Source organism: Paracoccus tibetensis (assembly GCF_900102505.1).
Classification (GTDB): Bacteria; Pseudomonadota; Alphaproteobacteria; order Rhodobacterales; family Rhodobacteraceae; genus Paracoccus; species Paracoccus tibetensis.
Genome location: NZ_FMVT01000004.1, coordinates 1 through 111,498 on the forward strand (window position 1 = coordinate 1; position 111,498 = coordinate 111,498).

Below are 111,498 nucleotides of genomic sequence, written 5' to 3' on the forward strand. Positions count from 1 at the left end.
CCCGAAGGATCAACTTCTCGAGCGTGAGGTCCGACACGGCCTTCCGGAGCCGCTCGTTCTCCTTCTCCAACTCCTTCAGCCGCTTCACTTGGTTTGTCTTCAGCCCGCCATACTCTTGACGCCACCGGTAGTAGGTGAACTGCGTCACGCCAATTGAGCGAACCGCCGCGGCCACAGACTGACCCTGCGATACCAACACATCGACTTGCCGGAGCTTCGCTACAATCTCTTCGGGCTTGTGCTTCTTCTGGGGCATTGCTTGTCCTCCATCTGGCTCGAAAGCCTACTTCAGGGAGGACCACTTTTCAGGGGGCAGGCCAGTACACCTTCGACCTAAAGCCAAAACGGAATACTGTAGAAGGATTAATAGCGTTCCTCCTTATTATACCAATCACATTGATGCTCGTAGCAAACAACGGCCTCCTGACAAACAACTTTGGCAGTATCCTAAATGAAACATCCGCTTCCGGCTCAGGACCACAAGACTAACGTGCAGAATATGCTGATTGTCGGCCTTTTTGCAGGCTGCATGATTGGCTTTATCTTGTCGATGTTAGCTGATGCATTCCGTGTAGGAGAACTTAAGGAAGTCCCGCCGTGGCTACAGAGCGTGTTCAGCGGTCTCGCTACGCTGGTGAGTGTATACGCAGTCTATCTTGTTAGTCAGACCTTGAAAGCCACACAAGACACTTTGACAGCGACAAAGGATATGGCAGCGCAGCAGGCTGAGACAAACATTGCGCAGACAAGGGCGTGGCTCCATGTGCATCAGTACAAGTATCAGGGGAATGTCGAGGTAAGCGACGAATTTGGCTGGGATCTTGAAGAACAAATTTGGCTACAGATGATGAACTATGGCAACACGCCCGCACTTGATGTATCTATAGTTGCCATGGTGAACTTCTACCATTTTGAAGGATACGAGCAAGAAAGCCTCAGCTGCGAACCCTTCTTGTCGTTTAAGGGCGTGCCTTTCACCAAATCAGCCATTCTGCCAGGTAAAGAGACAAGCGCAATTTGGGTGAGTTTTTCTTCCTCCGAGTGGCCCCGTAGCTTCGATCTTGCCTTGTATATTGTTCAGGTTAAATACTTGATAATGCCTTCGCGGGAGGAAGTATCGGAAGTTTTCACCTTTAAAATGCACATTCATGAAGAAGACGTATGGTTAGAGCTTCAGTGAAATTCTCTGTCAGTAGTACCACTCGCCCTTTGTAGAAAGCGCTCCTCCTTGCCTAATTCATATCTGTTCTCGAAGTCAATTAGCCAGAAGACTGCTGCGTAGTCCTCTCTTTGCCCTTTGTTCATGAACGGTCCCAGGTTCTTTTCCTTCAAGCAGCCGGAGCAAAGACTGTAGTATGTCTTTCCGTCAAAGTATGGCTTTATGTGACAACCGGGACAAATGCACTTTGGACTGTAGGGCTTTCGCCAGTCATGAGCTTTGTTCTTCCGGCGGTAGTCAGTGATGAAGGTTGCAAGACTCATAGAACCACCTCTAGGAGCCCACAGGAAGGGATTTCAGCGCCCTTTGTGTTGTTCTGGTAGGAAGGGATAGGAAAACTGCTAGACCCCACTGGAATGCCCACCCGTCCCCACTCTCTGAAAGATCTAGAGCGGACTTCTCGGTTGGCTTGCTCCTCAGTTGTCAGCTTTGCCCACTTAGTGAGTGCCTGAGGCTTCCAAGAGACGTTTTGACTATCCTTGGCTTTGGTAGTCATGAGGGTGTCAGGTGAATAACCCAGACTAAGCAGCAATCGCGCCCCATCGTAAACCGGGGAAGCTACAAGGCCGATAAACTCACCTTTCAGATATAGAGCAAATTTGGACTTCTTGTCTGTCTTGTCAGATGGCAGGGTGTCGTAGGTCTTTAGTTGATACTCCAAGATAGTTGTTTCTGTCATAAATATTCTTTCTCAAATAGCGTAGTCTAAAATTTCTTCTTCTTGTTGGTGAAGCCAATTTTCAAATAGCTGTTTCATTCTTGTAGAGGCGATATAAAGATCCATAGGCTTGCCATTACGAACAGCACTACGAAAGATAAACTGGATCATCTCGGAGAGGGCGAATTGGTCTCTGTCTAATGTCATGCCGTAGGAATTAAAATAACGCTCTACGTCCATATTCGGGTTTCTGTCATAAAGATGAACGACAACATCCCTGTCAGCGTATTTGTTAGTGGCTCTAGTCTTTGCAGCTAGGAAACAATCAATCTTATTCGGCCTAGGATTACCGTTCTTATCTAGGTGTAGTATTGGCCTGTCCCGGTCTCGAATAACGCAACGCGAACCCCTACCGGCATTGTCTTTTGGTAGCGTTACGATCATCCGGCTATCGTCATTCTTGAGTAGTTCCCGGACTGACCTGATTGCCCTGCCGACTTGACCTAGCTGATCCTGCCGCGCCCCATTATACCAATTCCAATTCAAGCTATACTTGCTTAACGCTTCGATTGCTCTTGTGGATTTGAAGTTGATAAGGCTGCGGAGATTGGCAATTACTTCTTCATTAGATTTTCTGAGCGGAATGAACTTCTGTTGTGCTGAAATGCTATGTAGTTCAAGAAACTTATCAAGCATTGACCCTTTGAAGTTGTAGGTCAGGATTGTTGTTTTCTTGGGGGCTAGAAACAAGTCAATAGGTAGCTGAGTTACGAGATATCCAATTTGACCAGCCTTGCATTTAGAACGATAGAGAGTGCCTTTAGCAGCTTCACGGGCAATAGCCTCGAACGATCCACCTACAAAATGGCTAAGTGGTTTAAGAAGTGAAATCTTCCCGCAAGGCTCAAGAACTTCAACTTCGCCGTATTCTACAAGGTGCTCTACATCGCGGTTCTTGCACTTATATCGCTTAATCGCAGATACTTCCTCGTCACATACCAATTCATATCCTTGATCCTCAATCGCTCGCCAGTGCCGCTCGTCAAACCTCTCAAACAGCGCATGAGTGCAAGCTATGTTTTCTCCATCCTCAAGAAGTTTTAGTACATCATCAGTCTTGTTCTTTCCTTCTGGTGATTTGAAGTTGCCTTCTGGAATGTGATCCTGGATACGAGTTTCTACTTCATCCAATAAGGGAGACAGATATATGAACTTCTCATCTGGTCTGCTCTTCATGTTGTCTAAATAGGAGTGTGTCTTACCTGTTCCGGGCAAAGAATCTACATATTCAATATCGTTGTTCATAATTAAGTCCTGCAAATAGTTATCTACACCACTGAAATGAGTGGCTTACTTTTAAATTGTTCTGACTGTGAATTCCGCAAACCAATACGAAAAAATGCCCTACAACTAGCTCCGGGGGTGAAGCTGTCGTAGGGCTTAGTTTGCAGGAACATGAATGTCTGACTTTTTGATAGGCTGACGGACCTACCGGCGCTAAAGACAGGAAAACGCGCTTCTCAATTTAGGAAAAAATGAGACTGAACCAGACCTACTGAGACTGTTCTTTTCTCTGAGATGTATATAATCACGATGAGGCACTTTTTCAAGTAGCAGTTAACATTTATCAAATGGTATTCGTCATTATTTCCTTGACTGTTCGCTATTCCGCTAGACCCGCTCTCGCCGCCTACATCTAATCCAGTGACAACGCAGCCACTCTTAATCCGCCTCCGCACTATAGATAAGAACGGTAGCGGGCGGAACACACTACTCACTTTATTTACCAGCTACATCTTGACGACCTACAGCATCACCACCACGTAACTATAGCGATGATACTATAGATATTCTATTATCATGTAGGTTATTTATATTATGAATAGGTTGTGTAACTATAGTTATAGAACGCTCTGCTATCCTACAAAGATGAGCGGTTAAGACTATAGTTCTCTTAGTCAACGACACGTAGTTCTAAGAACGAAGTTAGGCAGTGCTACAACTAATCCATGAAGGAAGCTACAAAGCCTGATAAGGCGACTAGCTGTATGAACATCACTCTCTGAAAGAAAGGGACTAGGAGACGTAAGGCTCCGCAGCCTAGATCAAGACTTTTAGTCCGAAGCCCCTTAGGGCGAGAGGACGTTAAGAAAGTCGTAGAGATAGGGTAATCAGTCTATAACTATAGTTCTAACATCTATATTATTTGTAGTTCATCAAAAATAAATAGTACAACACGAGTCCAGGATTGTTCTTTTCGTAGAAAAGACAGGATGAGCAGCGTTAGCTGGTCAGACTGAAAGACGACGCGCTCGTTATACCCATAGTCCTAGAACTCTTGTCCTGCTGTTCTGAAACGTTTGTATAGTACCCTCTGCTGGTCATAGTTTATTATACGAGAACTGCGTTTTCCGACGAAAATTACTATATTAAATCAAGACGTTAAACCCCCTGTAGAGTCGATTCTGGGGAAAATCCGCCCAGACTGTAATCTTGAGGGACCTTACAAGCCTCCTCTGAGGCAATATAACACCACAATTATTCAGAGATTTCAGCAGCCTGTTCCGCTTTTGCTGCCTTTACGGCTATGTGTTATCGTGTAACAGAAGTGTTACCTTCCCGCTCTCCGAGACAATCCAGAAATTTCACTTTCCCACGGAAGGAGGGTAGTGTGTTTTTTCTGTTCTAAAGCATTATCTTCTTGAATAACTGATTTTCCTGTTCCTGGACTTTAACTGATTCTTTTTCTTGAGCATCCCTTTTATTCTTGCTGTCAGGCTTTCGCTCTGACGTGTTCGTGAGATTGTAAGCAACTCACTTGACTCTTTATCCGAACAAATTCGGACGAACTTATGGCGATTCGCTTCCTTACGTGTCCTTTATGGGTAAACCGAAACGCTACGTCCGATCAGGACGCTTTATGCGTCCCAATAGGGTTGAATCATGATTTATCGGACGCTACTTCTATAACATCTAGACCCTAATCGGACACACTCATCATGGCTACTTACGGATACGCTCGCGTCTCTACCACAGACCAAGACCTGACCATTCAACAGGAAGCACTCAAGAAGGCAGGATGCACTGTCATACGCTCTGAGAAGGCCACAGGGACCAAGCTTGAGGGACGTAGGGAGTTGGCTACCCTTCTGGACTTCCTGACCTCTGGCGACGTTCTGGTAATCACTAGGCTAGATCGTCTTGCCCGCTCTATGGATGATCTCTCAGCTATCGCAAGGCAGCTACAGGAAAAGGGAGTAGAGTTGCGGGCTACGGAACAGCCCATAGACACTACAAGCCCTGCCGGTAAGGCGTTCTTCCAGATGCTAGGTGTGTTCTCAGAGTTTGAGACTAATCTTCGCAAAGAGAGACAGCTTGAAGGGATTGCAGCAGCCAAGAAGGCAGGTGTCTACAAAGGTCGTAAGCCTTCCATTGATGGTGAGAAGATCAAGCAACTGACTGCTGAGGGTGTCGGACCTGCTGAGATTGCCAAGCGCCTAGGTGTTGCCCGCTCTAGCGTCTATCGCTTCCTGACCTGACTAATCCTCTTGACTGAGTTGTAGGATGATGAACGGGGATTCCCTTACGGGAGTCCTCTTTCTGATTCGTCTAGGGTCCCCCCTGAAAATTCGAGGAAGGTTTGCCCACTGGTGGGTAGCCCCACACATCCACAAAACAAGCTGGAAACCTTCACCTTGAGGAAACGACCTCAGGGACCAACCCAGATTCTAGAAAAAATGTGAAAAAGAGCCTAGTCAGAACAAGTCACAGTTGCCGCGCTCATACAGCAACTGCGCTCGCGACCTCTTACTTTCTGCGTCGGCTAACCACTGTTCCATCGGGACCGGCAAACCAACAAGGTCCTTCTTCACGACGTTGTCATACGCAGAGTTCATTGCTGACTCGAATATCCGACCTAGAACGAAATCTACAGAAGGGCCAGCGGCTAGAAGCGGCACGAGGTAAGGCACGTGCTTCCGATGTTCTTCCACAGTGATAGTTCCCGCCTCGACAGCGGAGAAAAACTGCCGGCCGGCCGCCATGCCTCGCTCAAATAGCGCAGCTTGACGGTCTTGGTCCCCGCTTATCTCAGCATATGTCCCGCACTCGAATGCGATCCACATGAACCGCGCAGCTTGCGCGTCAGCTTCGGCAGCTAGTGCGACCTGCGGCCAAAGTGCGAGAACTAAGGCAGATGTTCGGCGCATGAAGGCGTCCTAAACCTATCTAACACGTGTCATGGCAGATGTAGGTGGTTAGCGTAGGTGGTAGTACCCTCATAACTAACTGTAAACTCACGAAATAAGGGTCATGGCGGAGCGAGAGGGATTCGAACCCTCGAGACGGTTTCCCGCCTACACACTTTCCAGGCGTGCGCCTTCGACCACTCGGCCACCGCTCCGTTGCGGCTTCGTAGCCGCTTGGCGAACGGGGTGCAAGCGCCGCGGCGCGTTCAGAGACGGGAGATGCGCTTTTGCAATTCGGCCAGTTGGCGACGGATCTCGGCCATGTCCTGCGCGTCGTCGACGCCGCCTGCGCCTGCCGATCCACCGGGCGTGCCTGCATCCATGTCGGCCGGGATCGGGCCGGATCCCGCGCCCCGCCAGCCGCCCATCATCGCCCGCAGGAAGATCTGCTGCTGACGCTGCAGGGCCTCGAAGCCTGGCATCGAGGCCATGGGCCCCGACATCGTCGCCATGTTCTCCATCATCTTCGACTGCCCCTCGCGCAGCATCTCGAAGCTGGCGGCCAGGAACTGCGGCACCACGGATTGCGCGCTGGTCGTGTAGCTGCGCACGAGGTCGGTCAGCACATCGATGGGCAGGACGCTTTCGCCGCGGCTCTCATGCTCGGCGATGATCTGGAGCAGGTACTGCCGCGTCAAATCATCGCCCGACTTCAGGTCGACGATCTTCACCTCGCGGCCCTCGCGGATGAAGCGGGCGATGTCCTCGAGCGTGACGTAGTCGCTGGTTTCGGTGTTGTAGAGCCTGCGGCTGGCATAGCGCTTGATCAGCAGCGGCTCGGTCGGTGCGGCCATCGCGCCTTTCCTTTGTCTTGACTTGTCGCATGATGAAACCCGCGCCGGGGAAAGGCAAAGGAAAATTGCCCGTCGCGGCGGCACTTGCGCGGGGTGTCAGTCCGGGCGGGGGGCCACCGGGCCGGCGCCGAGGCGCGGGCCGAGCCTTGGCGCGGCGCGGTCGGTCGTCAGCGGACTGCGCGAGAAGCGCAACGGGGTGCGCAGGCCCGCGATGCCCTCGGGCCGGATGACAAGCGCGCGTGCCACGATCTGCGGGTCGCCAAGGGCCTCGGGCACGGTGTTGATCGGGCCGCACGGCACCCCGGCCGCGCCGAGATCGGCGATCAGCGCCGCCTTGACCCGGATCGAGGTGCGGGCGTCGATGCGCCTGCACAGATCCTCGCGATGCGCCACGCGCGCCGGGTTCGTGGCGAAGGCGGGATCGTCCGCCAGCGGGTCAAGCTCGAGAACCCTGCAGAGCGCGCGGAACTGGCGGTCGTTGCCGCAGGCGATGATGAGATGGCCGTCGGCGGTCGGGAAGACCTGGTAGGGCACGATGTTCGGATGCGCGTTCCCGAGGCGCCGGGGCACCAGCCCGCCGAGGAGATGGTTCGCGGCCTGGTTAGCCAGGACCGCGACCCCCGCATCCAGAAGCGACAGATCGACCTGCTGGCCGAGCCCCGAGCGCTCGCGCTCGGCCAGCGCGGCCTGGATGCCGATGACGCCGTAGAGGCCGGTGAAGATGTCGATCCAGGCGACGCCGACCTTCTGCGGCTCGCCGTCCGGATCGCCCGTCAGGTCCATGATCCCGCACATGCCCTGGATCATGAAGTCGTAGCCGGGCTGGCCTTGGCGCGGCCCGGTCTGCCCGAAGCCCGTCACCGACGCATAGACGAGGCGCGGGTTCAGGGCCGCGAGGCTGCCGTAGTCGAGCCCGTAGCGGGCGAGCCCGCCGACCTTGAAGTTCTCGATCAGCACGTCGGCCTCGGCGATCAGCGCCTTTAGCGCCGCCAGATCCTCCGGGCGATTGAAGTCGCAGGTCACCGAGGTCTTGCCGCGGTTGGCGGCGTGGAAATAGGCGGCCGCGGTCTCGGTCCCGCCCGCGCCGTCGTCGCGCTGCACGAAGGGCGGGCCCCAGCTGCGGGTGTCGTCGCCCTCGGGCGCCTCGACCTTGATGACCTCGGCGCCGAGATCGGCCAGCGTCTGCCCGATCCAAGGGCCGGCGAGGATGCGGGCGAGCTCGACGACCTTGAGGCCCGCGAGGGGCGCGCTCATCCGAAGGCGGCGAGGTCGGTGATCGCGCGGCCCAGGATCAGCGCGTGGACGTCATGCGTGCCCTCGTAGGTGTTCACCGTCTCGAGGTTCTGGGCGTGGCGCATCACGTGATAGCCGATCTGGATGCCGTTGCCGCCATGCATGTCGCGGGCCTGGCGCGCGATGTCCAGCGCCTTGCCGCAGTTGTTGCGCTTGATCAGGCTGATCATCTCGGGCGCGAACCGGCTCTCGTCGAAGAGCCGGCCAACACGCAGGCTGGCCTGCAGCCCGAGCGCGATCTCGGTCTGCATGTCGGCGAGCTTCTTCTGGAAAAGCTGCGTGGCGGCCAGCGGGCGCTGGAACTGCTTGCGGTCGAGGCCATACTGGCGGGCGCGGTGGAAGCAGTCCTCGGCCGCGCCCATCACGCCCCAGCTGATGCCGTAGCGGGCGCGGTTGAGGCAGCCGAACGGGCCGCCCATGCCCTCGATGCCGGGCAGAAGCGCGTCCTCGCCGACCTCGACATCCTGCATGACGATCTCGCCGGTGATCGAGGCGCGCAGGGACAGCTTGCCGCCGATCTTGGGCGCGGACAGGCCGGGCATGCCGTTTTCCAGGATGAAGCCGCGGACCTTGCCGCCATGCGCCTCGGACTTGGCCCAGATCACGAAGACGTTGGCGATGGGGCTGTTCGAGATCCACATCTTGGCGCCGCTGATCCGGTAACCGCCATTCACGGCGACCGCGCGGGTCTTCATGCCGCCGGGGTCCGAGCCGGCATCGGGCTCGGTCAGGCCGAAACAGCCGATCGCCTCGCCGCTGGCAAGGCGCGGCAGATACTTGCGTTTCTGCTCCTCCGAGCCGTAGGCGTGGATGGGGAACATGACCAGAGACGACTGCACCGACATCATCGAGCGATAGCCGCTGTCCACCCGCTCGACCTCGCGCGCGACAAGGCCGTAGGCCACATAGGAGGCCCCTGCCCCGCCATATTCCTCGGGCACGGTGACGCCGAGAAGGCCGGCCTCGCCCATCTCGCGGAAGATCGCCGGATCGGTCTCTTCGTTCAGGTAGGCCTGCTCGATCCGGGGCATCAGGCGGTCCTGCGCGAAGCCGCGCGCGGCCTCGCTGATCATGCGCTCGTCCTCGGTCAGCTGCTCGGCCAGCAGGAACGGGTCCGCCCAGTCAAATTGTCCGCCCTTGTGCGACGTCGATGCCATGTCTCGCCCTCCCTCGGCCTGTCGCCCTCCAGATAACCTGCCGGGCGGGCAAGGGAAATGCCCCAGATGCGCGCTGCGGCGTCGCGCCCGGATCAGGACGCCTGCGTGGCCAGCCCGTCGATCCGCGCGGCGACATCGGCGGACCGTGCCTGGACCAGCGCAAGATCCTCCGCGCCGAGATCGGGGCGCGGGTGGCGGCTGAGAAAGCAGAACATGCCGAAGATCGAGCCGTCCTCCCGCCGGACCGGCATGCTCAGATGGCTGCCGATGGGGATCATCTGCGTGATCGGCAGCTCGACCGCGATCGGATGGGCGCTGGTGTTGGTCATCAGCTGCGGCAGCCGCCCGTCGATGATGTGCTTGCAGTAGACCTCGCGCAGGTCCATCGCCTGGCTCGGCTGGATCAGCGCCTCGAGACCCGGCGCGCTGACGGCACGAAAGACCGCCCGCTCCTCCACGAATTCGGAGAGATAGGCGACTTCCATCCCGAGCATCTCGCGGATGGTGTCGAGGGCGTGCTGGATGGCGGCGCGGTCCTCGGCGCTGCGGGCGATGATGGGCAGGGCGGGCGTGTGATGCGTCATGGGGTCCTCGGGCAGCGGTCGGGACGATCCTGACGCGCCCCGCCCGATTTGCCGAGGGAAGAATAAGACGAAGTTTAGGCAGGGCGCGACCGCCCCTGACCTAGCCGTCCATTTTCAGCGCCTGGATGAACGCCGTCTGCGGGATCTCGACCTTGCCGAACTGGCGCATCTTCTTCTTGCCGGCCTTCTGCTTTTCCAGCAGCTTCTTCTTGCGCGTCGCGTCCCCGCCATAGCACTTGGCGGTCACGTCCTTGCGCATCGCCGACAAAGTCTCGCGCGCGATCACGCGGGCGCCGATGGCGGCTTGGATCGGGATCTTGAACATGTGTCGGGGGATCAGCTCTTTCAGCTTTTCCACCATCACGCGGCCGCGGGCCTCGGCGCGGTCGCGGTGGACCATGATCGAGAGGGCGTCCACCGGCTCGTCGTTCACGAGGATCGACATCTTGACCAGGAAATCCTCGCGGTATTCGCTGATCTGGTAGTCGAAGCTGGCATAGCCCTTGGTGACCGACTTGAGGCGGTCGTAGAAGTCGAAGACCACCTCGGCCAGCGGCAGGTCATAGACGACCATCGCGCGGTTGCCGGCATAGGTCAGGTCCAGCTGGATGCCGCGGCGGTCCTGACACAGCTTCAGCACGTCGCCCAGATATTCGTCCGGCACCATGATCGTCGCCTTGATGCGCGGCTCTTCGATATGGTCGACATGGGTCAGGTCGGGCATGTCGGCGGGGTTGTGCAGGTCGCGCACCTCGCCGTCGCGCATGTGCAGCTTGAAGACCACCGAGGGCGCGGTGGTGATGAGATCCAGATCGTATTCCCGCTCCAGACGGTCGCGGATGACTTCCAGATGCAGAAGGCCGAGGAAGCCGCAGCGGAAGCCGAAACCGAGGGCGGCGGACGTCTCCATCTCGTAGCTGAAGGAGGCGTCATTGAGGGCCAGCTTCTCGATGGCGTCGCGCAGGGCCTCGAAATCGTTCGCGTCCACCGGGAAGAGGCCGCAGAAGACCACGGGCTGCGCCGGCTTGAAGCCCGGCAGCGCCTTGGCGGCGGGCTTTTTCTCATGCGTGATGGTGTCGCCGACGCGGGTGTCGCGGACCTGCTTGATCGAGGCGGTGAAAACGCCGATCTCTCCCGGCCCAAGCTCGCCGATATCGACCATCAGCGGGGTCAGCACGGCCAGCCGGTCCAGCTTATAGGTGGCGCCGGTCTGCATCATCTTGACCTGATCTCCCTTGCGGATCACCCCGTCCATGACGCGGACCATCACCACGACGCCGAGATAGGCATCATACCAGCTGTCCACCAGCATGGCCGTCAGCGGCGCGGTGGCGTCGCCCTTGGGCGCGGGAAGGCGCGTCACGATCGCCTCCAGCACCTCGGGAATGCCGAGGCCGGTCTTGGCGCTGATCGGGATCGCGTCCTGCGCGTCGATGCCGATGACCTCCTCGATGTTTTCCTTCACGCGCTCGGGCTCGGCGGCGGGAAGGTCGATCTTGTTCAGGACCGGCACGATCTCGTGGCCCGCGTCTATCGCCTGGTAGACGTTGGCCAGCGTCTGCGCCTCGACGCCCTGGCTCGCGTCCACGACCAGCAGCGAGCCCTCGACGGCGCGCATCGAACGGCTGACCTCGTAGGCGAAGTCGACATGGCCCGGCGTGTCGATGAGGTTCAGGACATAGGTCTTGCCGTCCTTCGCCGGGTAGCTGATGCGGACGGTGTTGGCCTTGATGGTGATGCCGCGCTCGCGCTCGATATCCATGCTGTCCAGCATCTGGGCCTTCATGTCGCGCTCGGCGACGGTGCCCGTCAGCTGGATCAGCCGGTCGGCCAGCGTGGATTTCCCGTGGTCGATATGCGCCACGATCGAGAAGTTGCGGATGAGGTCAAGCTCGGTCATGGCCGGGCTATACAGGGGCGCGGGGCGCACGGAAAGAGGGGATCGCGCGGCCCCGCGCAGGTCGCGTCACCGCACCGCGGGCCGGTCCGCGGCCTGAAGCATGAGCCGCGCGACCTCGGCCGAAGAGGCCGGGTTCTGACCCGTCACCAGCTGCCCGTCGGCGATGGCGAAGCTCTGCCAGTCCGGCCCGCTCTCGTGCCGGGCGCCCGCGGCCGAAAGGCGGTCGGCCAGCAGGAACGGCACCGCCTCGGTCAGGCCGACGGCCTCCTCCTCGCTGTTGGTGAAGCCGGCGACGCGGCGGCCGGCGACCAGCGGCTGGCCGTCGGACAGGCGCGCGGCCAAGAGCCCGGCCGGCCCGTGGCAGACGGCGCCGATCACCGCGCCCTTCTCCCAGCCCCGCGCCAGCAGCGCGCCAAGGGCCTCGTTCTCGGGCAGGTCCCACATGGTGCCGTGCCCGCCTGGCAGGAAGATCATGTCGCAGCCCGAGACATCCACGTCCTCGACCCGCTCGGTATGGGCCAGCCGGTTCATCGCCGCGTCGTCCGCCATGAAGCGGCGCACCTCCTCGGTCATCGCGTCGCCCTCGGCCGAGCTGGGATCGGCGGGCGGCCGGCCGCCCTTGATGCTGGCCAGTTCCACCTGCCAGCCGGCATCGGTCAGGATCCAGTAGGGCGCGGCCAGTTCCTCCCAGTAGAAGCCCGTCGGCGTGTCGCTGTCGCCGATCCGGTCATGGGAAGTCAGGATGAAGAGGGCTTGGGGCATGGACTGTCTCCGGCTGGAAAGGGAATGGCGCACGCGGCGCATGGCGGACAACAGGCCGGCCCGCCCGCCGGTTCCGGTCCGCGCTGGTCGCCGTCAGCGGCTGCCGGGGCGCACGAGCCCGTCGACGGGCTGCGCCGGGCGCCGCACGCGCGCCTCGCGCCACATCGCGTAGGCGCCGGCCGCGGCGATGAGGGCGGCGCCCGCAAGGGTCAGCGCGTCCGGCCGCTCGCCGAAGACGACGGCGGCGACCACCAGCGCGAAGGCCAGCCGCGTGTAGCGGAAGGGCGCCACGACCGAGGCCTCGCCGAGCCTCGAGGCCGCGACCAGCGCGGCATAGCCCAGCACGCCGAAGAGGACCGTCCCGGCCAAAAGCGCCGTGTCGAACGTTCCCGGCACGACGATGGCCGTGCCGGAGGCCAGCGTCAGCGCCAGCCCGGCGGGCACCATCGCGCCGAAGGCCGAGGCCGAGAGCTGGTCCGAGGGGACGCCGGGCGGGATGCGGCGCGTCGCCAGATCGCGCAGCGTCAGCCCCGCCACCCCGACCACTGCCAGAAGCGCGGAAGGCTCGACCCCCGCCGCGCCCGGCCGCAGGATCAAGAGGACGCCGGCGAAACCCACCGCGACCGAGAGCCAGCGCCGCCAGCCCACCGCCTCGCCCAGAAACAGCGCCGCGCCCATGACGAGGGTCAGCGGCAACACCTGAAGGATGGCCGAGGCCACCGCCAGATCGCCCCAGGCCAGCGCGGTGACGAAGCCGAAGGCGCCGACGACCTCGCCGAGGTTGCGCGCCATGACCATCGGATGCAGCAGCGCCGCCGAGAACAGCGGCTGGCGCCGCCGCTTCATCCGCAGCCAGAAGACGACCATGCCCGCCGCGCCGGTCATCGCCAGCAGCTGCGGCACGGGCAGGCTGGCGGTCAGCGTCTTCACGAAGGCATCCTCCATCGCGAAAAGCGCCATGGCCGCGGTCATCAGCAGGGCGGCGCGGGTGTTCTCGGTCATGCGGCGCCGCCTTCGATCCGTTCGACCAGCCCCGGCAGCTCGTCCAGCCGGCCGATCTCGCGCAGGCGCGGATGGTCGGGCGCGTCGGCATGTTCGGCCGCCCAAGTCACCTCGTGCGGGACGAACACGCCCCATCCCCCCAGCTCCAGCACCGGGATCACGTCGCTCTTCATCGAATTGCCTGCCATCAGGAATCGCTCGGGCGCGATGCCCTGCGCCCAGAGGACGCGGCCATAGGCCTCGGGCGACTTCTCGGCCAGGATCTCGACCGCCGCGAAACGCTCGGCCAGGCCCGAGGCCGCGATCTTGCGCTCCTGGTCCATCAGATCGCCCTTGGTGATCAGGATCAGCCGCCGCCCCTCCAGCGCGTCCAGCGCCGCCTCGACCCCCGGCAGCAGGTCGACCGGATGGGCCAGCATCTCGCGCCCCAGATCGAGGATGCGGCCGATGGTGCGACCGTCCACCGCCCCGTCCGTCAGCTCGATCGCCGTCTCGACCATGGACAGCATGAAGCCCTTGATGCCGTAGCCGTAGCGGCGCAGGTTCGCCCGCTCGACGTCGAAGAGCCGGGTGATGATGTCCTCGGCCGCGCCGTGATCGGCCAGCAGCGCGCAGAACTCGGCCTCGGTCAGGCGGAAGAAGCTCTCGTTCTCCCACAGCGTGTCATCCGCATCCAGTCCGATCGCCTCGATCATCCGCCCGCCCCCGACGCCCGTCTGCCCCGAGGATCACGCCGCCGCGGCTTTGTCAAATCCGGCGGTTGCCGGCGATTGAGGTGAGGCCGCGGATTTGCTATGCAGGTTGCAGGAGAAGCGCAGAGACCGGGGCAAACCCGGCCGCTTTTCGGTCCGGCCCCGCGCGGTCCGGGCCGCCTGAATGAGGATCAGGACCGGGCACGACCCGGCACCCCGAGGAGACAGAGAATGCCGAACACCAAGAGCAACGGCTCGCCCCTGCCTAGCCGCCAGATGCTGAACCGCATGATCATCGCGGCCGCGGCGGTGGTCCTGACCACGCCGCTGGCGATGGCCGGACCGATCGACACGGCCTGCGTGCGCTCGGACCGCGCCCGTGGGAACGCGCCGCTCTGCGGCTGCATCCAGCAGGTCGCCAACCAGACCCTGTCGCGCGCCGACCAGCGCCGGGCGGCGCAGTTCTTCAGCGACCCGCACCGCGCCCAGGAGGTCCGCACCTCCAAGCGCGAGGCCGACAGCGCCTTCTGGAGCCGCTACCGCGCCTTCGCGAGCCGCGCCGAAAGCCTCTGCCAGCGCTGAGGCCACCGCCCGTCAGAGCCGGGCGATGATCTCGTCGGTCAGGGCGTCGAACTCGGTGACGGCGGGGCCGGTCCCGCCGCGATCCGCGACGCCCTCGCCCTGCCCCAAGGTCTCGGCATAGGTCACGCGGTTGGCGATATGCGTGCCCGCCACGTCCGCGCCCAGTTCGGCCGCCCGTTCCGCCACCTCGACCCCAAGGCGGGTGTGGGCGCGGGTCCGGTTCAGCACGACCAGCACCTCGGCCTTCTCGCGCCGCGCCAGATCGAGAACGCCCTCGGTCGCCCATATGTCCACATGGCTCGTCGCCACCGGCACCAGCACCAGGTCGGCCGCCCGCAGCGCCGGGCGCAGGTCGCTGTCGATCTTGGGCGGCGTGTCGATGATGACGAAGTCGAAGCGCTTCTTCAGTTTCTCGGATTCGTAGCTGGCCCCCCAGGCCGAGGAGGTCGAGAAGTCCATCGCCTCGTCCTCGCCCCGCGCCTGCACCCGCTCCATGAACCAGCGGCCCATGCTGCCCTGCGGGTCGGTGTCGATCAGCGCCACGGAGTGACCGCGCCGGTGCAGGCTGACCGCCAGGTTCACCGCCAGCGTCGTCTTGCCCGAGCCGCCCTTCTGCTGCGCCACCGTGATGATGCGGCCTGCCATGCTTGCCCCTCCTGCCGCTGAGCCTGAGGCACGTTAGCGGCCCGTTGCTGCGTTTGCACGATGTTTCTGCGGGTGCAGCATCGTCAGGCGTCGAAGACGGCCTGCACCTCGTAGAGCACCGGCTCGAAGCTCTTGCAGAGCGCGTGGATGTCGCGGTTGCGCTGGCGCATCTCGGCCGTGCGCAGCATCGCCTGGTAATCGCGCCGGTCGCGCCACTGCGAATAGGTAGCGATGCGCGTCTGCGCGTCGTTGAGGTGGATCGCCCCGCCGAGGCAGCCCGGCTGGTGCCGGATGACCCCCTCCCACGCCTCGGTCAGCAGGTCGAGAACGTCATGGGCGTTGCCGGGCGTCACCTCGAAGATGGTGATGACGGTCTGGCCTTGGAAGTCGCGGCTGATCTGGGGCATGGCGGGCCTCTTGCTCTGGCTGTGTCCGTCCCGTCAGCCTGAGCGCAGCGGGGCCGTCCTGCAAGCCTCATTGCAGACGCCCCTTGCGCGTTGCATGTTGCGCAGAACCACCCGCTGCGACGGAAGGATGCTGCCATGATCCCGGTCTTCGACGGCCACAACGATTTCCTGCAACGCGTCGTCGCCGCCGGGCCGGAGGGCGCGCGGCTGTGGCTGGAAGGGGACGGGACCGGGCATCTGGACCTGCCGCGGATGCGCGCGGGCGGCATGGTCGGCGGCTTTTTCGCCATCTGGGTGCCGACGCCGGCGGCGCTGGACGATCTGGCCGCGGTCACCGCGATGGAGAACCCGCCCTTCGCCCTGCCCCTGCCCGACGAGATTCCCGCCGAGGCCGCCCTGCCCCATGCCTTCCGCCAAGCGGCCGCGTTGCGGATGCTGGAGCGGACGGGAACGCTGGACATCGTCACCGACGCCGATGGCCTGCGCGCCAGCATCGCGGCCGGGCGCATCGCGGCCATCCTGCACATGGAGGGCGCCGAGGCGATCGCGGACAGCGAGGCGCTGCACCTGTGGCACGGGATGGGGCTTCGCTCGCTCGGGCCGGTCTGGTCCCGCCCGACACGCCATGCCGAAGGGGTGCCCTTCGCCTTTCCGGCCTCGCCCGATCAGGGCGGCGGCCTGACGGAGTCGGGGCGGCGGCTTGTCGCAGAGTGCAACGCGCTCGGCATCCTCATCGACCTGTCGCATCTGAACGAGGCGGGCTTCAACGACGTGGGCGCGCTGTCGGACGCGCCGCTGGTCGCCAGCCACAGCAACGTCCACGCGCTCTGCCCCAGCAGCCGCAACCTGACCGACCGCCAGCTGCGCCAGATCGCCGAGAGCCGGGGGCTGGTCGGCCTCAACTTCGCCTCGAGCTTCCTGCGCCCCGACGGCAAGCGCCTGCCGCTGGAGGAGATCGAGGTGATGCTGCGCCATCTCGACCATCTGCTGGACATCCTCGGCGAGGAGGGCGTGGCCCTCGGGTCGGACTTCGACGGCGCGCTGATGCCGCGCGATCTGCCGGATGCCGCCGCGCTGCCGCGCCTCATCGCGGCGATGGAGGCGCATGGCTATGGCGAGGCGCTGATCCGCAAGATCGCGTCTGAAAACTGGATCGGGCTGCTGGAACGGACCTGGCGGGCCTGACGCCCGCCGAAGCCTACTCGACCTGACCCTCGGCCGGGGTCGGGCTCTGCACCATTGCCACCATCTGCGCCAGCGCGGGATCGGCGCCGAGATCGGCCAGCGCGAAACGCTCGGTCAGGCTGCCGGGGGACAGCTCGACATTGCTGACGACCTGCGCGCCGGGCGCGGCAGGGCCGTAGGCCTGGCCGTTCACCGCGAAATAGACGGCGCCCGAGTTGCCGGTCCGCAGCCGCGGCGGCTCTTCCAGCTTCGGCAGCGCGAAACGCTCGCCCGCGTCCATCGTCTTCTCCAGCAGCACCGTCCCGTCGGCCGAGGTGACGCGCACCCAGGCCGGGCGCGTCGCCATCAGCTCCAGCTGCGGCGCGTCGGGGGCAAGCGTGCGGACGCCCGGCTCGCTCTCGCCAAGCGCAAGCTCGGTCACCGGCACCGAGGCCGCATCGGCCAGCGCGGCAGGCAGGGTCGGACCCTGCACCTGGTCGGGGCCAGCGACCGGCTGCGGCACCGCCGCGATGGTGCCGGCCGAGGCGATGACCTGCTCGACCGTCAGGGCGCCGTCCAGAAGGCCCGGATCGATCGAGGCGATCGGTCCGTCGCGCGCGGTCAGCACCGGCGCCTCGAGGATCTGCGGGCGATAGAGCCGGTCCAGCGCCTCGGGCTGCGGCAGGCTGCGCGCGATGTCGGCGGGATCGGCGGTCTCGATCTGCGGGCCGGCAAGGCCGGCGCCTTGGGTCGGGTCAAGCTCGGTCACGAGGCCCGGCCGCTCGTCACCCGGCGCCAGCGTCACCCGCTGCACCTCCTGAAGCAGCGAGAAGCCGCCATAGGCCAGGCCCGCGATCAGCGCGACCAGCACCAGCACGGCGCCGATGGCGCGCGGCTCCACGTCCGAGAAGAAGCCCTGCTGCTGCGGAATGAAGAGCGCGCGCGGATTGGCCAGCGCCTCCGCCGGGTCCGATGGGCGGCGCACCGGCTTCGGCCCCGAGGCCGAGGGGGCCATGCCATGCGTCGGCTGGAAGCCCGATTCGGTGCAGAAGCGGCGGAAGGTCCAGTCCGGGTCCATCCCGAGATAGCGCGCATAGGAGCGGACATAGCCCGAGATGAAGCTGGGCGCGTCGAAGGCCGAGATGTCGCAGTTCTCGATGGCAGCCACGTAGGAGGCGCGGATGCGCAACTCGCGCTGCACGTCCAGCAGCGACTTGCCCAAGGTGGCGCGTTCGCCGCGCATGACATCGCCAAGGCGCGTGTCATCATCGAGGAAGACGTGCGTTCCCTCCACCTGCGCGAACTCCTCTGCCGGGTGCTGTGCCCGCAGCCTGCTCATCTTTGTTGCCTCATGCGCCCGTTGTCAGGAGGGACGAATCACGCCCCCACCCAGGGTTGTTTATCTGGACGTTATCACGCAGACGAGAGCAGTTCACCAGGGATTGCGATCAGGCACTCAATTCCGCGCGATTCAGGGCACAGTGTGACCACAGGCTGTCCATGGCGCGCACGAGGTGGTCGATCTGCTTGGGATCGTGCACCGGCGAGGGCGTGAAGCGCAGCCGCTCGGTGCCGCGCGGCACGGTGGGGAAGTTGATCGGCTGCACGTAGATGCCGTGATCGCGCAGCAGCATGTCCGACAAGGCCTTGCAGTGAACGGGATGCCCGACATGGACCGGCACGATGTGGCTGCCGTGGTCGATGATCGGCATGCCGAGCGACTTGAGCCGCATCTTCAGGATGCGCGCGTGCAGCTGCTGCGCGTCGCGCAGCTTCTGGCCCTCGGCAGTCTTGAGGAAGGCGATGGACGCGGCCGCCCCCGCTGCAACCGCAGGTGGAAGCGAGGTCGTGAAGATGAAGCCCGGTGCATAGGAGCGGATCGCGTCGCACATCTTTGCGCTGGCTACGATGTAGCCGCCGAAGACGCCGAAGGCCTTGCCGAGCGTGCCGTTGATGATGTCCAGCCGGTGCGCGATGCGGTCGCGCTCGGCCACGCCGCCGCCGCGGGGGCCGTACATGCCGACCGCGTGGACCTCGTCCAGATAGGTCAGGGCGCCGAACTCGTCGGCCAGGTCGCAGATCGCCGCGATGGGCCCGAAATCCCCGTCCATCGAGTAGATCGACTCGAAGGCGATCAGCTTCGGCGCGGCAGGATCGTCCGCCTCCAGCAACTGGCGCAGATGCGCCACGTCGTTGTGCCGGAAGATGCGCTTGGCGCCACCGTTGCGCTTGATCCCCTCGATCATCGAGGCGTGGTTCAGCTCGTCCGAATAGATGATGAGGCCGGGAAACAGCTTCGGCAGCGTGGACAACGTCGCGTCATTGGCGATGTAGGCCGACGAGAAGACCAGCGAGGCTTCCTTGCCGTGCAGGTCCGCCAGCTCGGCCTCAAGCCGCTTGTGATAGACCGTCGTGCCCGAGATGTTGCGCGTGCCGCCCGAACCGGCGCCGGTCGCGTCCAGCGCCTCGTGCATCGCGGAGAGGACGGCCGGGTGCTGGCCCATGCCCAGATAGTCGTTGCCGCACCAGACGGTGATCTCCTGCCGCTCGCCGTCGGGGCGGTTCCACACCGCCTGCGGGAACCGGCCCTTGGCACGCTCGATGTCGATGAAGGTCCGGTAGCGGCCTTCCTCATGCAGTCGGGCGATGGCCTGGTCCAAGGCGGCGTCGTAGTTCATTGCGGGCGTTCCCTTGCAAACTGGCTGGGTGCGATCATCGTCCATCGCGCGCGGCCCGACATTGATAGAGGTCAAGGTCGGAAAAAGACAGGCCCAAAACGTCGCAACACGACTAAAGATCAATAGGGCCGACGTCTTAAGCGCTGTCCGTCACGTTCACGAGCGATGTGGGCGCGCCTCTCCCGGCGGTCAAGGCAAGGTGATGCCGAGCCCGCCGATCCGCGCTGACAATTCCCGCGGGCCGTGATAGTCCGCCTGCCAAAGCTCTGAGCAAAGGGAAGAAACCATGTTCATGAAACCCGCGCACGCGCTTCTGGCCGCGCTGGCCCTTTCGACGGCGCCCGCCGCACTGGCGCAGGAGACCGCCCCCGCCGAGGGCACCGCCGCCGGGACCGAGGCCGCGCCCGCCCCGCAATCGCCCCTCCCCGCCGCGCCGGCCACGGACGTCGCCGCGCCCGAAGCCGACTCGCCGGCCGCAGGGGCGCCCGCTGCCGATGCCGACGCACCGGCCGCAGAGGATGCCGCGGATGCCGAGGCGGGCGCCGGGGATGCGCCCGCGGCCGACGCTCCGGCCACCGATGGAGCGGCTGCCCCGGCCGATCCGGCGGCCGAGGAGGGTGAGCCGCGCGTCGGAAGCTACTACCTGATGGAAGAGCACGGCGACTGGATGATCCGCTGCATCCGGGCGGGCCAGGGCAAGGACCCGTGCGAGATGTACAAGCTGCTCAGCGACGAGGATGAAAACGCCGTCGCCGAGTTCACCCTGATCCCGCTGACGAATGGCCAGGTCGCGGCCGGCGCCACACTGATCGCCCCGCTCGAGACGGACCTGATCGAGGGCCTCGGCCTGCAGGTCGACAACGGCGAGATGCGCGGCTACCCGTTCAGCGTCTGCACGCCGGTCGGCTGCGTCTCGCGCCTCGGCTTCACCGATGCCGAGCTGGCCGCGATGAAGCGCGGCAACCGCGGCACCGTGCAGCTGGTGCCCTTCGGGGGCGACGCCGAACAGCCGGTGCGCCTGTCCTTCTCGTTGACCGGCTTCACGGCAGCCTTCGACTCGCTGACGGCCTATGCCGCCGCGCCCGCGCCCGAGCCGCAGGAGGATGCCGCCGACGCCCCCGCCGAAGCCGCTCCGGCCGAGGATGCGCCCGCCGAGTGATCCTGCCGCGTGATCCTGCCGACCGGCAGATCAAGGCCGCGCCCCCCCTGGGCGCGGCTTTTTCATGTCGCCGTGACGCCCCGGACCTTTTCGCTCCGGCGCCGCGTTGTGCGGGCTGTGCCGGGCGGATCGGTCCGGCAGCAAAAGCCGAAAGGACAGGCACATGAAACTGGATGGGAAGAAGATCGCGCTGCTGATCGCGCCGCGTGGCACGGAAGAGCCGGAATTCGTGCAGCCGCGCGACGCGCTGAAGGAGGCCGGGGCCGAGGTCACCGTCGTCGGGATCGAGACCGGCAGCGCCGAGACGGTGAATGGCGATCTAGATCCGGGCGCCAAGTATGACGTGGACCGGACGGCCGGCGATGTCTCGGCCGATGACTTCGACGGGCTCGTGATCCCCGGCGGCACGGTCGGCGCGGACAAGCTGCGCGCGGACAAGGACGTCGTCGCGCTGGTCAAGGCCTTCTTCGCGGCCGGCAAGCCGGTCGGGGCGATCTGCCACGGTCCCTGGCTTCTGGCCGAGGCGGACGTGCTTCAGGGCCGCAAGGTGACGTCCTACCCCTCGCTCGCGACTGATCTGCGGAACGCCGGCGCCGAATGGACCGACCAGGAGGTGGTGACCGACAGCGGCCTCGTCACCAGCCGCAAGCCGGACGACCTTCCGGCCTTCTGCGCCAAGCTGGTCGAGGAATTTGCTGAAGGGCGGCACGAGGCGCAGGCCCGCAGCGCCTGATCCGCAGCGCCTGATGCAGAGCGATTGAACCGCAGCGCTGCGGCGGTCAGACCCGCCGCAGCGCGATCACCGCGTTCAGACCGCCGAAGGCGAAGGCGTTCGACAGGACCACGTCCACCTTCGCGTCGCGCGCCTCGTTCGGCACCACGTCGAGCGCGCATTCCGGGTCCGGCTCCTGATAGCCGATCGTGGGGGCGATGACCCCGTCGCGCAGCGCCATGATGCAAGCGAGCAGCTCGACCGCGCCGGTGCCGCCGATCAGGTGGCCGTGCATCGACTTCGTGGACGAGATCATCAGCCGGTCCGCATGGTGGCCGAAGGCATGGGCCACGGCGGCGCATTCCGTCTTGTCATTGGCCGCCGTGCCGGTGCCGTGGGCGTTGATGTAGCCGACATCCTCGGGGTTCAGCCCGCCGTCCAGCATCGCGCCCGTGATCGCCCGCTCGGCCCCCTGCGCCGAGGGCATGACGATGTCCTGCGCGTCCGAGGACATGGCGAAGCCCACCACCTCGGCCAGGATGTCGGCGCCACGCTCGCGGGCGTGCTCGTAATCCTCGAAGACGAAGACGCCCGCGCCCTCGCCCTGGACCATGCCGTTGCGGTTGGCGCTGAAGGGGCGGCAGGCGTCCTTGGACATGACGCGCAGCCCTTCCCAGGCCTTGACCCCGCCGAAGCAGAGCATCGCCTCGGAGCCGCCCGACAGCATGACCTCTGCCGCGCCCGAGCGGACCATCTGGAAGGCCAGCCCCATCGCGTGGTTGCTGCTGGCGCAGGCCGTCGCGACGGTGAAGGCGGGACCGCGCAGGCCGAACTCCATGCTGACATGAGAGGCGGCGGCGTTGTTCATCAGCTTGGGGACGACGAAGGGATGGACGCGGTTCTTCCCCTCTTCATAAACCGCACGGTAATTCTCGTCCCAGGTGTTCAGCCCGCCACCCGCCGTGCCCAGCACCACGCCCGAGCGGAAGCCGAGCGCGCCCTCGAAATGCAGGCCCGACTGCTCGACGGCCTGCTTGGCGGCCAGAAGCGTGAACTGGGTGAACTTGTCGTAGAGCAGGATCTGCTGGCGGTTGAAGTAGGTCTCGGGCGTCCAGTCGTGGACCTGCGCGCCGATCTGGATCGACAGCCGCTCGACATCGCGGAACTCGAGTTGGGTGATCCCGCAGCGCCCCTCGCGATAGGCGGCCAGCGTGGTCGGCACGTCATGACCAAGCGCGTTGATCGTCCCGGCTCCGGTGATGACCACGCGGCGCAGCCCCCCGCGGCCGGTCAGCCCACCGGTGCCCGCGACCTGCGGCGCCTTGATGCCGGCATCGGCCAGCGCCTCGGAACTGGCAGCGGGCGCGGGCCGGGCGCCCTTCGGGCCGTCGGACTTCTTCCGGCTCATGCGCCCTTTTCCGCCACCAGCCGCTCGACCGCGGCGATGATGGTGCCCATGTTCGAGATGTCGAACTCGGACTTCTCGGGCTCGTTGGCGTTGAAGGGGATCGAGATGTCGAACTCTTCCTCGAGGGCGAAGATCGACTCGACCAGGCCGAGGCTGTCGATGCCCAGGTCGGCAGGCGTCGCCTCGTCGGTCACCTGGTCGGGCTCCAGCATGGCCTGCTCGGCGATGATGGTGCGGATGCGGTTTCGGATGTCGTCTGTCATGTCGCCTCCTGATCAGCCCTTTTCCAACAGGCGTGTCACGCTTTCCTGAAACTTCGACAACTGCTGCATGACACGCGGCAGCCGGCGCACGGCCTTCTGGATCTCCATCTGCGTCTCCATCTTCACCGCCGGGTTGCCCAGCACCACGCGGCCCGAGGGCACGCGGGTGAAGATCTTGGTCGCCCCGCCCGCGATGACGTCGTCGCCGATCTCGATGTTGTCCGACACGCCCACCTGCCCCGCCAGCACCACCCGGTCGCCGATCCGGGACGAGCCCGCGACCCCCACGAGGCCGCAGAGCAGGCAGTCGCGGCCGACCACGACGTTGTGGCCCAGCTGCACGAGGTTGTCGATCTTGGTGCCCGAGCCGACGCGCGTGGCCCGGATCGTGCCGCGGTCGATCGTGGCATTGGCGCCGATCTCGACATCGTCGCCGATCTCGACCCCGCCGAGAGAATGGATGCGCGTCCAGTGCTGCGCCTTGATCCCCTCGCGGGTGCCGAGCGTGCGGCGGATCTCCTCGATGCCCGATTCCTCGGGCGTGACGAAGGAGAAGCCGTCGCCGCCGATCGAGGCGCCGGGCTGCACGATCAGCCGGTCGCCCGCGATGACGCCGTGGGCGATGCGCGCGCCGGGATGGATCACGGCCTCGGCGCCGATGCGGCTGCCACGGCCGATGCTGACATGGGCGCCGATGCGCGCGCCGGGACCGATCTCGACGCCGGCGCCGATGACGACGAAGGGCGCGATGGCCGCGCCCTCGCCGATCCGGGCCGAGGGGTCGATGACGGCGCTCGGGTGGATGCCGGGGGCGATGTCGGGGCCGGGATCGAAGGCGCGGGTCAGCCCGGCCATCACGAGCCGCGGGCGGGGCGCGAAGATCGCGGCGCGCAGGCCGTAGGTCTCGGGGTCCATGCCCTCGGCCAGAAGGGCCATGCTGCCGGGGGCCAGCGCGGCGGCGTAGCGCGGCGACATGGCCATCGCGATGAGCCCGCTGCCGCCCTCGACCGGCGGGGTCTGGGCCGGCTCGGCGGCGCCGGTGACGGTCAGGCTGTCCTCGCCCCAGAAACGTGCATCCAGCGCGCGGGCAAGCTCGGCAATGGTGATCGCCATGAGGCCCCCTTTCGCCTTGCGGATTAACGCGTTTGCCCGGCCAAGGCCAGACGCCGCGGCTCACATCTGCGTCGCGGACCTGTCAGCTGCCGAAGCCCTCGGCCTCCAGCGCCTGCCAGATGCGGGCGTCCCTGCCGTAGATGTCGGCCGCCATCCGCACCTGTCCCGAGGAATCCGGCCAGGCGGTGAAGTAGACCAGATGCACCGGCACGCCGGGCCGCAGCGTCAGCCAGGTCTCGCGGCCGCTGTCCCGCGCGCGGCGATAGACCGCGGCCGGATCGTCAGTCTGCACCGAGAGCAGTGCATGGGCCAGGTCCACCGGATCGGCGATGCGGATGCAGCCGTTGGAATGGGCGCGCATGTTCTGCCCGAAGAGGTGCCGCGTCGGCGTGTCGTGCAGGTAGATGTTCCACTGGTTGGGGAAGATGAACTTCACCTCGCCCAGGGCATTGTCCGCGCTCGGCTTCTGGCGCAGGCGGTAGGGGAAGCTGGCGGCGTTGAAGTTGACCTGGCCGCGCGGGACGATGTTGCCGCGCCCGTCCACCACATCGAGGTGCGACAGCGCGTTCGCGTTAGCCCGCAGCTTCGGCAGGTAGTCGCGGTTCGTGATCGAGCGCGGGACGTTCCAGCTGGGGTTGACGACGAGGTGCGAGATCACGTCCGAGAACTCGGGCGTGCGCATCTCGGCGGTGTCCTTGCCGACGACGCTGCGGGTGCGGAAGACCTCGGCCCCGTCCTGCGAGATGGTGGTGGTGTAGTCGGGGATGTTCACCCAGACATGGCGGGCCGAGAAGTCGGTGCCGCCCATCCAGCGCAGCCGCTCCAGCGCGACCATGATCGCCCTCTGGCGCTGGTCGCGCCCCGAAGGCCCCTCACCGTTCAGGCGGCGGATCGTCTGCGGCCCGGCGATGCCGTCCGAGGGCAGGCCGGCGGCGTCCTGGAACCGCGCCACGGCCTCGGAAAACGCGGCATCATAAAGCGCCGGGTCCGCGGTCGGCGCGCCGAAGCCCATCGCCTCGAGGCGCGCGCGCATCAGGGGAAGATCGCTCCCGCGGCTGCCCACGCGCCACAGCCCCTCGGGCACCGCGGGAAGATGCGCCGGGATCGCCAGTTCGGCGCCTCCGGTCAACGCGGCCTGCAGCGCCCGGTAGGCCGGATGGTCCGGCGCGGCCGCAGCGATCACCGCCACTGGGTCGGGCGCCGCCACCGCGCGCGCCATCATCTCGGCCACCGCGCGGTCGGGACGCGCGCGCTTGATCTCGGGATCGACGCGGGACGGCACCAGGACCCCGCCCGAGAGGTCCGAGAGCAGCCGCGCCAGCGCGCGGGCATGGGCCAGCTCGGCCTCCAGGCCCTGCCCGGCCGCGGCCAGCGCCTCTGGCTGGTAGCGCATGACGGGGATGCCGTGGCGAGGCGCCTGCGCGATCGCCTCCTGCAACGCCGCCCGCAAGGGCGCCCCCGATTCGCCTTGGAACACCGCGCGCAGGCCGTTGCGGCCGTAGAAGCTGGCAAGATCCAGGTCGCCCGCGACGGCCTCGGCAAGTGCCATTTCGGCCGGCGTGAAGTTCAACCGTGGCGCCTGAGCCACGCTCACGGCAGCGGCATGACCCTGTCCCAGCTGCGCCGCCGCTGGCACCGGTATCGCCGCCACCAAGGCCAGCGTCAGCGACCTGATGATGTTGTACGTACTCATTACTTCCCTCGCTCGACGCAATTTTCACGTTCTCACAGCCGCTGCGCCCCGGCCAGTCACAAGCACCTGTTCCCGCTGCCCCGGGATGCAGATGATGCCGCTTTGCAACTGCCCCGAGCAAAGCTGCCACATCCCGCACGTTTCGGCAGATTCTCGCCGACGGCGCCTCGATCAATGCGCAACGGCCAGAATCCGTTTCGCTGCCCACCAAGATTTGACATATTGTTAGCAGGCCGGGGCTAAAATCCGGCTTGCCGCGCGATGCCGCGGACACAAAAACGAAGCAGGACAGGCGATCTGACATGACAATGGACCTTATCTCCCGTCGCGGCCTCCTCGGTGTGTTTGCGGCGTCCACCGTTGCTGCCGCACCGGTGATGGCAAATGCGTTCGGTTTTCTGCGCGGCGCGGGCGACTACCGCCGCGTGCGCATGTATTCGGGCCGCACCGGCGAAAGCATCGACACGGTCTACTGGGTGGACGGCAAGTACATCCGCGAGGCCCTGAACGAGATCAACGTCTTCATGCGCGACTGGCGCAGCGGCGAGGTGATCGGGATCGATCCGCGCACCGTGGACGTGGCCGCCGCCTCGGCGCGCCTGCTGCAGACGAACGAGCCCTACATGATGCTCTCGGGCTACCGCTCGCCGCGCACCAACGCGATGCTGCGCCGTCAGTCCGGCGGCGTCGCGCAGAACTCGCTGCACATGACCGGCAAGGCGGCCGACCTGCGGCTCAAGTCGCGCTCGGTCGGGCAGATGTATCAGGCGGCGGTGGCCTGCCGCGCGGGCGGCGTCGGCCGCTACAGCCGGTCGAACTTCGTGCACATGGATTGCGGCCCGGTCCGCACCTGGGGCAGCTGATCGCCAGCCTCGTCAGGGACTTCCATCGCGGTGCCTGCCTTGCGGCAAGCGCCGCGATCTGTCATGACGGGACCAGGCGCCCGGCGGCGAGGGGCTATGGTCCACGCCGTGACGCGGATGCTGCAAGCCTTCGGATCGGAGCCAGATGAACCTGCAAGTCAATCGGCGCTACCGCACGGCCAAGAAGATCCAGGCCGTTGCCGTGGAACTGGCGGTCCGGGACGGCCTCGCCAATGTCACGACTGAGGCGATCGCCCGGCAGGCCGAAATCAGCACCCGGACCTTCTTCAACTACTACCCCTACAAGGAGGCGGCGCTGATGGGCCCGCCCCCGGACTACCCGGCCGAGGCCTCCGAGGCCTTCGTGAACGGCAAGGGCCGCCTGATCGACGACCTCGCCGCGCTGATCGAGGCGCATCTGGCGCGCTTTCTCGACGAGCGGGACATGATCGGCCACCTGCTTGCGCTCAGCGAGACCGACCCCAAGCTCGAGGCGCTGCGCAACAGCGCCATGCTGTCGCGCCGCGCGCAGATGCGTGGGCTGCTGCACCGGCGGATGCCCGGCTCGGACCCGCGACTCGTCGAGATCCTGGCGGCCGCGATCATCGCCGCCACCAATGCCGCGACGAAGGACTGGGTCTCGGGCGAGCGCAGCGACTTCATTGCCGCCGCGCATGAGAACCTGTCGCTGATCATGACGGCCGCCGAACTTCTCGGCCGCGCCGGGGATCAGGGCGACAGCAGCTTGCGGTAAAGCGCGTCGAGGAAGGCCGCCGCCTCGTTTAGCGGATCGCGGCCCGGACCTAGCACCGCGCGGACCTGCACGTCGAAATCGGCGTAATGCTGCGTCATCGACCAGATCGAGAAGATCAGGTGATGCGGATCGACCTGCGCCAGCCGCCCCTCCGCCATCCAGCGCCGCAGGACGGCGGCCGCCTCGTCCACGATCTGCCGCAGCCCGCCGCCGAGGATCTCGGTCAGATGCGGCGCGCCCTCCAGGATCTCGTAGGCGAAAAGCCGGCTTTCGCGGGGAAAGTCCCGCGACATCTGCAGCTTCGCGCGCACGTAGGCCAGCACCTCCGCCAGCGGCTCGCCGGCCGGATCGATGCGCTGCAGGGGCGCCAGCCACATCTCCAGCAGCGAGGTCAGCAGCGCCTTGTGGATCTCGTCCTTCGAGGTGAAGTAATAGAGCACGTTCGGCTTTGAAAGCCCGGCATGGCGCGCGATCTGGTCGATGGTCGCGCCCCGGAAGCCGCCCGCCGAGAACGCCTCGAGCGCGCCGCCAAGGATCAGCTCGCGGTTCTTCTGCTGGATGCGGGACAGGCTGGGGGCCGAATTTCGTTCTGTCATCGCGCGTGCCCTTTCGGCATGATCGCAAATTAGGCAAACCTGGTGCCGCTTCCGGTGCCTGCCGGGTCCGTCCCGGTTCAGAATGCTTGACTGCCAATGGCCCCGTGCTAGCCTGATCCTGACCATCTGGTCAATATTCCGCGAGGTTCCCTGTTCATGCCGCTCGACCGCAAGCCCGCCCCCAACGACCTGCGCGCCTTCTGGATGCCGTTCACGGCGAACCGGCAGTTCAAGTCGGCGCCCCGGATGCTGACCGAGGCGCAGGACATGCACTACACCGCGGCCGACGGGCGCCAGATCCTGGACGGGACCGCGGGCCTGTGGTGCTGCAACGCCGGCCACTGCCGCCCGAAGATCACCGAAGCGGTGCAGTCGCAGATCGGCGTTCTCGACTACGCACCTGCCTTCCAGATGGGGCACCCGCTGGCCTTCGAGCTGGCGAACCGCATCGTGGACATCGCGCCCGAGGGGATGGAGCATGTCTTCTACTGCAACTCCGGCTCGGAAGCCGTTGATACGGCGCTGAAGATCGCGCTCGCCTATCACCGCGCCCGCGGCGACAGCGCCCGGACGCGGCTGATCGGGCGCGAGCGCGGCTATCACGGCGTCGGCTTCGGCGGCATCTCGGTCGGCGGGATCGTGAACAACCGCCGTCATTTCGGCACGCTGCTGGCGGGCGTCGACCACCTGCCCCACACCCACCTGCCCGAGAACCGCATGACCCGCGGCCAGCCCGAGCATGGCGCCCACCTCGCCGACGAGCTGGAGCGCCTGGTCGCGCTGCACGGCGCCGAGACCATCGCGGCCGTCATCGTCGAGCCGATGGCCGGCTCCACCGGCGTCCTGATGCCGCCCAAGGGCTATCTGCAGAAGCTGCGCGAGCTCACGCGCAAGCACGGCATCCTCTTGATCTTCGACGAGGTCATCACCGGCTTCGGCCGCCTCGGCAGCCCCTTCGCCGCGCAGCATTTCGGCGTCGTTCCCGACATGATCACCTGCGCCAAGGGCCTCACGAACGGCGTCATCCCGATGGGCGCCGTGCTGACCTCGGCCGCGATCCACGACGCCTTCATGCAGGGTCCCGAGCACATCATCGAGCTGTTCCACGGCTACACCTATTCCGGCAACCCGGTCAGCTGCGCCGCCGCCATCGCGACGCTGGACACCTATGCCGAGGAGGGCCTGCTGACCCGCGCCTCCGAGCTGGAGCATCACTGGCAGGAGGCGATCCACAGCCTCGCGGATCACCCCCATGTCGTCGACATCCGCAACATGGGCCTCATCGGCGCGGTCGAACTGGCCCCGATCGAGGGCCAGCCGGGCAAGCGCGCCTTCGACATCTTCGTAAAGGCCTTCGAGGCCGGCATCCTGATCCGCGTGACCGGCGACATCATCGCGATGTCGCCGCCGCTGATCATCTCGAAGGACCAGATCGACGAGCTGATCGGCACGCTCGGCGACGTGCTGAAGAACGCGGCGTAAGCGCCGCCACCCATCCAGCCCACCCCGCACCAAGACGGGGCGGCCCGACAGGAAGGACGACGAATGAGCGACGAGAGCGCGCTGATGACGGCTGGCCACGCGGCCACCAACATGACGGTGGACGGCCAGCGGCTGTGGGACAGCCTCATGGAGATGGCGAAGATCGGCCCCGGCATCGCCGGCGGCAACAACCGCCAGACCTTGACCGATGCCGACGCCGAAGGGCGCGCCCTGTTCCGGTCCTGGTGCGAGGCGGCGGGAATGAGCATGGGCCTCGACCGGATGGGCAACATGTTCATGCGCCACGAGGGGGCCGAGCCGGATCTGGACCCGGTCTATATCGGCAGCCATCTCGACACGCAGCCGACCGGCGGGAAGTATGACGGCGTTCTCGGCGTGCTGGCGGGGCTGGAGGTCGTGCGCTCGATCCGCGATCTTGGCATCCGCACGCGCCGGCCCATCGTGGTGGTGAACTGGACCAACGAGGAAGGCGCACGCTTCGCCCCCGCCATGCTGGCCTCGGGCGTCTTCGCGGGCGTGCATGACGAGGATTACGCCAACAGCCGCGTGGACGCCGAGGGCAAGCGCTTCGGGGACGAGCTGGACCGCATCGGCTGGCGCGGCGACGAGGCGCCCGGGGCGCGCAAGATCCACGCGATGTTCGAGTATCACATCGAGCAGGGCCCGATTCTCGAGGCCGAGGGGCGCGAGATCGGCGTCGTGACGCATGGGCAGGGCCTCTGGTGGCTGCAGGTCACGCTGACCGGCAAGGACGCGCATACCGGCTCGACGCCGATGGGGATGCGGGTGAACGCCGGCCTCGGCATGGCGCGGATCATCGAGGCGGTGCACCGAATCGCGATGGACCACCAGCCGAACGCCGTGGGCGCAGTCGGCCAGGCGAATGTCTGGCCGAACAGCCGCAACGTGATCCCGGGCAAGGCCGTCTTCACCATCGACTTCCGCTCGCCGGACCTGGGCAAGCTCACCTCGATGCGCTCGAAGTTGGAGCTGGAAGCATCTAAGATTGCTGCTGAACTTGGCCTCGGGATCGAGATAGAGCCGGTCGGGCATTTCGATCCCGTGACCTTCGATCCGGGGCTGGTCGCCACCGTGCGGCGGGCGGCCGAAGGGCTGGGGCTGACGCATATGGACATCGTCTCGGGCGCGGGTCACGACGCCTGCTGGATCAACCGCGTCGCGCCGACAGTGATGATCATGTGCCCCTGCGTGGGAGGCCTTAGCCACAACGAGGCCGAGGAAATCACGCCGGATTGGGCGAAGGCGGGTTGCGACGTGCTGCTGCACGCGGTGCTGGAAGCGGCCGAAGTGGTGCGCTGACGCACGGTCGCCGGGGGTTTCACCCCCGGATCCCAAGGGTATTTGGACAACGAAGAAGAGGGCGGGATGAGCACGGTCATCAGGGGCGGCACGGTCGTCACGGCGGATCTGAGCTACAAGGCAGATGTGCTGATCGAGGGCGGGCGGATCGCGGCCATCGGCGAAGGGCTGGTGGGGGACGAGGTGCTGGACGCCTCGGGCTGCTACATCATGCCGGGCGGGATCGACCCGCACACGCATCTGGAGATGCCCTTCATGGGCACCTACTCGGCCGACGACTTCGAGAGCGGGACCCGCGCGGCCTTGGCGGGCGGGACCACGATGGTGGTGGACTTCGCCCTGCCCTCGCCCGGCCAGGGGCTGCTGAACGCGCTGCAGATGTGGGACAACAAGTCGGGCCGCGCGCATTGCGACTACAGCTACCACATGGCGGTGACCTGGTGGGGCGAGCAGGTCTTTGACGAGATGCAGGCCGTGGTGGATCGCGGGATCACCAGCTTCAAGCATTTCATGGCCTACAAGGGCGCCCTGATGGTGAATGACGACGAGCTGTTCGCCAGCTTCCGCCGGGTGGGCGATCTGGGCGGGATCGCGATGGTCCATGCCGAGAATGGCGATGTCGTGGCCGAGCTGTCGGCGCGGCTGCTGGCCGAGGGAAACACCGGGCCCGAGGCCCATGCCTATTCCCGACCCCCGCAGGTCGAGGGCGAGGCGACGAACCGGGCGATCATGGTCGCGGACATGGCGGGGGTGCCGCTCTACGTCGTCCATGTCAGCTGCGAGGACGCGCATGAGGCGATCCGCCGGGCGCGGGCGCAGGGCAAGCGCGTGTGGGGCGAGCCCCTGATCCAGCACCTGGTGCTGGACGAGAGCGAATACTTCAACGCGGACTGGGACCATGCCGCGCGGCGGGTGATGTCGCCGCCCTTCCGCAACAAGCTGCATCAGGACAGTCTCTGGGCGGGGTTGCAATCGGGCAGCCTGTCGGTGGTGGCGACGGATCACTGCGCCTTCACGACCGAGCAGAAGCGCTATGGCGTGGGCGATTTCACCAAGATCCCGAACGGGACCGGCGGACTGGAGGACCGGATGCCGGTGCTCTGGACGCATGGCGTCGGCACGGGGCGGCTGACGCCGAACGAGTTCGTGGCGGCGACCTCGGCGAATATCGCCAAGATCCTCGGGATGTATCCCAGGAAGGGCGCGGTGCTGGTCGGCAGCGATGCGGACCTGGTGGTATGGGACCCGGAGGCCGAGAAGGTGATCAGCGCCGGCATGCAGCAATCGGCCATCGACTACAACGTCTTCGAGGGCCAGCGCGTGAAGGGCCTGCCGCGCTTCACGCTGACGCGCGGCGTGGTCGCGGTGACCGAGGGCAAGGTCGACAGCCGGGAGGGGCATGGCGAATTCGTCGCCCGCGAGCCGCGCGGGACGGTGAACCGGGCGCTGTCCGAGTGGAAGGCGCTGACGGCCCCGCGCCCGGTCGAGCGCAGCGGCATTCCGGCGAGCGGGGTCTGAGTTGGACGCCGTCATCGAGGCGCAGCGCGTCAGCCTGACCTTCCAGACCGCGGACGGGCCGGTCCATGCGCTGAAGGACGTGGATCTGGCCATCGCGCCGGGCGAGTTCGTCAGCTTCATCGGCCCCTCGGGCTGCGGGAAGACGACCTTCCTGCGTTCGGTCGCGGCGCTGGAGACGCCGACCTCGGGCCGGCTGAGCGTCAACGGGATGGAGCCGGACGCCGCGCGGCGGGCGCGGGCTTACGGCTTTGTCTTTCAGGCACCGGGGCTTTATCCGTGGCGGACGATTTCGGGGAATATCTCGCTGCCGCTTGAAATCATGGGCTTTTCGCGCAGCGAGCGGGCTGAGCGGGTCGCCCGCGTCCTCGATCTGGTCGAGCTAACGGGCTTTGCGGGCAAGTTTCCCTGGCAGCTCTCGGGCGGGATGCAACAGCGCGCCTCCATCGCGCGGGCTTTGGCCTTCGACGCGGATATCCTGTTGATGGACGAGCCCTTCGGGGCGCTGGACGAGATCGTGCGCGACCGGCTGAACGAGGCGCTGCTGGCGCTGTGGCGCAAGACCGGCAAGACCATCGGCTTCGTCACCCACTCGATCCCCGAGGCGGTGTATCTTTCGACCAAGATCGTGGTCATGTCGCCGCGGCCGGGGCGGATCACCAAGGTCATCGACAGCCCCCTGCCGCCCGAGCGCCCGCTGGAGATCCGCGACACGCCCGAGTTCATCGCGCTCGCCCACGAGGTCCGCGAGGGGCTGCGCGAGGGACATGGCTATGACTGACGCGGTGCTGAACGCGCCGCAGGCCCGGCGGCTGCGGCTGCATACGGGCGATCTGCTGCCGATCCTGACCGTGCTGCTGGTGATCGTGGCCGTCTGGTATCTGGGCGCGATCCGCATGAACGCCGCGTGGGAGCGGGATCAGGCGGCCCGCGCGGGCGTCCAGCTGACGACCTCGGAACTGGTGAGCCGGACCCTGACGCAGGATCGCCCAGTCCTGCCCGCCCCGCACCAGGTGGCGCAGGGGCTGTGGGAGGGGGTGGCGGGCCAAGCCGTCACCTCGCGCCGCAGCCTCGTCTGGCATGCTTGGGTCACGCTGTCGGCGACGCTGGCGGGCTTCGGGATCGGCACCGCGCTTGGCATCGTGCTGGCGGTGGGGATCGTGCACAGCCGGGTGATGGACCTGTCGGTGATGCCTTGGGCCGTGGCCAGCCAGACCGTGCCGATCCTCGCCATCGCGCCGATGGTGATCGTGGTGCTGGCCTCGGTCGGCGTCACCGGGCTTCTGCCGAAGGCGATCATCGCGGCGTGGCTCTCGTTCTTTCCGGTGCTGGTCGGGATGGTGAAGGGGCTCAGGACGCCGGACGGGATGCAGCTGGACCTGATGCGGTCCTGGAGCGCGCCGAAGACCCGCGTCTTCTGGAACCTGCGCCTGCCCTCGTCCCTGCCCTATCTCTTCGCCTCGCTGAAGGTCGCCATCGCGGCCGCGCTGGTCGGCACCATCGTCGGCGAGCTGCCGGCGGGAGCCACCGCCGGCCTCGGGGCGCGGCTGCTGTCGGGCAGCTATTACGGGCAGACGGTGCAGATCTGGTCGGCGCTCTTCGCCGCCGCGATCCTCGCCGCCGTGCTGGTCGCGCTGATCGGGCTGATCGAGCGCACGGTCCTCTCGCGCATGGGGTTGGCGCGATGAGCGCGCTGCCGATCCTGGGCGTCTGGCTGGGCGGCATCGCGCTGAACGTCTGGCTGGCGCGGATCAACACGCGCCTCAGCCGGGGGCTGATCGCCGCCGTCTTCGGCCTGACGCTGATCCTGCTGTGGGAGATGGCGGTGCGGATCTACCAGATCCCAACGGTCATCCTGCCCGCGCCCAGCCAGATCGCCGCCAGCTTCGCGGCGAACCGCAGCATCCTCTGGACGGACTTCGTGCAGACCATCCTGCGCGGCGCGCTGATGGGCTGGGTGATCGGCGCCTTCGCCGCGATCCTGACCGCCATCGCCATCGACCGCAGCCCCTTCCTGCAGCGCGGCCTGCTGCCCATCGGCAATTTCGTCGCCGCCCTGCCCATTGTCGGCATCGCGCCGATCCTGGTGATGTGGTTCGGCTTCGACTGGCAGTCCAAGGCCGCCGTGGTCGTGGTGATGGTCTTCTTCCCGATCCTCGTGAACATGGTCGCGGGGCTCAAGGCGACGGATGCGCTGCAGCGCGACCTGATGGCCTCCTGGGCTGCGCCCTATGGCGCCAGCCTGTGGAAACTGCGCCTGCCCGCCGCCATGCCCTTCCTCTTCAACGGGCTGAAGATCACCACGACGCTGGCGCTGATCGGCGCCATCGTGGCCGAGTTCTTCGGCAGCCCGACCCGCGGCATGGGGTTCCGCATCTCGACCGCCGTGGGGCGGCTGGACCTGCCGCTGGTCTGGGCCGAGATCGTGGTTGCCGCCCTTGCGGGCACCTTGTTCTATGGCATTGTCGCGCTTGCGGAAAAGAAGGTGACCTTCTGGCACCCGTCGCAGCGCGGCTGACCCGGGCTCAAGTTATGTCAACACGGGCCCACCAACAGGAGAGAAAGATGAAGAAACTGATGATCACCGCCGCCGGCCTTGCGCTGCTGGCGGGCGGCGCATCCGCGGACGAGCTGACGCTGCAGCTGAAATGGGTCACGCAGGCCCAGTTCGCCGGCTACTACGTCGCGCAGGCGCAGGGCTTCTACGAGGAAGAGGGGCTGGACGTCACCATCCTGCCCGGCGGGCCGGACATCGCGCCGACGCAGGTGCTGGCCGGTGGCGGCGCGGACGTGATCGTCGAATGGATGCCGGCGGCGCTGGCGGCGCGGGAACGCGGCCTGCCGCTGGTCAACATCGCCCAGCCCTTCAAGTCCTCGGGAATGATGCTGACCTGCCTCGCCGAGACGGGCATCCAGAACCCCGAGACGGATTTCGCCGGCAAGACGCTTGGCGTCTGGTTCTCGGGGAACGAGTATCCGTTCCTCAGCTGGATGAACACGCTCGGCCTCTCGACCGAGGGCGGCGAGGGTGGCGTCACGGTTCTCAAGCAGGGCTTCAACGTCGATCCGCTGCTGCAGAAGCAGGCCGCCTGCATCAGCACCATGACCTATAACGAATACGGCCAGGTGCTGGATGCCGGCCTCTCCGAGGACGACCTCGTGACCTTCAAGTACGAGGATCAGGGCGTCGCCACGCTGGAAGACGGGCTCTACGTGCTGGAATCGACGCTCGAGGACGACGCGATGGTCGATCGCCTCGCCCGCTTCGTGCGCGCCAGCATGAAGGGCTGGGAATACGCCGCCGCGAACCCGGACGAGGCGGCCGAGATCGTGCTGGAGAACGACGAGACCGGCGCGCAGACGATGGAGCACCAGGCCCGCATGATGCGCGAGATCGCGCTGCTGCTGGAGGGCTCGGACGGCACGCTGGACGAGGCCGACTACCAGCGCACGGTCGACACGCTGCTCTCGGGCGGCTCGGACCCGGTGATCTCGGCGGCGCCCGAGGGGGCGTGGTCGCCCGTGGTCACGGACCGCGCCTTCAACTAGGCGGATCGGGCGTCGCCAGAGCGGCGCCCGTATTCACTCCTGCCAGCCCGGCTTGCGCTTCTCGAAGAAGGCGGCGATCCCCTCGGGGGCCTCGGCGCCTTCCCAGACCGCCACCAGCCGCTCGATGCTGTCCTCGATCACCGCCGCATCAAGGCGCGGCCCGAGCGCACGGCACTGCGCCTTCGCCGCCGCCACCGCGCCGGGCGCGGCCAGCAGGAAGGGCGCGATCTCGGCCTCGACCGCCGCGTCCAGCGCCTCGGGCGCCACCACCTGCGCCGCAAGGTTCAGCCGCTCGGCCTCGGCCGCATCGAAGAGCCGCCCCGAGAAGAAGACCCGCCGCGCCTTGTCCTCGCCCATCCGCGCAAGGACATAGGGGCCGATGGTCGCCGGGATCAGGCCCAGCTTCACCTCGGTCAGCCCGAAGCGCGCCGTGTCCGCAGCGAGGGCGATGTCGCTCACCGCCATCATCCCGACGCCGCCGCCGAAGGCGTTGCCATGAACGCGCGCGATCAGGGGCTTCGGCAGCCCGTTCAGCGCCGCCAGCATCCCCGCCAGCGCCTGCGCTCCCGCGCGCCGCGTCTCGGCATCCGCCGCGATCTGCTCGCGCATCCAGCCAAGATCGCCGCCCGCGCAGAAACTCGCCCCCTCGCCCGCCAGCACCACCACGCGCACGGCCGGATCGCGGGCCAGTTGCCCCGCCGCCTCGGTCACCTCGTCGATCATCTGCCGCGAGAGGGCGTTGTGCTTCTCGGCCCGCGCCAGCCACAGCGTCGCCACGCCGCGCGCGTCCTGCCGGACCCGGATCGTCTCAAACATCGCGCGTCTCCCGCATGTGGCGCGTCATGGCCGCCGCTTCCTCCAGCACCGACGCATCGAGGCCCGTCCGGTAGCCGGCCGAGGCCAGGTGCGCCGCCACTGCTTCCGTCGCGACATTGCCCGCCGCGCCGGGCGCATAGGGGCAACCTCCAAGGCCGCCCACCGCCGCATCGAAGACCCGCAGCCCCCGCGCGAGGCTCGCGTCGATATTCGCCAACGCCCGGCCGACCGTGTCGTGGTAATGGCCCGCCAGCCGCTCGGGCGGTAGCTCGCCCAGGACCGCGGTCAGCATGGCGTCGATCGTCTCGGGGCGGCCCTGCCCGATCGTGTCGCCGAGGCTCACCTCATAGCACCCCATGTCCCGCAGCCGAGCAGCCACCCGCGCGACCGAGGCCGGTGGCGTCGGCCCGTCGAAGGGGCAATCGGTCACGACGCTGACATAGCCCCGCACCGGCACGCCGTCGGCCTTCGCAGCCTCGGCCACCTCGGCAAAGCGCGCCAGGCTCTCATCGATGCCGGCATTCAGGTTTGCCCGGCTGAACCCTTCCGAGGCGCTGGCAAAGATCGCCACCTCATCCGCCCCCGCCGCCTTTGCCGCCTCATAGCCGCGCAGGTTCGGGGTCAGCACGGCATAGCGGAGGCCGTGGCGGCGGGTGATCCCCGCCATGACCTCGGCCGCATCCGCCATCTGCGGCACCCATTTCGGCGGCACGAAACTGGTCACCTCGATCCGCCGGAAGCCCGCGCGGCTCAGAAGATCGACCAGAGCGATCTTCTCTGCCGCCGGGATCAGGCGCTTCTCGTTCTGAAGCCCGTCGCGGGGGCCCATCTCGAAGATTTCGACGTAAGGCGCATCAACCATCTGGCAGCTCGTAAAAATCCTGCGAGAAGAGGCTGCCGCCCCCCGCCGCCTCGGCGCGCTGATAGGCGGGCCGCGCCTGCGCCCGGGCGGCATAGGCGGCCAGCGCCGGGAACTGCTCGCGCCGCAGGAAGCGGAAGGTCGCGTCGATGTTGAAGCCCAGCATGCAGTCGGCGGCGGAGAACTGATCCAGCAGCGTCTCGCGCCCCGCCAGATGCCGCTCCAGCGCTTTCGTCGCCGCGGCGAGGCGCTTGGTGTCCAGCTTCATCAGCGGGACCGAGCGTGCCTCGACCGGCCGCAGGAAGATGTGGTGGATGTTCAGCGCCTGGATGATGTTCGCCTGCGTCTCGGCAAAATGCACCCATTCCAGGAAATCCGCCCGATCAGGGCTGCCTGGTGCGGGCGCCAGACGCCCCTCGCGCTCGGTCAGGTATTCGACGATGGCGCCGGACTCGAAGATCGACCGGCCGTCGATCTCCAGCGCGGGCACGCGACCTGCGGGCGACATGGCGAGGAAATCGCCGCCCCGCAGGCTGCCATCGGTCAGCGACCAGGTCTTCAGCTCGTAGGGAAGGCCCATCTCCTCGAGCAGCCACAGGACCCGCATCGAGCGCGAGCCGGGAACGTGATGCAGTCGGATCATGCGGGTTCCTCCTCCAGCCGGATCAGGGGGGCGCCGGCCTCGACCTGATCGCCCGCGGCGGCCAGCACCTCGGCCACGGTTCCGTCGCGGGACGCGGTCAGGCTGTGCTCCATCTTCATGGCCTCCAGCACCGCCAGCCGGTCGCCGGCCTTCACCGCCTGCCCCGCCGTCACATGAACCGCGCGCACGAGCCCCGGCATGGGCGAACGCGTCAGCCCGTCGCCCCCCGCATCCGCCCCGGCCCTCGCCAGCGGGTCCAGCGGCGACAGATGCAGGCTGCCGCTGCCGAAGACGCTGACGCCGCCCGGATGCAGCGCGATCCGCTCGCGCCGCAGGTTGCCGTCGACCCACCAGCGGTCGCCCCGCCAGCGCACCTCGTGCGCCGCGCCCTCCAGCGTGACCCGCGCGGCGCCGGGGCCAAGCACCTCCAGCACCGCCTCGCCCCCGTCCCAGGCCACCGTGCGGCGCAGCGGCTGCCACAGCGTGACCCCGCCCCGCGTCTCGGGCGCGGCAAGGCCCGCGAGGCCGATCACCGCCAGCGCCCGCGCGCCGGGATCGGCCGCCCGTTCGGCGATCAGCGCCGCCAGATCCCGCTCGATGAGGCCGGTATCGACCTCGCCATTGCGGAACCCGTCATGGCGGGTCAGCGCGATGAGGAAGTCGAGATTCGTCACCGACCCCGCGATCTCGGTATCGACCAGCGACCGCTCCAACGCCCGCAGCGCCACGGCCCGGGTCGCGCCATGCGTGATGACCTTGGCGATCATCGGATCATACCACGGGCTGATCCGGTCGCCCGGACGGACCCCGGTCTCGATCCGGGCGCCCTCGGGAAAGCGCAGATGCGCCAGCGTCCCGGTCGCGGGCAGGAAGCCCGCCGGCACGTCCTCGGCATAAAGCCGCGCCTCGAAGGCGTGGCCGCGGATCGCCAGATCCTCCTGCCGCGCCGGCAGCGGCTCGCCCGAGGCGACCCTCAGCTGCCATTCCACAAGATCGATCCCGGTGATCGCCTCGGTCACCGGATGCTCGACCTGAAGGCGGGTGTTCATCTCCATGAACCAGAACCCGTCGGGGCGCAGACCCTGCGCACCGTCGACGATGAACTCGATCGTTCCGGCGCCGGAATAGCCGATCGCCTCGGCCGCGCGCACGGCCGCATTGCCCATCGCGGCGCGCATCTCGGCCGTGATGCCGGGGGCCGGCGCCTCCTCGATGACCTTCTGGTGCCGCCGCTGGAGCGAGCAGTCCCGCTCGAACAGATGCACGGCCCGGCTGCCATCGCCGAAGACCTGCACCTCGATATGCCGGGGCTGGAGGACGTATTTCTCGATCAGCACCGCCGGATTGCCAAAAGCGGTCGTCGCCTCGGACCGCGCGCTTTCCAGCGCCTCGGCGAAGCGCGCCGGATCGTCCACGCGCCGCATCCCCTTGCCGCCCCCGCCCGCGACGGCCTTGATCAGCACCGGATAGCCAATGCGCGCCGCCTCCGCCTCAAGATGCGCCGGGTCCTGGTCGGCCCCGTGATAGCCCGGCACGACGGGTACGCCCGCCTCCTCCATCAGCGCCTTGGCCGCGTCCTTGAGGCCCATCGCCCGGATGGCCCTGGCCGAGGGGCCGATGAAGCGAAGCCCCGCCGCCTCGACCGCATCGACGAAGTCGGGGTTCTCGGACAGGAACCCGTAGCCCGGATGGATCCCCTGCGCGCCCGTCGCCTTGGCCGCCGCGATCACCAGATCCCCCCGCAGGTAACTGTCCGCCGGCGCCGGCCCGCCCAGATGCACCGCCTCGTCGGCCATCGCGACATGCCGCGCCCCCCGGTCGGCGTCCGAGAAAACCGCGACCGTCGCGACCCCCATCCGGCGGCAGGTGTCGATCACGCGGCAGGCGATCTCGCCCCGGTTCGCGATCAGGATCTTGTCGAACATCCCCGCGCCCTCCCCTTCTTCGTTGTCCAAATACCCATGCGGCGCTGCCACCGTCACATCCGGAAGAGCCCGAAGCGCGTCGGCTCCACCGGCGCGTTCAGCGACGCCCTGAGGGACAGCGCCAGCACCTCGCGCGATTTCCGGGGATCGATGATCCCGTCGTCCCAGAGCCGCGCCGAGGCATAAAGCGGGTGGCTCTGCCGCTCGAACATCTCGATGGTGGGGCGCTTGAACTCGGCCTCCTCCTCGGGCAGCCAGGACCCGCCCGCCCGCTCGATCCCGTCGCGCCGCACGGTCGCTAGAACGCCCGCCGCCTGCTCGCCGCCCATGACGCTGATGCGGCTGTTGGGCCAAGTCCAGAGGAAGCGCGGCGAGTAAGCCCGTCCCGCCATGCCATAATTCCCGGCGCCGAAGCTGCCGCCCACCAGCATGGTGATCTTCGGCACCGCCGTTGTCGCCACCGCCGTCACCATCTTGGCGCCGTGCCGCGCGATGCCCTCGTTCTCGTATTTGCGCCCCACCATGAAGCCGGTGATGTTCTGCAGGAACACCACCGGGATGCCGCGCTGGCTGCACAGTTCGATGAAATGCGCGCCCTTTTGCGCGGCCTCCGAGAAGAGGACGCCGTTGTTCGCCACGATCCCGACCGGGCAGCCCTCGACATGGGCAAAGCCCGTGACCAGCGTCTCGCCGAACCGCGCCTTGAACTCGTCGAAGCGCGAGCCGTCCACGATGCGCGCGATCACCTCGCGGATGTCGTAAGGCGTGCGGAGGTCGGCGGGGACCACGCCGAACAGCTCGTCCGGATCAAAAGCTGGCGGCTCGGGCGACTGCCAGAGGACGTTCTGCACCGGCACGCGGTTGAGATGGCTCACCGCCCGCCGCGCCATCGCCAGCGCATGGGCGTCATCCTCGGCCAGGTAGTCCGCGACCCCCGACAGGCGCGTATGCACATCGCCGCCGCCAAGATCCTCGGCCGTCACCACCTCGCCCGTCGCGGCCTTCACCAGCGGCGGGCCGGCCAGGAAGATCGTGCCCTGATCCCGCACGATGATCGTGACGTCCGACATCGCCGGCACATAGGCGCCGCCTGCCGTGCAGGAGCCCATCACCACGGCGATCTGAGGGATGCCCTTGGCGCTCATCCGCGCCTGGTTGAAAAAGATGCGCCCGAAATGGTCGCGGTCGGGAAAGACCTCGTCCTGGTTCGGCAGGTTCGCACCGCCCGAGTCCACCAGATAGAGGCAGGGCAGATGGCATTCCTCGGCGATCTCCTGCGCGCGCAGGTGCTTCTTCACCGTCATCGGGTAGTAGGTGCCGCCCTTCACGGTGGCGTCGTTGGCGACCACCATGACCTGCTGGCCGTGGACCAGCCCCACCCCGGCGATCACCCCTGCCGCAGGCGCCGCGCCGTCATACATGCCATGCGCCGCCGTCGCCCCGATCTCGAGGAACGGCGAGCCGGGGTCCAACAGGTTCGCCACCCGCTCGCGCGGGGGCATCTTGCCGCGGCTGGTGTGCCGCTCCATCGCCTTGGCCCCACCGCCGGCGGCCGCGGCCTCGGCCGCCTCGCGCACGGTCTGAAGCAGCGCCAGATGCGCCTCGCGGTTGGCGCGGAACTGCTCGGACGAGGGCAGCGCGGAGGAGGTCAGCTTCATGGGTTCGGCTCCGTGGTGCGGGCGATCTCGGCCTCGGCCAGCTTGCGCAGCTCGCGGCGCATGACCTTGCCGGTCACCGTCAGCGGCAGCGCGTCGAGGAAGGCGATCTCGCGCGGATAGGAATGGGCGGCGCTGAGGCGCCTTGCGTGGTCCTGCAACTCGGCGGCCAGCGCGTCCGAGGGGGCGTGGTCCGCGCGCAGGACGACATAGGCCTTGACGATTTCGGTTCGCAGCGGGTCGGGCTTGCCGATCACGCCGACCTGCGCGACGGCGGGATGCTTCAGCAGGCAATCCTCGATCTCGGACGGTCCGATGCGGTAGCCGGCCGAGGTGATCACGTCGTCGTCCCGGCCGACGAAGCGGATATAGCCGTCCTCGATCACGCCCCGGTCGCCGGTCACCAGCCAGTCGCCGCGGAACTTCCGCGCGGTGGCGTCGGCATTCTGCCAGTAGCCCAGCATCATGGAGCCCGCGCCGCGGCGGATGGCGATGTCGCCCTCGCCGGTCGTGGGCGCGCCGGCCTCGTCGATCACCTGCACGTCGAAGCCGGGCACGGCCTTGCCGATGGCGCCGGGCCTCGCGGGGAACATCGCAGCCGAGGAGGAGGCGACCATGTTGCACTCGGTCTGGCCGTAGAACTCGTTGATGGTCAGGCCGAAGGCGCGGCGGCCCCAGTCCAGCATCTCGGCGCCGAGCGTCTCGCCCCCCGAGGCGATCGAGCGCAGCCCCGGCAGGCTCACATCAGCCGCCTTCAGCATCTTCAGCGCGGTCGGCGGGAAGAAGATGTTGCGGATGCCGCAATCCTCGATCAGGCGGGCGACGGCGGCCGGATCGAACTTCGCCATCCGCGCCGCCACGACCGGCAGGCCGAGCGCGAGGGCCGGCATCGCCACGTCGAAGAGGCCCCCGATCCAGGCCCAGTCCGCCGGCGTCCAGATCACGTCGCCGGGCTGGCCCAGGAGGTCGTGGGACATCTCGACCCCCGGTAGGTGGCCGGTCAGCACCCGGTGCCCGTGCAGCGCGCCCTTCGGCGCCCCTGTCGTGCCCGAGGTGTAGATGATGACGGCCGGATCGTCCGGTCCCGTCTCTAGCGTCTGGAACGGCCCCGCCTCGGGCAGCCCTTCCTCGGGCACGATCACGCGCAGGTCCGAAAAGGGCGCCAGCAGCGCGCGGCCTTCGGAATCGGTGACGACGGTGCGGATGCCGGCGTCGCGCAGGCGCAGCTCCAGCGCGTCGGGGCCGAAGAGCTTGAAGAGCGGCACCGAGATCGCCGCCGATTTCCACGCGGCCAAGTGCGCCGCTGCCGTCGAGCCGGACTGGCTGCGCAGGACGCCCACGCGCTCGCCCCGCTCGGCGGCCAGCGCATGGGCCAGCGCGTCGGTCATGGCCGTCAAGGCGCCATAGGTGACCGGTCGCGGGGCGCCGTCATGTTCGATGATCGCGACGCGTTCTGGGTCATGCCCGAGGCATTGCTCGGCCATGTTCAGCCGCGCCGGGAAGCTCCAGCGGAAGTCGCGGCGGAGCGCGTCGTGGTCGGTCCCGGTCAGCATCACATCTGGCGCTGATAGCCGCGCAGCCACAGCGCCTGCCGCGCCGTCAACTCCAGCAGGCATTGCGCCGCACCGGTCGAGCCGCCGGTGCCGCCGCCCCATCGCGTCCGCTCATAAACGCAGGCCGCGTCGCGATAGGCGATCCAGCGGCGCTGCATCTCACGCAAGGCCGGCTCCTGCTTCTCGGCCGCCGAGCCCAACTCGGCCAGTTCCGCATCCGCCGCCTTGGCCGAGGCCATGACCTCGCCATAGGCCGCGTTCAGCAGGCCGTCCCAATGGTCCACCTCCTGCGAGAGGCAGTAGCCCATGCCGACGGTCGAATAGCCGCCCGGCTGCTCGATGCAGGCATTAGCGGCAAGGCCGATGCAGCTTTCGGGCCGGCCGTCATCTCCGACGTTCTCTGCAAGGCAGGCATCCACCGGCGCCGCATCGAAGGCCGGCGGCTCTTGCGCCGCCGCAGGGGCGGCCATGACCAGCAGCAGGGCCAGCGCGCGCATCAGGCCAGCGCCATCAGTTCACGGCCGATCAGCATCCGGCGGATCTCGCTGGTGCCGGCGCCGATCTCCATCAATTTCGCGTCGCGGAAAAGGCGGCTGACCGTGCTGTCGTTGAGGAACCCCGCCCCGCCAAGCGCCTGCACCGCCTGATGCGCCTGCACCATCGCCTGTTCCGAAGCGTAGAGCACCGCCCCCGCCGCGTCCTGCCGCGTGACCTTGCCGGCGTCGCAGGCGCGCGCGACCTCGTAGACATAGGCCCGCGCGGTGTTCAGCGCGACATACATGTCGGCGATCTTGCCCTGCATCAGCTGGAAGGACCCGATCGGCTGGCCGAACTGCTTGCGGTCGCGGACATAGGGCATCACCTCGTCGAGACAGGCCGCCATGATGCCGGTGCCGATGCCGGAGAGGACCAGTCTTTCATAGTCCAGCCCCGACATCAGCACCCGAACGCCCCGGCCCTCCTCGCCCAGGACGTTCTCGAACGGGATCTCGCAATTCTCGAAGATCAACTCGCCCGTATTCGATCCGCGCATCCCCAGCTTGTCGAAATGCGGGCTGGTCGTAAAGCCCGCCATCCCCCGCTCCACGATGAAGGCGGTGATGCCCTTGCTGCCCGCCTCGGGGTCGGTCTTGGCGTAGACGACCAGCGTATGGGCGTCCGGCGCGTTAGTGATCCAGTATTTGGACCCGTTCAGCACGTAGCGGTCGTTCTTCTTCTCGGCCCGCAGCTTCATGCCGACGACATCGCTGCCCGCGCCTTCCTCGGACATGGCCAGCGCGCCGACTGCCTTGCCGCTGCAGAGGTCCGGCAGGTAGCGCGCCTTCTGCGCGTCCGTGCCGTTCAGCTTGATCTGGTTCACGCAGAGATTGGAATGCGCGCCGTAGGACAGGCTGACGCTGGCGCTGGCCCGCGCCAGTTCCTCGGTCGCGATGACATGGGCCAGATAGCCCATCCCGGCGCCGCCGAACTCCTCGGAGACGGTGATGCCCAGAAGGCCCAGCTCGCCCATCTCGGTCCACAGCTCGTTCGGAAAGGCGTTGGTGCGGTCCACCTCGGCGGCCAGCGGCTTCACCCGCTCTTGCGCCCACCGGTGCACCATGTCGCGCAGGGCGTTCACGTCCTCGCCCAGGTCGAACTCCATCCCCCGCGTGAACATCGGCATCCCCTCCCGTTATTGAACGCTTGTTCATTTCAAGCGTTACCGCAGCCGCCCCCGCCGCGTCAAGGCCAGCCTGCGCCGCAGGGCCGCGCCGGTCAACCTTGCCCTGGGCCGCGCGCGGCGACATTCTGCGCGCCGGAACGAAGCCGCCCGAAAGGTCCCTGATGCGCGTGATGATCCTGCGCCATGCCATGCCCCTGACAGGGGGGCGGCTGGCGGGCCGGACCGAGGTGGATGCCGATTGCAGCGACCGCACCGCGCTGGCGGCGATGGCCGCGCGCGTGGTGGGGGCCGAGGTGATCGCCAGCCCCGCCCGCCGCTGCATCCAGACGGCCGACGCGATGGGCCTGTCGCCCGTCCGCGTCGATCCGGCCCTGTGGGAACAGGATTACGGCGCGTGGGAGGGGCAGAGCTATGCCGACCTGCCCGATCTCGGGCCGTTGCCGCTCGAGGCGCTGGCCGCCCATCGCCCGCCCGGCGGCGAGAGCTTCCGCGACATGGCCGCCCGCGTCCGCCCGGTGCTGGAGGGTCTGGAGCGCGACACCCTGCTGATCGCCCATGCCGGCACCGTGCGGGCGGGGCTGGCGATGGTCGTGGGCGACGCGGCCCTGTCCTTCAGCGTGGCGCCGCTGTCGCTGACCATCTTGCGCCGCGCCGGGCCGGAATGGGCAGTCGAGGCGGTGAACCTGACATGGCCCTGATCGCCGCCATCGCGTTGCTGCTGGACGCGGCGATCGGCTGGCCCGCGGCGATCTATGCCCGGATCGGGCATCCGGTCACCTGGCTCGGCCGGCTGATCGCGACCTTGGACGGGGCGTTGAACCGGGGCCGAGGGCGCCGCTGGAAGGGCGCCCTCGCCGCGCTGCTGGTTGTCGCGGCGGCGCTGGTGCCAGCGGCGCTGCTGCAACTCTGGCTCGGCCCTTGGGTGGCGGCGGTGCTGGCCTGGCCGCTCGTCGCGGCGCGCTCGCTGGACGATCATGTCCAGGCGGTGGCGCGCCCGCTTGCGGCTGGCGACCTGCCGGCGGCGCGGGCGGCGACGGCGATGATCGTCGGGCGCGACGTGACGCAGGCGGACGAGGCAGCGCTGGCGCGGGCGAGTCTCGAGAGCCTGGCAGAGAACGCCAGCGACGGCGTCATTGCGCCCCTCTTTTGGGCCGCCATCGGCGGGCTGCCGGGCATCGCGGCCTACAAGGCGATCAACACACTGGACTCCATGATCGGCCATCGCACGCCGCGGCACGAGGCCTTCGGCGCCTTCGCCGCCCGCCTCGACGACGTCGCGAACCTGATCCCCGCGCGGCTGACTGCGCTGCTCTTCGTGGCCGTCGCCGGGCGCGGGGCGGGCCATGCCGCGCGCTGCGCGTGGGAGGACGCCTCGGCCCACCGCTCGCCCAATGCCGGCTGGCCCGAGGCGGCGATGGCGGGCACCCTTGGCGTGCGCCTGTCGGGGCCGCGCCTCTACGCCGACCGGGTGGCGGACGAGCCGTGGCTGAACGGCGCGGCGCGCGATCCGGGCGCGGGCGATCTGGCGCGGGGGCTCGGCCTCTATCGGCGCGGCGTTCTGCTGTTCGGCGCCCTGCTGGTGGTGCTGGCGGCGATCTAGGCCAGCGGTCGCGCCTCGGCCAGCCGCGCGGCGGCGCGCGAGAGACCCGGCGCCAGCGGCAGAAGGTCGGCCTGAAGCGCGTGGTAGATGTCGGGCTTGCCCTTGAACTGCGCCTCGGCCGGCCAGCCCTCGGCGTCCAGTTCGGGGAACCAGCCGCCGCTCGGGTCGATCAGGTGCCGCTCCGCGAAGATCCAGAGGCGGGCATACCACGCCTCGTCCTCGGCCCGCGGGTCCAGCTTGATCAGCGCGGCCAGCGCCCCAATCGCCTCGGTCACCGGCCACCAGTAGCGCGCCGCGTTGCCGATCCGGCCGCCCTGCATGGTGTAGGCCAGCCCGCCCTCGGGCAGCCAGGCGTCGGCGAGCGCCACCTCGACCAGTGCCCGCGCCTGCGCCGGCGCCTCGTCCCCCGGCCGGCCCGCAAGGTCCCACCACTGCACGAGCAGGCGCGCCATCTCGAAGCTGTGGCCGGGCGTCGTGCCGGCGGGGCGGAACATCGGATCGCCCGCATAGTTGGGGTCGGGGCGCCAGCGGTCGTCGTAATGTTCGGGGATGCGCCAGCCGTTCGCGGCGGCCTGCCCCGCGATGAAGAAATCGAGGATGCGGCCCGCGCGGGTCAGGTGGACCCGCTCGCCCGTCGCCTCATGCGCGGCCAGCAGCGCCTCGACGCCGTGCATGTTGGCGTTCATGCCGCGATAGGTCGAGAAGACCTGCCAGTCGCGGGTGAACTCGTCGCGGAACAGGCCGGCTGCCTCGTCCCAGTAGTGCCGCTCCAGCACCTCGAGGATGTCGGCCATCAGACGGTCCGCGTCGGGATGGCCCGCCATCTTCGCGCTTGAGGCGGCCAGCAGGACGAAGACATGTCCATAGGCCAGCTTCGGGCGGTCCTGCGGCGTCTCGCTGATCAACGCCCAATGATAGCCGCCATGCTGCCGGTCGCGATGCGCGGACCAGAGGAAGTCCATCCCCCGGTCGATGATCCCCTCCCGGTCCGGCCGTCCCGCCCACTGGCCGAGCGCGTAGGAATGGACCAGCCGCGTGGTGGTGTGCAGCTCCTGCACCGGGTCTGGCAAGGGGGCGCCGGCGTGGTCCAGCACATGAAAGCCTCCCTCGGCGCGCGGGCTGGCGTCGAAGAAGTCGAGCGCCCGGCGGGCGTCCTCTGCCAGAAAGGCGCGGTGGACGGGATCGGCCAACGTGCCGGAAGTCATCGCCGCCTCAGCGCGTCGGCGAGGGCCGAGCCGAAGGCGCCCTTCCCGCCCCCCTTCGGCGCCGCCTGCATCGGCTGCCGGCCCTGCGGCTTCTCGGCGCGCGGACCCTTGGGCGCCGGCTCGCCGCCGTCCTTGCGCATGGTCAGGCCGATGCGCTTGCGGGCGACGTCCACCTCGGTCACGCGGACGCGGACGACGTCGCCTGCCTTCACCACCTCGTGCGGGTCCTTCACGAAGCGATCGGCGAGCTGGCTGACATGGACGAGCCCGTCCTGATGCACGCCGATATCGACGAAGGCGCCAAAGGCCGCGACATTGGTCACCGTCCCCTCCAGCGACATGCCGGGGCGGAGGTCCTTGATGTCCTCGACCCCGTCCGCGAAGGAGGCCGTGACGAAGCCGGGGCGCGGATCGCGGCCGGGCTTTTCCAGCTCCGACAGGATGTCGCGCACCGTCGGCAGGCCGAAATCGCCGGTGACGAAGTCCTCGGGCTTCAGGCGCTTGAGGGCCGCGCCGTCGCCCATCACCGCGCGCAGGTCGCGCCCGCAGGCGGCGACAATCCTGCGGGCGAGGCCGTAGGCTTCCGGGTGGACCGAGGAGGCGTCCAGCGGCTCGGTCCCGTCAGCGATGCGCAGGAACCCGGCGCATTGCTGGAAGGCGCGGGGGCCGAGGCCCGCGACCTTCTTTAGCGCCGCCCGCGAGGGGAAGGCGCCCGAAGCATCCCGATGCGCCACGATGGCCTGCGCCAGAGACGGCCCGAGGCCAGCCACATGCGCCAGCAGCGGCGCCGAGGCGGTGTTGAGGTCCACGCCCACCGCGTTCACCGCATCCTCGACCACCGCCTCCAGCGATTTCGCCAGCTGGCGCTGGTCCACGTCGTGCTGGTACTGGCCGACGCCGATAGATTGGGGCGGGACCTTGACCAGCTCGGCCAGCGGGTCCTGCAGGCGGCGGGCGATGGAGACGGCGCCGCGCAGGCTGACATCCAGATCGGGAAACTCGCGCGCCGCCAGTTCCGAGGCCGAATAGACCGACGCGCCCGCCTCGGAGACGATCACCTTGGTCGGCGCCTTGACCCCTTGCGGCAGGCGCTTCAGAACCTCGGCCACCAGACGCTCGGACTCGCGGCTGGCGGTGCCGTTGCCGATGGCGATCAACTCGACCTTGTGCCTGGCGATCAGGGCCAGAAGCGTGGCCTCGGCGCCGCGCAGGTCGTTCCTGGGCTGGAAGGGATAGATCGTCGCCGTGTCCAGCAGCTTGCCGGTCGCGTCCACCACCGCCAGCTTGCACCCGGTGCGGATGCCCGGATCGAGGCCGAGCGTCGCGCGCGGCCCCGCAGGCGCGGCCAGTAGCAGGTCCTTGAGGTTGCGGGCGAAGACGCCGATCGCCTCGGCATGGGCGCGCTGGCGCAGCTCGGTCATGAGGTCGAGATACATCGTGTTCGACAGCCGCACGCGCCAGGCCCAGCCCGCCATCTGCCGCAGCCAGTCTGCGCCTGGCCCCTGCCCGATGGGCCCGAGCGCCTGCGCCACGATCCCCTCGGCCCGCGCCGCGCCGGTGTCCGGCTCCGGCGCGATCTCGATGGTCACGACCTCTTCCTTGGCGGCGCGCAGGATTGCCAGCGCGCGGTGGCCGGCGATCTTCGCCCAAGGCTCGCGGTGGTTGAAATAGTCGCTGAACTTCGCGCCGGCCTCCTCCTTGCCCTTGACCACGCGGGCCGAGATCAGCGCCTCGCGGCGCATGAAGTCGCGCAGGGTGCCCAGCAGGGCAGCGTTCTCGGACAGCTCCTCGACGAGGATGTCGCGCGCACCCTCCAGCGCGGCCTTCGGCGTCTCGACCGGGCCCCGCACAAAGGCGGGCGCCAAGGCGGCAGGATCGGCCGACGGGTCCGCCTGGATCGCGCGAAGCAGCGGCTCCAGCCCGTTCTCGCGGGCGATCATCGCCTTGGTGCGGCGCTTGGGCTTGAAGGGCAGGTAGATGTCCTCGAGCGTGGCCTTGGTCGCGGCCCCCGCGATGGCGCGGGCCAGATCGTCGGTCAGCTTGCCCTGCTCGCGGATGGAGGAGAGGATCGCGGCGCGCCGCGCCTCCATCTCGCGCAGGTAGGCGAGGCGCTCGGCCAGGGTCCGCAGCTGCGTGTCGTCAAGGCCGCCCGTCACCTCCTTGCGGTATCGCGCGACGAAGGGGACGGTCGCGCCGCCGTCCAGAAGCTCTGCGGCGGCGGTGACCTGCGCGGGCGCGGCGCCGATCTCGGTCGCGATCTGGCGGGCAATGCGCGTGGCGGTCTGGGCGACGGTCTGGGCGGTGGCTGGGGCGTCCATGCGGAACCTCGGGTCTTGGATCGTCAGGGGGCCGTTCTAGCCGCGCCGCACCCGCGCGCCAAGCGGCTTGGGCTCGCGCGCCTCCTGCTGCTCGGGCGCGTCGGGGGCGGCAGAGGCCATCTCGGCCAGCGGCGGCTCGTCGGGCTTGGGTGCCGGAGGCTCGGGTGCGGGCGGGGCGGCCGGCGGCGTTTCGGGCTTGGCAGGCTCGGTTTTCGCAGGCTCGATCTTCGCAGGTTCGGGGGCATCAATCATCAGCTCAGGCAGGCGCAGCACGTCGGCCGAGCCGGCGGCGATGCTGTCGCGGACCGCGCGGCGCAGGGCGGCCGAGCGTTTCAGCACGCGGCGAAAGCCGTCCTCGTCCAGGATCAGGAGGGTCGTCGGCACGATGGCGCGGACCTCGGCGCGGCGGACGCGGCGGGTCAGAACGCCCATCTGCCCGAACATCTCGCCGCGGCCGAGGCGCGTCGTCTGGCCCGCGACCTCCTGCTCGACCGCGCCCGAGGCCACGAAATAGACCGAGCGCGAGCTGGTGTCCTTGCGCACGATCACCTGCCCCGCGTTGACATAGCGCGTCCGCATCTGGCGGCTGAGGCGCTTCAGCTCGGGCTCGTCCAGATCGGCGAAGAGCGGCAGGGTCCGCGCCAGCTCGTTCCGGCGCATTGCCAGATCGAGGCGGGGGCGCAGCTCGGTCGCGGCGCGGCGTTGGGCGATGTCGGACATCAGCTCGGTATGGACCTCGGAGCCGATCAGCCCGTCCTCGCGCATCGCGGCGTATTCGCGCTCCTCCAGCCGCAGGGCGGTGCGGCGGATGAAGCGGCGCTCCAGCTCCTCGGCATAGCCGGGATATTGCAGGCGCAGACCCTCCAGAGCGGTGTCGGCCGCCTCGATCCGGCGGTTCAGCAGCTCGTGCAGCAGCTCGGCGACGCGGCGGCCGTGGATGCGGCGGATGCGGCGGTCGATGAAGCCGTGAAGATCTCGCAGGATCAGGCGCTTGGCCAGCAGCATCTCGAAACGGTCGGCGGTCATCCGCGCCAGCGGCCCCGAGATGCCGAGGCGGTTCCTGAGAAACGCGGCCAGCCGGAAGGACGGCCCGTAACTCAGCGCGCTGCGGGCGGCGCGCTGGTAGCCCACCCGGCCGCCTTGGCGCGCGCCCTCGATCAGCCGGTCCGCGTCGAACAGCGCCTGCTCGGAGAGCCGGGCCGAGATGGCGCGCTCGCGGAAGCGCTGCAGGATTACCTCGCGCTCGTGCCCGGCCAGCGCGATGAGGCCGAGCGTGATGCGGTCGCGGTCGAGGATCTCGGCATTGTCCTCGGCCTCGGCCCGCTCCACCGCGGCATCGAGACGGGCGGCGAAACGCTTGGCCTCGGAGCGGACGGTCTCGCGCGTCAGGTCGTATTTCTCGGTCGTGGAGGAGACTTCCTCGCGCACGGTCTGAAGCGCCACTGCGACCACCTGGTTCGACAGCGCCCGGTCCAGCGGCGAGAGCTTGTCGAGGCCCAGAAGGCTGATGACGTAGCGCAGGGTCGTCCCCTGCACGATCAGCGTGAAGAGCGTGAAGCCGGTGGCGAGAATACCGACGAGGCGCTTGGTCTCCACCGGCACGCGCAGGCTCTCGGTGACGGCCAGCGCCAGCGCCAGCGTAACGGCGCCGCGCAGGCCGCCCCACATGATCGCGATGCGGTAGGGCCGCTCGATCTTGGGCGAGAGGCGCAGGCCGGTCAGCAGCGGCAGCAAGAGGAACAGGATGATCGCGCGGGCCGCGAAGGCGGCCAGGACCACGACCACCACGAGGCCAAGATCGCCCGCCCGCAGATCGCCCATCAGGCGCGGAATCAGCAGGGCCGCCAGAATGAAGATCAGCGCCCCGGCCCAATGGGCCAGCAGCCGCCAGACCTCGCGCAGGTTCACCCAGAAGGCGGGGGCCAGCCGCCCCGGCCCCATCAGGTTCAGCGTGATCCCGGCCGCCACGACCGCGATGACGCCCGAGGCGCCGGCCAGCCGCTCGGCCCCGATATAGGCCAGATAGGGCGCGGCGACCGAGACCGAGATCTGCGCCAGCTCGAAACGGTGGAACATGCCCATCAGCATCAGCGCGATGCGCGCCACCGCCCATCCGACCGCCGCGCCGCCGAGGATCAGCTGCGGAAAGCCGCCAAGCGCCTCCCCCAAGGACGGGTTCGGCACGCCCAGCATGACGAAGCCCATGAACAGGCCGAAGAGGGCGATGGCGGCGGCGTCGTTCAGAAGGCTCTCGCCCTCGATGATCCGCGCGAGGCGCTTGGGCGCGCTGATCGAGCGGAAGATGCTGACCACGGCCGAGGGATCGGTGGTCGAGACGATCGAGCCGACCAGCAGGCAGACCATCAGCGGCAGGCCGCTGACCCATGCGAGCGTGTAGCCGATGGTCAGGGTCGCGACGACCACGGCCACCACTGCCAGCGTCAGGATCGGCACCCAGTCATCCAGCATCCGCCGCACGTTCATTTCCAGCGTGGCCTGGAAGATCAGCGTCGGCAGGAAGACGTAGAGGAAGACGTTGGCGCGGATCGGCAGCGCCAGGATCGCCTCGGCCACCGGGTTCAGCGCGTCGGTCAGCTCGGTCCTGAGCAGGAAGATCGCGCCGCCGCCGATCAGGATGCCAAGCGCGGCCAGGATCACGCTGTAGGGCAAGGACAGGCGGTCCGCGACCGGCTCGGCCGCGGCGATCAGCAGGAACAGAAGTGCCGTGAAGGTCGTCAGAAGAACAAGATCCATGATCCTTCGATAACGCCAGAAAGCCGGCTGCGTCACAAGGCGGGCCGGCGCTTTTTCCATGTTCTGGCGCGATCTTGAAAGCGGCGCGCGGCCGGCACAGATGAAGCCGCGGGGAGAGACAACAAGACGATCCCGAAAGGACTTCGCATGACTTCGCTATTCGACCCGCTGCGCCTCGGCGCCGTGACCCTGAAGAACCGCATCGTGATGGCGCCGCTGACCCGCTCGCGCGCCGGCGAGGCGAGGGTGCCGAACGCGCTGATGGCAGAATACTACGCGCAGCGTGCGGGCGCCGGGCTGATCCTGTCCGAGGCGACCAGCGTCATGCCGATGGGCGTCGGCTACGAGGCGACGCCGGGCATCTGGTCGGACGAGCAGGTGGCCGGGTGGACGGCGGTGACCGAGGCCGTCCATGCGCGTGGCGGGCTGATCTTCCTGCAGCTCTGGCATGTCGGCCGCATCTCGGACCCCGAGCTGCTGGGCGGCGAGCTGCCCGTCGCGCCCTCGGCCATCGCGCCGGCGGGCCATGTCAGCCTGTTGCGGCCGAAGCGCCCCTATGCAACGCCCCGCGCGCTGGAGACGGACGAGATCCCGCAGATCGTCCAGGCCTATGCCGACGCCACCCGGCGCGCCCGCGAGGCCGGCTTCGACGGGGTCGAGATCCATGGCGCGAACGGCTACCTGATCGACCAGTTCCTCCATGACGGCACCAACAAGCGCACCGACCGCTATGGCGGCAGCATCGAGAACCGCGCGCGCTTCCTCTGCGAGATCGCGGATGCCGTGATCGGCGCATGGTCGGCGGACCGGGTCGGCCTGCATCTCGCCCCGCGCGGGGACAGCCACGATCTATCCGACAGCGACCCGAGGGCGCTCTTCACTTATGTGGCGCGCGAGATGAAGGCCCGCGGCCTCGCCTTCCTGTTCCTGCGCGAGCGCCCGGCCGAGGACAGCCTGCTGCCCGTCATCCGCGACGCCTTCGGCGGGCCCGTCATCGCCAACGAGGCGCTGACCCCCGAGCTTGCCCGCGTGCTGGTCGAGGAGGGCCGCGCCGATGCGGTCAGCTTCGGGCGCGACTTCATCGCGACGCCGGACCTGCCCGAGCGGCTGCGCCAGGGCCTGCCGCTGAACGCGCAGGACCCCGCGACCTTCTACGCGGGCGGGGAGAAGGGCTATACCGACTATCCCGCCGCCACCGGCATCGCGGCCGAGTGAGCCAAAGAAGAAGGGGCGCCGCGCGGCGCCCCTTCCCGTCTCTGTCCCTCGCTGTTCTCAGCAGCTGTAATACATTGCGTATTCGACCGGGTGAGGCGTGTGCTCGTAGGCATAGACCTCTTCCCATTTCAGGGCGATGTAGCCTTCCAGCTGGTCGCGGGTGAAGACGTCTCCCGCCAGCAGGAAGTCCATGTCCTTCTCCAGCTCCTCCAGCGCCTCGCGCAGGCTGCCGCAGACGGTTGGGATCTCGGCCAGTTCCTCCGGCGGCAGATCGTAGAGGTCCTTGTCCGAGGCCGGACCCGGATCGATCTTGTTCTTGATCCCGTCGAGGCCGGCCATCAGCAGGGCGGCGAAGGCTAGGTAGGGGTTCGCGGCCGGATCGGGGAAGCGGGCCTCGACGCGTTTGGCCTTCGGGCTTTCCGTCCACGGGATTCGGACGCAGCCCGAGCGGTTGCGGGCCGAGTAGGCGCGCAGCACCGGGGCCTCGAAGCCCGGGATCAGCCGCTTGTAGCTGTTGGTCGAGGGGTTCGTCAGCGCGTTCAGCGCCTTGGCGTGCTTGAGGATGCCGCCGATGAACCACAGCGCCTCCTGCGACAGATCGGCATACTTGTCGCCCGCGAACAGCGGCTTGCCGTCCTTCCAGATCGACATGTTGACGTGCATCCCCGAGCCGTTGTCGCCCTTCATGGGCTTCGGCATGAAGGTCACCGACTTGCCATAGGCATGGGCGACGTTGTGGATGACGTACTTGTACTTCTGGATGTTGTCGGCCTGCTCGGTCAGGGCGCCGAAGATCAGCCCCAGCTCGTGCTGCGCGGAGGCCACCTCGTGGTGGTGCTTGTCGACCTTCATCCCCATGCGCTTCATGGTGGTCAGCATCTCGCCGCGGATGTCCTGCGCCGCGTCCACCGGGTTCACCGGGAAGTAGCCGCCCTTGTGGGCCGCCCGGTGGCCAAGGTTGCCCATCTCGTATTCGGTGTCCGTGTTCCAGGCCGCGTCCTGCGCGTCGATCTGGAAGCTGACCTTCTGCGGCGTGACCGAGTAGCGCACGTCGTCGAAGATGAAGAACTCGGCCTCGGGGCCGAAATAGGCGGCGTCGCCGATGCCCGAGGACTTGAGATAGGCCTCGGCCTTCAGCGCGGTGCCGCGCGGGTCGCGGCTATAGGCCTCGCCCGTGTCCGGCTCGACCACGTTGCAATGCACGCAGAGCGTCTTCTCGGCGTAGAACGGATCGACATAGACCGAGGCCGGATCGGGGATCAGCTTCATGTCGGACTGGTCGATCGACTTCCAGCCCGCGATCGAGCTGCCGTCGAACATGAAGCCTTCCTCGAAGAAGTCCTCGTCCACCAGATCGCGGTCCAGCGTGACGTGCTGAAGCTTGCCCTTGGGATCGGTGAAGCGCACATCGACATAGGCGATGTCCTCGTCCTCGATCAGCTTCAAGACATCCTTGATTTCCATCTCTTCCCTTTCTGCATGGAGGCGCCCGGGCGGCCCTCGCGGCCGGGCGCGGAAGTCATTTGCGGCGGCGGCGGATCAGACCGCGTCGTCGCCGGTCTCGCCGGTGCGGATGCGGATCGCCTGTTCGACAGGCAGCACGAAGATCTTGCCGTCGCCGATCTTCTCGGTCCGGGCGGCGCCCACGATCGCCTCAATGGCGGCCTCGACCTGATCGTCCGGCAGCACCATCTCGATCTTCACCTTGGGCAGGAAATCCACCACGTATTCCGCGCCGCGATAAAGCTCGGTATGGCCCTTCTGCCGACCAAAGCCCTTCACCTCGGTGACGGAAAGACCTTGCACGCCGACCTCTTGGAGCGCCTCCTTCACATCGTCCAGCTTGAACGGCTTGATGATCGCCTCGATCTTCTTCATCGCAACTGATCCTTCCTCGCGGCTTGCCTGACGCCTGATTGGCGGGTTTCCCGGCGTGGGTAAATGCGCCACGCTGCTCTTTGTGCGGAGGAGGCAGGCAACCGGCCGCGGCTGCACATGGAACGGGCACGGCGATCAAAAGATAGGCAGTTCGCATGGCAGATGGCGTCCAGATCCTGACGAGCGCCCAAATCCGCGCCACGGAATCCGCCGCGATGGGCAGCGGCGGCACCACGGGCGCGCAGCTGATGGAGCGGGCGGGCGCGGCCGTCGCCGGCCAGATTCGCCTGCGCTGGCCGCAGCCCCGGCGGGTGCTGGTCCTCTGCGGGCCGGGCAACAACGGCGGGGACGGCATCGTCATCGCCCGGCGGCTGCACGAGGCCGGCTGGCCTGTCGAGGTCCTCGCCCTGCCCGAGGGCCCTGCCCCCGATGCCGCGCTGATGCGCCGGCGCTGCCCGGTCCCTGTCCGGCCACTCGGCGAGGCTGCCTGGCCCGCCGCGCCTGCCCCGCTGATCGTCGACGCGCTGTTCGGGACCGGCCTTGCGCGAGGTCTCGGCCCGGACCTCGCCGCGCTGCTGGCGCGCGCAGGGGAGACTGCGGCCGAGGTCGTGGCGGTCGATGGTCCAAGCGGCCTCTGCCTCGACAGCGGCCGCGTGCTGGGAAGCGTGCCGGTTCTGCCGGCCACGCTGACCGTGACCTTCGACAGCCTGCGGCCGGGGCACCTGCTGGACGCGGGCGCGGCCCTCTGCGGGCGCGTGCTGGTGGCCGACATCGGCATCTCGTCCTTCCGCCCGCAGCCCGCGCAGCTAGTGCGGATCGAGGATGCGTCCCTTCTGGCGCCGCGCCTGAGCAAGGCAGGCGGCGGGCACAAATACGCCCATGGTCATCTCGTGGTGATCGCGAGCGGGGCGGGCCAAGGGGGCGCGGCGCGGCTGGCCGCCCGGGCCGGGCTGCGCGTCGGCGCGGGGCTGGTGACGCTTGGCCCGTCGCGCGACGCGATGGCCGAACATGCCGCGCCGCCCGATGCGCTGATGCGGCGCGCGCTGGACAGCGCCGAGGATCTGGCGACCCTGCTGTCCGACGACCGCATCGCCGCCCTCTGCCTGGGTCCCGGCTGCGGCGTATCGCGTGCCGGCGCATTGCTTCGGGTGGCGCTGGAATGGCGGCGACCGCTGGTGCTGGACGCCGACGCGCTGACCGCGCTGTCACAACGGCCGGAACTGCGCAGCCTTGTGCATCCGGGCTGCGTCCTGACACCCCATGGCGGAGAGTTCGCGCGGCTCTGGCCGGACATCGCCGCGCGGCTGGCCGCCCCGGCCGAGCGCGGACCCGCCTTCTCGCGCCTGGACGCGGCGCGCGCGGCCGCAGTGGATCTGGGCTGCTCCGTGTTGCTGAAGGGGCCGGACACGGTAATCGCCGCACCCGATGGCGCGGCGGCGATTCATGCCGCGCAGGACCTTGGCTGGCTGGCGACGGCGGGCGCGGGGGACGTGCTGGCGGGCCTGATCTCGGGCCTCATGGCGCGGGGCCTTGAGCCGTTCAAGGCGGCCTCGGCGGGCGTTCTGCTGCACGCGGCCGCCGCGCGCCGGGCGGGGCCGGGCCTGATCGCCGACGACCTGCCGGAGGCGCTGCCGGCCGTGCTGGCCGGTTTGGGCGCTTGAATTTGATTGTGGTGCGCGGTGAGGGACTCGAACCCCCACGCCGAGGCGCTTGGACCTAAACCAAGTGCGTCTACCAATTCCGCCAACCGCGCACCCTTGCGCCACTACAGCAGAGCCTTCGGCCGGTCAACGGCAACACGGCCGGCCCGGGCGCCCCGCAGATGCCGTGCCCTTCCGCCAGACAGGCGCAGCCCCCTGTTTAGCAAAGATTAGCCGTTTCTCACGCCGGCGATTGACATCCTCTTCCGCACAAGTTGATCTGGCTGAAGTCACGCCACCGCTTCGTGCGGCGAGACTGCAGGCCCAAGGTCCCAGATGTTGATGGATTTCGACTATATCGTTGTCGGCGCAGGCTCCGCCGGCTGTGTGCTGGCGCGGCGCCTCTCGGATCGGCCGGATGTTCGCGTGCTGCTGCTGGAAGCCGGCGGGCACAACCGCCACCCGTTCATCTCGATGCCGCGCGGCTTCTCGAAGCTGGTGTCGCGGCCGGAATACTTCTGGAGCTACCCGACCAGCGGTGCCAGCAACTGGGCGCCCGAGACCTGGTATTACGGCAAGGGCCTCGGCGGCTCGAGCGCGGTCAACGGCATGTGGTACATGCGCGGCATGCCCGCCGATTTCGAAAGCTGGGAGCGTGCGGGCAATCCGGGCTGGGGCTGGAACGCGGTCCAGGAGGTCTACAAGTCGATCGAGAGCTATCGCGAAAGCGGCGCCGACAGCAGCCGCGGCCAGGACGGCCCCCTGGAGGTGACGCAGCGGACCTACCGCTCGCCCCTCATCTCGGCCATGATCGCCGCCGGGCAGGAGATCGGGCTGCCGGCCCTTCAGGACATCAACCAGATCAACACCGACGGGATCGGCTTCTCGCAGTTCACCGTGGACCGCCGCGGCCACCGCGAATCGAGCTATGCCGCCTTCATCAGGCCAGTCGCCGCGCGTTCGAATCTCGTCGTGCGGGCCGGCAGCGCGGTGACGCGCGTCCTGCTCGAAGGCGGACGCGCGGTTGGCGTCGTCTGCCAGGAGAACGGACGCGAGCTGACCTACCGCGCCGCGCGCGAGGTCATCCTGTCCGGCGGCGTCATCGAATCGCCGAAGCTGCTGCAGTTGTCCGGCATCGGGCCGGCAGAGGTGCTGAAGCGGGCCGGCATCGCGGTGCTGCATCCGATGGAGGCAGTCGGGCGGCACCTCGCCGACCACCCGATGGTCTCGATCACCTACGAACTGAAGCACGACGTCGCGCTTCACCGCCAGCTGACGACCTATCGGCTCTATCTGCATGTGCTGCAATACTACCTGGGGATGAAAGGGCTGATGGCGACTGCCGCCGTGCCCGTCACGGCGCTGATGTCGACCGAGAACAACCGCGTCTGGCCGAACATCCAGCTGGGGCTGATCCCCTACTCGATCGAGAACCGGCTGATCCGCAGCAACGGCGCCGCCGCCCGGCCGGGCGGGCGAACGCCGAGCGTCATGTTCCTCGGCTTCGATCTGCGGCCCCGAAGCCGCGGGTCGGTCGAGATCGTCTCGCCCGACCACGTGACCGCGCCGCAGATCCGCATGGACTGGTGGCAGCATCCCGATGACCGCTCGACGCAGCTCGAGATCGTCCGCGCCATCCGACGCTTCGCGCGCAGCAAGGCACTGTCGGCCTATTGCGGGGACGAGATCGTGCCCGGCGGCAGCGGCTTTGCCGACGACACCACCTTCGACGAGGTGCGGTCGCTGGTGAAGTCCGGCCTGCACGGGAACGGCACCTGCCGCATGGGCGCGGACCCCGAGAGCAGCGTCGTCGATGCCGAGCTTCGGGTTCACGGCATCCCGAACCTGCGGGTGGCGGATGCCTCGATCATGCCGTCGCCGGTCTCGGGCAACACCAACGCGACGGCGATGATGATCGGCGCTAAGGCCGCCGACCTGATCCTGAGGACGGGCAGCAGCGCGGCCGGGACCGTCGGCAATTCGCTCTAGTCAGCGGCGCCGGCCGGGCAGCCGCGTTGTCTTGTTGTTGCGGCTGCCGGTCTCGACCGGCGTGTTGCTGAGGTTCTCCTCGCGCAGCTTGCGCCAGCGCTCGAGCCGCGCCTCGGGCAGCGTGCCCGCGGCGACCGCGGCCCTGACGGCGCAGCCCGGCTCGTGCGAATGGGTGCAGTTCGAGAAGCGGCATTCCGGCGCAAGCTCGGTGATCTCGGCGAAGAGCAGGTCGAGCCCGTCCGAGATGTCGCTGACATGCAGCGTGCGGATGCCTGGCGTGTCGATCGCCCAGCCCCCGACCGCGATGGCGTGAAGCGAGCGCGACGTGGTCGTGTGCCGGCCCTTGGCGTCCGATTCGCGGATGCCGCCCGTCGCCTGTGCCTCGTCGGGCGCCTTGGCGGCCAGCGTGTTCAGCAGCGAGGACTTGCCGACGCCGGACGATCCGACCAGCGCGACGGTCTGCCCCGCCCCGCACCAAGGCGCCAGCACCTGCGCCGCCTCGGGCGACTTCGCGTTCAGCGTCACGACGGCAAGATCGCGCTGCAGGCCCTCGACCTCGGTGCGCCAGGGGGCCGGGTCGTCCACCTGGTCCGCCTTGGTCAGAAGGATGACAGGGGTCGTGCCGGCCTCGTTGGCGAGGGCGAGGTAACGCTCCAGCCGCGCGACGTTGAGGTCCGCGTTGCACGAGGTGACGATGAACAGCGTGTCCACGTTGGCGGCGATCAGCTGCGGCTCGCGCCCGCCCTCGGTCCGGCGCTGCAGCAGCGTCCGGCGGGACAGGCGGCGGCGGACATCGCGCGTTTCCGGCTCGACCAGCACCCAGTCCCCGACCGCGAAGCCATCCGTCTTCGCGCCGAGCGGCAGGACCAGCCGCACGGCGCCTGCCGTCGACTGCCCGCTCAGCCGCGCGCGATGGACGCTGGCGATCCGCACCGGCATGAGGGCGGCCTCGGCAGTGGTCAGCTGCGCCTCGAAGAAGGGCGACCAGCCGAGGGCCGGAAGGCTGCCTGATGCGGGTTCGGGTGCATGTGTCACGACAGATGGAGTGCCCGTGCGGCAGGCGCGATGCAAGCCCGTTTCGCTGATCGACTTTGACATCCCGCCGCGGCGGCGCTATGGCCGCCGCAACCTCCCAGCAGCACCGCGTTCAGCGGCAGGCCGGCGCCGCCGGCCGTTTGACAGACAGGACATGGATTTGAAAACGCCGAAGCGCACCGATCTCGCCGACCGCCGCAGCACCGCCGCCGAGGCGAAGGCCGCCCAGCTGGCCGCCTACCGCGCCAAGATGGAGGCCGACGAGCCCGCCCGCCTCGCGCGCCAGCAGGAGTTGGCGGCCATCGCCGAGGCCCGCGCGGCGCGGCAGGAAGAGCGTGACCGGCTGAAGGCCGAGGCCCGCCGGCAGCAGCAGGAGGAGAAGCGCCTCGCCGCCGAGGCCGCGGCCTTCAACGACGCCGCCAATGTCGCCGCCCGCGCGCAGGCCGAAGCCCAGCAGAAGACCGACAGCATGATCTCGCGCGTCGTCCAGGACGAGGCCGCCCGCAAGGCCGAGCGCGACCGCCGCTACGCCGCCCGTAAGGCGCGCCAGCGCTGAGCATCCGCCGCCCCCTCAGGCGCGGCGTGCGATCCAGATGACATGGCGGTTGCCGCGCCGGCTGCCGCTGGCGCGGACGGTGCGCGTTTCGGCGTCGAAGCCGCAGCGCGCGAGCCGCGCGGTGAAGGCCGGCGCGGGCGATGCCGACCAGACCGCCAGAACGCCGCCCGGCGCCAGCGCGCGGCGCGCGGCCCTCAGCCCCGCCTCGGTGTAAAGCGCGTCGTTGCTTGGTCGCGTCAGCCCGTCCGGCCCGTTGTCCACGTCGAGGAGGATGGCGTCATAGGCACCCTCGGCCTGCCGGATGAGGGCGGCGACATCGTCGAGCCGCAGCTCGACTCGCGGATCGTCGAGCGACCCGGCGAAGACGTCCTCCATATGCGCGCGTGCCCAGTCCGCCAGCTCGGGCACGATCTCCGACACGGTGACGCGCGCCGCCGGGGTCAGCAGCGGCAGGGCCGCGCGCAGCGTGAAGCCCATCCCGAGGCCGCCGATCAGCACTTGGGCCGCCGCCCGGCCCTGAAGCCGGGCAAGGGCAAGGCGCGCCAGCTCCTCCTCGGAATGGCCGAGGCGGCTGTTCATCAGCTCGTTCCCGCCCGAGAGCCGGATCGAGAACTCGTCCCCGCGCCGCAGCAGCCTCAGCCTGTCGCCCCCCGGCGCGTCCGCCGAGGCAAGTTCCGTCCAGGGCAGCACCGGCACCTCCTGTCTGCAAGCCGAGGGCGAGCCTAGCCGCGCGGGGCTGCGGGGTGAAGGGGCGCCCCGCTTGACGCGGATGTCGCAACCGTGATCCTGCCGCTGCGCCCACGGGGATGGACCGGACGTGCATCTGGTCTATCCCTCTCGTGCCGACACGGCATCCCCGACCCAACCCGCGAGGCATGCATGGCTGACACCACACCCGACACGCAGGCCAGGCCGGCCGGCCCGGCGTCCCTGGCGGGAGACGCGGGCCACCGCTACGCGCGCGAGCTGGAGCGTCACCTCGACTGGCTCGACAGCTTCACCTCGACCGCGCTCGGCGTGCTGGCCGCGGCCTCGGGCATCTACACCTATCTGGGCGTCAGGACGCTGCTGGACGATCCGGGGATCTGGACGACCTTCGCCGCGCTGGCCTATTCCATCGCCGTCTCGGTCGGCATCTTCGTCTTCTGGTCCTACCTGCTGCGGCTGCTGCCGGCCGTGCGCGGCGCCGCCTCGCGCATCGGGCTGCTGCTGACGATGGGGCTCGGCTCGGTCGCGATCATCGCGATGTCGTCCTGGCTGAACGCCGCCGCGCTGGCCGGCGGGGCGGCTGTCGAGACGCACATGGCGACGACGGTGCAGACCTACCAGACCTCGCTCGAGCGCGCGCATGCCAACGCGGTGGCCGGCCAGTCCCTGTCGCGCGACGTCGCCCGCGTCCGCCAGAGCTTCCAGGACCTCAGCGAGCAGGAGGAGGGCGGCACCCTCTCGGGCTTCCAGGGCCGCGGCGCGGTCTTTCGCGTGCTGACGCAGAAAAGCGCCGAGCTGCAGGGGCTCGAGACGCAGCTTCTGGGCATCGAGGCGCCGATCGAGGACACCTTCGCGCAGGGCAACGTCATCCTGTCGCGGATGCGCTCGATCTCGGTCGAGGCGGGCGGGCTGCAGGACCGCACGGTACGCTTCTCCGAGGATGCGGTCGAGCTGGCGGGGCTCATCACCCAGCTGCGCCAGCTGAACCCCGCGCCGCTGGTGCTGCGGGCGGCGCAGGACCTGTCGGACGCGGTGGTGCTGCCCGAGCTGGACGGGCGCACGGCGCAGATCCAAGCGGGGCAGTCCAGCACGATCAACGCGGTGCTGACGCTGGTCGCGCAGCGAGCGGCGACGCTGTCGCAGGCGGCCTCCGAGGTGATCGCCCTGCCCCAGCCCGACGAGGCACTCTACACGGCGATGTCGGCCGCGGACGCGGTCATCGTCTATGCCCGCAACTTCGTGCCGGCCTGGGCGGGCGCCATCTCGATCGACCTGCTGCCGGCGGTGCTGGTCTTCATCATCATGGTCGTGCAGGCGGCGATCCGCGGCGGACGCGGCGAGGGGCATCTGGACACGCGCATGACCGTGGGCGAGCTGCGCGCCGCCCTGGCCGCGGCTGAGCTGCTGCGCCCCGCCGCCCCGCCCGCCGCGGCTCCTGCCGCCGCACCCGCCGAGGGCAGCCCGCCCCCGCGCGCGCTGATCCGGCCCGAGGACTGAGGATGGGCATCTTCTCGACCCCGCAGCGGGCGATCCGCGCCGTGCTGGTCTCGCAGGTGGTGCTGGCGCTGGCCATCGTGGGGCTCGACCTCTGGCAAAGCCCGCCCGCCGCCGCGCCGGGCATGTTCGCCCCGCCCGCGCAGGGGCCGAGCGTGCGCCCCTACCGCCCCGACCTGCGCCCGGGCAGCCCCGGCGGTCCCGCGATGCGCCCCATGCCCGACGCGCTGGAGTTCAGCCAGCAGGACGGCGCCATCCGCATCCTCGGCCAGATCGCGCCGGGCGATGCCGGCCGCTTCCTCGCCTGGCTGGACCAGGCGCGGCCGGACGAGACGCGGGTCTCGCTGGACAGCTCGGGCGGGTCGGTCTCGGACGCGCTCGAGATCGGGCGGGCGATCCGCAGCACCGGCCTTGCGACCGAGGTCGCGAACGGCTCGGTCTGCCTGTCGGCCTGCCCCTACATGCTGGCGGGCGGCACCAGCCGCAGCGTCGCGGCTGAGGGCGTGGTCGGCGTGCACCAGCATTACTTCGGCCAGAACACGATCCTGCCGGCCTTCATGGCCGTGCGCGATCTGCAGCGCGCGCAGGCCCGCGTCATCGACTACCTCGCCGAGATGGGCGTCGATCTGCGCCTTCTCAGCCACGCCTTCCGCACGCCCCCCGACGAGATCAACATCCTGACACCCGAGCAGCTGCGCGAGCTGTCGCTGGTCACCGCAGAGACGTGACCACGGGTTGAAGCGTTATCGCTAACGGCTTAAACTGGGGCAAAGCCAGAGGAGGCCGCCATGACCCTTCACGCCACGATCGACAAGGTCACCGACCGCATCCGCGAACGCTCGCTGAACGCGCGCGGCGCCTACCTGCAAAAGATCGCCCGCGCCGCGCTGGAAGGCCCGGCCCGCGCGCATCTGAGCTGCGGGAACCAGGCCCATGCCTATGCCGCCATGCCCGACAAGGAGGATTTTGCGACGACGCGGAAGCCGAACATCGGGATCGTCACGGCCTATAACGACATGCTCTCGGCCCACCAGCCCTATGAGCGCTTCCCCGACATCATCCGCCGCGCCGGCCATGCGGCGGGGGCGACGGTGCAGGTCGCGGGCGGCGTGCCGGCCATGTGCGACGGCGTCACGCAGGGCCGCGCGGGGATGGAGCTGTCGCTCTTCTCGCGCGACGTGATCGCGCTGGCGGCGGGGGTGGCGCTGTCCCATGACTGCTTCGACGCGGCGCTCTATCTGGGGGTCTGCGACAAGATCGTGCCGGGGCTGATAATCGCGGCGGCGACCTTTGGTCATGTTCCGGCCGTCTTCGTGCCGGCCGGGCCGATGCCCTCGGGCCTGCCCAACGACGAGAAGGCCAAGGTCCGCCAGCAATTCGCCACCGGCGAAGTCGGGCGCGAGGCGCTGATGGCGGCCGAGATGGCCTCCTACCACGGCGCTGGGACCTGCACCTTCTACGGCACCGCGAACACCAACCAGATGCTGATGGAGTTCATGGGCCTGCACCTGCCCGGCTCGTCCTTCGTGAACCCCAACACCCCCCTGCGCGAGGCGCTGACCGTCGCCGCCGTCGAACGCGCCGCGGCGATCACGAACCTCGGCAACGCCTACCTGCCCGCGGGCGAGGTGCTGGACGAGCGCGCCTTCGTCAACGGCATCGTCGGCCTGATGGCCACGGGCGGCTCGACGAACCTGGTGCTGCACCTGCCGGCGATGGCGCGGGCGGCGGGAGTGATCCTCGACATCCAGGACTTCAACGACCTGTCGGACGTCGTGCCGCTGCTGGCGCGGGTCTATCCGAACGGGCTGGCCGACGTGAACCACTTCCACGCCGCGGGCGGGCTCGGCTTCACCATCGGCCAGCTGCTCGAGGGCGGCTTGCTGCACCCGGACGTCAAGACGATCAACGGCACCGGCCTTGACGGCTATGTCGCCGAGCCGAAGCTGGACGGCAGCCGCATCCGCTGGGAGGACGGCGCCCGCGAAAGCCTCAACGACAAGATCGTGCGGCCGATCACCGATCCCTTCGCCAAGACCGGCGGCCTCAAGCAGCTTCAGGGCAATCTCGGCCGCGGGGTCATCAAGACCAGCGCCGTCGCGCCCGAGCGGCATGTCATCGAGGCCAAGGCCCGCGTCTTCGAGGACCAGGAATCGGTGAAGCAGGCTTTCCGGAACAACGAGTTCACCCAGGACACGGTCGTCGTCGTCCGCTTCCAGGGCCCCCGCGCCAACGGCATGCCCGAGCTGCATTCGCTGACGCCGGTCCTCGCGGTGCTTCAGGACCGCGGGCTGAAGGTCGCGCTGGTGACCGACGGGCGCATGTCGGGCGCCTCGGGCAAGGTGCCGTCGGCGATCCACGTCTCGCCCGAGGCGGCGACGGGCGGGCCGCTGGCGCGGCTGCGGGACGGGGATCTGGTGCGGCTGGACGCGGTGACCGGAACGATCGACTGCCTGGCCGCGGACTTCGAGACGCGCACCCCTGCCAGCTTCGATCCCGCCGCCAGCAGTGAGGGCGTCGGGCGCGAGCTTTTCGCGGCCTTCCGCGCCGTCGCCGGCCCCGCCACCGAAGGCGCGGGCGTTGTTGTCTAACGCCTTGAGCGGCGTCGGGGCGGTCTGACGCCTCAGGCGGCGTCGGCCACGACGGCGCAGACGGCGCGGCGCAGGTAGCCGGCGAAATCCGCCGCCACCGCCCGCGCCGGCCCGTCCGCCACGTAGACGTTGAGCCAGGTCGACGGCAGCGGCGGCAGCGCGCCGCCATGCTCGACCACCTCGAGACCGGGGGTCGCGATCCCGCGCGGCAGCAGCGTCAGCCCCAGATCGGCCGCGGCCAAGACGCGCCAGGTGTCCGTGCCGCCCTCGCCCACGACCTGCGTCCAGGCGATGCCCGCCTCGTCCAGCGCCGCCATGCCGAAGGGGTAATAGGCGCAGTGCGGGGAATTGGCGATGGGCAGCGGCCGCTCGCGCCAGGCGCTGCCGCCGATGGCGCCGAACCAGGCCAGGTCGACCTTGGCCAGATGGATCGCGCCCGGCGGGGCGTCGAACTCGGTCGTCAGGATCACGTCATGCATCCCCTGCCGCATCTGTGCGCGCAGGTCCTTGCTGCGGGCGTCGTTGATGACCAGCTCGATGCGCGGATTGTCGGTGCGGAAGGCCCGCACCGCCTGCGCGACGCGGTCGAACAGCCAGTCGCTGGTCAGCCCCACGCGCAGCCGCATCTCGGGCAGCGCGCCGGTGAAGCGCGCCAGGATCGCGTCGTTCAGCGCCACCAGCTTGCGGCTTTCGCCCAGCAGATCCTGCGCGAAGTCCGACAGGATCACCCCGCGCCCCGCCCGCGCCAGCATCGGCCGGCCGAACAGCTCCTCGAGCCGGCGCATCTGCATCGAGAGCGCGCTCTGCGTCATGTTCAGCGCCTCGGCCGCGCGGGTGACGCCGCCATATTCCGCCACCGCCTGAAGCGAGCGCAGCGTGGCGATGTCGAGATTGCGGATCATTCAACGCTCCTGATGCCAAGGATCAAAACCATTCGTTTCAACGATAGCTCCCGCCCGTTTAATCATCAATAAGGAAGATGAGGATGGCGCCAATCATCTTTCTTGACGATGTATCAGATCACGGGAGTTGAACGATGACCAGATCCACCGCCCTCGGCCGCGTCGTGACGGGACGCGGCATCCTGCCCCGTCCGAGCTGGCTCGAGCGCCTGCTGACGATGTTCGACGTCCACCGCACGCGGCTGGACCTTGACCGGCTGACCGACGCGCAGCTGCGGGATATCGGCCTCACGCGCGAGGATGTCGCGGCCGAGATGCAGCGCCCGATCTGGGACGTGCCGGCGAACTGGCGCCGCGGGTCCGGCCGCTAGCCCTGCCGCTCGGCCGGGCCGAAGCGCTCGATCATCCGCGCCTCGATCTGGTCCCGCGTCTGGCGGTAGAGCGACAGCTTCGCCTCGCGCCCCTCGACAAGGCCCGACGGGTCCATGATGGGCCAGTATTCGACATCGATATGGGCATGGCGCGTCATCTCCAGCGCCATGCGCTGGCTGGCGGGCGAGAGCGCGACGATCAGGTCGAACTGGCCCAGATCGTCGCCCCAGTCCCGCATCTCGTCGAAGCTGCGGCTGCGGTGATGGGCCAGCGGGATGCCGATCTCGTCGCAGACAGCGATGGCGAAGCCGTCGACCTCCATGTCGTTCCTGACGCCGGCCGACTGGACATAGGCCGCGCGGCCATAGAACTTCTTCATCATCCCCTCGGCCATCGGCGAGCGGATGGCATTGTGATCGCAGCAGAACAGAACCGACGAGGGGATCTTGCTGCCCGACATTCCTCAGCCCTGCGGGATCAGCGCGCAGATCAGGGTGAACAGGCGCCGCGCGGTGTAGATGTCCAGCTCGGCCTTGCCCTCCAGCCGCTCCTGCAGGGTGCGCGCGCCCTCGTTGTGGATGCCGCGCCGCGCCATGTCGATCGCCTCGATCTGGGCGGGCGGCAGGCGGCGGACGGCGTCGAAATAGCTCTGGCAGATCTGGAAATAGTCCTTCACCACCTGCCGGAACGGCCCGAGCGACAGGTGGAACTCCGCCACCTTCTCGCGGCCTTCCGTGGTCACGTCGAAGACCAGCCGCCCCTCGTGCAGGCACAGTTCCAGCACGAAGGGCCCCTCGGGCGGGGCGGCGCCGTCGCGGGCGGGGACGGCGAAGTTGTTCTCCTCGATCAGGTCGAAGATGGCGACGCGCCGCTCCTGATCCATCTCGGGCGTGGCGGGGGGCAGCGCGCGGTCGTCGATCTCGATCCGGGTGATGCGGCTCATCCGTTTGGCCTTTCGTTCAGCGTCCCGAGCCGAGCCTGAACCGAAGCGCCATGCGCCTGCAACCCTTCCGATGCCGCCAGCCGCACCGCGGCGGGACCGATGGCGGCGAGTGCCCCCGGCGTCAGCCGCGCCATCGTGGTGCGCTTGAGGAAATCCATCACCGACAGCCCCGAGGAGAAGCGCGCCGACCGCGCCGTCGGCAGGACGTGATTCGGGCCGCTGACATAGTCGCCCACCGCCTCGGGCGTGTGCGCCCCCAGGAAGATGGCGCCGGCATGGCGGCATTTCGCGGCCAGCGCCTCGGGATCGGCGACGCACAGCTCCAGATGCTCGGGCGCGATGCGGTCCGACAGCCGCGCGGCCTCGTCCAGGTCGCGCACGGTGATGATGGTCCCGTAGTCGCGCCAGCTTGCCCCGGCGATGGCGGCGCGGTCCAGCGTCGGGATGATCCGCTCGACCGCGAGCGCGACCTCGCGGGCCATGGCGGGATCGGTGGTGATGAGGATCGACTGCGCATCCGCGTCATGCTCGGCCTGCGCCAGGAGGTCCCAGGCCAGCCAGTCGGGGTTCTGCTCGCCGTCGGCGATCACCAGCACCTCGGAGGGGCCTGCGATCATGTCAATCCCGACCCGCCCGAAGACCTGCCGCTTGGCGGCGGCGACATAGGCGTTGCCCGGCCCGGTGATCTTGTCCACGGGCGCGATCGTCTCGGTGCCGTAGGCCATGGCCGCGATGGCCTGCGCCCCGCCGATCCGGTAGATCTCGTCGACGCCGGACAGCTGCGCGGCCAGCAGCACCAGCGGATTGATCACGCCGCCCGGCGTCGGCACGCAGATGACCAGCCGCTCGACGCCCGCCACCCGCGCCGGGACCGCGTTCATCAGGACCGAGGACGGATAGGCCGCCTGCCCCCCCGGCACATAGAGCCCCGCGGCCGAAACCGCGCTCCAGCGCCAGCCGAGGGTCGCGCCCTCGGGATCGGTCCAGCTGGCGTCCTCGGGCATCTGCCGGGCGTGGTAGGCGCGGATGCGCTCGGCCGCCAGGGCCAGCGCCGCGCGATCCTCGGCGGACACCCGCGCGACCTGCGCCGCGATCTCCTCGGTCGAGAAGCGCAGGCCCTCGGGCGCCAGGTCCAGCCGGTCGAAGCGCGCGGTCAGGTCGCAGAGCGCGGCATCGCCCCGGCTGCGGACCTCGGCGATGATGCCCGTCACCGCCTCGCCCACATCGGCCGCGTCCTCGCGCTTGGCGGCCAGCATCGCCCGGAAGCCCGCCTCGAACCCATCCTCGCGCGTATCCAGAAACACCGGCATCTCAAGCCCTTTCCGCGACTTCTTCGTTGTCCAAATACCCAAGCGGCGGCTCAGTCCGGGTGCGACGGCGCCTTCCCCGAGACCGCCCGATGCGGCCGCGTCACGTCGCGCAGGTCGAGATTGATGCACTCGGCCTCGGCCAGGATGGTCCCGTCGCCCGCGAAATCCAGCGACAGGCGCCCCGTCCCGTCCTGGCCGGGGAACCAGCGCAGCGCCAGCAGCTCCAGCACCGTGTCGGGGTCGGGCGAGATCCCGTCGCTCACCACGCGCATCACGTCGCTGACGACCAGCAGCGCGCGGACCCGCTCGAACTGGCGCCCCTCGCCCGAGGCCGCCTCGGCGTCCTCCCATCGGAAGCGCGTCAGCAGCACCGCCAGCCGCCGCGCCTTGGCGTCGAAGCTGATGTCGGCAGCCGTCAGCACGGCGTCCTGCACCAGCGACGACAGGACGCGCAGATCCGCCTCGTCCTCGGCCTTCAGCGCCAGCGGGCGCGGGTCGGCATCGGCAAATCTGGCATCACGGGACATGGTCACTCCTCGGTCACGCGTTCGATATGGGCGCCCACGGCGCGCAGCTTGCGGACGACATGCTCGTAGCCGCGGTCGAGATGATAGACCCGGCTGACGGTCGTGGCACCCTCGGCGGCCATGCCGGCCAGGATCAGGCTGACCGAGGCCCGCAGGTCCGTCGCCATCACCGGCGCGCCGCGCAGCCGCTCCACGCCCCGCACCGTCGCATGTCCGCCATGCACCTCGATGCGCGCGCCCATGCGCGTCAGCTCGGGCGCGTGCATGAAGCGGTTCTCGAAGATCGTTTCTTCCAGCACGCTGGTTCCCTCGGCCAGGCACATCAGCGCCATGAACTGCGCCTGAAGGTCGGTCGGAAAGCCCGGGAACGGCGCCGTGGTCACGTTCACCGCCTTGACGCGGCCGTTGCGCCGCGCCACGCGGATGCCGCGCGGCGTCTCCTCGACGCTGATGCCGGCCTCGTCCAGCTTCTCGCAGAAGGCCGAAAGCAGCTCGATCCGCCCGCCGAGCAGCTCGACCTCGCCGCCGCACATAGCCGGTGCAAGCATGTAGGTGCCCAGCTCGATCCGGTCGGTCACCACCGGATGCGTCGCGCCATGCAGCGCGTCCACGCCCTCGACGGTCAGCGTGTCCGTCCCCTCGCCCTCGATCCGCGCGCCCATCGCGCGGAGGCAGCGGGCCAGGTCCACGATCTCGGGCTCGCGCGCCACGTTCTTCAGGACCGAGGTGCCCCGCGCCAGCGTCGCCGCCATCAGCGCGTTCTCGGTGGCCCCGACCGAGACAAGCGGAAACTCGAACACGGCGCCCTTCAGCCCGCCCGCCGGCGCCTTGGCATGGACATAGCCCTCGCGCAGGTCCAGCTCCGCGCCCATCGCCTCGAGCGCGCGCAGATGCAGGTCGACCGGACGCGCGCCGATGGCGCAGCCCCCCGGCAACGAGACCTCGGCCACCCCGTCCCGCGCCAGAAGCGGGCCCAGCACCAGGATCGAGGCGCGCATCTTGCGCACGATGTCATAGTCCGCGCGGTGGCTGGTCAGCGCATGGCTCGACAGCGCCAGCACCTGACCGTCCTGTAGGCTCGCCACCTCGGCACCGAGCGAGCCCAGAAGCGCCGTCATCGTGCGGATGTCCGACAGGCGCGGCGCGTTTGTCAGCGTCAGCGGCTGGTCCGTCAGCAGCGTCGCCGGCATGAGGGTGAGACAGGCGTTCTTCGCCCCCGCGATCGGGATCTCGCCCTTCAGCGGGCCGTTGCCCCGCACGATGATCTGGTCCATCAGCCTCTGCCCTCGCCTGTATCGCTGCCTGCTTGATCCTCGTCCGCCGGTTTGTCGGCCCGCGCCCGCGCCTGCGCCTTCCGGCGCAGCAGGTTCTCGCGCAGCGCCAGAGCGCGCCGCGCGGCCTTTTCATCCTTGGCCGCAGTCCCGTCTTTTTTCCGGTCGGTCATGCCGCCTGTTACCGCCGCGATCCGCCGCCGTCCAGCAGCCCTGCGCCGCGCGGGCGCCTGACGTGAATTATTGCCGATCCCCTCTTGCGCCCGCCCCGGCCATTGTCTAAACGCCCACACATCGGCAGGCCACGGCCCGCCTCCGGTCGCTGCGGTAGCTCAGTGGTAGAGCACACCCTTGGTAAGGGTGAGGTCGAGAGTTCAATCCTCTCTCGCAGCACCATCTCAATCCTCACAAACTGATGCGTTTTGCTCCGACCGGGCAGCCTGCTTGATGTCGCTTGTCACGTCGACGCGGGATGTCCCGGTCGATGCGTCGATGACCAGGCGCAGGTCATGCGAGAAGCCCCCTGCGGCGTTGGCCGCCGCAGGGGGCTTCTCGCTTCGAACCCGCTCAGCCTGACTGCGTCAGCCGCACTTGGAGTGGCCGCAGCTCGGGCATGTCATGCAACCTTCGACCATGCGCATGCCGTACTGACCGCAGCTGGAGCAGGCCGGGCCGCGGGGCGTCTCGCCCACGGCCATCAGTTCGGCCTGCGGGTCCGCCTTGAGGCCGAGGCCCTCGCCGGCGAGAAAGCCGGTCTCGATCAGGTGCCGCTCGATCACGCCGCCGATGGCCGCGAGGATCGAGGGAACGTAGCGGCCCGACATCCAGGCGCCGCCGCGCGGGTCGAAGACGGCCTTCAGCTCCTCGACCACGAAGCTCACGTCGCCGCCGCGGCGGAAGACGGCCGAGACCATCCGCGTCAGCGCCACCGTCCAAGCGTAATGCTCCATATTCTTCGAGTTGATGAAGATCTCGAAGGGGCGGCGGTGGGTGCCCTGCACAATGTCGTTGATCGTGATGTAGATCGCGTGCTCGCTGCCCGGCCATTTCAGCTTGTATGTCGCGCCCTCCAGCGCCGCGGGGCGGTCCAGCGGCTCGGTCAGGTAGACGACGTCGGCGCCCTTGTCGGCCTCGGGCGCCTTCTCGGTCGCCTCGCTCACTGACAGGACAGACCCCGTGACCGCGTTCGGCCGGTAGGTCGTGCAGCCCTTGCAGCCGAGGTCCCAGGCCGCCAGGTAGACGTCCTTGAAGGCGTCGAAGCTGATGTCCTCGGGGCAGTTGATCGTCTTCGAGATCGAGCTGTCCACCCATTCCTGCGCGGCCGCCTGCATGGCGACGTGATCGCGCGGCGCCAGCGTCTGCGCGTTCACGAAGTAATCCGGCAGCGGCGCGTCGCCCTTGAGGTCGCGCCACATCTGCACGGCGTAATCGACGACCTCCTCCTCGGTGCGGCTGCCGTCCTTCTGCAAGACCTTGCGGGTATAGGCATAGGCGAAGACCGGTTCGATCCCCGAGCTGACATTGCCGGCATAGAGGCTGATCGTCCCGGTCGGCGCGATCGAGGTCAGCAGAGCGTTGCGGATGCCATGCGTGGCGATGGCCTCGCGCACGTCCGCGTCCATCTTGGACATGAAGCCCGAGGCCAAGTATTTCTCCGCGTCGAACAGCGGGAAAGCGCCCTTCTCGCGCGCCAGATCGACCGAGGCGAGATAGGCCGAGCGGGCGATCGCCTTCATCCAGCGACGGGTCTGCGCGACCGCGTCATCCGCGCCGTAGCGCAGGCCCAGCATCAACAGCGCGTCGGCGAGCCCGGTGACGCCAAGGCCGATGCGGCGCTTGTTGCGCGCCTCCTCGGCCTGCGCCTCCAGCGGGAAGCGCGAGGCGTCCACGACGTTGTCCATCATCCGCACGGCGGTGCGGACCAGCTCGTCCAGCCCCTCGGGGTCCAGCTCGGCGGCATCCGTGAAGGGGTTCGTCACCAGCCGCGCGAGGTTGATCGAGCCCAGGAGGCAGGCGCCGTAGGGCGGCAGGGGTTGCTCGCCGCAGGGATTCGTCGCCGCGATCGTCTCGACATAGGAGAGGTTGTTGGCCTTGTTGATGCGGTCGATGAAGATCACGCCCGGCTCGGCGAAATCATAGGTCGCCTTCATGATCCGGTTCCACAGGTCCAGCGCCTGCACGGTGCGGTAGACGCGGCCGTCGAACTTCAGCTCCCACGGGCCGTCCGCGCGGACGGCTTCCATGAAGTCGTCGGTGATCAGGACCGACAGGTTGAACATGCGCAGGCGGGCGCTGTCCTGCTTGGCCTCGATGAACTGCTCGACGTCGGGGTGATCGCAGCGCATCGTCGCCATCATGGCGCCGCGGCGGCTGCCTGCGGACATGATCGTGCGGCACATCGCGTCCCAGACATCCATGAAGGACAGCGGGCCCGAGGCGTCGGCGGCGACGCCCTTCACCTCTGCCCCGCGCGGGCGGATGGTCGAGAAGTCGTAGCCGATCCCGCCGCCTTGCTGCATGGTCAGCGCGGCCTCCTTCAGCATGTCGAAGATGCCCGACATGCTGTCCGGCACCGTGCCCATGACGAAGCAGTTGAAGAGCGTCACCGTGCGCCCGGTCCCCGCCCCGGCCAGGATGCGGCCGGCGGGCAGGAACTTGAAATCCTCGAGTGCCGAGAAGAAGCGGTCCTCCCACAGGGCCGGATCGGCCTCGACCCGCGCCAGATCGCGGGCGACGCGGCGCCAGCTGTCCTCGACCGTGGCGTCCACCGGCTGCCCCTCGGCGGTCTTCATCCGGTACTTCATGTCCCAGATCTGTTCGGCAATAGGGGCAGCAAAGCGGGTCATGTCCACATTCCTTAGCGTCGATTTCGGAGTTAACCGCTACATATAGACGGCAGCTGCCAGAGGCAACCCCCGACTCAGCAATCGGGCAGCGTCGTGAAGCTGGACGATACCGCAGACTGGCAGGCTGCCGAAAGGCTTTTGCGGTCATGGCCCTCGGCCGGGATGGGCGGGTGCAGGCGCACGAGCACATGGCCCTGCCGGGGCGCGGACAGGACCGCCAGCAGGTGCGGGCCCAGCTCCATGTCGGACCACCAGCCGTAGAATCGGGGGTCCTCGCCGGCGGGCGCGGTGTAGAGGACGCTCATCGGCTGAATCGCGAGGCCGGCGGGCATGTCGTCCCCGAGAAAGGCCTGGAACAGCGTCGGCTTGAAGGGCAGGACGCGCCGGCCGTCGGTCGAGGTGCCCTCGGGGAAGAACAGCAGGCGGTGGCCGTGGCGCAGGCGCTGCGCCAGCTCACGCGCCTGCGCCCGTGCGAGGCGGGGATCGCGGGTGACGAAATGCGTGTCGGTGACGCGGGTCAGGATGTTGATGCCGGGCCAGCCGGCGACCTCGGCCTTGCTGACGAAGAAGACCGGCAGCGCGGCGTTCATCACCAGGATGTCCAGCCAGCTGGAATGGTTCGCGACGACCGCGCCGGGCTGGCGCATCGGCTGCCCCTCGCGGCGCCAGCCGATCCCGAGGCAGGCCAGCACCAGCCGGCAGACGATCTGGACATGCGGCCCGCACCACGGCCGGCGCGGGCCGTGGACCAGCCGCTCGGCCGCGCGCAGCGGAAGGATCAGCAGGACGCCGAGCAACAGGACCAGGACGGCCGGAGCCAAGCGGCGGGCCACCCGCAGCCAGTCCCGCAGGCCCTGCGGCCGGGGCAGCGCGGGCGGCACCCCGTCGCGCCAGGTCGCCTCCCGCGGCGCCGGCAGCGGCTCGCTCATGCGCCCTGCCGGCGGGATTCGTAGAACTGCCGGTGCTTGGCCGACATCGCCGCCGTGTCCATCAGCAGGAAGACGTCGGTCGTGTTGAAGGCGCGGTCGATGAAGGCCCCCTGCCCGACCATGCCGCCGAGGCGCAGATAGGCCTTGATGAGCGCGGGCATGCCCACCAGCGCCTCGCGCCGGTCGAGCCTGTCGGCCGCGATCAGGTCCATCCGCTGGAAGCCTTCGGGCCGCGCCACCGGCCGCAGCCCCTCGGGCGCGAGGTGGTGGTGATGCAGCCAGCTGAGCGAGGGCGCCAGCATCGGGATGTCGGTGCCGTGGAAGCTGGCGACGCCGAAGAGCAGCTCGATGCCGTGATCGAGGACGTAATCGGCCAGCGCGTTCCACATCAGGAACATGCCCGAACTGCCCCGGTAGTCGGCGTCCACGCAGGAGCGCCCCAGCTCCAGCAGCGGGCGGCCGGACCGGCGCAGGGGCGCAAGATCGTATTCCGCGTCGCAGTAGAAGCGGCCGAACGCCTCGGCCCGGTCGCCCGGCAGCAGGCGGTAGACGCCGACCACGTGATCCAGCGCCTCGGCATCGCGGCGCGTGTCGACGAGGCAGAGGTGATCCACGACGGGATCGAACTCGTCCCGCTCCAGCCGCATCTCGTGATCGACCATTGGGCCGGTGCCACCCAGCTCCTCGACGAAGACCCGGTAGCGCAGCCGCTGCGCCGCCGCGAGGTCCTGCGCGCTGGTCGCCAGCCGCACGTCGAAGAAGGAAGGGTCGGTCCGCGTCACGGGCACTCCATCGTTCGGGCTCGGGCGCTGTCTAGGGAAGGGGCGCCCCCGTTGCAACAGCGCATCGTGCCGTCAGGCCATAGGCGAAAAACCGCTTGCCAATGACAACCCAAGGTTGCAATCGTGGAAAGGACAGGAAGTCACACATGGAATCGCAGGATTTCCAACGTGATCCGCCGGCCGTCGATCACCTGCTTGCCGGCTTCGGCAAAGTTCACGGTGATGCGGTCGCCGATGCGTGATTGCACCTGCCCCTCGCCCCATTCGGGCGCGCCGGGGTGTCGGACGATCATGCCGGGCTCGAGGATCTCGTTCACGTCTGCGCCTCCGAAATGCGAGAAGGAAGGGTAACACCCATGACGTTCGAGACAAGGCCGCTTCCGGCAGCCGATCTGGCAGCCCTGGTGGGATCGCGGCTTTGCCATGACGTCGTCTCCCCGCTCGGGGCGATCGGCAACGGCGTCGAGCTGCTGGAGATGTCCTCCAGCTTCCCCGGCCTTGGCCAGTCGGCCGAGATGCAGCTGATCGCCGAGGCGGTGACGGCGGCCCTGCTGCGGATCGGAGCCTACCGCGTCGCCTTTGGCACCTCTGCGGGCGATCAGCGCATCAGCCTGTCGGAACTGCGCCGCCTGCTCGAGGGGCTGTCGGGCCAAGGCCGGCTCAAGGTCGAGGTCGAGGCCGACCGCGACCTGCCGCGCCACGAGGGGCGGATGGTCCTTCTCAGCCTCATGTGCCTCGAGACGGCGCTGCCCTGGGGCGGCCGCGTCATGGCCGTGCGAACCGAGACGGGCTGGCGCGTCGTCGCCGAATGCGAGCGCAGCCGCCAGGACCCTGCGCTCTGGGCTTGGCTCGACGGCAGCGCCCCGCCGCGGGTTCCCGCCCCGTCCGAGGTGCAGTTCCCGCTGCTGGCCGAGGCCGCCGCCAACGCGGGCCGGCCCCTGCGGGCCGAGCTTGACGATACCGGCGCCGAGATCAGCTTCTAGGCGCCCTAGCTGCGGATCGTCCCGTCGCCGCTGACCAGGTACTTGAAGCTGGTCAGCTGCTCGGCGCCCACCGGGCCGCGCGCATGCATCTTGCCGGTGGCGATCCCGATCTCGGCGCCCATGCCGAACTCGCCCCCGTCCGCGAACTGGGTCGAGGCGTTGTGCAGCAGGATCGCGCTGTCGAGCGCGCGGAAGAAGCGGTCGGCCTTCGCCTGATCCTCGGTCAGGATCGCCTCGGTGTGCTGGCTGCCGAAGCGGCGGATATGCGCGATCGCCGCCTCGATCCCGTCCACCGGCCGGGCGGCGATGATCATGTCCAGGAACTCGTGGCCGAAGTCACCCTCTGCCGCCGGGACAGTGCCCGCCGTCCCTGCCAGTTCGTCGGCCGCGCGCACCTCGACCCCGGCCGCGATCAGGTCGCGCAGCAGGATGTCGCCATGCCGCGCGAGGAAGGCCCGGTCGATCAGCAGGCACTCGGCCGCCCCGCAGATGCCCGTCCGGCGCGTCTTGGCGTTCAGGACGACGCGGCGCGCCTTGTCCAGATCAGCCGCGCCGTCCACGTAGACATGGCAGATGCCCTCGAGATGCGCGAAGACCGGCACGCGCGCCTCGGACTGGACAAGCCCGACCAGTCCCTTGCCACCGCGGGGGATGATGACGTCGATCAGCCCCTGGGCCTGGAGCATGGCGCTGACCGCCGCGCGGTCCCGCGTCGGCACCATCTGGATCGCCGCTTCGGGCAGGCCCGCTGCGCGCAGCCCCTCGGCCATACAGGCATGGATCGCGGCGCTGGAATGCAGGCTTTCCGAGCCGCCGCGCAGGATCACGGCATTGCCCGATTTCAGCGCCAGCGCGCCCGCGTCGGCCGTCACGTTCGGCCGGCTCTCGTAGATGACGCCGATGACGCCGATGGGCGTCCTGACGCGGCGGATGTGCAGGCCCGAGGGACGGTCCCATTGCGCGATGACCTGTCCGACCGGATCGGGCTGGGCCGCGACCTCGCGCAGACCCATGGCGATGGCGGAAAGGCGGCCGCCGTCCAGCCGCAGCCGGTCCAGCATCGCCTCGGAGAGCCCCTTCTCGCGCCCGAACTCCAGATCGCTGGCATTCGCCCGCAGGATCTCGGCCTCCCGCGTCAGGACCGCATCGGCGGCGGTCTCCAGCGCCTGCGCCTTGGCATCGGCTGGCGCCTCGGCCAGCGTCAGGGCCGCGTCGCGCGCCCGTTTGCCCAGGTCCGAAATCAGTTGCTGCGCCTCTGCCATCTGCGTCATGTCATCCTCGTGTCCGTGCCGCCGCTGATGGCGGTGCGGCCCTTCTAGCGAGGCCGGCCGAGGGAAGGAAGAGGAAGGGGAAAGTGGCGCGGTTGACGGGGCTCGAACCCGCGACCCCCGGCGTGACAGGCCGGTACTCTAACCAACTGAGCTACAACCGCGCATTTTCCGGGCGAATGATGAGTTGTGGCGCGGTTGACGGGGCTCGAACCCGCGACCCCCGGCGTGACAGGCCGGTACTCTAACCAACTGAGCTACAACCGCCCAACTCATCCCCCGGACGATCGCCCGCCGGGGTGAAGCGGGGTTTACGCAGCACGCGCGCCCCCGTCAAGGGCGCGCGTGGAAAAAAGCGTCAGGCGCGCGCGGCGCGGGTCATTGCTGGGGCTGCGCCTCCGGCAGCGCCTCGACCTGGTCCGAGGCGAAGGGCAGATAGGCCCGCATCTCGCCATCGGCATCGCGCTGGAACGAGACCTGCTCCATCGGGATCGCCACGTCCCGCTCGCCGATGCCGAGGAAGCCGCCGACGCCGACGACGATGGCGCCCTGGCCCTCGAGGCGCTGGATCTGTCCGACCTCCTCGTCATCGGCCGCGACGACGGCGACGCCTTCCAGATCGGCCTGCATCGCCTCGGCGGGCGGGACGGCGGTATTGCCCTCGCGCAGGCTGGCGGCAGGTTGGGCGGCCGCCGGATCGGCGGGCTGTGCCGCGGCCTCGGCCGGAGCAGCCTGGCCGTCGGTCTCGGCGGGCAGAGGCGCGACGGTCGGCGCGTCAGGCAGCGGTTCGGCCTGACCAGTGGTGGGGGCGGCGGCTGCGGGTTCGGTCGTGCCGGCGGCCTCGTTCATCTGCTCGATGACCTGCTGCTCTTGCGCGACCTCAGCGGCATTGTCGCGCAGCGGCTCGGCCCCCTCGGGACGTGCGCCTTGCGGGATGTCCTCGCCCGCGGTGACCTCGGCGGCGGGCGCTGCGGCATCCGCCGCGGGCGGGCCGGCAGCGGCATCTGCAGCGGGCGGGGCGGCAGCGGCATCGGCTTCAGCCGGCGCGGCCGCATCGGTCGCGGTGGCGTCGGGTTGCCCGGCCGGCTGCGCTTCCGCGCCCGCCGCATCCTGCTGCTGCCCGTCGGTGCCCATGGCCTGCACGTCGGCCTCGGCCGCGTCGCCCCCGTCCGGGCCGACAGCCTGCGCCGCCTGCTGCGCGACGCCCTCGGCCTCTTCGGCCTGGGTGTTCAGCGTCGTGGCGGGCGCCTGGCCATCCTCGGCCTCGGAAGGTGCGGCAGTCTGCGTCGCGGGTTGGTCATCGGCGTCGGTGGCAGCCTGATCGGCAGGCGCGCCTTCGGCGGCCGCCGGATCGGTCGTGGCGGCATCGGTCGCGGCGGCATCCGTCCCCGCGGCACCGGCGGCAGCAGCATCGGTCGTGGCCTCGTCGGCGGCAGCGGTCTCGGCTCCGGCCTCATCGGCCGTCGCGGCGGCCCCGGCAGCCGGAGCCGCGGCCCCTTCCGCGCCCTGGCGGGTCACCACCAGCTCCGCGGTCTCGGCCGCATTGACCACGACCTGCGTCTCGGGGACGGCCGTTCCGGCTTCCGCATCGGCGGGGCAATCCTCGACGACCACTTCCGGCGGGGCCTGCACGACGGTGACCACGGGATCGGCGGCCGGATCTTCGGGAAGGGTGATGCGCACCTCGGGCGGCATCTGCGTGACGGTGACGGTCGGCGCGCAGGCGCCTGCCGCAGCGGCCCCCTCCGCCCCGGCAGGTGCTGCGTCCTGCGCGAATGCGGGCGCGGCCAGCAGGGCTAGTCCCGCCGCGGTTCCCAGAAGTTGCCGATGCATGTGATCCTCCGTCTGATGGCTGGGTTCGCCAGAACAAGGCGGAAGCGGCCATGCCGGTTCCGTGCCGGGCGCGGCCGGAGCCTGAGAGGCCGCAACGCGAAAGGGCGCCCCGCGGGGCGCCCTTTGCATCAGCCTGGGATCGAAGGTCAGTCCATCAGGTTGCTGGTGTCGAATTCCGGCAGAGCCTCGAGCTCTTCCTGGGTGTAGTTGGTCGCCAGCACCACGTCGTCGCCGAAGCGCGAGACATGCAGCATGTCCTGGCTCAGCAGCACCGTGTGGGCGCCGAGGCCGAGGAAGCCGCCGATGTCAGCCACATAGCCGACCAGCTCGCCGTCCGCGGTCATCACGAGGTCCGCGACGTTCGCGATCTCGTTCCAGTCGCCCGGGACGGTGTCGCCGGTCGTGTCGGTCCAGGCCGTGGTCGAGGGCTGGTTGGTGGTATAGATCGCGCGGTCCATCAGCCACGAGGCGGTGATGCCCGGGTTCTCGGCCGACAGCTCGGCGGTCTGGCCCATCGCGGCGCCCTCGGTCGCCATCGGCTGCGCCTCGACGGCGGTGCCTTCAGTCGTCATCGTGCCGTCGGTCGCCATAGTGCCGGTCGTGCCGGTCGTCGCGGTGCCCTCGGCCGGCATGGTGCCGCCGGTGCCGGTCGTGGCGGTGCCGCCGGTATCGGTCATGGTGCCGTCCGTCGTCGTCATCGGCGCGGCGGGGTCTTGCGCCATCGTGCCTTCGGCCGGGGCGGTTTGGTCCATCTGCGTGCCGTCGGCCGGGGACGGCGCAGCTGCGTCCTGAGCGAAAGCGGGGGCGGCGAGGGCCATGGCGGCCACGGTCATCATCATGCGGTTCATCGTGCGTCTCCTTGCAGTTCTTTTCAGGTCGCCGAGCGCTGCCGCCCGACTTCGACGACCCAACGGCCCCCGGCAGTCGCCGTTCCCCCATGGCCGGTCAACTCAAGTTGATGGAACCGGGTGGCTAGTTGGGGTGGCTGATCCGCCCGCCGCAGGCTGGCGCTGCGACCCCCGTCGTGCCCGGCGCCGATGTCGGAAGCCCCTGCATCACCCGCACGGCCAGCCAGCCGAAGGCCTGGGCCTCCAGCATGTCGCCATCGAGGCCCGCCGCCTCGACCGGCTGGACCGGCAGGCCAAGGCGCCCGGCCAGAACCGCCATGATCGCCGGATTGCGCCGCCCGCCACCGCAGACCAGCATCTGCGCCGGAGGCTGCGGCATCCAGCGCATCCCTGCCGCCACGGAGGCTGCGATCACCGCCACCAGCGTCGCCGCCGCGTCGGCATCGCCAAGCGCCGACACGCCGGCCAGCCGGTCCGCGAACTGATCGCGGTCGAGCGATTTCGGCGGCGGTCGGTCGAACCACGGATCGCGCAGGAAGGCCGCGACCAGCGCCTCATCCGCCTGCCCCGCCAGCGCCAGCCGCCCGCCCTCGTCCAGCGCCAGATCGCGCCGGGCCTGCATCAGGTCGTTCAGCGGCGCATTCGCGGGTCCGGTGTCGAAGGCGAGGCAGGCGCCCGGCGCCTCGGGCGCCTCGGCCGTCGGATCGAGCCAGGTGATGTTGCCCACGCCGCCGAGATTGAGGAAGGCGACCGGGGCTGGGTCCAGATGCCTCGCCTCCATCGCCCACCGCGCGCAGGCCCAGTGGAAGAAGGGCGCGAGCGGCGCGCCCTCGCCGCCCTGCCGCACATCCTCCGACCGGAAGTCCCAGACCACCGGCCGCCCTGTCTGCGCGGCCAGCGCCGCGCCCGAGCCTGCCTGATGCGTGCCCCGCCCCTGCGGCTCATGCGCGAAGGTCTGGCCATGATAGCCGATCACCTCCGCCTCGGGAAAATCTGCGGCGAGCGCGGCATGGGCGGCCTCGGACAGCGCCGCCGCCTCGGCAACGCCCGCATCGCCCGGCCAGCGGCCGAGCGCGGCGCGCAGGACAGCCGCCTCGTTGCCGCCATAGGCTCGAAAGCCCGTCCGCCCGAAGGCGGCGATGCGGGTGCCGTCGGTCTCGATCACCGCCGCGTCCACCCCGTCCATCGAGGTGCCCGACATCATCCCCAGTGCCCGGATCATCCGCCTTCCCCTTGTGCCTGCCCCGCGATATACCGCGCCGGCACAGAAGGATGAAGCCCATGGCATATGCACCCAAGTCCGATTTCCTGAGCGTGATGATCGAGCGCGGCTATGTCGCCGACTGCACGGATTACGAGGGGCTGGACAAGGCGCTGCTGGCCGGGCCGGTGACCGCCTATATCGGCTATGACGCGACTGCGGCCAGCCTGCATGTCGGGCACCTGCTGAACATCATGATGCTGCGCTGGCTGCAGAAGACCGGCCACCGCCCGATCACGCTGATGGGGGGCGGCACGACCAAGGTCGGCGATCCCTCGTTCCGCAGCGACGAGCGGCCGCTGCTGGACGACGCCGCAATCCAGACGAACATCGACGGGATGGGCCAGGTCTTCGCGCGCTACCTCGATTACGGCGCCGACAAGGCGCTGATGCTGAACAACGCCGAATGGCTGGACAACCTCAACTACCTGACCTTCCTGCGCGAGATCGGGCGGCATTTCAGCGTCAACCGGATGCTGTCCTTCGAGTCGGTGAAGTCGCGCCTCGACCGCGAGCAGTCGCTGTCCTTCCTCGAATTCAACTACATGATCCTGCAGGCCTACGACTTCCTCGAGCTGAACCGCCGCTACGGCGTGACGCTGCAGATGGGCGGGTCGGACCAGTGGGGCAACATCGTCAACGGGATCGACCTGACGCGGCGGGTGGATGACCGAGTGATCTACGGGCTGACCTCGCCCCTTCTGACGACCTCGGATGGGCGCAAGATGGGCAAGTCGGCGGGCGGGGCGACCTGGCTGAACGGCGCGATGCTGCCGCCCTACGAGTTCTGGCAGTTCTGGCGCAACTCGACCGATGCCGATGTGGGCCGCTTCCTGCGCCTCTACACCGAGCTGCCGCTGGACGAGATCGACCGGCTGGCCGCTCTTGGCGGGTCCGAGATCAATATTGCCAAAATCCGGCTTGCCAATGAGGTGACGACCCTGCTGCATGGCGCCGATGCCGCCGCGCGGGCCGAGGAAACCGCCCGCGAAGTCTTCGAGCAGGGCGGTGTCGGCGCCGAGCTTGAGGTCGCCGTGATCCCCGCCGCGCTTCTGGGCGAGGGGCTGTCGGCCGTGCAGGCGCTGGTGCAGGCGGGTCTGGTGCCTTCGGGCAAGGAAGCCAAGCGCCTCGTGGCCGAAGGGGGCCTCCGCTTCAACAACGAGGCGGTGACGGACCCGCAGATGTCGGTGGATGCACACCTGATCGGGGACGGGCTGAAGGTCTCGATCGGCAAGAAGAAGCACCGCCTGCTGCGCGTCGGCTGAGCTGCCCGCCTTGCGCATGGCCGGCTTGCGCGGGGTCTGACGCGGCGTTCGTCCTCTGGCATCCCCCCTCCCGGACGCTTATCTGAACGTCACGGGAGGGGAAACCAGACCCTTGGAGACGACCATGGCAGACGCCAACAAAACCACCAGCATCGCGCAGCGCAAGCTTGCCGCCGAGGCCGAGGCCGTGCTGGACCAGATGTACGCCTACTTCACCCGCGAGGAACGCCCTCGCCCGGTGATGAGCGAACTCGACGCCCGCCGCGCGGCCTGATCCGCGCCGCAGCGACCTCAGGGGGCCTTCGGGCCCCTTTCGCATGTCCGCAGCTTCGTGATGGCGTGCCGCCTTGGCACCACCCCGCCGCCGCGCTACCCTTCGCACAGGAGGAGCGGCATGGAACAGTCGATCAACGTGCTCGGAGGGCCGCTTCAGCCCTGCTCGACCCGGCCCATGACCGGGTTCTACCGCAACGGCTGCTGCGACACGGGCCCCGAGGATCGGGGCAGCCACACCGTCTGCGTCGTGCTGACCGACGAATTCCTCGCCATGTCCCGCTACCTGGGCAACGACCTGACGACGCCCCGGCCGGAATTCGGCTTTCCGGGGCTGAAGGCCGGCGAGCGCTGGTGCCTCTGCGCGGGGCGCTTCCTGCAGGCGGCGCAGGAGTATGCCGCGCCGAAGGTGGTGCTGGAGGCGACGCATCGCCGCGCGCTGGACATCGTGCCGCTGGCGCTTCTCCAGGCTCATTCCGTGAACGCAGAAGGCTAGAATGCTTCGACAGATCTTGCTCCTCGCCCCGGCGCTGGCCGCGGGCCTGACCTTGGCCGCCGCGGCCGAACCCCTGGCTCCGATCGAGGACAGCCTGCGCCCCGACGATGTGGAGCGCCTGTCGCAGCGCGATGCAATCGTGGGCCGCAACTTGCTGGGCGCTTTCGCAGAGGGCGCGCCCGAGGACGTGCAGATCGTGGTCGAGGGTCTTTCCGGCCCTGCCTTGCCCGCCGCTGAGGCGGCCGCGGTCATGGAAGGCGATTGGTCCTGCCGGGTGGTGAAGCTGGGCGGCATCCTGTCGCTGACGGCCTATGCGCCCTTCCGCTGCCGGATCGGCGCGAATGGCAGCTTCGAGAAGCTGACCGGCTCGCAGCGGATGATCGGGCAAATCGGGCTGCGCGGTGATCAGATGGTCTATGCCGGCACCGGCTTCATCGCCGGCGACACGCCCCCGCCCTACGCCGAGCTGCCGGCCGAGGTCGATCCTTCGGCCAATCCGCAGCGCGTGCCGGAGGTGGGCGTTGTCGAGTTCGCAAGCGCGGACAAGGGCCGGATGATCCTGCCCCTGCCCTATCTGGAATCCGACCTAAACCTGCTGCTTCTCAGCCGCTGATCAGACCGTCATCTCGAAGCCGAGATGCTTGGCGACGGTGAAGATGTCCTTGTCGCCGCGCCCGCACATGTTCATCACGATCAGATGGTCAGCCGGCAGGCCGGGCGCGATCTTGATGACATGGGCGAGGGCGTGGCTCGGTTCCAGCGCCGGGATGATCCCCTCCTGCGCGCAGCAGAGCTGGAAGGCAGCCAGCGCCTCGTCATCGGTGATGCTGACATATTCCGCGCGGCCCACGTCCTTCAGCCAGGCATGTTCCGGCCCGATACCGGGATAGTCGAGCCCCGCGCTGATCGAGTGCCCTTCCAGGATCTGCCCGTCCTCGTCCTGCAGAAGATAGGTGCGGTTGCCGTGCAGCACGCCCGCGCGCCCGCCGGTCAGGCTGGCGCAATGCTGCATCGTCTCGTCGACACCCTTGCCGCCCGCCTCGACGCCGATGATGCCGACCTCGGCGTCGTTCAGGAACGGGTAGAAGAGGCCCATCGCGTTCGAGCCGCCGCCGATCGCCGCGACCAGCGTGTCCGGCAGCCGCCCCTCGCGCGCCGTGATCTGCTCGCGCACCTCCTTGCCGATGATCGACTGGAAGTCGCGCACCATCGCCGGATAGGGGTGCGGGCCGGCGACCGTGCCGATGCAGTAGAAGGTGTCGCGCACGTTCGTGACCCAATCGCGCAGCGCGTCGTTCATCGCGTCCTTCAGCGTGCCGCGCCCCGAGGTGACGGGCACGACCTCGGCCCCCAGAAGACGCATGCGGAAGACGTTGGGCGCCTGCCGCTCGACGTCATGGGCGCCCATGTAGACGATGCATTTCAGCCCGAAGCGCGCGCAGACGGTGGCGGTGGCGACGCCGTGCTGGCCGGCGCCGGTTTCGGCGATGATGCGCGTCTTGCCCATGCGCATCGCCAGAAGGATCTGGCCCAGCACGTTGTTGATCTTGTGCGCGCCGGTATGGTTCAGCTCGTCGCGCTTCATGTAGATCTTGGCACCGCCCAGATGCTGCGTCAGCCGCTCGGCGAAATAGAGCGGGCTGGGCCGGCCCACGTAATGCGTCCACAGATCGTCCATCTGCGCCCAGAAGGACGGGTCGGTCTTGGCGCGCTCGTATTCCGCCTCCAGGTCGAGGATCAGCGGCATCAGCGTCTCCGACACGAAGCGCCCGCCATAGATGCCGAAGCGGCCCTGCTCGTCGGGGCCGGTGGTGAAGCTGTTCGGCAGATCGTCGGGCATGGGCGCGGCCTTTGCGGTTGAATCGGGTATTTGGGCAACGAAGAAGTCGGCCTTTGTCCTAGCCGCTTTCACCCTGCGCGGAAAGAGGCGGTGCGGCGACAAAAAACCCGCCCCTTGTGAGGGGCGGGCCGAGGGGCGCGTCTTTCTGCGCGCTATCTGCTGCGACAGGTTCTCCCGTTACCCCGTCCTTGTGCCGGACGGGTGTCTCAACTGCAGCCGCTGGTGCCGCCGCAGGTGTTGCACTTCATGCAGGTGCCGTTGCGCACCAGCGTGTAGTTTCCGCATTCGCCGCAGGGATCGCCCTCGTAGCCCTGCATCTTGGCCTTCGCCCGCAGGTCCAGCGGCGCGGCCGCGAAGGGGGCGGCGGCCTCGGCCATTCCGGCGGTGACGGCGGCACTCGAGACGCCCCCTTGCAGCACCATCAGGTCCTGCGGCAGGCGCTTTCGCAGATAGCCCGAGCTGCTGATCTGCTTCAGCATGGTCAGCGACTTCAGCTCGGCCGTGTCGCTGACCGGGGCGACGTTCGCGCCCTCAGTCTCGCCGCCGCCCATGTCGTCGAAGCGCGCCCCTTCGGGCTTCACATGCGCCAGGTCCGTGCGGTCGAGATAGCTGACGGCCAGTTCGCGGAAGACGTAGTCGAGGATCGAGGTCGCGTTCTTGATGCTGTCATTGCCCTGCACCATGCCCGCCGGCTCGAAGCGGGTGAAGGTGAAGGCATCGACGAATTCCTCCAGCGGGACGCCGTATTGCAGGCCCACCGACACCGCGATGGCGAAGTTGTTCATCATCGCCCGGAAGCCCGCGCCTTCCTTGTGCATGTCGATGAAGATCTCGCCGAGCTTGCCGTCGTCGTACTCGCCGGTGCGCAGATAGACCTTGTGCCCGCCGACGATGGCCTTCTGGGTGTAGCCCTTGCGGCGCTGCGGCAGCTTCTCGCGGTTCGAGCGCACGATCTCGCGAACGATGATCCGCTCGACGATCTTCTCGGCCAGCACCGTCGCTTTTTCCTGCTGGCTGCCCGAGGCGAGGATCTCCTCGGCCTCCTCGTCATCCTCGACCAGCGCGGAGGCGAGCGGCTGCGACAGCTTCGAGCCGTCGCGGTAGAGCGCGTTGGCCTTGATCCCGAGGGAGTGGCTCAGCTCGTAGGCGGCCAGCGCGTCGGCGATGGTGGCGCTGGAGGGCATGTTGATCGTCTTGCTGATCGCGCCCGAGATGAAGCTCTGCGCCGCCGCCATCATGCGGATGTGGCTGTCCACCGAGAGATAGCGCTTGCCGGTCTTGCCGCAGGCATTGGCGCAGTCGAAGACCGGCAGATGCTCGGCTTTCAGATGCGGCGCGCCTTCCAGGGTCATCGTCCCGCAGACATGGTCGTTCGCCGCATCGATCTGGGCCTTGGTGAAGCCGAGATGGCGGAGGAGGTCGAAACTCGGGTCGGCCAGCTTCTCGGCGGGGATGCCGAGGGTGCCGCGGCAGAACTCCTCGCCCAAGGTCCACTGGTTGAAGACGAAGCGGATGTCGAAGGCCGAGGCGAGCGCGGCCTCGATCTTCTCGATCTCGCGGGCGCCGAAGCCATGGCCGGCCAGCGCCGTGTGGTTGATGCCGGGGCAGTTGCCGAGCGAGGCATGGCCGACGGCATGGGCGATAATCTCCTCGATCTGGGCGCTGGCATAGCCGAGCGTTTCCAGCGCCGCGGGGACCGACTGGTTGATGATCTTGAAATAGCCGCCGCCGGCGAGCTTCTTGAACTTCACCAGAGCAAAGTCCGGCTCGATCCCCGTGGTGTCGCAGTCCATGACCAGCCCGATCGTGCCGGTGGGCGCGATGACGGTCGCCTGCGCGTTGCGGAAGCCGTGCTGCTGGCCGAGGGACAGGGCCTCGTCCCAGGCACCGCGGGCCATGGCGACCAGCCGCTTGTCGGGGCAGTTCGCCGCGTCCAGGGCGACGGGGGCGACGTTGACGCCCTCGCAGGGCGCGCCATGGGCGGCGGCGCGGTGGTTGCGGATCACGCGCAGCATGTGCTCGCGGTTTCTGGCATAGCCGGGGAAGGCGCCCAGCTCGGCCGCCATCTCGGCGCTGGTGGCGTAGGAGACGCCGGTCATGATCGCCGTCAGCGCGCCGCAGAGCGCCCGGCCGCGGTCGCTGTCATAGCCGAGCCCCATGTTCATCAGGAGGCCGCCGATATTAGCGTAGCCGAGGCCGAGGGTGCGGAAGTCGTAGCTGCGCTGCGCGATCTCCTTGCTGGGGAACTGGGCCATCAGCACGCTGATCTCCAGCGTCACGGTCCAGAGGCGGGTGGCGTGGACATAGCCCTCGGCGTCGAACTGCCCGTCGTGAAGGAAGGTCAGCAAATTCATCGAGGCCAGGTTGCAGGCCGTGTCGTCGAGGAACATGTATTCGCTGCACGGGTTGCTGCCGCGGATCGCCCCGTCCTCGGGACAGGTGTGCCAGGAGTTGACGGTGTCGTGGAACTGGATGCCGGGATCGGCGCAGGCCCAGGCCGCGTGGCCGATCTGGTCCCAAAGTTCGCGGGCGCTGACGGTCTTGGCGATCCTGCCGTCGGTGCGGCGGACCAGCTCCCACGGGGCATCCTCGCGGACGGCGCGCAGGAAGGCGTCCGTCACCCGCACCGAGTTGTTCGAGTTCTGGCCCGAGACGCTGGAATAGGCGTCGCTGTCCCAGTCCGTGTCATAGGTCGGGAACTCGATGCTGTCGAAGCCCTGGCGCGCGTATTGCAGCACGCGGTTGACGTAGGTATCCGGGATCATCGCGCGCTTGGCGGACTTGATCGCAGCCTTCAGCGCCTCGTTCCGCGCCGGATCGGTGGCGTCCTCAGCCCGGCCGTCCCAGGTCCGGATCGCGGCGAAGATGCCGTTCAGTTCGCGCTCGTGCATCTTCGAGCCGGCCACCAAACTGGCCACCTTCTGCTCCTCGATGACCTTCCAGTTGATGAAGGCCTCGATGTCGGGGTGATCCATGTCGCAGATCACCATCTTGGCCGCGCGCCGCGTGGTGCCGCCCGACTTGATCGCGCCGGCCGCCCGATCGCCGATCTTCAGGAACCCCATCAGCCCCGAGGACTTCCCGCCGCCCGACAGCTTCTCGCCCTCGCCGCGGAGCGAAGAGAAGTTCGTGCCGGTGCCGCTGCCATACTTGAAGAGGCGCGCCTCGCGGACCCAGAGGTCCATGATCCCGCCTTCGTTCACCAGGTCGTCGCTGACTGACTGGATGAAGCAGGCATGGGGCTGCGGATGCTCGTAGGCGCTGGCCGACTTGACCAGCTTGCCGGTCTTGTAGTCGACGTAGAAGTGCCCCTGGCTCGGGCCGTCGATGCCATAGGCCCAGTGCAGGCCGGTGTTGAACCATTGCGGGCTGTTCGGCGCGGCCATCTGCCGGGCCAGCATGAAGCGCATCTCGTCGAAATAGGCGCGGGCGTCCTCTTCGGCAGTGAAGTAGCCGCCCTTCCAACCCCAATAGGCCCAGGTGCCGGCAAGGCGGTCGAAGACCTGCCGGGCGCTGGTCTCGCCGACGAGGCGCTGATCCTGCGGCAGCTCGGCCAGCGCGGCCTCGTCGGGAACGTGGCGCCACAGGAACTCGGGCACGTCCTTCTCGCGGACCGGCTTCAGGCGGGCCGGGATGCCGGCCTTGCGGAAATACTTCTGGGCGATGACGTCGCTGGCCACCTGGCTCCAGCCCTGCGGGACCTCGACGGCCTCGTTGCGGAAGACGATCGAGCCGTCCGGGTTGCGGATCTCGCTGGTCGTGGTGGTGAAGGCGATCTCGCCATAGGCCCCGCCCTCTGCCGTCGTGAAGCGCCGTTCGATCTTCATTGCCTGCCCCATTGCATCTGTTGCCTGCGGCCATCGCGCATCGGGCAGCCGGCCCCGGCCCACCGGCGCGGCCGGCGGTTCAGGCAGCAGTGCCGCCTCTCGGGATCGATTGGGTCCGTTCAGTCGGTGATGGCGCTGAGGCCACCACATCTTGTGTCGCTTTGGCTAACTGCCCACAAACTGCCGGGGGTGCGGTTCGGTTTCAACTGAATTTTTACGGCATCGTGGCATTGACAGGGTGCCGGCTCGGCCGCGCGAGATTCGCGCACAGCAGAGACACCGCGAACATGTCCCAAGCCCGTGGAAGACGCTTTAGCATCGTCTCTTCAACGCGTTAGTCGTAACTTTCCAGAACCTGTCCACAGGCTTATCCCGGGTTCTTCTTGTGGTTGTGCACAGCGGTGCAAACTTGCAACGGGCGGCGCAAATCATTCGTATAGGGTCAGCATTCCCCGGTCCCTTACGATCAGGTCGAGCGGTTCGTCATGCGGACCGACAGGGATCTCCGGCAGCTCCTGGCAGGCGAAGGCGAGGCCGATCGCGGTGACGGGACCGCTTCGGCGCAGTAATTGCAGGGTCCGGTCGTAGTAGCCGCCGCCATAGCCCAATCGGTTGCCGCCAGAATCGAAGCCGGCGAGCGGGACGATCAGGACGGAGGGGATCAGCACCGGCGCCGAATCACCCGGGTGCCGCGTGCCGAAGGGACCGGCCTCCAGGAGCTCGCCCGACCAGGCGCGGAAGATCAGGGGCACCGCCCGCCCGGGCACCACCGGCAGGCAGAGCGGACCCTCATGCGCCGCCATCCCCGCCCGCGGATCGGCCTCGCCGCGGATGGGCCAGTAGCCGGCCAAGGTGCTGCCGCGGTGGGGCAAGAGCGCCTCGATCAGGTGACGGTCGAGCGCGGCCTGATCGCCGCCTGCCTGCCGCGCGGCCAGAGCCTCGGCGCGCAGGCGGGCCTTCTCGGCGTCGCTCACAGCAGGATCAGCGTCGCCAGCCCGAGGAAGGCGAAAAAGCCCATCACGTCGGTCATGGTCGTCACGAAGGTCCCCGAGGCCAGCGCCGGATCGAGGCCCAGCTTCTCCAGCGACAGCGGCACCAGCACGCCGCCAAGCGCCGCCACGATCTGGTTCACGATCATCGCGAGCCCCAGCACGATCCCGAGGTTGATGTCCCCGAAGATCAGCGCGCCCCCTGCCCCGAGGATCAGCGCCAGCCCGGCGCCGTTCAGCATGCCCGCGAACAGCTCGCGCTTGACCACGCGCTTGGCGTTCGAGCTGTTGAGGTCCCGCGTCGCCAGCGCCCGCACCGCGACGGCCAGCGACTGCGTGCCGGCGATGCCGCCGGTCGAGGCGACGATGGGCATCAGCGCGGCCAGCGCGACCAGCGCGGTGATCGTGTCCTCGAACTGCGTGATCACGATGGCCGAGAGCGAGGCGGTGAAGAGGTTCACGACCAGCCATGGCAGGCGCTGCTTCGCGGTGGTGAAAGCCCCGTCCGAGACGTGGCTCTCGTCGTTGACGCCGGCGAGGCGCAGGATGTCCTCCTCGTGCTCCTCGTCCAGCACCGCCATCGCGTCGTCGATGGTGATGACCCCGACCAGCCGGTCATGCTCGTCCACCACGGGCGCCGAGATCAGGTGATACTGGTTGAAGACATAGGCCACGTCGCCTTCCTCGGCGAGAACGCCGATGGTGCGGAAGCTGTCCTCGGTCAGGTCCGTCAGGCGCACCTCGCGCTTGGCGGCCAGAAGCCGGCCGAGCGTGACGTAGCCGACCGGGTGGCGGCGCGGATCGACCAGGATGATGTGGTAGAACTGCTCGGGCAGCCAGTCCTCGGCGCGCAGGAAGTCGATGGTCTCGCCCACCGTCCAGTGCTCGGGCGCGGTGACCACCTCGGACTGCATCAGCCGGCCGGCGGAATATTCGGGATAGGCCAGCGACTGCTGGACGGCGGCCCGGTCGACCTCGTCCAGCGCGGCGAGGATGGTGGCCTGGTCGCGTTCGTCCAGATCCTCGATCAGGTCCACGACATCGTCGCTGTCCATCTCGCGCACGGCCTCGGCCAGCACCTCGCGCGGCAGGAGGTCGATCACCTCCTCGCGGATGGACTCGTCGATCTCGGTCAGGATCTCGGCGTCGAACTCGCCGGAATAGAGGCCCATGAAGCTGCGCCGGTGGGCCGGGGTCAGCCGCTCGATGATGTCTGCGATGTCGGCGCCGTGCATCGGCTCGAGCAACAGGTTCAGCCGTGCCGTATCGCCCGCCTCGATCGCCGCGTCGATCTCGGCCAGCAGTTCGCGGCTCGGGCCGAACTCCTCCTCGTCCCGGTCGGGATCGGGGGCGGTCTGGGCGCGGAGCGGGTCCTGCGGATCAGGGCGGAGATCTTCGGCCATTCGGCGCTCCTTGCTATGTCGACTGTCTCGGTGGTCGTCGGCGTGTCGCCTCAACGGTTCAGAAGATCAAGCGTTGCGCGGTGCAGCACCGGGCTTGCCGCCGCGACGACCTGCCCGCCCTCATGCGCGGGGCCGCCCTGCCAGTTCGTGACGATGCCGCCGGCGGCCTCGACCACCGCCAAGGGACCCGCGATGTCGTAGGCCTGAAGCCCCGCCTCGATCACCAGGTCGATCTGGCCGAGCGCCAGAAGACCGTAGGCGTAGCAGTCCAGCCCGTAGCGCGTGAGCTGCACGTGCTCCGCCACGTTGCGGAAGGCCGCGGCTTCGGCCGGGCTGCCGATCTCGGGGAAGGTGGTCATCAGCCGCGCCTCGGCGAGCCGAGTCGTGCCGCGCACCGAGAGCGGCGTCTCGATCCCGGCGCGCAGATGGCGGGCGCGGCCCAGGCCGCCCTCGAACCGCTCGCCCGTGTAGGGCTGGTCGATGAGGCCATAGCGCACGCCCGTGTCGTCGGTCAGCCCGATGAGGACGCCCCAGCTGGCCGCGCCGCACAGGAACGCCCGCGTGCCGTCGATCGGATCGAGAACCCAGGTGAGGCCGCTCTCGCCCGCCTGCGTGCCGAACTCCTCGCCGAGGATCGCATCTGCGGGGCGGCGCCGGGCCAGGACCTCGCGCATCGCCAGCTCGGCGGCGCGGTCGGCGGCGGTCACCGGGTCGAAGCCCTCGAGCAGCTTGTTGTCGGCGGCCAGCCCCGCCTGCCGGAAATGGGGAAGGATCGCGGCGGCCGCGGCATCGGCCATCTCATGCGCGGTCGCAACGATCTGATCGGCATCCTGCATGGCGGCCTCCTGCCCTGAAAGTCATGCAGGATGTAACGCGCCTGCCGGGCAGAGGCCAGCCACAGGCAGCCCGTTTCATGAAGACGTCATGCAGGTGCCGGCGGGACCGGCACCTGCATGACTTGATCCTCTCAGGCGGCGTCGGACAGGACGCGGGCCAGCTCGAAGATCTGGCGGCGCTGCGCCGGCGGCATGGCATAGTAGGACCGCACCAGTTGCAGCGCCTCCTTGTCGGCGAAGATATCGCCCTCGACCGCCTCGGCCGGAGCGCCTTCCTGCAACCCTTCGAAGAAGAAGCTGACCGGCACGTCCACCGCCCGCGCGATGTCCCACAGCCGCGAGGCCGAGACGCGGTTCATCCCCGTCTCGTACTTCTGGATCTGCTGGAACTTGATCCCGACCCGGTCCGCCAGCTGCTGCTGGGTCATCCCGATCATCCAGCGACGATGGCGAATTCGCTTGCCGACATGTACATCAACACCGTGTTTCATCACATACTCTCCACACAACTCAGGCGGCATTATCCCGGCGCCGTTCGCTTTTCGAGTGTCATTATGGTTAATGACTGCGTTTCTGACCAAAAAGACAGGTCTGATACAACCTGGGCGGGATCACGGTTCCGGCAAAGGCAGGACTGCCCGGCCGAGGTCACATCGGTGACAGCGCGTACAATCGTCGCGGCCTCGGCATTGAATTGCGGCGGCTTTCGTCCGATATTGCTGTCACACGCGGAGCTTTCCGCGACACGCATAGGGGAGACATCGATGGCAGATTACAACACGTACCGGACAGCCCAGGGCGTCGGCACCCGCGGTGCGGTGATCGACGAGGGCCTCCGGGCCTACATGAACAAGGTTTATGGACTGATGGCGGCCGGCATGGGTGTGACTGCCGTCGCAGCCTACGGCACCGCGACCGCGGCAATGAACAGCCCCGAGGTGGCGCAGGTCCTCTACGGCAGCCCTCTGCGGTGGGTGATCATGTTCGCGCCGCTGCTGATGGTCTTCGCCTTCGGCGCGGCCATCAACCGACTGTCCGTCTCGGCGGCCACCGGCGTCTTCTACGCCTTCGCCGCGCTGATGGGCGTGTCGATCAGCTCGATCTTCCTCGTCTTCACGGGCGTCTCGATCGTGCAGACCTTCCTCGTGACGGCGATCGCCTTCGCGGGCCTGTCGCTCTGGGGCTACACCACGAAGAAGGACATCTCGGGCTGGGGCAGCTTCCTGATCATGGGCGTGATCGGCCTGATCGTCGCCTCGATCGTGAACATCTTCCTGCAGTCCTCGGGCATGCAGTTCGCGATCTCGGTCCTCGGCGTGCTGATCTTCGCGGGCCTGACGGCCTATGACACGCAGAACATCAAGAACACCTACCTTCAGATGTCGGGCTTGGACGCGGACTTCATCGGCAAGTCGGCGATCATGGGGGCGCTGCGCCTCTACCTCGACTTCCTGAACCTCTTCATGTTCCTCCTGCAATTCCTCGGCAACCGCGAGTGATCGCAGCGCCTTGAAACGACAAAGCCCCGCCGGAGACGGCGGGGCTTTTTCTTTGCGCTAGGGCGCTGCGCTCAGGCGGCCGCAGGCAGATGGATGTCCTGCATCACCTCGGCGGCGATCTCGAAGCTCCGCAGGCGCGCGGCGTGGTCGTGGATCTGGCCGGTCAGGATGATCTCGTCCGGCCGGTGCTGGGCCACCAGCCCTGCCAGCTGACCCTGCACCTCGGCGGGTGTTCCCACTGCCGTGACCTGCAGCGCCCGGTCCACGGCCTGCCGCATCGGCTGGCCGATCTCGGCGTCGATGTCGTCCACGGGGGCCGGCAGTTTGCCCGGCTGGCCCGTCCGCAGCCGGGCGAAGGCCAGCTGCATCGTGGTCCGCAGCCGCGCGGCCTCGGCCGAGGTCTCGGCCGCGAAGACGTTGACCGCCATCATCGCCCGCGGGCGCTGGCCCCAGGGCGAGGGGCGGAAGCGCTCGCGATAGATGGCCAGTGCCTGGTCCAGGTCGTCGGGCGCGAAATGGCTGGCAAAGGCATAGGGCAGGCCCAGATGCGCGGCCAGCTGCGCCCCGAACAGGCTGCTGCCGAGGATCCAGACGGGCACGTTCGTCCCCTCGCCCGGAAGCGCGCGCACGGCCGCGCCCGGCCGTTCGGGGCCCAGATAATCCAGCAGCTCGACGACGTCCTGCGGGAAGCTGTCGGCCATCGGATCCCGCCGCAAGGCCCGCACGACGGCGCCGTCGCCCCCCGGCGCGCGGCCGAGACCGAGATCGATCCGGTCCGGGAACGCCGTCGCCAGCGTGCCGAAGGCCTCGGCGACGGTCAGCGGCGCGTGGTTCGGCAGCATGATGCCGCCCGCGCCCACGCGGATGCTGCGCGTCTTCTGCGCGATCAGCCCCAGAAGGACGGCGGTGGCCGCGCTGGCGATGCCCGGCATGTTGTGATGCTCGGCCATCCAGAAGCGGTGATAGCCCCAGCCTTCCGCATGCTGCGCAAGGTCGATGGAGGCGGCGATGGCATCGGCCGCGGTCTTGCCCTCGGGCACCGGCGACAGATCCAGAAGCGAATAGGGAAGCTGTGTCATCCCCCTGATCTAGGGGCCGCCGCGCCTGCTTCCAGTGCGCGCGGGCATCTTCTGTGCAGAAATATCCTCAGGGGGTGAATGGCGCCGCCGGCGACAGAGGGGGCGCGAGCGCCCCCTGCCGTCGACACCTGACCAGCCTCAGCCCATCTTGCGCAGATAGGTCCAGGTGGGCACCCGCGCCCCGCGGGCCACCGACCAGCTTTCGGCATCGCCCAGATAGACGAAGCCGCAATTCGTCAGCACCCGCGCCGAGCCCGGATTGTCTTGGAACGCCTCGGCGAACAGCGTGCGGGCGCCGTGCGGGTTGGCGGCGACCAGCGCGGCCACGGCCTCGGTCGCGAAGCCCGTGTTCCAGAAGCCGGCACCGATCCAGAAGCCAAGCTCGGACTGCTCGCCCTCCATCCGCGTCAGCGACACGACGCCCAGAAGCTCGGCCAGGCGGTTCTGGCTGCCGTCGATGGCCCAGACATCCTCGGTCCGCTTGGCAGAGAGCGCACGCGCGACGAAGGCCTCGGAGGCGCCCGGTGGCAGGGGATGGGGAATGGCCCGCGTGCCCTCGGCCACGCGGCGGTCGGCGGTGTAGTGGGCGATCAGCCCGGCATCGGACGGGCGCAGCGGGCGCAGCGTGAAGCGTTCGGTCTCGATCACCGGCTGATCCAGCACCGCGGCGCCAATCGCGTTCAGGTCGTCCAATCTCGTACCCTCCCTCAGGGGTGCGGACATCACCATGTTCCCTCCTCCGGAAACCGGCCATGAATACAACTACAGAAACGACCGAGGGGGACCGGCCTTTCGCCGATCCCCCCCTTAACATCGAAATGTTACGCTGAGGTTACTCGGCGGCCTCGAGGCTCGCGGGGATCACCGAAATGAAGGTGCGGCCCTTGAGACCCTTGCGGAACGTCACGTGACCATCGGTCAGGGCGAACAGCGTGTGGTCCTTGCCCATGCCGACGTTCTGGCCCGGCCACCAGGTGGTGCCGCGCTGACGCACGATGATGTTGCCCGCGATGGCGGCCTGGCCGCCGAACAGCTTGACGCCAAGACGGCGACCGGCGGAATCGCGACCGTTGCGGGAGGAACCGCCTGCTTTCTTGTGTGCCATGGGTAACTCTCCTTAGGCTTGAGCCGGCTCGGCCTTGGCGCGGGCGCCGAGGGCGGGTTTCACGCCGGTCTTGTCGGCGCCGTTGTCCAGCACGTCGGTGACGCGCAGCAGCGTCAGCTGCTGGCGATGGCCGCGGGTGCGCTGCGAGCTGTGCTTGCGGCGGCGCTTGACATAGGTGACGACCTTGTCGGCCTTGATCTGGTCGATGACCTCGGCCTGCACGCAGGCACCGCTGACCAGCGGCGCGCCCAGGGTCGATCCGACCATCAGAATCTCGTTGAACTGGACCTTCTCGCCAGCCGCGGCATTCAGCTTCTCGACGCGCAGGACATCGCCTGCCTGCACCTTGTACTGCTTGCCGCCAGTCTTCAGAACCGCGAACATCGCTTTCTTCCTTCGTGCTCCGCGTCCTGCGGCCCCGGCCTTGGCCGGTGTTCTAGGGGCAAGCCCCGCCTTCGGACAGCGCACCCTTGTGGGTGTCATTGAAAAACAGATCACCGGCCAAGGGCGGATGCCCGGCCGGTTGAGGCGGATATGGCGGAAGGGGCGGACCAAGTCAAGCGAGGGCGTCGCGGGAATCGGTGCAACTTTCCCCCCTCGCCGCGGCTTTGTGGTGAAGTCACAACGAAAGCTGCATCACATGCAACGCTTCACCTGCCCGACCTGCGGGACCCGCGCCTATTTCCACAACATGACCTGCACCTGCGGAGACCCGCTCCACTACGATCCCGACCGGCGGGACATCGTGACCGAGGCCATCTCCTGCGCCAACCGCGACGCGATCGAGTGCAACTGGACGGCCGCGCAGGAGGGCACGCTGTGCCGGGCCTGCGCGCTTTCCCATGTGGTGCCCGACCTGACAGTGGGCGAGAACGCGCGGCTTCTGGCGAGCGCCGAGCGGGCGAAGCGGTGGGTTCTGGCGAACCTCGGCAACTGGGGCTGGTTCACCTCGGACGATCCGGGCCGGCGGCCGCATTTCCTGATGCTGTCCGAGAATACCGGCGGGCGCAGCCAGCAGATCACCATGGGCCACGAGGATGGCGAGATCACCATCAACGTGACCGAGGCGGACGCGCTCATCCGCCTCAAGCGCCAGCTGGAGCTAGGCGAGCAGTACCGCTCGATGGTCGGGCATTTCCGGCACGAGATCGCGCATTTCCTGTTCGACCGGCTGGCCGTCTCGCCCGACTTCCTGACCGGGTTCCGCGCCCTGTTCGGCGACGAGCGGGCGGATTACGGCGAGGCGCTGCAGCGCCATTACGAGAGCCCGCGCGATCCGGGCGAGGACTACATCACCAGCTACGCCACCTCGCATCCGCACGAGGACTGGGCCGAGACGGTGGCGCATCTGCTGCACCTGACGGACGTCGCCGACAGCTTCTGCAGCACGCATCTGGCCATGCCCGGCGTTCCGGACGACTACCATCCCTATGCCGAGGACGATGCCGAGCGGCTGCTGAACAGCGCGGCCGAAATCGCCATCGCGGTCAACGACATCAACCGGGCGCTGGACAACAGCGACCTCTACCCCTTCGTGCTGACGCTGCCCGTGCGAGAGAAGATCGCCTTCGCGCATGGCTGGCTGAAGAACCACCTCAGCCGCGGAGCCTAGCCCGCGGCCTTCTCCTCCAGCGCCAGCCATTCCTCCTCGGCCTCGGCCAAGGCCACCTGCCGCTCGGAGAGGGCAAGGCTCGCCTTCTCGAACTTCGCCGGCGCGCTGTGGAAGAGGTCCGGGTCGGACAGGAACGCCTCGAGCTTCGCGATCTCGGTCTCCAGCCGCTCGAGAACGCCCGGCAGCTCGTCGAGCCGGTGCTTCTCGGTGAAGCTGAGGCCGGCCTTGGCGGTCTTCGGCTTCTCCTCGGCCGGCGGGGCGCCGCGCGGGGTGGCGGCGGCAGGCTCGGGCGCGGGCGCGGCGCGCTGCGCCTGATAGTCGCTCCAGCCGCCGGCATAGACGGTGGCGCGGCCGTCGCCTTCCATCGCGACGGTGGTGTCGGCGACGCGGTCGATGAAGTCCCGGTCGTGGCTGACCAGCAGCACCGTGCCGTCGTAATCGCCTAGAAGGTCCTGCAACAGGTCCAGCGTCTCGACGTCCAGATCGTTCGTCGGCTCGTCCATGACCAGCAGGTTCGACGGCTTGGCCATCAGCCGCGCCAGCAGCAGCCGCGCCTTCTCGCCGCCCGACAGGCTGCGGACCGGCGCGCGGGCCTGCGCGTCGTCGAAGAGGAAGTCCTTGAGATAGGCCACGACGTGCTTCGGCACGCCACGCACCATCACCTGATCGGCCCGGCCCGAGACGCGCATTTCGGGATCGCCTGTCAGCGATTCCCACAGCGTCTGGTCGGGGTTCAGCGCGGCCCGCGCCTGGTCGAAGACCGCGATCTCGAGGTTCGTGCCAAGCGTCACGCTGCCCTCGTCCGGCGCGATCTCGCCCGTCAGCATCTTGATGAGGGTCGTCTTGCCGGCGCCGTTAGGCCCGACAAAGGCGATGCGGTCGCCGCGCTGGATGCGCAGGTCGAACGGCCGCAGGATGGTTCGCTCGCCAAAGGTCTTGGCGATGCCGCGCGCCTCGATCACCTTCTTGCCCGATTGCGGCCCGGCATCCAGCGCCATCGCGGCGGTGCCCTGCCGGCGGATCTGGGCGCTGCGCTCGGCCCGCAGCGCGGCCAGCGCCCGGACGCGGCCCTGGTTGCGCTTGCGGCGCGCGCTGATGCCCTCGACGGCCCAACGGGCCTCGGCCTTGATCTTGCGGTCCAGCTTGTGGCGGGCGTCGTCCTCGGCAGACCAGATCGCCTCGCGCCATTCCTCGAAGCCCTCGAAGCCCTTCTCCTGCCGGCGCACCTCGCTGCGGTCGATCCACAGGGTCGCCCGCGTCAGGCGGCGCAGGAAGGCGCGGTCATGGCTGATGAGGACGAAGGCCGCGCGGGTCTGCGACAGATGCTCCTCGAGCCAGCCGATCGCCTCGATGTCGAGATGGTTCGTCGGCTCGTCCAGCAGCATCAGCTCGGGCGCCTGCGCCAGAAGCCGGGCCAGCGCGGCCCGGCGCCGCTCGCCGCCCGAGGCGGTGGCGACGGGACGCGCGGGATCGAATTTCAGCCCCTCGGCCGCCATCTCGACGCGGTAGCCCTCGCCCTCGTCCAGCCCGTCGCGGGCGAAATCGCCGAGCGTCTCGAAGCCCGAAAGATCCGGGTCCTGCTCCATGTAGCCGGTGGTCACGCCCGAGGAGAGGACGACCTCGCCCCGGTCCGGCTCGACCAGCCCGGCCATGACCTTCATCAGCGTCGACTTGCCCGAGCCGTTGCGCCCGACCAGTGCCACCCGGTCGCCCGGCTGGACGGTCAGCGAGAGGCCGTCGAATACAGGGTTCCCGCCATAGGTCAGCGAGATGTCGGACAGTTGCAGAAGGGGTGTGCGCGCCATGGCTTGCGACCTAGCCGGGGGCCCGTCCGGGTTCAAGGGGCGCTGGCGAAGAACGCGGGGAAGAAGTTGTTTGACGTTTTCTCTCGGGAATGCCAGAAACCTGACAAATCAACTTGGAGAACGACATGCGTCCCCTGCTTCTCGCGTCGCTGATGACGGCCACCGCCCTGCCCGCCCTGGCCCAGGAGGTGAACGTCTACTCGCACCGCCAGCCCGAGCTGATCCAGCCGCTCTTCGACGCCTTCACGGCCGAGACCGGGATCACGGTGAACTCGTCCTTCGTCGACAAGGGCATGGTCGAGCGGCTGCAGGCCGAGGGCGCGCGCTCGCCGGCGGACCTGATCCTGACGGTGGACGTGGCGCGCCTCGGCGAGGTCAAGGATGCCGGCGTCACCCAGCCCATCGAGGACGAGGCGCTGGCGGCCGTGCCCGCCGCCCTGCATGACGACGAGAACCAGTGGTTCGCCCTGACGACCCGCGCGCGCATCGTCTACGCCTCCAAAGAGCGCGTGGCCGAGGGAGAGGTGACGACCTACGAGGATCTGGCCGATCCCAAATGGCGCGGCCGCATCTGCACCCGCGTCTTCACCCATGACTACAACGTCGCCCTGACCGCCGCCCACCTGGCCCATCACGGCGAGGAGGCGACGCGGACCTGGCTGGAGGGCATCAAGGCGAACCTCACCCGCAAGCCCGAGGGCGGCGACCGCGACCAGGTCAAGGCGATCTGGGCCGGCGAATGCGACATCGCGCTCGGCAACACCTACTACATGGGCCAGATGCTGTCGGATGACGAGCAGAAGGCCTGGGCCGACTCGGTCCGCATCGAGTTCCCGACCTTCCAGGATGGCGGCACGCATGTGAACGTCTCGGGCGTCGCGATGACCTCGGCCGCGCCCAACCGCGAGAACGCGCTGAAGCTGGTCGAATTCCTTGTCAGCGACGAGGCGCAGCGCATCTATGCCGAGACCAACCACGAGTTCCCCGTCAAGGAGGGCGTCGCGCGCTCCGAGCTGGTCGCCAGCTGGGGCGAGTTCACCGCGGACGACCTGGCCCTGTCCGAGATCTCGGACCTGCGCCCGCAGGCGCTGGACCTGATCGAGCAGGTCAACTTCGACGGCTGACCTTCCGCCGCGCCCTGCCGCCGAGGCGGCAGGCCGCGCGGGATGTCCGCACAGAAACCAAAGGCGCAGGCAGGGCTTGCGCCTTTTTGCATCGTGGATCATGCATGCCGTGCAAGTTGATGGAGAGGCAGATGCCGCAGAAGATCATCATCGACACCGATCCCGGTCAGGACGACGCGGTGGCCATCCTTCTGGCGCTCGCCTCGCCCGAGCTGGAGGTGCTGGGCGTCGTGGCCGTCGCCGGCAACGTGCCGCTGCCGCTGACCGAGGTGAACGCGCGCAAGGTCGTGGAGCTGTCGGGCCGCACGGACGTGCCGGTCTTCGCCGGCTGCGCCACGCCCTTGGCCCGCCCGCTGGTCACGGCCGAGCATGTCCACGGCAAGACCGGGCTCGACGGGATCGAGCTGCCCGCGCCGACGCTGCCGCTTCAGGCGCAGGACGGCGTCGACTTCATCGTCGAGACGCTGCGCCGCGAGGAGACCGGCAGCGTGACGCTGGTGCCCATCGGCCCGCTCACCAACATCGCCGAGGCCTTCCGCCGCGCGCCCGACATCATCACCCGCGTGCAGCAGATCGTCCTGATGGGCGGCGCCTATTTCGAGGTTGGCAACATCACCCCGGCGGCCGAATTCAACATCTACGTCGATCCCGAGGCCGCGGCCGAGGTCTTCGCGGCGGGCGTGCCGCTGGTCGTGCTGCCGCTGGACGCCACGCACGAGGCCATCACCTCGCGCGACTGGGTCGAGGGGATGCGCGCCCTGCCCGGCCGCTGCGGGCCCGCCATCGCCAGCTGGACCGACTTCTTCGAGCGCTACGACAAGGAAAAGTACGGCAGCCAGGGCGCGCCGCTGCACGATCCCTGCACCATCGCCTGGCTGCTGCGCCCCGACCTCTTCGAGGGGCGCGAGATCAATGTCGAGATCGAGACCGAGGGGCGCTGGACGATGGGCATGACGGTCGCGGACTGGTGGCGCGTCAGCGGGCGCGCGGCCAACGCCCTCTTCATCCGGCACCTCGACCGCGACGGGCTCTTCGCGCTGCTGTCCGAACGCCTCGCGCGGCTGCCCTAGTCGGCAGTTCCGTCGGCCGCGCCCGCAGGTTCGAGATGGGGCGAGCGGATGTCGGGCATCGGCACCGTCCCCTCGCCGTCGCCGATGGTCGCGTCCAGCGTCCCGATGAGGCTGCGGGTGATGTCGATGCCTTCCAGGGACACGAACACCGTGCGGCGGTCGAGGACGGCGGCCGCGCCGCGCTGCTCCATCACGTCGCCCATGACCGGCAGCGCCGCGCGGAAGAAGGCGTTGCGATCCGCGTCCGCCCAGGTGTTCAGCGCCTGGACCGCCTGAGCCCGCTCGCGGCGGATCTCGGTGGCGCGCAGATCGAACGCCTCGGCCAGCCGCCGGAACTCGGCCGGCGCCAGGGTCGCGCGCTGGTTGGTCAGCCCCGCCTCCTCGCCCGACAGCAGCTCGGTCAGGCGCTCGTTCTCGGCGGCGATCTGCTCGCCCGCCGCCTCCAGCCGCTCCTGCGCGCGCAGGCCCCAGGCCGATTGCAGGTAGAGCGCGTCCTGATCGACGGTCAGCACCGGCGAGACCGGCGGCGGCCCGTCGGTCTCGGGCAGCGGGATGGTGCGGCTCGGCAGTGGCGGGGCGACCACCGCCGGCGGCTGCAACTCGGGCGGGCCGGCGATGTCCGGGGCCAGCGGGTCCTGCTGGGCGGCTGCCGGGGCAGCCAGCAGCAGCAGAACTGCCGCAAGAAGGCCCCGGCCCCGTACCATCAGAACCGCGTCTGGATCGTCAGGTCGAAGTTCTGCTCGAGGTCGTAGTCTTCCTTGCGGATGGGCCGCGAGAAGTTGAAGCGCAGCGGCCCGATCGGAGTCGTCCAGAAGATCGACGCGCCGACGGCCGCACGTACATACATGCTGTCGTCGATAGTGACATCCGCGCCCGAGACGGGATCCGTGTAGCTCGTGCGGTCCAGCCCCCAGAGCGAGCCGACATCGGCGAAAAGGCCGCCCTGGATGCCGTATTCCTCGGGCAGGCCGATGGGGAACTGCGCCTCGGCGCGTGCCGCCCAGAAGAACTTGCCGCCGAGCGCATCCTCGTTGTCGCTGTCCAGATCTCGCGGGCCGAAGCCGTTCGGCTCGAACCCGCGGACGCGGCCGCCGCTGCGAAAACGGTCGAGGATCCAGGGCGAGTAGTCGCCATAGGCGTTGATCGCGCCGGCCTCGAACTCGCCGCGCAGGGTGACCTCGTCGCGCCAGGCATTGCTCTCGACGCCAGCGAGGACGGTCGTGGTCACGCTCTTGGTGTCGCCGCCAAGGCCGGCGATGTCCTGCGAGAAGCGCAGCCGATAGGCGGTCTGCGGGTCAAGCCCGGTGCGGCGCGAGTCCCAGTTGTAGCTGTAGCCGAAGGCCGAGGTGACGCGGGTGCCCTCCTCCTCGCGAAGGATGAGCGAACTTTCCTCGTTCACGTTGCTCAGCACCTCTTCCGAGATGCGGTAGCGCAGCTCCAGCCGGCCGTTCTGCGAGACCGGGAACTCCAGCGACGGCCGGAAGCCGAGCGAGCGCGTATCGTAATCCGCGTTCAGCCCCTCTGTCTCGTTGTAGTTCAGCCCGAAGCCGAGACGCAGGTTCCGCCCGAGGAAGAACGGCTCGGCGAAGTTGATCGCCGCTGTGCGATCGCCGCTGGCCGTCGAGATGTTCACGCCAAGCGACTGGCCGCGGCCAAGGAAGTTCTGTTCGGAGAGGCCCACGTTCAGGCCGACGCCCGAGTTGACGCCATAGGAGGCGCCAAGCGTCAGCGAGCCGGTCGGCTGCTCTTCAACGTTCACGCCGACGATGACCTGGTCCGGGCCGCTGCCCTGCCGCGTCTCCACCTGCGCGTCGGCGAAGTAGCCAAGCGCGCGGATGCGCTCGGCCGAGTTGCGGATCTCGCGCGGGTTGAAGGGATCGCCTTCGACCGTGCCGAACTGGCGGCGGATGACCTCGTCCAGGGTGGTGGTGTTGCCCTCGATGTCGATGCGCTCGACGAAGACCCGCTCGCCCCGCGTCAGCGCGAAGGTCAGGTCCAGCGTCTGGTTCGAAGGGTTGCGCGTGATGCGCGGCTCGATGTTGAGGAAGTTCAGCCCCTGCTGAAGCGCGATCGTCTCCATCCGGCGGATGGTATTGTCCACCGCATTCGGGTTGTAGACCTCGCCGCGCCGGACGCGGTTCTGCGCCGCGAAGGGCGCCGCATCGACGCCCGGCACTTCCGAGATGGTGTTGACCTGCCCGAAGCGGTAGCGCGGGCCTTCCTGAATGTTGAAGGTGATGAAGAAGGCGTCGCGTTCGCGCGCGATCTCGGGGGCCACGGCCTGCACGCGCATGTCGGCATAGCCGCGCGAGCGGTAGAACTCGGTCAGCAGGCGCTCGTCCAGCGGGATGCGCTCGGGCGCGAAGGTGTCGCGGCGGATGAAGGTGCGCAGAAGGCCGGCCTGCTTGGTCTGCAGCACGTTCCGCAGGCGGCGGTCCGAGAAGGCGCGGTTGCCGGTGAAGCTGACGCGCTCGATCTCGGTGACGTTGCCCTCGCGGATCTCGAAGACCAGGTCGACCCGGTTCTCGCTACGGCGGATGATGCGCGGATCGACGCGGGCGGCAAGCCGCCCCTCCGAGGCGTAGGTCTCGGCGATGGTCTGCGCGTCCTGGATCGCCTGGCTCGGCTGGTAGATGCGGCGCGGCTGGCTCTGGACGATCTCGGACAGGCGCGCGTCGCGCAGGCGCCGGTTCCCCTCGAAGGTGATCTGGTTGATCGTCGGGTATTCGCGCACCCGCACGACCAGCGTGCCGCCCTGCGGGATGATCTCGACCGTCTCGAAGAGGCCCGAGTTCTGCAGCCGCTGCAGCGCGTCGTTGATGTCGCCGGGGCTGGCGGGCTGGCCGGCCGGCAAGTTCATGAACGAGGTGATCGTGCCCGTCTCGACCCGGCTGTTCCCCTCGACCCTGATCCCGGTGACGGCCTGCGCCGCGGCGGTCATGGGCGCGAGCCCGGCAGGCGTGGCGATCGCCAGGGCCGTGACCAGCGCCACCGCGCTTCTGCCCAGTTTCCGTGTCATGACTGCCCCTTCCGATATGTCGCGCGTCCGCGTCTTTTTCTGTTTCTCTAGCGCCAGAAGGGCCGCCCTGTCAAAAGCCCCCTGCGCTTTAAGGGCAGAAAAGGTCGTTGGTGAGGCCGAAGACCATCAGCGACAGAACCGCCGCCAGCCCGATCGAGGTCAGGATGTTCAGCGCCCGGTCCGAGGGAGGCCGGCCCGTGATCGCCTCGTAGCTGTAGAACATCAGGTGTCCGCCATCGAGGACCGGGATCGGCAGCAGGTTCAGAAAACCGATGGCCGCCGACAGGACCGCGATCCACCACAGGAAGTTCGCGCCCCCTGCGCTGGCCGCCTGCCCCGTGCTTTCCGCGATGCTGATCGCCCCGCCGAGGTTGCAGGTGCCGATCTGCCCCGAGATCATCGCCCAGAGCCCGGTCAGCGAGGACCAGATGATGTTCCAGGTCTGCGCCGCGCCCATCCCGAGCGCCTCCAGCGGGCCTGCCCGGCGGGTCTGGGGCGTGAAGTAGCTCTCGCCGCCGGTGATGCCGATGAGCCAGCGCTGCTCGAAGCCGCCGCCCTGAGCGGGCAGGTCCGACAGACGCGGCGTCAGCGTCACCTGCCGCTCACCCGCGCCGGGGCGCCAGATCGTCAGGTCCAAGGGTGCGCCTTCGGCCGCCTCGACCGCGGCGCGCAGCTCGCCAAAGCGGGCGACGGGTGCCTCATCGATGGCAAGGATCACGTCGCCGGCCCGCAGCCCGGCCGAGGCCGCCGCGCTGCGCGGGGCGACGCCCGTGACGCGGGCGGGCATCGGGTCAGGGCCCTGCACCGTCAGGCGCTGGCCGCCCCGCTCGACCGTCCAGTCCTGCACCGGGGCGATGGGCAGCGTCTCGGCCGCGCGGCCCAGATCGCCCCAGCTTTCCACCGCTTGGCCGCCGACCGCCAGCACCCGGTCCCCCGGCTGGAGCTGGTTGGTCACGCCCGGCGGGGCGTCCGAGATGCTGCCGACCCGCACCTCGGGCTGGGCGACGCCCTGGACGATGGCGAAGCCGCCGAAGATCAGGATCGACAGGATGAAGTTGAAGACCGGACCCGCCAGCAGCGTCGCGAAGCGCGCCCAGAGCGGCGCGCCCTGCAGCGTCTGCCGCCGCAGCGCGGGATCGACTTGCCGTCCCGGTCCGGCGCTGGCCGCGTTCTCGTCGCCGAGGAACTTGACGTAGCCGCCAAGTGGAATGGCGGCCACCTGCCACTGCGTGCCGCGCCGGTCGAGGCGCGAGGCAAGGCGCGGGCCGAAACCGACGCTGAAAACCTCGGCCCGGATGCCGGACCAGCGGCCGACGATGTAATGGCCGTATTCGTGGACGGTGACGATGACCGCCAGCGCCAGGATGAAGGAGGCCAGCGTCCAGAGCGTGCTGCCCGTGCCAAGGAGAAGATCGGTCATGCGGCGGCCTTTCTGCGGGCGAGGGCGTCCCAGTCCATCACGGCGTCGAGGCTGTCCGGGTCGCGGCCGAAGCCGGGCTCGGCCGCAAGGGCGCTCAGAACGGCCTCGACGCGGGGCGCCATGTCGGTGAAGCGGATGCGGCTGGCGATGAAGTCGTCCAGCGCCTGCTCCTTTGCGGCGTTGAAGACCGCGCCGGCCGCCCCGCCCGCGGCCATCACCTCGCGCGCAAGGCGCAGGGCGGGCCAGCGCCGTTCGTCGGGGGCGCGGAAGGTCAGGCTGCCGATCGCCGCCAGGTCCAGCGCCGCGACCGGCAGCGGCGCGCGCACCGGCCAGTTCAGCGCATAGCCGATGGCGTGGCGCATGTCCGGCGCGCCCAGATGCGCGATCGTGCCGCCGTCATGGTGGGTCACCATCGCGTGGATGATGGATTCGGGATGGACCAGGACCTTAATCCTGTCTGAGGAGAGACTGAAAAACTCTTTGGCCTCGATGACTTCCATCGCCTTGTTGAACATCGAGGCACTGTCGATGGTGATCCGCTGCCCCATCGCCCAGTTGGGATGGGTCGAGGCCTCGGCGACCGTCGCCGCCGCCAGCCGCTCGAGCGGCCAGTCGCGGAAGGCGCCGCCCGAGGCGGTGATGGTGACATCCTTGACGCTGTCGAGATCATCCTGGCCAAGCGCCTGAAAGATGGCGGAATGCTCGCTGTCCACCGGCAGGATCGTCGCCCCGCCCGCCTGCCGCGCCCCGCGCAGCAGCGCCCCGGCGCAGACGAGCGACTCCTTGTTCGCCAGCGCCAGAACGCCCCCCTGCGCCATCGCGGCAAGGCCCGGCGCAAGGCCCGCCGCACCGACAATGGCCGAGAGCGTCCAGTCGGCGGGACGCGCCGCGGCCTCGGCCAGGGCGTTCGACCCGGCGGCCGCCTCGACCCCGCTGCCGGCCAGGGCTTGGCGCAGCTCGTCCAGCAGCTCGTCATGCGCGGTCACCGCCACCTCGGCCCGCAGCTCGCGCGCCATCTCGGCCAGGCGGGCGATGTTGCGGCCTCCGGTCAGCGCGGTGACGCGGTAGGCGGAAGCGCCTCCGGCCCGGCGGATCAGATCGACGCCGTTCGCGCCCACCGATCCGGTGGCGCCGAGGATCGAGATGCGTCTCATCAGTTCACCGCGGGAAGGCTGGTCACGAGGCCGATGAGCATGGTGGCCAGAACCGCGCCCGTCACTGCGTCAAATCGATCCATGAAGCCGCCATGGCCGGGGATGAGGTTCGAGCTGTCCTTGACCCCCGCCCGGCGCTTCAGCCAGCTTTCGGCGATGTCCCCCATCTGGCCCGCGAAGCAGACCAGCGGCGAGACCCAGATCAGCGCGACGCTGCCATGGCCGCTGGCCCAGATCGCAAGGCCCAGAAGCGCGCTGCCGATCCAGCCGGCCACCGTGCCCGACCAGGTCTTCTTGGGGCTGACGGCCGGCCAGAACTTGGGCCCGCCCAGCATCCGGCCGGCGAAGTAGCCAAGACTGTCCGAAATGATGACGATGCCCATCAGCCACAGCACGAAGGGCAGTCCGAAGGCCTCGCGAAAATCGACGAGGCCGTAGGCGACCAGCAGGATCGCGGCGCCGAAGAGGACATAGGTCAGGCGGTCCTTCCGGGCCGCGCCGGGCAGGCCCAGGATCAGCGGGGCCAGCAGCACCAGCCAGATCAGCGGATGGGCGCCCGTCAGCGCGACGGCCTGCGCAACGCCCGCGATCATCGCCAGCGCCACCGGGCGGCTGCGCCCGAAGATGGTGACATGGCGCGCGGGCCGCTTCCAGCCCGTCATCGCCGCCAGTTCCCAGAAGGTGATGGCCGAGATCACCGCCATGCCGAGCCGCAGCCACTCGCCCTGCGCCACGGCCAGAAGGACGCCGATCCCCAGCAGCACCAGCGTCGAGGCGACGCGCCGCGACAGGTCCGCCCACTTGCCCGCAGGCGCGGGCGCGGCCCTGCGCGGCGCCCCCGGCCTCATACGCCCCCGAAGCGACGCTGGCGCATCCCGAAGCGGTCGAGGACCGCGCCGAGATGCTCGGGCGTGAAGTCCGGCCAGAGCGTCGGCGTGAACTCGTATTCCGAATAGGCGGCCTGCCAGGGCAGGAAGTTCGAGACCCGCGTCTCGCCCGAGGTGCGGATCACGAGGTCCGGGTCGGGATGGCCGGCCGTGTCGAGGCAGGCCTCGAACTCGGCCTCGCAGGTGGTGGAGATCTCGCCCCGCGCCAGCTTGTCGGCCATGCGGCTGGCCGCGCGGGCCAGCTCGTCCCGGCCGCCGTAGTTGATCGCCACGGTCAGGTTCAGGCGCGTGTTCCCCGCCGTCCGCGCCTCGATCGAGGCCATAAGGTCCTGAAGCTTCCGGTCCAGGCGCTCGCGCCCGCCGATGAAGCGCATCCGCACCCCCTCGGCCGACATGCCCTCGGCCTCGCGCTCGATGTAGCGGCGGAAGATCTTCATCAGCCCGAGGACCTCCTCGGTCGAGCGCTTCCAGTTCTCGGTCGAGAAGGCGTAGATGGTCAGCCAGTCCACCCCCAGATCGGGGCAGGCGCGGACGATCTGCTTGACGCGCTCGGCGCCGCGGCGGTGGCCGACCAGCCTTGGCCAGCCCCGCTCACTCGCCCAACGGCCATTGCCGTCCATGATGATGGCGACGTGACGCGGCTTCTGCCCGCCCGCTGGTGCGGCCGCTGCCGCTGCGCTGAACGCGGATGCCATGATGGATCAGACCTGCATGATCTCGGCCTGCTTGGCCGTCAGCGCCTCGTCCACGGCACCGATCATCTTGTCGGTCAGGGCCTGGATCTCGGTTTCCCAAAATTTCTGGTCATCCTCGGGCATGCCGTTCGACTTGCCCTTCTTGACCTGGTCCATGCCGTCGCGGCGCACGTTGCGCACGGCCACGCGGGCATGTTCGGCATATTGCGCGGCGACCTTGGTCAGCTCGCGGCGGCGTTCCTCGTTCAGCTCGGGGATCGGCAGCATGATGATGGTGCCGTTGGTCTGCGGGTTGATGCCAAGGCCGCTTTCGCGGATCGCCTTCTCGACCTTGTTCACCATGCCCTTGTCCCAGACATTGATCGTGACCATCCGCGGCTCGGGGACGTTCACCGTGCCCAGCTGGTTGATCGGAGTCATCTGGCCATAGGCCTCGACCTGCACCGGCTCGACCATGCTGGCCGAGGCGCGCCCGGTCCGCAGGCTGGCGAACTCGGTCCGAAGCGCCTCCATCGCGCCCTTCATCCGCCGCTCCAGATCGTCGATGTCGATTTCGATGTCCTCTGCCATGCCAGTCCGCCTCGATTTCAATTTTTTCTGCTTGTAGCTGTATCGCCGGGGATTGGCAAAGCCTTTGCCCGGCGCGTATCGGCCCTCAGCCCGCCCGGCGGTCGCTCTCGTCCGCCGCAGTCCCGCCGCCCCCGGCGCCCTCGGCCAGCCGCTTCTCGATGGCGATCAGCCGCGCCAGGACCTCGTCCCGATAGGCCTCGGTCGCGACGTTCGATTCCTCGGAATGGGCCTCCTGCATCGAGTTCACGATGAGACCGACCACGAGGTTCATCACCGCGAAGGTGGTGACCAGGATGAAGGGGACGAAGAACAGCCAGGCCTGCGGGTAGACCTCCATCACCGGGCGGACGATGCCCATCGACCAGCTCTCCAGCGTCATGATCTGGAAGAGCGAATAGGCCGAGCCGCCGAGCGTGCCGAACCAGTCGGGAAAGCTCGCCGCGAAGAGCTTGGTCGCCATGACCGCGAAGATGTAGAAGATGATCCCCATCAAGAGGAAGACCGAGGCCATGCCCGGCAGCGCGGCCAGGAAGCCCTCGACCACCCGGCGCAGGCGCGGGGTGACCGAGACGATGCGCAGGAGCCGCAGGATCCGCAGCGCCCGCAGCACCGAGAGCCCCTGCGTCGCCGGCATCAGCGCGATGGCGACGATCACGAAGTCGAAGACGTTCCAGCCGTCCGCGAAGAAGCGCAGGCGGCGGGCGAAGAGCTTCATTCCGATCTCGATGACGAAGATCGTCAGGCACAGCCGGTCCAGCGCCAGGATCAGAGGCCCGGCCACCGCCATGACGGTGCGCGAGGTCTCCAGCCCCAGGATGAAGGCGTTGAAGAGGATGACGCCGGTGATGAATACCTGCGCCCTCCGGCTGTGGACCAGGCTGTCGATGCGCGCGCGCAGGGACATGGCTGGCGTCAGTTCTGCACGCGCGTGTAGGTGCCGCGCCCTTCGAGGATGCTGCGGAAGCCGCCCGGCGCGTCCAGCGAGAAGACGATGATCGGCAGGCGGTTGTCGCGGGCCAGCGCGATCGCCGAGGCGTCCATGACACCGAGGTGCTTCTGCAGCACCTCGTCGTAGCTGACATCGCCGTAGCGTTTCGCGTCCGGGTGCTTGATTGGGTCCTTGTCG

103 protein-coding genes and 5 tRNA genes (1 of these 108 only partly in view) are annotated in these 111,498 nt (G+C 68.4%); 35 read left to right on the forward strand and 73 right to left on the reverse strand.

Annotated elements, in window-relative coordinates:
- Positions 1-256 (reverse strand): transposase (locus BLP73_RS06265; RefSeq protein ID WP_139165904.1); only part of this gene is annotated, 256 nt, incomplete at its 3' end.
- A 195-nt stretch (positions 257-451) separates the two neighbouring features.
- Here BLP73_RS06265 and BLP73_RS06270 point away from each other — a divergent pair.
- Positions 452-1,180 carry a QueT transporter family protein gene (locus BLP73_RS06270; RefSeq protein ID WP_139165905.1) on the forward strand — a complete coding sequence of 243 codons (729 nt, stop codon included), beginning with the start codon at positions 452-454 and terminating at the stop codon, positions 1,178-1,180.
- Between the two features lie 730 nt (positions 1,181-1,910).
- On the opposite strand, the gene BLP73_RS18985 is transcribed toward BLP73_RS06270, so the two are convergent.
- Positions 1,911-3,182: a hypothetical protein gene (locus BLP73_RS18985; protein ID WP_139165906.1), complete on the reverse strand. Its 1,272-nt coding sequence runs from the start codon at positions 3,180-3,182 to the stop codon at positions 1,911-1,913.
- 1,694 nt (positions 3,183-4,876) lie between these two features.
- On the opposite strand from BLP73_RS18985, the gene BLP73_RS06275 reads away from it, so the two are divergent.
- Entirely contained in the window at positions 4,877-5,416 is a 540-nt protein-coding gene (locus BLP73_RS06275; protein WP_090741493.1) for a recombinase family protein, read from the forward strand.
- A 773-nt stretch (positions 5,417-6,189) separates the two neighbouring features.
- On the opposite strand, the gene BLP73_RS06285 is transcribed toward BLP73_RS06275, so the two are convergent.
- The 9 genes from BLP73_RS06285 to BLP73_RS06325 form a co-directional block, all read right to left on the reverse strand.
- Positions 6,190-6,279 (reverse strand) — tRNA-Ser (locus tag BLP73_RS06285).
- A gap of 51 nt (positions 6,280-6,330) precedes the next feature.
- A complete protein-coding gene (gene phaR, locus BLP73_RS06290; RefSeq protein WP_090741497.1) occupies positions 6,331-6,918 on the reverse strand; it encodes a polyhydroxyalkanoate synthesis repressor PhaR in 588 nt (195 codons plus the stop codon).
- 96 nt (positions 6,919-7,014) lie between these two features.
- Positions 7,015-8,172 (reverse strand): CaiB/BaiF CoA transferase family protein, encoded by a 1,158-nt coding sequence (locus BLP73_RS06295; RefSeq protein ID WP_090741500.1) that lies wholly within the window; start codon positions 8,170-8,172, stop codon positions 7,015-7,017.
- Positions 8,169-9,368 carry an acyl-CoA dehydrogenase gene (locus BLP73_RS06300; RefSeq protein ID WP_090741502.1) on the reverse strand — a complete coding sequence of 400 codons (1,200 nt, stop codon included), beginning with the start codon at positions 9,366-9,368 and terminating at the stop codon, positions 8,169-8,171. Before BLP73_RS06300 ends, BLP73_RS06295 begins: the two co-directional genes overlap by 4 nt.
- 92 nt (positions 9,369-9,460) lie before the next feature.
- A complete protein-coding gene (locus BLP73_RS06305) occupies positions 9,461-9,952 on the reverse strand; it encodes a GAF domain-containing protein (protein WP_090741504.1) in 492 nt (163 codons plus the stop codon).
- Positions 9,953-10,052: 100 nt separating this feature from the next.
- On the reverse strand, positions 10,053-11,852 hold the full coding sequence (gene lepA, locus BLP73_RS06310; RefSeq protein ID WP_090741506.1) for a translation elongation factor 4: 1,800 nt from the start codon (positions 11,850-11,852) through the stop codon (positions 10,053-10,055).
- Between the two features lie 66 nt (positions 11,853-11,918).
- Positions 11,919-12,614, reverse strand: coding sequence for a type 1 glutamine amidotransferase domain-containing protein (locus BLP73_RS06315; RefSeq protein ID WP_090741509.1), 696 nt, complete (start codon positions 12,612-12,614; stop codon positions 11,919-11,921).
- A 93-nt stretch (positions 12,615-12,707) separates the two neighbouring features.
- A complete protein-coding gene (locus tag BLP73_RS06320; protein WP_090741511.1) occupies positions 12,708-13,616 on the reverse strand; it encodes a DMT family transporter in 909 nt (302 codons plus the stop codon).
- Positions 13,613-14,311 (reverse strand): HAD family hydrolase, encoded by a 699-nt coding sequence (locus BLP73_RS06325; RefSeq protein ID WP_090741513.1) that lies wholly within the window; start codon positions 14,309-14,311, stop codon positions 13,613-13,615. The genes BLP73_RS06320 and BLP73_RS06325 overlap by 4 nt, the downstream gene beginning before the upstream one ends.
- 228 nt (positions 14,312-14,539) lie before the next feature.
- Between BLP73_RS06325 and BLP73_RS06330 the strand changes: the two genes are divergently transcribed.
- Positions 14,540-14,890, forward strand: a complete 351-nt coding sequence (locus tag BLP73_RS06330) for a hypothetical protein (RefSeq protein ID WP_245686571.1) — start codon at positions 14,540-14,542, stop codon at positions 14,888-14,890.
- 12 nt (positions 14,891-14,902) lie between these two features.
- On the opposite strand, the gene parA is transcribed toward BLP73_RS06330, so the two are convergent.
- Complete coding sequence (parA, locus tag BLP73_RS06335; RefSeq protein WP_090741515.1) at positions 14,903-15,535, reverse strand: ParA family partition ATPase; 633 nt, start codon at positions 15,533-15,535, stop codon at positions 14,903-14,905.
- Positions 15,536-15,618: 83 nt separating this feature from the next.
- Entirely contained in the window at positions 15,619-15,942 is a 324-nt protein-coding gene (locus tag BLP73_RS06340; protein ID WP_090741516.1) for an antibiotic biosynthesis monooxygenase family protein, read from the reverse strand.
- Positions 15,943-16,077: 135 nt separating this feature from the next.
- On the opposite strand from BLP73_RS06340, the gene BLP73_RS06345 reads away from it, so the two are divergent.
- A complete protein-coding gene (locus BLP73_RS06345) occupies positions 16,078-17,127 on the forward strand; it encodes a dipeptidase (RefSeq protein WP_090741518.1) in 1,050 nt (349 codons plus the stop codon).
- A 13-nt stretch (positions 17,128-17,140) separates the two neighbouring features.
- Here BLP73_RS06345 and BLP73_RS06350 read toward each other — a convergent pair whose 3' ends face one another.
- Positions 17,141-18,445 (reverse strand): helix-turn-helix domain-containing protein, encoded by a 1,305-nt coding sequence (locus tag BLP73_RS06350; protein ID WP_245686572.1) that lies wholly within the window; start codon positions 18,443-18,445, stop codon positions 17,141-17,143.
- A 109-nt stretch (positions 18,446-18,554) separates the two neighbouring features.
- A complete protein-coding gene (gene hemA, locus BLP73_RS06355; RefSeq protein WP_090741520.1) occupies positions 18,555-19,784 on the reverse strand; it encodes a 5-aminolevulinate synthase in 1,230 nt (409 codons plus the stop codon).
- A gap of 286 nt (positions 19,785-20,070) precedes the next feature.
- Between hemA and BLP73_RS06360 the strand changes: the two genes are divergently transcribed.
- Together BLP73_RS06360 and BLP73_RS06365 are read left to right on the forward strand one after the other, a co-directional pair.
- Positions 20,071-20,943 (forward strand): invasion associated locus B family protein, encoded by an 873-nt coding sequence (locus tag BLP73_RS06360; RefSeq protein ID WP_090741522.1) that lies wholly within the window; start codon positions 20,071-20,073, stop codon positions 20,941-20,943.
- 163 nt (positions 20,944-21,106) lie between these two features.
- A complete protein-coding gene (locus tag BLP73_RS06365) occupies positions 21,107-21,676 on the forward strand; it encodes a type 1 glutamine amidotransferase domain-containing protein (protein ID WP_090741524.1) in 570 nt (189 codons plus the stop codon).
- Between the two features lie 46 nt (positions 21,677-21,722).
- On the opposite strand, the gene BLP73_RS06370 is transcribed toward BLP73_RS06365, so the two are convergent.
- From BLP73_RS06370 to BLP73_RS06385, 4 genes are all read right to left on the reverse strand, one after another.
- Positions 21,723-22,931 (reverse strand): beta-ketoacyl-[acyl-carrier-protein] synthase family protein, encoded by a 1,209-nt coding sequence (locus tag BLP73_RS06370; RefSeq protein WP_090742079.1) that lies wholly within the window; start codon positions 22,929-22,931, stop codon positions 21,723-21,725.
- A gap of 128 nt (positions 22,932-23,059) precedes the next feature.
- Positions 23,060-23,326, reverse strand: coding sequence for an acyl carrier protein (locus tag BLP73_RS06375; RefSeq protein ID WP_090741526.1), 267 nt, complete (start codon positions 23,324-23,326; stop codon positions 23,060-23,062).
- Between the two features lie 12 nt (positions 23,327-23,338).
- Complete coding sequence (gene lpxD / locus BLP73_RS06380; protein ID WP_090741528.1) at positions 23,339-24,439, reverse strand: UDP-3-O-(3-hydroxymyristoyl)glucosamine N-acyltransferase; 1,101 nt, start codon at positions 24,437-24,439, stop codon at positions 23,339-23,341.
- Positions 24,440-24,521: 82 nt separating this feature from the next.
- The gene (locus tag BLP73_RS06385) at positions 24,522-26,132 is read right to left on the reverse strand and encodes a L,D-transpeptidase family protein (RefSeq protein ID WP_090741529.1); all 1,611 of its coding nucleotides are present in this window, start codon (positions 26,130-26,132) and stop codon (positions 24,522-24,524) included.
- 302 nt (positions 26,133-26,434) lie between these two features.
- Between BLP73_RS06385 and mepK the strand changes: the two genes are divergently transcribed.
- Both mepK and BLP73_RS06395 read left to right on the forward strand, forming a co-directional pair.
- Entirely contained in the window at positions 26,435-26,995 is a 561-nt protein-coding gene (gene mepK / locus BLP73_RS06390) for a peptidoglycan L,D-endopeptidase MepK (protein ID WP_090741531.1), read from the forward strand.
- A 145-nt stretch (positions 26,996-27,140) separates the two neighbouring features.
- The gene (locus BLP73_RS06395) at positions 27,141-27,749 is read left to right on the forward strand and encodes a TetR/AcrR family transcriptional regulator (protein WP_090741533.1); all 609 of its coding nucleotides are present in this window, start codon (positions 27,141-27,143) and stop codon (positions 27,747-27,749) included.
- Here the strand turns inward: BLP73_RS06395 and BLP73_RS06400 are convergent.
- Positions 27,725-28,345: a TetR family transcriptional regulator C-terminal domain-containing protein gene (locus BLP73_RS06400; protein ID WP_090741535.1), complete on the reverse strand. Its 621-nt coding sequence runs from the start codon at positions 28,343-28,345 to the stop codon at positions 27,725-27,727. The two genes, BLP73_RS06395 and BLP73_RS06400, sit on opposite strands and share 25 nt — an antisense overlap.
- Positions 28,346-28,501: 156 nt before the next feature.
- Between BLP73_RS06400 and aptA the strand changes: the two genes are divergently transcribed.
- The 7 genes from aptA (at position 28,502) to BLP73_RS06435 (ending at position 36,232) form a co-directional block, all read left to right on the forward strand.
- Positions 28,502-29,827, forward strand: coding sequence for an omega-aminotransferase AptA (gene aptA, locus BLP73_RS06405; protein ID WP_090741537.1), 1,326 nt, complete (start codon positions 28,502-28,504; stop codon positions 29,825-29,827).
- A gap of 111 nt (positions 29,828-29,938) precedes the next feature.
- A complete protein-coding gene (locus BLP73_RS06410; RefSeq protein ID WP_090742082.1) occupies positions 29,939-31,168 on the forward strand; it encodes a Zn-dependent hydrolase in 1,230 nt (409 codons plus the stop codon).
- Between the two features lie 66 nt (positions 31,169-31,234).
- On the forward strand, positions 31,235-32,686 hold the full coding sequence (gene hydA / locus BLP73_RS06415) for a dihydropyrimidinase (protein ID WP_090741539.1): 1,452 nt from the start codon (positions 31,235-31,237) through the stop codon (positions 32,684-32,686).
- A 1-nt stretch (position 32,687) separates the two neighbouring features.
- Positions 32,688-33,464, forward strand: coding sequence for an ABC transporter ATP-binding protein (locus tag BLP73_RS06420; protein WP_090741541.1), 777 nt, complete (start codon positions 32,688-32,690; stop codon positions 33,462-33,464).
- Positions 33,457-34,371: an ABC transporter permease gene (locus tag BLP73_RS06425; RefSeq protein WP_090741543.1), complete on the forward strand. Its 915-nt coding sequence runs from the start codon at positions 33,457-33,459 to the stop codon at positions 34,369-34,371. The genes BLP73_RS06420 and BLP73_RS06425 overlap by 8 nt, the downstream gene beginning before the upstream one ends.
- Complete coding sequence (locus BLP73_RS06430) at positions 34,368-35,201, forward strand: ABC transporter permease (RefSeq protein ID WP_090741545.1); 834 nt, start codon at positions 34,368-34,370, stop codon at positions 35,199-35,201. Before BLP73_RS06425 ends, BLP73_RS06430 begins: the two co-directional genes overlap by 4 nt.
- A 47-nt stretch (positions 35,202-35,248) precedes the next feature.
- A complete protein-coding gene (locus BLP73_RS06435; RefSeq protein ID WP_090741547.1) occupies positions 35,249-36,232 on the forward strand; it encodes an ABC transporter substrate-binding protein in 984 nt (327 codons plus the stop codon).
- Between the two features lie 33 nt (positions 36,233-36,265).
- Here the strand turns inward: BLP73_RS06435 and BLP73_RS06440 are convergent, their stop codons facing one another.
- From BLP73_RS06440 to BLP73_RS06475, 8 genes are read right to left on the reverse strand one after another with little or no spacing between them, the layout of a single operon-like run.
- On the reverse strand, positions 36,266-37,048 hold the full coding sequence (locus BLP73_RS06440) for a crotonase/enoyl-CoA hydratase family protein (protein WP_090741549.1): 783 nt from the start codon (positions 37,046-37,048) through the stop codon (positions 36,266-36,268).
- Positions 37,041-37,910: a hydroxymethylglutaryl-CoA lyase gene (locus tag BLP73_RS06445; protein ID WP_090741551.1), complete on the reverse strand. Its 870-nt coding sequence runs from the start codon at positions 37,908-37,910 to the stop codon at positions 37,041-37,043. The genes BLP73_RS06440 and BLP73_RS06445 overlap by 8 nt, the downstream gene beginning before the upstream one ends.
- Positions 37,903-38,550, reverse strand: coding sequence for a glutathione S-transferase family protein (locus BLP73_RS06450; RefSeq protein ID WP_175453262.1), 648 nt, complete (start codon positions 38,548-38,550; stop codon positions 37,903-37,905). The genes BLP73_RS06445 and BLP73_RS06450 overlap by 8 nt, the downstream gene beginning before the upstream one ends.
- Positions 38,547-40,475 carry an acetyl-CoA carboxylase biotin carboxylase subunit gene (locus tag BLP73_RS06455; protein ID WP_090741553.1) on the reverse strand — a complete coding sequence of 643 codons (1,929 nt, stop codon included), beginning with the start codon at positions 40,473-40,475 and terminating at the stop codon, positions 38,547-38,549. Before BLP73_RS06455 ends, BLP73_RS06450 begins: the two co-directional genes overlap by 4 nt.
- Positions 40,476-40,528: 53 nt before the next feature.
- Positions 40,529-42,133: a carboxyl transferase domain-containing protein gene (locus BLP73_RS06460; RefSeq protein ID WP_090741556.1), complete on the reverse strand. Its 1,605-nt coding sequence runs from the start codon at positions 42,131-42,133 to the stop codon at positions 40,529-40,531.
- Positions 42,130-43,683 (reverse strand): AMP-binding protein, encoded by a 1,554-nt coding sequence (locus BLP73_RS06465; protein ID WP_090741558.1) that lies wholly within the window; start codon positions 43,681-43,683, stop codon positions 42,130-42,132. Before BLP73_RS06465 ends, BLP73_RS06460 begins: the two co-directional genes overlap by 4 nt.
- Positions 43,683-44,180 (reverse strand): lysozyme inhibitor LprI family protein, encoded by a 498-nt coding sequence (locus BLP73_RS06470; protein WP_090741560.1) that lies wholly within the window; start codon positions 44,178-44,180, stop codon positions 43,683-43,685. The genes BLP73_RS06465 and BLP73_RS06470 overlap by 1 nt, the downstream gene beginning before the upstream one ends.
- Positions 44,180-45,340 carry an isovaleryl-CoA dehydrogenase gene (locus BLP73_RS06475; protein ID WP_090742088.1) on the reverse strand — a complete coding sequence of 387 codons (1,161 nt, stop codon included), beginning with the start codon at positions 45,338-45,340 and terminating at the stop codon, positions 44,180-44,182. Before BLP73_RS06475 ends, BLP73_RS06470 begins: the two co-directional genes overlap by 1 nt.
- A 167-nt stretch (positions 45,341-45,507) precedes the next feature.
- Between BLP73_RS06475 and BLP73_RS06480 the strand changes: the two genes are divergently transcribed.
- Both BLP73_RS06480 and cbiB read left to right on the forward strand, forming a co-directional pair.
- On the forward strand, positions 45,508-46,044 hold the full coding sequence (locus BLP73_RS06480) for a histidine phosphatase family protein (protein WP_090741561.1): 537 nt from the start codon (positions 45,508-45,510) through the stop codon (positions 46,042-46,044).
- On the forward strand, positions 46,035-46,946 hold the full coding sequence (cbiB, locus tag BLP73_RS06485; protein WP_090741563.1) for an adenosylcobinamide-phosphate synthase CbiB: 912 nt from the start codon (positions 46,035-46,037) through the stop codon (positions 46,944-46,946). The genes BLP73_RS06480 and cbiB overlap by 10 nt, the downstream gene beginning before the upstream one ends.
- Here cbiB and BLP73_RS06490 read toward each other — a convergent pair.
- Genes BLP73_RS06490 through BLP73_RS06500 form a run of 3 tightly spaced genes read right to left on the reverse strand, consistent with a single transcriptional unit; the run spans position 46,943 to position 53,223 of the window.
- Positions 46,943-48,151 carry an AGE family epimerase/isomerase gene (locus BLP73_RS06490; protein WP_090741565.1) on the reverse strand — a complete coding sequence of 403 codons (1,209 nt, stop codon included), beginning with the start codon at positions 48,149-48,151 and terminating at the stop codon, positions 46,943-46,945. The genes cbiB and BLP73_RS06490 overlap by 4 nt on opposite strands.
- Positions 48,148-50,469, reverse strand: a complete 2,322-nt coding sequence (locus tag BLP73_RS06495) for a Tex family protein (RefSeq protein ID WP_090741567.1) — start codon at positions 50,467-50,469, stop codon at positions 48,148-48,150. Before BLP73_RS06495 ends, BLP73_RS06490 begins: the two co-directional genes overlap by 4 nt.
- A 36-nt stretch (positions 50,470-50,505) precedes the next feature.
- Complete coding sequence (locus BLP73_RS06500) at positions 50,506-53,223, reverse strand: cation:proton antiporter (protein WP_090741569.1); 2,718 nt, start codon at positions 53,221-53,223, stop codon at positions 50,506-50,508.
- A gap of 147 nt (positions 53,224-53,370) precedes the next feature.
- Between BLP73_RS06500 and BLP73_RS06505 the strand changes: the two genes are divergently transcribed.
- Positions 53,371-54,438, forward strand: a complete 1,068-nt coding sequence (locus BLP73_RS06505) for an alkene reductase (protein WP_090741571.1) — start codon at positions 53,371-53,373, stop codon at positions 54,436-54,438.
- A gap of 57 nt (positions 54,439-54,495) precedes the next feature.
- Here BLP73_RS06505 and glnA read toward each other — a convergent pair whose 3' ends face one another.
- Positions 54,496-55,902, reverse strand: a complete 1,407-nt coding sequence (glnA, locus tag BLP73_RS06510; protein WP_090741573.1) for a type I glutamate--ammonia ligase — start codon at positions 55,900-55,902, stop codon at positions 54,496-54,498.
- A 75-nt stretch (positions 55,903-55,977) separates the two neighbouring features.
- Positions 55,978-56,316, reverse strand: coding sequence for a P-II family nitrogen regulator (locus tag BLP73_RS06515; RefSeq protein WP_090741575.1), 339 nt, complete (start codon positions 56,314-56,316; stop codon positions 55,978-55,980).
- Between the two features lie 155 nt (positions 56,317-56,471).
- Here BLP73_RS06515 and BLP73_RS06520 point away from each other — a divergent pair, with 155 nt between their 5' ends.
- A complete protein-coding gene (locus BLP73_RS06520) occupies positions 56,472-57,977 on the forward strand; it encodes an NAD(P)H-hydrate dehydratase (RefSeq protein WP_090741577.1) in 1,506 nt (501 codons plus the stop codon).
- Positions 57,978-57,986: 9 nt separating this feature from the next.
- Here the strand turns inward: BLP73_RS06520 and BLP73_RS06525 are convergent.
- Positions 57,987-58,069 (reverse strand) — tRNA-Leu (locus BLP73_RS06525).
- Between the two features lie 223 nt (positions 58,070-58,292).
- Here BLP73_RS06525 and BLP73_RS06530 point away from each other — a divergent pair.
- The gene (locus BLP73_RS06530) at positions 58,293-59,945 is read left to right on the forward strand and encodes a GMC family oxidoreductase (RefSeq protein ID WP_090741579.1); all 1,653 of its coding nucleotides are present in this window, start codon (positions 58,293-58,295) and stop codon (positions 59,943-59,945) included.
- On the opposite strand, the gene rsgA is transcribed toward BLP73_RS06530, so the two are convergent.
- Entirely contained in the window at positions 59,946-60,980 is a 1,035-nt protein-coding gene (gene rsgA, locus BLP73_RS06535) for a ribosome small subunit-dependent GTPase A (RefSeq protein ID WP_245686574.1), read from the reverse strand. It lies immediately after the preceding gene.
- Between the two features lie 154 nt (positions 60,981-61,134).
- On the opposite strand from rsgA, the gene BLP73_RS06540 reads away from it, so the two are divergent.
- A complete protein-coding gene (locus BLP73_RS06540) occupies positions 61,135-61,536 on the forward strand; it encodes a DUF6481 family protein (RefSeq protein ID WP_090741583.1) in 402 nt (133 codons plus the stop codon).
- A gap of 15 nt (positions 61,537-61,551) precedes the next feature.
- On the opposite strand, the gene BLP73_RS06545 is transcribed toward BLP73_RS06540, so the two are convergent.
- Positions 61,552-62,226: a spermidine synthase gene (locus BLP73_RS06545; RefSeq protein ID WP_090741586.1), complete on the reverse strand. Its 675-nt coding sequence runs from the start codon at positions 62,224-62,226 to the stop codon at positions 61,552-61,554.
- A 189-nt stretch (positions 62,227-62,415) separates the two neighbouring features.
- Between BLP73_RS06545 and BLP73_RS06550 the strand changes: the two genes are divergently transcribed.
- The 3 genes from BLP73_RS06550 to edd are packed head-to-tail and all read left to right on the forward strand — an operon-like array spanning position 62,416 to position 66,329.
- Positions 62,416-63,741: a hypothetical protein gene (locus BLP73_RS06550; protein ID WP_245686575.1), complete on the forward strand. Its 1,326-nt coding sequence runs from the start codon at positions 62,416-62,418 to the stop codon at positions 63,739-63,741.
- A gap of 2 nt (positions 63,742-63,743) precedes the next feature.
- Positions 63,744-64,466: a COG3904 family protein gene (locus BLP73_RS06555; RefSeq protein ID WP_090741588.1), complete on the forward strand. Its 723-nt coding sequence runs from the start codon at positions 63,744-63,746 to the stop codon at positions 64,464-64,466.
- A 60-nt stretch (positions 64,467-64,526) separates the two neighbouring features.
- A complete protein-coding gene (gene edd, locus BLP73_RS06560; protein ID WP_090741591.1) occupies positions 64,527-66,329 on the forward strand; it encodes a phosphogluconate dehydratase in 1,803 nt (600 codons plus the stop codon).
- A gap of 32 nt (positions 66,330-66,361) precedes the next feature.
- On the opposite strand, the gene BLP73_RS06565 is transcribed toward edd, so the two are convergent.
- A complete protein-coding gene (locus BLP73_RS06565; RefSeq protein ID WP_090741593.1) occupies positions 66,362-67,231 on the reverse strand; it encodes a LysR family transcriptional regulator in 870 nt (289 codons plus the stop codon).
- Positions 67,232-67,365: 134 nt separating this feature from the next.
- Between BLP73_RS06565 and BLP73_RS06570 the strand changes: the two genes are divergently transcribed.
- Positions 67,366-67,602 (forward strand): DUF1127 domain-containing protein, encoded by a 237-nt coding sequence (locus BLP73_RS06570; RefSeq protein ID WP_090741595.1) that lies wholly within the window; start codon positions 67,366-67,368, stop codon positions 67,600-67,602.
- Here BLP73_RS06570 and BLP73_RS06575 read toward each other — a convergent pair.
- The 6 genes from BLP73_RS06575 to BLP73_RS19325 are packed head-to-tail and all read right to left on the reverse strand — an operon-like array spanning position 67,599 to position 71,827.
- Positions 67,599-68,063: an arsenate-mycothiol transferase ArsC gene (locus tag BLP73_RS06575; RefSeq protein ID WP_090741597.1), complete on the reverse strand. Its 465-nt coding sequence runs from the start codon at positions 68,061-68,063 to the stop codon at positions 67,599-67,601. The two genes, BLP73_RS06570 and BLP73_RS06575, sit on opposite strands and share 4 nt — an antisense overlap.
- Before the next feature lie 3 nt (positions 68,064-68,066).
- Complete coding sequence (locus BLP73_RS06580; RefSeq protein ID WP_090741599.1) at positions 68,067-68,546, reverse strand: UPF0262 family protein; 480 nt, start codon at positions 68,544-68,546, stop codon at positions 68,067-68,069.
- Entirely contained in the window at positions 68,543-69,856 is a 1,314-nt protein-coding gene (hisD, locus tag BLP73_RS06585) for a histidinol dehydrogenase (RefSeq protein ID WP_090741601.1), read from the reverse strand. The genes BLP73_RS06580 and hisD overlap by 4 nt, the downstream gene beginning before the upstream one ends.
- Positions 69,857-69,906: 50 nt before the next feature.
- The gene (locus BLP73_RS06590) at positions 69,907-70,383 is read right to left on the reverse strand and encodes a DUF2948 family protein (RefSeq protein WP_090741603.1); all 477 of its coding nucleotides are present in this window, start codon (positions 70,381-70,383) and stop codon (positions 69,907-69,909) included.
- Between the two features lie 2 nt (positions 70,384-70,385).
- Entirely contained in the window at positions 70,386-71,657 is a 1,272-nt protein-coding gene (gene murA, locus BLP73_RS06595) for a UDP-N-acetylglucosamine 1-carboxyvinyltransferase (RefSeq protein WP_090741607.1), read from the reverse strand.
- Positions 71,657-71,827, reverse strand: a complete 171-nt coding sequence (locus BLP73_RS19325; protein ID WP_175453263.1) for a hypothetical protein — start codon at positions 71,825-71,827, stop codon at positions 71,657-71,659. Before BLP73_RS19325 ends, murA begins: the two co-directional genes overlap by 1 nt.
- Before the next feature lie 148 nt (positions 71,828-71,975).
- Between BLP73_RS19325 and BLP73_RS06600 the strand changes: the two genes are divergently transcribed.
- Positions 71,976-72,050 (forward strand) — tRNA-Thr (locus BLP73_RS06600).
- A gap of 185 nt (positions 72,051-72,235) precedes the next feature.
- Here the strand turns inward: BLP73_RS06600 and BLP73_RS06605 are convergent.
- The 4 genes from BLP73_RS06605 to BLP73_RS06620 all read right to left on the reverse strand — a co-directional run bounded on the left by BLP73_RS06605 (position 72,236) and on the right by BLP73_RS06620 (position 76,528).
- A complete protein-coding gene (locus BLP73_RS06605; RefSeq protein ID WP_090741608.1) occupies positions 72,236-74,500 on the reverse strand; it encodes an adenosylcobalamin-dependent ribonucleoside-diphosphate reductase in 2,265 nt (754 codons plus the stop codon).
- A gap of 74 nt (positions 74,501-74,574) precedes the next feature.
- Positions 74,575-75,429 carry a lyso-ornithine lipid O-acyltransferase gene (gene olsA / locus BLP73_RS06610; RefSeq protein ID WP_090741610.1) on the reverse strand — a complete coding sequence of 285 codons (855 nt, stop codon included), beginning with the start codon at positions 75,427-75,429 and terminating at the stop codon, positions 74,575-74,577.
- A complete protein-coding gene (gene olsB, locus BLP73_RS06615; RefSeq protein WP_090741612.1) occupies positions 75,426-76,211 on the reverse strand; it encodes an L-ornithine N(alpha)-acyltransferase in 786 nt (261 codons plus the stop codon). The genes olsA and olsB overlap by 4 nt, the downstream gene beginning before the upstream one ends.
- Before the next feature lie 140 nt (positions 76,212-76,351).
- A complete protein-coding gene (locus BLP73_RS06620; protein WP_090741614.1) occupies positions 76,352-76,528 on the reverse strand; it encodes a DUF3553 domain-containing protein in 177 nt (58 codons plus the stop codon).
- Between the two features lie 39 nt (positions 76,529-76,567).
- Between BLP73_RS06620 and BLP73_RS06625 the strand changes: the two genes are divergently transcribed.
- Positions 76,568-77,194 carry a histidine phosphotransferase family protein gene (locus tag BLP73_RS06625; RefSeq protein ID WP_245686576.1) on the forward strand — a complete coding sequence of 209 codons (627 nt, stop codon included), beginning with the start codon at positions 76,568-76,570 and terminating at the stop codon, positions 77,192-77,194.
- 5 nt (positions 77,195-77,199) lie between these two features.
- Here the strand turns inward: BLP73_RS06625 and BLP73_RS06630 are convergent, their stop codons facing one another.
- The 6 genes from BLP73_RS06630 to BLP73_RS06655 all read right to left on the reverse strand — a co-directional run bounded on the left by BLP73_RS06630 (position 77,200) and on the right by BLP73_RS06655 (position 82,365).
- A complete protein-coding gene (locus BLP73_RS06630) occupies positions 77,200-78,456 on the reverse strand; it encodes a glutamate-5-semialdehyde dehydrogenase (protein WP_090742094.1) in 1,257 nt (418 codons plus the stop codon).
- A gap of 93 nt (positions 78,457-78,549) precedes the next feature.
- A tRNA-Asp gene (locus BLP73_RS06635) sits at positions 78,550-78,626 on the reverse strand.
- Positions 78,627-78,652: 26 nt separating this feature from the next.
- Positions 78,653-78,729: transfer RNA gene (locus BLP73_RS06640), tRNA-Asp, on the reverse strand.
- A 111-nt stretch (positions 78,730-78,840) separates the two neighbouring features.
- On the reverse strand, positions 78,841-80,295 hold the full coding sequence (locus BLP73_RS06645) for a PRC-barrel domain-containing protein (RefSeq protein ID WP_090741618.1): 1,455 nt from the start codon (positions 80,293-80,295) through the stop codon (positions 78,841-78,843).
- 146 nt (positions 80,296-80,441) lie between these two features.
- Positions 80,442-81,143 (reverse strand): hypothetical protein, encoded by a 702-nt coding sequence (locus BLP73_RS06650; protein WP_090741620.1) that lies wholly within the window; start codon positions 81,141-81,143, stop codon positions 80,442-80,444.
- Between the two features lie 124 nt (positions 81,144-81,267).
- Entirely contained in the window at positions 81,268-82,365 is a 1,098-nt protein-coding gene (locus BLP73_RS06655) for an anhydro-N-acetylmuramic acid kinase (protein ID WP_090741622.1), read from the reverse strand.
- Between the two features lie 59 nt (positions 82,366-82,424).
- On the opposite strand from BLP73_RS06655, the gene tyrS reads away from it, so the two are divergent.
- The 4 genes from tyrS to BLP73_RS06670 all read left to right on the forward strand — a co-directional run bounded on the left by tyrS (position 82,425) and on the right by BLP73_RS06670 (position 85,051).
- Positions 82,425-83,669 carry a tyrosine--tRNA ligase gene (tyrS, locus tag BLP73_RS06660; RefSeq protein ID WP_090741624.1) on the forward strand — a complete coding sequence of 415 codons (1,245 nt, stop codon included), beginning with the start codon at positions 82,425-82,427 and terminating at the stop codon, positions 83,667-83,669.
- Positions 83,670-83,793: 124 nt separating this feature from the next.
- Entirely contained in the window at positions 83,794-83,943 is a 150-nt protein-coding gene (locus BLP73_RS19330) for a hypothetical protein (RefSeq protein WP_175453264.1), read from the forward strand.
- A gap of 120 nt (positions 83,944-84,063) precedes the next feature.
- Positions 84,064-84,438 (forward strand): DUF2237 family protein, encoded by a 375-nt coding sequence (locus tag BLP73_RS06665; RefSeq protein ID WP_090741626.1) that lies wholly within the window; start codon positions 84,064-84,066, stop codon positions 84,436-84,438.
- Position 84,439: 1 nt separating this feature from the next.
- Positions 84,440-85,051: a DUF4893 domain-containing protein gene (locus tag BLP73_RS06670; RefSeq protein ID WP_090741628.1), complete on the forward strand. Its 612-nt coding sequence runs from the start codon at positions 84,440-84,442 to the stop codon at positions 85,049-85,051.
- Here BLP73_RS06670 and trpB read toward each other — a convergent pair whose 3' ends face one another.
- The 6 genes from trpB to BLP73_RS06700 all read right to left on the reverse strand — a co-directional run bounded on the left by trpB (position 85,052) and on the right by BLP73_RS06700 (position 93,824).
- Positions 85,052-86,278, reverse strand: a complete 1,227-nt coding sequence (gene trpB, locus BLP73_RS06675; protein ID WP_090741630.1) for a tryptophan synthase subunit beta — start codon at positions 86,276-86,278, stop codon at positions 85,052-85,054.
- A 206-nt stretch (positions 86,279-86,484) separates the two neighbouring features.
- The gene (locus BLP73_RS06680; protein ID WP_090742097.1) at positions 86,485-90,105 is read right to left on the reverse strand and encodes a vitamin B12-dependent ribonucleotide reductase; all 3,621 of its coding nucleotides are present in this window, start codon (positions 90,103-90,105) and stop codon (positions 86,485-86,487) included.
- Positions 90,106-90,533: 428 nt separating this feature from the next.
- Positions 90,534-91,079 (reverse strand): 5-formyltetrahydrofolate cyclo-ligase, encoded by a 546-nt coding sequence (locus BLP73_RS06685; RefSeq protein WP_090741632.1) that lies wholly within the window; start codon positions 91,077-91,079, stop codon positions 90,534-90,536.
- Positions 91,076-92,497 (reverse strand): magnesium transporter, encoded by a 1,422-nt coding sequence (gene mgtE / locus BLP73_RS06690; RefSeq protein WP_090741634.1) that lies wholly within the window; start codon positions 92,495-92,497, stop codon positions 91,076-91,078. Before mgtE ends, BLP73_RS06685 begins: the two co-directional genes overlap by 4 nt.
- Positions 92,498-92,547: 50 nt before the next feature.
- Positions 92,548-93,333, reverse strand: a complete 786-nt coding sequence (locus BLP73_RS06695; RefSeq protein WP_090741636.1) for an inositol monophosphatase family protein — start codon at positions 93,331-93,333, stop codon at positions 92,548-92,550.
- A gap of 131 nt (positions 93,334-93,464) precedes the next feature.
- Positions 93,465-93,824, reverse strand: a complete 360-nt coding sequence (locus BLP73_RS06700) for a helix-turn-helix domain-containing protein (RefSeq protein ID WP_090741638.1) — start codon at positions 93,822-93,824, stop codon at positions 93,465-93,467.
- Positions 93,825-94,097: 273 nt separating this feature from the next.
- Between BLP73_RS06700 and BLP73_RS06705 the strand changes: the two genes are divergently transcribed.
- Entirely contained in the window at positions 94,098-94,832 is a 735-nt protein-coding gene (locus BLP73_RS06705; RefSeq protein ID WP_090741640.1) for a Bax inhibitor-1/YccA family protein, read from the forward strand.
- Between the two features lie 71 nt (positions 94,833-94,903).
- Here the strand turns inward: BLP73_RS06705 and BLP73_RS06710 are convergent, their stop codons facing one another.
- The 4 genes from BLP73_RS06710 to rplU all read right to left on the reverse strand — a co-directional run bounded on the left by BLP73_RS06710 (position 94,904) and on the right by rplU (position 97,400).
- On the reverse strand, positions 94,904-95,911 hold the full coding sequence (locus BLP73_RS06710; protein ID WP_090741642.1) for an LLM class flavin-dependent oxidoreductase: 1,008 nt from the start codon (positions 95,909-95,911) through the stop codon (positions 94,904-94,906).
- A gap of 138 nt (positions 95,912-96,049) precedes the next feature.
- Positions 96,050-96,604 carry a GNAT family N-acetyltransferase gene (locus BLP73_RS06715; protein ID WP_425415686.1) on the reverse strand — a complete coding sequence of 185 codons (555 nt, stop codon included), beginning with the start codon at positions 96,602-96,604 and terminating at the stop codon, positions 96,050-96,052.
- A 139-nt stretch (positions 96,605-96,743) separates the two neighbouring features.
- Complete coding sequence (gene rpmA, locus BLP73_RS06720) at positions 96,744-97,016, reverse strand: 50S ribosomal protein L27 (protein ID WP_090741644.1); 273 nt, start codon at positions 97,014-97,016, stop codon at positions 96,744-96,746.
- A gap of 12 nt (positions 97,017-97,028) precedes the next feature.
- The gene (gene rplU / locus BLP73_RS06725; RefSeq protein WP_090741646.1) at positions 97,029-97,400 is read right to left on the reverse strand and encodes a 50S ribosomal protein L21; all 372 of its coding nucleotides are present in this window, start codon (positions 97,398-97,400) and stop codon (positions 97,029-97,031) included.
- A 256-nt stretch (positions 97,401-97,656) separates the two neighbouring features.
- On the opposite strand from rplU, the gene BLP73_RS06730 reads away from it, so the two are divergent.
- On the forward strand, positions 97,657-98,628 hold the full coding sequence (locus BLP73_RS06730) for a zinc-binding metallopeptidase family protein (RefSeq protein WP_090741648.1): 972 nt from the start codon (positions 97,657-97,659) through the stop codon (positions 98,626-98,628).
- On the opposite strand, the gene BLP73_RS06735 is transcribed toward BLP73_RS06730, so the two are convergent.
- On the reverse strand, positions 98,625-100,433 hold the full coding sequence (locus tag BLP73_RS06735; protein WP_090741650.1) for an ABC-F family ATP-binding cassette domain-containing protein: 1,809 nt from the start codon (positions 100,431-100,433) through the stop codon (positions 98,625-98,627). The genes BLP73_RS06730 and BLP73_RS06735 overlap by 4 nt on opposite strands.
- A gap of 125 nt (positions 100,434-100,558) precedes the next feature.
- Between BLP73_RS06735 and BLP73_RS06740 the strand changes: the two genes are divergently transcribed.
- The gene (locus tag BLP73_RS06740) at positions 100,559-101,557 is read left to right on the forward strand and encodes a Fe(3+) ABC transporter substrate-binding protein (protein ID WP_090742103.1); all 999 of its coding nucleotides are present in this window, start codon (positions 100,559-100,561) and stop codon (positions 101,555-101,557) included.
- A 131-nt stretch (positions 101,558-101,688) separates the two neighbouring features.
- Positions 101,689-102,627, forward strand: coding sequence for a nucleoside hydrolase (locus BLP73_RS06745; RefSeq protein ID WP_090741652.1), 939 nt, complete (start codon positions 101,689-101,691; stop codon positions 102,625-102,627).
- On the opposite strand, the gene BLP73_RS06750 is transcribed toward BLP73_RS06745, so the two are convergent.
- From BLP73_RS06750 to pyrH, 9 genes are all read right to left on the reverse strand, one after another.
- Positions 102,624-103,331, reverse strand: coding sequence for an OmpH/Skp family outer membrane protein (locus BLP73_RS06750; RefSeq protein WP_090741654.1), 708 nt, complete (start codon positions 103,329-103,331; stop codon positions 102,624-102,626). The genes BLP73_RS06745 and BLP73_RS06750 overlap by 4 nt on opposite strands.
- Positions 103,331-105,646 carry an outer membrane protein assembly factor BamA gene (gene bamA, locus BLP73_RS06755; RefSeq protein ID WP_090741656.1) on the reverse strand — a complete coding sequence of 772 codons (2,316 nt, stop codon included), beginning with the start codon at positions 105,644-105,646 and terminating at the stop codon, positions 103,331-103,333. The genes BLP73_RS06750 and bamA overlap by 1 nt, the downstream gene beginning before the upstream one ends.
- 88 nt (positions 105,647-105,734) lie before the next feature.
- Positions 105,735-107,066 carry an RIP metalloprotease RseP gene (rseP, locus tag BLP73_RS06760; RefSeq protein ID WP_090741658.1) on the reverse strand — a complete coding sequence of 444 codons (1,332 nt, stop codon included), beginning with the start codon at positions 107,064-107,066 and terminating at the stop codon, positions 105,735-105,737.
- Positions 107,063-108,220, reverse strand: coding sequence for a 1-deoxy-D-xylulose-5-phosphate reductoisomerase (dxr, locus tag BLP73_RS06765; protein ID WP_090741660.1), 1,158 nt, complete (start codon positions 108,218-108,220; stop codon positions 107,063-107,065). Before dxr ends, rseP begins: the two co-directional genes overlap by 4 nt.
- Positions 108,220-109,068 carry a phosphatidate cytidylyltransferase gene (locus BLP73_RS06770; RefSeq protein ID WP_090741661.1) on the reverse strand — a complete coding sequence of 283 codons (849 nt, stop codon included), beginning with the start codon at positions 109,066-109,068 and terminating at the stop codon, positions 108,220-108,222. Before BLP73_RS06770 ends, dxr begins: the two co-directional genes overlap by 1 nt.
- A complete protein-coding gene (uppS, locus tag BLP73_RS06775; protein ID WP_090741663.1) occupies positions 109,065-109,802 on the reverse strand; it encodes a polyprenyl diphosphate synthase in 738 nt (245 codons plus the stop codon). Before uppS ends, BLP73_RS06770 begins: the two co-directional genes overlap by 4 nt.
- A gap of 6 nt (positions 109,803-109,808) precedes the next feature.
- A complete protein-coding gene (frr, locus tag BLP73_RS06780; protein WP_090741665.1) occupies positions 109,809-110,372 on the reverse strand; it encodes a ribosome recycling factor in 564 nt (187 codons plus the stop codon).
- An 85-nt stretch (positions 110,373-110,457) separates the two neighbouring features.
- Positions 110,458-111,276, reverse strand: a complete 819-nt coding sequence (locus BLP73_RS06785) for an ion transporter (protein ID WP_090741667.1) — start codon at positions 111,274-111,276, stop codon at positions 110,458-110,460.
- Between the two features lie 8 nt (positions 111,277-111,284).
- Positions 111,285-111,498, reverse strand: the 3' end of a protein-coding gene (pyrH, locus tag BLP73_RS06790) for a UMP kinase (RefSeq protein ID WP_090741669.1). Its footprint extends 512 nt past the window's final position; 214 of the gene's 726 nt are visible here — the last part of the coding sequence; its start codon lies beyond the right edge, outside the window; its stop codon occupies positions 111,285-111,287.

Bases quoted from the DNA above. Each gene is read 5' to 3' on its own strand.
- BLP73_RS06450 (WP_175453262.1), bottom strand. From the start codon at position 38,550: ATGATCCGACTGCATCACGTTCCCGGCTCGCGCTCGATGCGGGTCCTG.
- BLP73_RS06445 (WP_090741551.1), bottom strand. From the start codon at position 37,910: ATGGTTGATGCGCCTTACGTCGAAATCTTCGAGATGGGCCCCCGCGAC.
- edd (WP_090741591.1), top strand. From the start codon at position 64,527: ATGACCCTTCACGCCACGATCGACAAGGTCACCGACCGCATCCGCGAA.
- BLP73_RS06410 (WP_090742082.1), top strand. From the start codon at position 29,939: ATGACGGTGGACGGCCAGCGGCTGTGGGACAGCCTCATGGAGATGGCG.
- murA (WP_090741607.1), bottom strand. From the start codon at position 71,657: ATGGACCAGATCATCGTGCGGGGCAACGGCCCGCTGAAGGGCGAGATC.
- BLP73_RS19325 (WP_175453263.1), bottom strand. From the start codon at position 71,827: ATGACCGACCGGAAAAAAGACGGGACTGCGGCCAAGGATGAAAAGGCC.
- BLP73_RS06680 (WP_090742097.1), bottom strand. From the start codon at position 90,105: ATGAAGATCGAACGGCGCTTCACGACGGCAGAGGGCGGGGCCTATGGC.
- olsA (WP_090741610.1), bottom strand. From the start codon at position 75,429: ATGAGCGAGCCGCTGCCGGCGCCGCGGGAGGCGACCTGGCGCGACGGG.
- BLP73_RS06565 (WP_090741593.1), bottom strand. From the start codon at position 67,231: ATGATCCGCAATCTCGACATCGCCACGCTGCGCTCGCTTCAGGCGGTG.
- BLP73_RS06670 (WP_090741628.1), top strand. From the start codon at position 84,440: ATGCTTCGACAGATCTTGCTCCTCGCCCCGGCGCTGGCCGCGGGCCTG.
- BLP73_RS06460 (WP_090741556.1), bottom strand. From the start codon at position 42,133: ATGAAGCTGACCTCCTCCGCGCTGCCCTCGTCCGAGCAGTTCCGCGCC.
- BLP73_RS06665 (WP_090741626.1), top strand. From the start codon at position 84,064: ATGGAACAGTCGATCAACGTGCTCGGAGGGCCGCTTCAGCCCTGCTCG.
- BLP73_RS06295 (WP_090741500.1), bottom strand. From the start codon at position 8,172: ATGAGCGCGCCCCTCGCGGGCCTCAAGGTCGTCGAGCTCGCCCGCATC.
- BLP73_RS19330 (WP_175453264.1), top strand. From the start codon at position 83,794: ATGGCAGACGCCAACAAAACCACCAGCATCGCGCAGCGCAAGCTTGCC.
- BLP73_RS06575 (WP_090741597.1), bottom strand. From the start codon at position 68,063: ATGTCGGGCAGCAAGATCCCCTCGTCGGTTCTGTTCTGCTGCGATCAC.
- aptA (WP_090741537.1), top strand. From the start codon at position 28,502: ATGCCGCTCGACCGCAAGCCCGCCCCCAACGACCTGCGCGCCTTCTGG.
- BLP73_RS06770 (WP_090741661.1), bottom strand. From the start codon at position 109,068: ATGAGGCCGGGGGCGCCGCGCAGGGCCGCGCCCGCGCCTGCGGGCAAG.
- BLP73_RS06340 (WP_090741516.1), bottom strand. From the start codon at position 15,942: ATGCCCCAGATCAGCCGCGACTTCCAAGGCCAGACCGTCATCACCATC.
- BLP73_RS06540 (WP_090741583.1), top strand. From the start codon at position 61,135: ATGGATTTGAAAACGCCGAAGCGCACCGATCTCGCCGACCGCCGCAGC.
- BLP73_RS06785 (WP_090741667.1), bottom strand. From the start codon at position 111,276: ATGTCCCTGCGCGCGCGCATCGACAGCCTGGTCCACAGCCGGAGGGCG.
- BLP73_RS06375 (WP_090741526.1), bottom strand. From the start codon at position 23,326: ATGACAGACGACATCCGAAACCGCATCCGCACCATCATCGCCGAGCAG.
- BLP73_RS06315 (WP_090741509.1), bottom strand. From the start codon at position 12,614: ATGCCCCAAGCCCTCTTCATCCTGACTTCCCATGACCGGATCGGCGAC.
- BLP73_RS06555 (WP_090741588.1), top strand. From the start codon at position 63,744: ATGGGCATCTTCTCGACCCCGCAGCGGGCGATCCGCGCCGTGCTGGTC.
- BLP73_RS06645 (WP_090741618.1), bottom strand. From the start codon at position 80,295: ATGCATCGGCAACTTCTGGGAACCGCGGCGGGACTAGCCCTGCTGGCC.
- BLP73_RS06400 (WP_090741535.1), bottom strand. From the start codon at position 28,345: ATGACAGAACGAAATTCGGCCCCCAGCCTGTCCCGCATCCAGCAGAAG.
- mepK (WP_090741531.1), top strand. From the start codon at position 26,435: ATGACAATGGACCTTATCTCCCGTCGCGGCCTCCTCGGTGTGTTTGCG.
- BLP73_RS06590 (WP_090741603.1), bottom strand. From the start codon at position 70,383: ATGTCCCGTGATGCCAGATTTGCCGATGCCGACCCGCGCCCGCTGGCG.
- BLP73_RS06655 (WP_090741622.1), bottom strand. From the start codon at position 82,365: ATGATCCGGGCACTGGGGATGATGTCGGGCACCTCGATGGACGGGGTG.
- BLP73_RS06570 (WP_090741595.1), top strand. From the start codon at position 67,366: ATGACCAGATCCACCGCCCTCGGCCGCGTCGTGACGGGACGCGGCATC.
- BLP73_RS18985 (WP_139165906.1), bottom strand. From the start codon at position 3,182: ATGAACAACGATATTGAATATGTAGATTCTTTGCCCGGAACAGGTAAG.
- BLP73_RS06270 (WP_139165905.1), top strand. From the start codon at position 452: ATGAAACATCCGCTTCCGGCTCAGGACCACAAGACTAACGTGCAGAAT.
- BLP73_RS06745 (WP_090741652.1), top strand. From the start codon at position 101,689: ATGCCGCAGAAGATCATCATCGACACCGATCCCGGTCAGGACGACGCG.
- glnA (WP_090741573.1), bottom strand. From the start codon at position 55,902: ATGGAAATCAAGGATGTCTTGAAGCTGATCGAGGACGAGGACATCGCC.
- BLP73_RS06440 (WP_090741549.1), bottom strand. From the start codon at position 37,048: ATGTTTGAGACGATCCGGGTCCGGCAGGACGCGCGCGGCGTGGCGACG.
- parA (WP_090741515.1), bottom strand. From the start codon at position 15,535: ATGGCAGGCCGCATCATCACGGTGGCGCAGCAGAAGGGCGGCTCGGGC.
- frr (WP_090741665.1), bottom strand. From the start codon at position 110,372: ATGGCAGAGGACATCGAAATCGACATCGACGATCTGGAGCGGCGGATG.
- BLP73_RS06505 (WP_090741571.1), top strand. From the start codon at position 53,371: ATGACTTCGCTATTCGACCCGCTGCGCCTCGGCGCCGTGACCCTGAAG.
- BLP73_RS06625 (WP_245686576.1), top strand. From the start codon at position 76,568: ATGACGTTCGAGACAAGGCCGCTTCCGGCAGCCGATCTGGCAGCCCTG.
- BLP73_RS06605 (WP_090741608.1), bottom strand. From the start codon at position 74,500: ATGACCCGCTTTGCTGCCCCTATTGCCGAACAGATCTGGGACATGAAG.
- rplU (WP_090741646.1), bottom strand. From the start codon at position 97,400: ATGTTCGCGGTTCTGAAGACTGGCGGCAAGCAGTACAAGGTGCAGGCA.
- mgtE (WP_090741634.1), bottom strand. From the start codon at position 92,497: ATGGCCGAAGATCTCCGCCCTGATCCGCAGGACCCGCTCCGCGCCCAG.
- lpxD (WP_090741528.1), bottom strand. From the start codon at position 24,439: ATGGCGATCACCATTGCCGAGCTTGCCCGCGCGCTGGATGCACGTTTC.
- rpmA (WP_090741644.1), bottom strand. From the start codon at position 97,016: ATGGCACACAAGAAAGCAGGCGGTTCCTCCCGCAACGGTCGCGATTCC.
- BLP73_RS06345 (WP_090741518.1), top strand. From the start codon at position 16,078: ATGATCCCGGTCTTCGACGGCCACAACGATTTCCTGCAACGCGTCGTC.
- BLP73_RS06730 (WP_090741648.1), top strand. From the start codon at position 97,657: ATGCAACGCTTCACCTGCCCGACCTGCGGGACCCGCGCCTATTTCCAC.
- BLP73_RS06360 (WP_090741522.1), top strand. From the start codon at position 20,071: ATGTTCATGAAACCCGCGCACGCGCTTCTGGCCGCGCTGGCCCTTTCG.
- BLP73_RS06385 (WP_090741529.1), bottom strand. From the start codon at position 26,132: ATGAGTACGTACAACATCATCAGGTCGCTGACGCTGGCCTTGGTGGCG.
- BLP73_RS06735 (WP_090741650.1), bottom strand. From the start codon at position 100,433: ATGGCGCGCACACCCCTTCTGCAACTGTCCGACATCTCGCTGACCTAT.
- BLP73_RS06425 (WP_090741543.1), top strand. From the start codon at position 33,457: ATGACTGACGCGGTGCTGAACGCGCCGCAGGCCCGGCGGCTGCGGCTG.
- BLP73_RS06705 (WP_090741640.1), top strand. From the start codon at position 94,098: ATGGCAGATTACAACACGTACCGGACAGCCCAGGGCGTCGGCACCCGC.
- BLP73_RS06325 (WP_090741513.1), bottom strand. From the start codon at position 14,311: ATGATCGAGGCGATCGGACTGGATGCGGATGACACGCTGTGGGAGAAC.
- BLP73_RS06320 (WP_090741511.1), bottom strand. From the start codon at position 13,616: ATGACCGAGAACACCCGCGCCGCCCTGCTGATGACCGCGGCCATGGCG.
- hemA (WP_090741520.1), bottom strand. From the start codon at position 19,784: ATGAACTACGACGCCGCCTTGGACCAGGCCATCGCCCGACTGCATGAG.
- trpB (WP_090741630.1), bottom strand. From the start codon at position 86,278: ATGCCCGACGATCTGCCGAACAGCTTCACCACCGGCCCCGACGAGCAG.
- BLP73_RS06330 (WP_245686571.1), top strand. From the start codon at position 14,540: ATGCCGAACACCAAGAGCAACGGCTCGCCCCTGCCTAGCCGCCAGATG.
- BLP73_RS06495 (WP_090741567.1), bottom strand. From the start codon at position 50,469: ATGGACGCCCCAGCCACCGCCCAGACCGTCGCCCAGACCGCCACGCGC.
- BLP73_RS06520 (WP_090741577.1), top strand. From the start codon at position 56,472: ATGGCAGATGGCGTCCAGATCCTGACGAGCGCCCAAATCCGCGCCACG.
- BLP73_RS06550 (WP_245686575.1), top strand. From the start codon at position 62,416: ATGGCTGACACCACACCCGACACGCAGGCCAGGCCGGCCGGCCCGGCG.
- BLP73_RS06650 (WP_090741620.1), bottom strand. From the start codon at position 81,143: ATGAACCGCATGATGATGACCGTGGCCGCCATGGCCCTCGCCGCCCCC.
- BLP73_RS06695 (WP_090741636.1), bottom strand. From the start codon at position 93,333: ATGCAGGATGCCGATCAGATCGTTGCGACCGCGCATGAGATGGCCGAT.
- BLP73_RS06305 (WP_090741504.1), bottom strand. From the start codon at position 9,952: ATGACGCATCACACGCCCGCCCTGCCCATCATCGCCCGCAGCGCCGAG.
- BLP73_RS06490 (WP_090741565.1), bottom strand. From the start codon at position 48,151: ATGACTTCCGGCACGTTGGCCGATCCCGTCCACCGCGCCTTTCTGGCA.
- BLP73_RS06500 (WP_090741569.1), bottom strand. From the start codon at position 53,223: ATGGATCTTGTTCTTCTGACGACCTTCACGGCACTTCTGTTCCTGCTG.
- BLP73_RS06740 (WP_090742103.1), top strand. From the start codon at position 100,559: ATGCGTCCCCTGCTTCTCGCGTCGCTGATGACGGCCACCGCCCTGCCC.
- phaR (WP_090741497.1), bottom strand. From the start codon at position 6,918: ATGGCCGCACCGACCGAGCCGCTGCTGATCAAGCGCTATGCCAGCCGC.
- BLP73_RS06455 (WP_090741553.1), bottom strand. From the start codon at position 40,475: ATGTTCGACAAGATCCTGATCGCGAACCGGGGCGAGATCGCCTGCCGC.
- BLP73_RS06480 (WP_090741561.1), top strand. From the start codon at position 45,508: ATGCGCGTGATGATCCTGCGCCATGCCATGCCCCTGACAGGGGGGCGG.
- BLP73_RS06700 (WP_090741638.1), bottom strand. From the start codon at position 93,824: ATGAAACACGGTGTTGATGTACATGTCGGCAAGCGAATTCGCCATCGT.
- BLP73_RS06530 (WP_090741579.1), top strand. From the start codon at position 58,293: ATGTTGATGGATTTCGACTATATCGTTGTCGGCGCAGGCTCCGCCGGC.
- lepA (WP_090741506.1), bottom strand. From the start codon at position 11,852: ATGACCGAGCTTGACCTCATCCGCAACTTCTCGATCGTGGCGCATATC.
- BLP73_RS06470 (WP_090741560.1), bottom strand. From the start codon at position 44,180: ATGCGCGCGCTGGCCCTGCTGCTGGTCATGGCCGCCCCTGCGGCGGCG.
- cbiB (WP_090741563.1), top strand. From the start codon at position 46,035: ATGGCCCTGATCGCCGCCATCGCGTTGCTGCTGGACGCGGCGATCGGC.
- BLP73_RS06350 (WP_245686572.1), bottom strand. From the start codon at position 18,445: ATGAGCAGGCTGCGGGCACAGCACCCGGCAGAGGAGTTCGCGCAGGTG.
- BLP73_RS06300 (WP_090741502.1), bottom strand. From the start codon at position 9,368: ATGGCATCGACGTCGCACAAGGGCGGACAATTTGACTGGGCGGACCCG.
- BLP73_RS06365 (WP_090741524.1), top strand. From the start codon at position 21,107: ATGAAACTGGATGGGAAGAAGATCGCGCTGCTGATCGCGCCGCGTGGC.
- dxr (WP_090741660.1), bottom strand. From the start codon at position 108,220: ATGAGACGCATCTCGATCCTCGGCGCCACCGGATCGGTGGGCGCGAAC.
- uppS (WP_090741663.1), bottom strand. From the start codon at position 109,802: ATGGCATCCGCGTTCAGCGCAGCGGCAGCGGCCGCACCAGCGGGCGGG.
- BLP73_RS06435 (WP_090741547.1), top strand. From the start codon at position 35,249: ATGAAGAAACTGATGATCACCGCCGCCGGCCTTGCGCTGCTGGCGGGC.
- hisD (WP_090741601.1), bottom strand. From the start codon at position 69,856: ATGCCGGTGTTTCTGGATACGCGCGAGGATGGGTTCGAGGCGGGCTTC.
- BLP73_RS06580 (WP_090741599.1), bottom strand. From the start codon at position 68,546: ATGAGCCGCATCACCCGGATCGAGATCGACGACCGCGCGCTGCCCCCC.
- BLP73_RS06750 (WP_090741654.1), bottom strand. From the start codon at position 103,331: ATGGTACGGGGCCGGGGCCTTCTTGCGGCAGTTCTGCTGCTGCTGGCT.
- hydA (WP_090741539.1), top strand. From the start codon at position 31,235: ATGAGCACGGTCATCAGGGGCGGCACGGTCGTCACGGCGGATCTGAGC.
- rseP (WP_090741658.1), bottom strand. From the start codon at position 107,066: ATGACCGATCTTCTCCTTGGCACGGGCAGCACGCTCTGGACGCTGGCC.
- BLP73_RS06710 (WP_090741642.1), bottom strand. From the start codon at position 95,911: ATGACACAGCTTCCCTATTCGCTTCTGGATCTGTCGCCGGTGCCCGAG.
- bamA (WP_090741656.1), bottom strand. From the start codon at position 105,646: ATGACACGGAAACTGGGCAGAAGCGCGGTGGCGCTGGTCACGGCCCTG.
- BLP73_RS06630 (WP_090742094.1), bottom strand. From the start codon at position 78,456: ATGGCAGAGGCGCAGCAACTGATTTCGGACCTGGGCAAACGGGCGCGC.
- BLP73_RS06275 (WP_090741493.1), top strand. From the start codon at position 4,877: ATGGCTACTTACGGATACGCTCGCGTCTCTACCACAGACCAAGACCTG.
- tyrS (WP_090741624.1), top strand. From the start codon at position 82,425: ATGGCATATGCACCCAAGTCCGATTTCCTGAGCGTGATGATCGAGCGC.
- BLP73_RS06430 (WP_090741545.1), top strand. From the start codon at position 34,368: ATGAGCGCGCTGCCGATCCTGGGCGTCTGGCTGGGCGGCATCGCGCTG.
- BLP73_RS06465 (WP_090741558.1), bottom strand. From the start codon at position 43,683: ATGCTGACCGGGACCGACCACGACGCGCTCCGCCGCGACTTCCGCTGG.
- BLP73_RS06395 (WP_090741533.1), top strand. From the start codon at position 27,141: ATGAACCTGCAAGTCAATCGGCGCTACCGCACGGCCAAGAAGATCCAG.
- BLP73_RS06475 (WP_090742088.1), bottom strand. From the start codon at position 45,340: ATGTTCACGCGGGGGATGGAGTTCGACCTGGGCGAGGACGTGAACGCC.
- BLP73_RS06515 (WP_090741575.1), bottom strand. From the start codon at position 56,316: ATGAAGAAGATCGAGGCGATCATCAAGCCGTTCAAGCTGGACGATGTG.